We start from the raw sequence: 91,031 nt of genomic DNA on the forward strand, positions 1-91,031 counted from the left end.
AGGAGACCATTGAGCACCCAGTCACCATTGCGTTTGGGTCGCATCGTCACCGCATAGTCACTGCGTGGTGTCTCCTCGACCGGTTTCTTGCCATCCGGGTCGATATACCCCAGCATCCGATTGAAGATCGCACGAATATCGCTCACCCGCACGGTCGGCGCATAGGCGACGAGGCGTTTTTCCACATCCGCCCGCTGCTCGGCACTGACCCAGTCGGGGAGGGCGGCCAGGCAGTCATCTATGGTCTTCGCCTGCCCTGCCGACAACGCTCCCGTGTGCAGGGCTTCGGAGACTTCAGGACACAAGGGTTTCAGTGCCTGCCCGGCCAGATCCACCCGCCCACCAAGGTTCTTGGCCATCTCGGCCCGCCGGTGGGCTTCTGTCCGGGTGAGGTTGAGCCGGTCCTGGATGAGAGACTTCGTGTCCTTCGCCCCCGTCTCCGCCGGTGTCCCCACCCGGTCATAGACCGACAGGGCGAGGATCGACAGGGCTTCCGAGACTCGGGAGAGGGCTTCGGCACCGTCGACGAGGAGGAGTGCCTCGTCGGGGCCCATGGGTTTGTCAAAGGACCGCAGTTGGGCATCGAGGTGCATGAGGGTGGTGATGCCGGTGGTGACTTCCGGGGCGAACGCAGTCAGGTCGGCCCACGCGGTGCCGGTGAAGAGGGGGTGCCTGCTCACCCAGGCGGGCACGTCGGTGTCCCCGTCCAACGCCGCAGCCGCCGCAGCGATCTCAGCGATCTCGGCCTCAACAGAGTCTTGTTCCTCACCCGAGGGTGTGGATGGGTCGCCGGCGGCATCAGTGGTGTGGGGGCTGGCTGAATCGTGTGCGGCACCGTGGACACGACCGGTGACATCGTCACTGTCAAGAGGCTGGTCACTGTTCTCGCTGGCGCCCGTATGGAGCGAACCGGCGGGACCGGGCTGGTTCGCATCATCGCCGTCGAGGTCATCGTCGCCGAGGGTGTCGAAGTAGGTGCTCTCCGGCTCGAGTTCGGGATCCTCTGCGGGTGGGGTCGGGGTGAGGCCGGCGAGGGTGTCGGCGAGGGGGTTTCCGGTGAGGTCGATGCCGGCGTTGGTGAGCTGATCGAACAGGGATTCGGTATCCGGGGTGTCACCCGAGGATGGGGAGGATTCCGGTGAAGACGACCCGGCCGTGTGCGCACCTGCGGCGTCGTTGCCGGGGGTGGGGTGTTTGCGGTTCGGGGTGAGTGTCATGGTGTCCAGGGGTCCATTCGCCATTGTCCATGTCTTGTGACCTATTATACACCGTTTCGGTGTGTGTCAAGGTGTTTCTTTGGTTTTTGTTCGACTATTTTCCTGGTGTTCTAGGTTTTTCGATTCCTAGAGCAAGTTGTGTTGTCTACGTGCCGATGCGTATCCCGACATCGGTGTCAGCAGGGGTTCGTGTGTGTTCCGGGGTGGGTCGATGCTACAGGTCGGCACAGACACGACCACACAACAGACACGTCCGCACGAGAGACGTCTGCCAGGCTCGCGACAGCAGTACGCGCCGACCGTTGACGACGGCGGATTCGGGCAATGAATGCTGGACGAGCAAGCGCCGCTGGTCGAACGATGACGGCTGGTCGAACAATGCCCGCTGGTCAGATAATGACCGGCGATCGAACAATGGCCGATGATCGAGCCACTAACCCAGCGCTCGGCAATCGAGCCGCGAACTCAGCGCTTGGCAATCGAGGCGCAGACTCAGTCAGCGTTCGGCAGACGAGCCGCGGCCCTCACTCTCGGCGAGCTGTCGGAGGTAGTCGTTGTAGGCGTCCAGCTCCTTGTCGCCGTGCATCGCAACCTCACGGTCACGGATCTTGTTGTTCTTCGACTCCTGACGGAACCACGTGATGAGGATGATGAGGAGAATGATGACGGCGGGACCCTCGCCGTACGCCCACGCAATCCCACCGGCGAGTTTCTGATCTTCCATGGGGTCGATCCCCCACCTCGGCGGGAGTTGGGCGAACCGATCGACCAAGGGCAGCGCCGCCATCATGACGATGACACCGAAGAACGCGTGCAGACCCGCTTCCATGAAGGAGTGGAAGATGCGGACGACGTGCGATTCGGGGACGGGAAGCGGGTCGGCAGGGATGAGCGTTGCGTTGAAGACGATTCCAGTGAAGAGGAAGACGAGTTCGAGCGCGATGTGGACGCCGATGCCCTGGTTGAAGACCCAGCTCGCGGCGTCGGAGAGATAGAGGCCGTAGAAGAGGGCGAGGAACAGCGGGATCGAGAACAGCGGGTGGACGATGATCTTGCCCGGCCACGATCGCAGGCCGAAGATGGCCGTTCTCAGGATCATCCGGCCCGGCAGATTCCGCGGTGTCGAGCGCAGCAGGAGCGTTCCGGGAGCGCCGAGGAGGAGCAACGGTGGCACGGCCATCATGAGGGTCATCTGCTGGAACATGAAGACCGAGAACATGACCTGGCCGTAGCCCTCGATCGCCAGTCCCATGGTCGCGGCGAGGAGCAGGCAACCGAGGAGGAAGAGGATCCCCCGCCATGCCGGCCACGGGCGCTTCTGGACGGCGAGACGGATCCATCCGATGACGTAGGCGAGAGCGACGAGCCCCGCGATGACGGGTATGACGGGTATCGGCTGCAGGTCGAAGCCGAGAAATGCTTTCAGGGACGGCGTTGCGGTCGGAATCCACGCCAGGTCAGTCATGTTGCGTACGGCACCTATCTCACACGGGTCTCGCTGTCTCAGCGAGTAGGTCTGACGACTAGGTTACTCCCCTGTCAGAGCCAGCGAGTGAACTGCCGACTCGTGAGCAGGTTATCCACAGATTCAACTGCATCTGTTCTCAATCCATGAGTTCTCGCATAATGTGGGACACCCTGGCGCCTGGCCATCAGAGGTGCCGTCGGCACGAACCGCAGTGTCAGCATCACGGACCACAGAGGCGTGGAATGAGAACCGGAATCGCTACACCAGCTCGTCGAACCACCATCCGTCGCCGTCTCCGCACGGCTGCCGCAATCGCGGCTGTGGCCGCCGTCGGCGCGGTCATCTCAGGGTGCGAGGACAACTCCCCCGTTGCAGCACCGACGTCGACTCTTCCCGCGGCAGATCCCTCGGCTGGAGCGTCGACGCCGACCGTCCCCGAGTACACCACCGACCTCGACCTCACCGACGACGAGAAGAAGGCGGTCGACGGGGCGCTGGTGGCGTTTGAGGGATACATCGAGACGATTAACCAGGTCTTTTCGTCTGGGGGAAAAGATTTGGACGGAGCCGATCAATTTGCTCGTGATGGTTCGCTGGAGTCGCTCCAGACTGAAGCTGAGTCAATGAGCACCAACAATCAGTACATGGCAGGCAAGTACGGTGCCTACGACGTCCGCATCGAAAGCGTTGAGGAGACTGAGGATGAGGCTCCTTACACGCAGGTAAGCATTCTGTTCTGCACGAAAGATTCCGAATGGAAAGTCGTGGACCAGGGCGAAGAGCTCCCTTCATCCGCGCCTAAAGGCTTTACAATGCAACACGTTGCTGATAACAGAGACGGTGCGTGGAAAGTCGCCAATCAGTACCTTCGGAGCAAAGAGTGCGACTAAAGAATTGGCTAAGCGGTCCGGCAGCCATCCTGTTGATAGTGATGATGGTGGCTGGCTTTCAAACTGCCGTTTTAGCATCCGGTCCTGACTGCGGATCGATGATTGGTCGCGATTGTGGCGTGGTGCAACCCCCTACTCCCCCAGGTCCGCCCGGTGGAGGCGGAGGCGGCGGTGACGGAGGAGGCTCCGGTGGAGGTGGCGGCTCCGGCGGCGGAGGCGGATCCGGTGGAGGCGGAGGCGGCGGCTCCGGCGATGGTGACGGTGACGGGCGCCCGGACTGCGTCTACGAAGAGCTCGGCTATATCTGCGCTGACCTGCCCGGAGGCGGTGGCGGAGGGGGCGGAGGAGGTCCGGCGCGACCGGCACCGCCCACGGAGATCCCCGAATCGCAGTTCCAGACATTCGACATCCCTGCGCCGACCATTCACGCCTGGCCCAAGGACTGGGCGGTCATCGGCAAACCCGCCGCCTTCTGGACGAACGCCGACGTCAGCTACATCGACATGACTCTCCTCACCTACGCCGTGCAGGTGAAGGTGACTCCGGAGAAGTACAGTTGGAACTTCGGCGACGGCACCGGCGCGACGACCACAACCAAGGGCTCGAAACCGCAGCCCGGCGACAAGCCGGAGATCGGCCACGACTTCCAAGAGGTCGGACCGACCACCGTCGAGATGACGACGACGTTCACCGGCGAATTCTCCGTCGACGGCGGACCTTGGATCCCCATCGACGGCTACGCCTATGTCGCCAGCAACGAGCTGACCATCGACGTCTATCGGTTCCACCGCTACCTCGTCGACGAGGACTGCAACGCGAATCCGAATGGTCCCGACTGCAATTGACTCGACTGCAGCTGAACTGACCGCAATTGACCTGCAGCGCAAATCAGTTCGTGCTGAGCCGCGCACCCAGCACCCGCAGAACTCCCCCTACCCGAAACCCGCAGTACGCCACGCGCCCGAAACCGCAGAACGACTGAAGTGGAATCGTCCCCGACCCTTCCACGACACCTGCTGAATCGCCGCCCGTTCCCCCGCGCCACCTCCCTCAGTCCACACCTGCCGAATCGTCGCCAATTCACACAGGAAAACCTCAAGGCTCCCTGAGAGACTATCGCCATGGTTTGCCGACTCACCGAGTTGCTCGTCGACTCACACTGGCGCGTTGTCATCATCGGCGCAGGTCAGGCCGGTCTCTCGGCCGCGCACTACCTCTGGCGCGATGGTTTGAAACCTGGTCGGGACTTCATCGTCCTCGACGCCAGCGACGGCCCCGGCGGTGCCTGGCGGCAGCGCTGGGAATCCCTGACGCTCGGATCGACGAATCACATCGCCGACCTCCCCGGCTTCCCCCTCGGCGCCCCCGACCCATCCGTGCCCGCATCCGAGATCGTCACCGACTACTACTCCCGCTTCGAGAAGGAACTCGAACTCTGCGTCGTCCGTCCCGCCGAGGTGGCCCATGTGACCTCGGACGACACCGGTACCGGACCGCTCAAGCTCACCGTCATGCTCGACGGCGAACGCCTCCACCTCACAAGCGACTACCTCATCAACGCGACGGGCACGTGGACCCACCCCTACGTCCCCTACGTACCCGGGATCGCCGAATTCGAGGGCAAACAGCTCCACACCGCCCAGTTCCGCGAGGTCGAGGACTTCCGCGGCCTGCGCACGCTCGTCGTCGGCGGCGGCATCTCCGCCACCCAGTTCCTCCTCGAACTCGCCACCGTCACCGACACCCTGTGGGCCACCCGCCGTCCACCGAACTTCACCGCCCGCGAATTCGACGGCAACTGGGGACTCGAGGTCGAACGCGCCGTGCGCTCCCGCACCCTCGCCGGACTCCCCCCGGCCAGCGTCGTCCGCACCACCGGGTTGCCGCTGCGCCGCGAATTCCTCGACGGCGTCGAATCCGGAGTCCTCGTCTCCCGTGGCATGTTCGATGAGATCCTCCCCCACGGCGTGCACTTCCCGGCCCGGCCCGCCGAGGAGGCAGTGACCTCCGAGGGCCTCGGCCCCTCCCACAGCGACCGACTCGCCCTCCCCCAGTCATGGCAGCCGTTCCCCGAAGAGCGCATCGAAGAGGTCGACGTCATCTTCTGGAACACCGGATTCCGCGCCGCCCTCAACCACCTCGCACCCCTCCACCTGCGCACCCGCGAGGGCGGCATCGCAATGGACACCGAGGTGGCCGTCCGGGACGATCACCGCATCTTCCTCGTCGGCTACGGTTCCGCGAGCTCGACGATCGGCGCGACCCGCGCCGGTCGCATCGCCGCCCGCGAACTCCTCAAACGCCTCGAGACCACCGCTGACAGCGGCTCGGCCGGCCAGAGTCCCGCACCATCCACTGCGACTGCGACTGCGGACGGTCGAACAGCGGAAGCACCTGCCGACACCGCTGAGACGTCCAGTCATGAGAACCTCAGCGCTCAGGCACCCGGCACCGAGGCAGCCGACAGTGACGCGGCGTCCGCCGACCCCGACGAGTCCGTTCCCGCCGTCGCGCTCGACGCCGTACCGCAGGCTCAGCGCCGGGCTGGAGCGACCGTCAGTTCAGCCCCGGCGGCGGAGTGAGATTCTCGTCGGCCAGACGCACCGTCGGCAGCATCGTCGCGAAGACGTCAGCGGTAGCCTGATCCTCGCTCTTGACGACCATCTCCAGGGTCACCTTGAATTGTCGACCCTTCACCTGCACACCGGCTGCCACCCCGTAGATCAGTGACTCCGAGGACTCGATCGACCGCATGTCATCGGGGCCGAGAGTGCCGGTGAACGTCCAGTACTCTCCCCCGGTCACCTGCCCGGTCTCCTCCGACGACATCTGGGATCCTGCCGAGTCGAACGTCGCATCCTGCGCGGACTTCACGACGTCGGCCGGTGTGATGTCGTCGTCCTCATAGCAGTTGACCGTCATGAGCGCGCCGGGCCCGCGCTCGAACAGGCGGTACCCGTCATATCCCGTCGAGTCGCTCCACTCGTCATCCATCGCAATCGCGATGGGCACCGGACACGACTGCCCCACGTCGATGGCCTGCTCCGTCATCCCCGGCGGAATCGCCCCGACACCGGACTCCGAGGTCGGCGTCGACGTCGACCCATCGCCGACGCCCACCTTCACGGGCGCGGAATCACCCTCGTTCGTGCTCACCCGCATCGCCGAGCAGCCGCTGAGAACCACGGTCAGCGCGAGAAGGCCGGTGGTCAGGGATCGCAGGGTCATCGTCAGGCCTTCCGTCAGAGTCACCACCATCCTACCGGCGGGCGCCGTCTGCAGCCTCGCCTCAGATGCCTCCGGCGGGCGTCGTCTGCAACCTCGCCTCAGGCGCCTCCGCCGGGCGCCGACTGCAGCCTCGCCTCAGACGCCGATGCAGAAGACGGCACCGTTCATTTCAGGCCCGGCGGCGGCGTGACCGGATTCCCCGCGAAGCGCACGGTCGGCAGCATCAGCGCGTAGACGGCGGCCGCCTCGGCGTCGTCCTTCTTCGCTGCCATCTCAACGCTGACCCTGTAGAGCCGTCCCTCATCCCGCAGCCCCGCCACCGCACCGTAGAACACCGACTCCGTGCCGCCGATCGAACGCACCGACGAGGCGCCCAGCTCTCCCTGGACGGACCAGTAGACTCCGCCCGGCATCTCGCCGACCTTCTCGGTGACGACGCGGGAGCCCGGGTCGGTGAGGATCACATTCATGGCCTCGTCGGTGACGGACTCCGGGCCATCGCCGCCCCAGGCATAGCAGTTGACGCTGATGAGGCGCTCCTCCCCGTTCGCGTAGACCTGATAGCCGCTCACTCCCCCGGCGTCGATCCATCGGGGGTCGGCGGCGAATTCGATGGCGATCGGGCACTCGTCTCCGAGAGCGGCCTCAACGTCCTGCCACCCTTCCGGAATCGCGTCGGCGTTCCCCGTCTCCGGTGAGCCGTCACTGACTCCGACGGCCACCGGCCCGGAATCCTGCTCAGACGTGCTCACCCTCAGAGCAGAGCACCCAGAGGTGAGCAGACAGGCAATCAGCATCCCGCCGAGCAGCCGCCGAGGGGTCATCGTCACGCCTTCCGTCGCAGTCAGCAACATCGTACGGCACGGGCCGCGGCCGGACCCTGGCGTGAATCCCAACCGGGGCATAGCCTTGAGGACATGGCTGATCTCCCCCTCCTCGACGATTCCGACATCGACCGCGTCCTCTGCATCGTCGCCCACCCCGATGACATGGAGTACGGCGCCTCAGCGGCGGTGGCGAAGTGGACCGGCCAGGGGAAGACCGTCGCCTACCTTCTGCTCACCCGCGGTGAGGCGGGCATCCGCTCGATGCCGCCGGACCAGGTCGCTCCGCTCCGCGCGGAGGAGCAGGCGCGGGCGTGCCGCATCGTCGGCGTCGACGACCTCGAGATCCTCGAGTTCCCCGACGGCATGCTCGACGTCAGCCAGGAGCTGCGGCGCGCGATCGCGAAGAAGCTGCGCGAGTTCAGGCCGGACGCCGTCATGGTGACGAACTGGAATCTCGAGACGGCGTGGGGCCTCAACCACGTCGATCATCGGGCGGCCGGCATCGCGACGGTCGATGCGATCCGGGACGCAGACAATCCGTGGCTGTTCACCGACCTCGCCGATTCCGGTCTGGAGGCGTGGAAGGCGAGTCGCCTGCTCGTCACCGGCCCCGACTCACCGACGGATGCGATCGAACTGAGCGCCGCGGATGTCGCCAAGGGCGTGGAATCGCTCGAAGCGCACACGGTCTACCTCGAAGCGCTCGGGGATCATCCCGAGCCGAAGGACATGATCACCGACATCTGCGCGAACACCGGCGCACAGGCAGGCGTCGAATACGCCCTGCCTGTGCGCGTGTACGAGATGTGAGGATCAGGCGCCGAGGGACGCCATCGCCGCATCGTAGTCGGGTTCGGTGGTGATCTCGTCGACGAGCTGCGTGTAGATCACCGTTCCCGTGTCATCGAGGACGACGACCGCGCGGGCGAGCAGTCCGGCCAGCGGGCCGTCGACCATCGTCACGCCGTACTCCTTGCCGAAGGCGCTGCGGAACGCCGAGGCGGTGACGACATCGTCAATGCTCTCCGCACCGCAGAAGCGGGCCTGCGCGAACGGCAGATCGTTCGACACGCACACGACGGTCGTGTTCTCGAGGCTCGCGGCGAGTTCGTTGAACCGGCGCACCGAGGCGGCGCACACTCCCGTGTCGACGCTCGGGAAGATGTTGAGCACGACCCGGGAGTCGGCGAATTCCGAGGAGTTGACCTCGCCGAGGTCGTTGCCGACGAGCGTGTAGGCCGGGGCCTGCGTGCCGATGGCCGGGAGGTCTCCGGAGGTGTGGACGGGGTTGCCTTCGAGTGCTGTGGTCGCCATGCTTCGATCGCTCCTTGACGGACGGTGAATGGGTCGTTCCTCACTCTACGGCAATCGTCGTCGGCCTCAACCGACCGTCCAGCGCCGAGGCGAACCACCTCCTCGGCGGGCCGCCTCAGTGGGCGGACGGCTTCGAGGCGAAGCGCTTCTCAACGATGATGAGGATGATGACGACGATCGCCCCGGCGACCGCGAGGAGCACCGGGCCGAGCACGGGGTCGTAGGGGGCGAGCAGGCCACCGGCACCGTGCGGTTCGCCGTCGGAGCCCACCTCGGCGGCGGACTGCCACGGCCACAGAGCGCGGAGGGATCCGAGCATGAGTCCGGCCATGATGAGCAGCGTCCACCAGCGGTGATTGTGGAGGAAGTAGCGGAGGATGTTGACGAAGACGGCGAGGCCGACGACGGCGCCGAGGCCGAAGACGGCGATGTAGACGAGGTCGCGTTCGTCGACGGCCCGCAGAGTCGTCGTGTACATGCCGACGGCGAGAAGGAAGAACGAGCCGGAGACACCGGGCACGACGAGCGCGCAGATCGCAACCGAGGCGACGAGGAAGACGGCGATGAGCGGGGGGTTCTCCACCTCGGCGCCGCCGGCCAGCCCGGTCATCCAGAACGCCAGCGCGGCCGCGGCGATGAACGCGAGGATGCCGAGCGCGATGGGTTCGCGCCGCGTCCGGGGCGGCAGCATGAGCAGGGGCACGAGGATGCTCGCGGCGACGAGTCCGAAGAACAGTCCGCGGGCGAGTTCGGGATTGTCGGTGACGAATCCGGCCATGAGTCCGGCGATGCTGAAGACCGCGGTGGCCATGCCGAGGAGGACGGGGATGATGAGGAACCAGTCGGTGCGCTTGAGCTCCGCGAGAGCCCCGGACAGCCGATCAGGACCGGTGACGAGCGTCTTCGCGGCCTTGACGACGTGTGCGGCGGAGTCGATGAGCTGGTCGTAGACACCGGTGACGAGGGCCACCGTGCCGCCGGAGACGCCAGGGACGAGCTCGGCGGAGCCGATGAGGAAACCGCGCACGAGGTCGAGGGGAATCCACGCCTTCGAGCGGCGCGGCGCGTCAGTGGGCGTGCTGGTGTGATTGGGGGCAGGAGAAGTCAAGGGTCGCTTTCGTCCGACGACAGGGCATGGGATTCGCCTCTATCGTCTCACAGCGGTCTGCGCCCTCCCTGATCGCGCAGGTGAGCGGCCCGTCCCGATCAGTCGCCGACGGCCCCGTCGATGCTCTCTCGGAGGAGGTCGGCGTGCCCGAGGTGTCGGGCGTACTCCTCGATCATGTGGATGAGCACCCACCGCACGTTCTGCACGCTGCCGTGGGAGCGGCGGCGCAGCGGTGTGCCGAGATCGGCGATGCCGGCGAGCACCTCCCGTGAGCTCTCGACCGCGCGTTCGTGGAGGTCGAGCAGCTCCTCGGGCGAATCGTCAGCGGCGCTCTCGAAATCCCAGTCGCGGTCACTGCGCCAATCGATCGCCGCGAACGGTTCGGGCAGCGCCTCCCCCGCCGTGCGATCGAGGAACCACGTGTACTCGACGAGGCTGAGATGCTTGAGGAGGCCGCCGAGCGTGAGACTCGAGGCGCCGACGGTGCGCCGCAGCTCCTCCGCGCTCAGCCCGGCGACCTTCCGGCGCAGCACCTGCCGTTGGTAGTCGAGGAATTCGACGAGACCCTCACGCTCGTCAGGCTGGTCACGGGGTTCGTCCAGCGGCAGGTTCATCGGAGCTCCTCACTCTCTGCCTTGCGACTCTCTGCCTTGCGGCGACCGATGTCGAAGACGTAGCCCTCGGGGTCGGTCAGCGTCGTCCATTCGATGCCGTATTCGTCGAACGAGGCGACCTTCGTCGCTCCCAGCGCCACGGCGCGATCGACATCGGCAGGATAGTCGGGGTCGTCGAGGTCGATGTGGAGAGGATTCTTCGCCACGACGCGACCTGAGCTCTCCGCGCCGGCACTCCGAGCATCGGCCCGGTCATCGACCTTGAGGAAGAGCATGCCCGGGGTCGGCGATGCCCCGTCATGGATTCCGCCGATGCTCGCAACGAACTCATTGGCGCCCTCATCGATCTCGGCGTGGAGCAGCTCCGCCCAGAACAGCGACTGGGTTTCGACGTCAGTGCAGTCGAAGGTGATGCTCAGGGAGTTCAGCGAGGCCATGACACGTGGTCCTTCCGTATATGGTCGAGCAGTCGATGACGGGTTCCACCCTATGCCGCGGCACTGACGCGGCCGCCGCTGACCGAGATCCGCTGTCATGTGACGTCTCAGCCGGCCGCGAGGTGCGGGCTCAGGCGCGCGGCTGGCGTGCGAGCTGACGGGACTGGGCGACGAGGCGACCGGCTGAGTCCCACAGCTCACAGTCCTCTTCGAACATGCCGCCGGCGATGTTGCGGGTCTGCACCTTCACGCCGATCCAGCCCGGTGCCGGGTTCGCCCGCACGTGGGCGGTGAGCTCCATCGTCGGCGCCCAGTTGAAGCGCCCGAGGTCGAACATCACCGGCGGGAAGGCGTCGAGGAAGGCGAGCAGCGCCAGCGGATCGGGATCGGCGCCGTCGGCGAGCCTGATCCATCCCTGGAGGAGACCGCGCCCGCTCGGGCGGCCCGCGGCGAATCCTGCGGTGGCGGGGTCGAGACGCATGTCGTAGCGGAAGACGACGGGTGCGGAGTCGAGGAACTCCTGCGGTCCCTCGGCCATCGGAATGCAGTCGTCGGGGTCGGGAAGCTCCGGTGGCTGGGCTGAGGTGCCGACGTCGTCGGGAAGCGCGCCGAGGCTGCCGAACGTCGCGAGCGCCGTGATCCTCGGCTGCCCCTCCTGACTGAGATCGGCGCCCAGCGTCGCACTCGAGCGCCCGGTGCGGATGGTCCGCACCGCCGCCTCGGCAGGCCCGGAATCACTGGGACCGAGATAGTACGCGGAGATGACGAGCGGATCCGGCGTGGCGGGAACGGTCTGCGCCATCGCTCGACCGATGACGCCGAGGAGGTAGCCCCCGTTGACGGCGCCGCCGACCTTCCAGCTGCCGTCGAGGTCGGCGGAGAAGCGGGCGTCGCCGCGCGGAGTCACTGCGGTCGCACGGGCGAACTCGCTCTGGGTCTCATCGGTCATGTGACCCACGTTACCAATTACTGATCGGTAGACAAGTCATCGTGAGCGACGACTTCGGCGTTCGTTGCCGCGGCGATAGTTCCCTGTCGCGCGCGCGAGCAGCTGCTGGTCGACGGCATCGCTGCGACCGAGCTTGGGAATGAGTGCGGCGGCCTGCCGACCGCCGAGCTCCATGACGGTGCGGCCGCCGCGCCCGATGACGATGACTCCGGACTTCGTGATCCGGTAGTCGAAGGGATCGCCGTCGATGCTCACTGTCGCTCCCCTCCCTGCCGTGACGGACTACCGTTGTTGCCATGAGCATATCCCTCGAACCGATCGTTCCCGCAGGCCGCGATCGCGCCGCACTCATCGAGTTCTTCTCGACGAACGCCTTTCCCTACCACGCGCGGGCGGGAGTGCGGTCGGTCGGTGAGGCCGCCGAGTTCGTCGACTCCGGTGGCTTCCTCGGCGAGGACGGCGTCGCACTGTGGGTCGTCGACGCCGAGCTGGGTCGGATCGGCCTCGTGCGCATCGACGACCTCGGTGCTGACACACCGGAATTCGACCTGCGCTTGGCGGCGGATCACCGCGGCAGGGGCCTGGGCGAAGCGATCCTCAGGGCAGTGACGGACCATCTGTTCACGACCACCTCGGCGCTGCGCTTCGAAGGGATGACAAGGGCGGACAACGTCGCGATGCGGAAGGTATTCGTCCGGGCGGGGTGGACGAAGGAGGCTCACCACCGGCGGGCCTGGACCGTCGAGGGCGGCGACCGGCTCGATGCCGTCGCGTATGCGATTCTGCGCGAGGAATGGGAGACCGGCGTGAGGATTCCGGTCGCCTGGGACGACCAACCGGACTGAGCACAGAGTGCGTGACTGAGCACAGGAATCGGGACTGCGTGCACAGATTCGGACAGCGCACAGAGTTCAGGGACAGCGAAGCGCCCCTGGTGATGTCCACCAGGGGCGCTTCTGCTGCACTCACACGATCACTCAGTGATCACAGAGTCTCAGTTCTTCTTGACCCGACGCATCGTCAGCACCACAGCGGCTCCGCCGACGAGGAGCAGGCCTGCACCGGCAGCGAGACCGGTGAGCTCAGCACCGGTGCGGGGCAGATCGCCGCCGCCGTCACCGCCGTCCTTGCCACCATCGTCGCTGCCACCGCCGCCGTTGCCCTGGTCATCGGAGACGACCGTGAACGAACCGGTCAGGGGCGACTCGTCGTCGGTGTCGTTGGCACCGGTGACGGACACGTCGTACTTGCCGCGGTAGACCGAGGGGTCGGAGGCGCTCGTGCCGTAGATCGAGAATCCGGCGACGCCGTCGGCGTTCGCAGTCTCGGTCAGCTCGATGCCCTCGACGTTGTCGGGACCGGCGACGACCTTGAGCGTGACCGTCTCACCCTCGTCGAAGTCCTTGACGGTGATCTTCACGCCCTTGTCCTCCTGGACGAAGTCCGTGTCGACGATCTCCTGCGGGGTGATCGAGATCGCGCGCTCAGCCGGAGCCTCGCCGCCGTCCTTCGAATCATCCGAATCGGCGTTAGCGTCCTTCGCGTCGGCTGCGGCATTGGCACCCGCATCCTTCGCGTCGGCACCCGAGTCCGCGTTGGCGTCCTTGGCATCAGCACCGGCATCGGCTTCTGCACCGGCGTCAGCCTCAGCATCGTCACCATTGGCCGCAGCGTTCGCGTCATCAGCGGCCTCGACGGTCACCGTGAACTCCGTGACCTCGGATTCCTGACCGTCGACGACGGCCTGGGCGGTGTAGTCGTAGGCACCGACAGCTTCGGGGCCTTCGATGGTGAAGTTTCCGTCGGCGTCGGCCGTGACGGTCTCCGAACCGGTCGGAGCGGCCTGAGCTGTGGCACCCGCCGTCTGCTTCGGAGCGGACTGCGCACCGGCCTTCGGCGCCCAGGTGATCTTCACGTCAGCGTTCGGAGCAGCCTGACCGGTCACCTGACCGTTGGGCTTGATCGTCTGGTCGCCGGCCTTCGGCGCTTCCGGCTGTTCCGGGTTGCCGTCGTCAGAAGCGTCAGCCTCGGCACCGTCAGCACCCGCATCAGCGTTGGCACCGGTCGAAGCATCCGCCTCGGCACCGTCAGCACCCGCATCAGCGTTGGCACCGGTCGAGGCATCAGCCTCGGCACCGTCAGCACCCGCATCAGCGTTGGCACCGGTCGAAGCGTCCGCCTCGGCACCGTCGGCACCCGCATCAGCGTTCGCACCGGTCGAAGCGTCCGCCTCGGCACCAGCGGTGGTGTCAGCGTTCGCGTCGTCGCCGCCACCGTCGTCCGGCGGGGTCAGGTTGAAGCTCTGGCCGGACTGCTCGAGGGAGTAGTCGAGGTCGGCAACCCAGCTGAGGTCAACTTCTTCGCCGTTCTCGTCGTCGGTCGGACCGCCACCGGAGATGACACCGACAGCAGTGTCCCCCTGGAACACTCCGCCGCCCGAATCGCCGGGACCCGAGAAGGGATCGTCCGTTTCAGCCTTGACGCCGAACCCATGGACGAAGCGTCCGCTGACGTTGAGGAACTGGTACTGCTCGTTGAATTCGGTCCACACGTCGCCTTCAGTCAGCCCAGTGGTGCGGCCCGACTTCTGGATCTTGCCATCGGTGTGAGGACCGACTTTGGTGATGTTGGTGGCCAGGCTTGCCGACAGGTCGTTGGTGCTCGCGGTCGTCCAGTCGGTCGCACCGTTCTTGACGTTGTACTTCGCGGGATCAACATTGATGACGGCGAAGTCGATGTCATCGGGCTGCGGCTGCTGTGAGTCGCTCGTGACCAGCTCTCCGCCGAACTTGTTGTAGCCCCAGTTTCCGACAATCCCGTTTCCGGAGCGGACGAAGCCTTCGCCGCCATTGGCCTGTGAAGCGGAAGGCAGTTCTGTTTCATCAATGACAGTGTCGCCCTGGAACTCACCGGTGTTCTTATCGATGACTTTGGCGCAGTGGCCTGCAGTCAGAACGACCGGCTTACCGCTGTCATCCCATCCGGAGAACCCGGTGGAGCAGACTGAGGCACCTCCTCCGGCCTGCATCAGGTAACCAGCGCCTCCGACGAGGTCGTTCGCAGCGTAGGCCTTGAACTGGCTGACACCGTATTCGACGTCGACATTCTCGTACTTGTCAGCGAGCTTCTCCAGTTCTTCGGTCTTCTTCTCCGCGCCGATATTGAGCGTGCCATTGCTTTCGCCATAGGCGTTGACGCCTGCGACATCGGCCAGAGCTTTCTGAACCTGAACGTCACTCTGCACGTCCAGCTTCTGCGGGCCGGTGGCCATCGCAGGGGACGCGAAGAACGCACTGCCGAGGCCGAGGGCCGCAGCGGCGGTCATTGCGAGCGAGCTCTGCACGAGCTTCTTCTGCATACTTTCCGTCTCTCTTCTTCGGGGAGTTACCAATGTCACAAAGTGATGACCTTAGTCACAAACAGGTTACGGGTCGCATCCAAGGACCACCAAGAAATGGCGTCTGTTCCTGTGAACTAAATGAACGAAACAGAAGACTGCTCGAACGAGACCGAGCAACCGAATTGTCTTCGTTCCTGTTCAGACCGCTGCTGAGTCGTGAGAACCCCACCAGAACGCCGCTCGGCCCCGGTGCGGCAACCTCTCGACTCATCGGGCGCGTGCCGCAGTGCAGCATCACGAAACGGAAAACAAGGGCGCCCCCGGTGTCTCCACCGAGGGCGCCCTGTCAACTCTGCTCACACCGCGACCGAACAGAGTCGGTCACTGTGCGAGGCTCAGCGCATTCAGTTCTTCTTGACCCGACGCATCGTCAGCACCACAGCGGCACCGCCGACGAGGAGCAGGCCTGCACCGGCAGCGAGACCGGTGAGCTCAGCACCGGTGCGGGGCAGGTCGCCGCCGCCGTCACCGCCGTCCTTGCCACCATCGTCGCTGCCACCGCCGCCGTTGCCCTGGTCATCGGAGACGACCGTGAACGACCCGGTCAGGGGCGACTCGTCGTCGGTGTCGTTGGCACCGGTGACGGACACGTCGTACTTGCCGCGGTAGACCGAGGGGTCGGAAGCGCTCGTGCCGTAGATCGAGAATCCGGCGACGCCGTCGGCGTTCGCAGTCTCGGTCAGCTCGATGCCCTCGACGTTGTCGGGACCGGCGACGACCTTGAGCGTGACGGTCTCACCCTCGTCGAAGCCCTTGACGGTGATCTTCACGCCCTTGTCCTTCTGGACGAAGTCCGTGTCGACGATCTCCTGCGGGGTGATCGAGATCGCGCGCTCAGCCGGAGCCTCGCCGCCGTCCTTCGAATCATCCGAGTCGGCGTTGGCATCCTTCGCGTCGGCTGCGGCATTGGCACCCGCATCCTTCGTGTCAGCACCCGAGTCCGCGTTGGCGTCCTTGGCATCAGCACCGGCATCGGCTTCTGCCCCGGCGTCAGCCTCAGCATCGTCACCATTGGCCGCAGCGTTCGCGTCGGCGGAATCAGCGCCGGCGTCAGCGTTCGCGGCTGCGCCGTCGCCCGAATCGGTTTCCTCTACTGTCACGGTGAATGGCGCAGGAGCGGATTCCCTGCCGTCGACGACCGCCACAGCTTCGTAGTCGTAGATGCCTGCAGGTTCCGGTCCTTCGATTGTGAAGCTGCCATCACCTTCAACAGGTACCTCAACATCGTCGCCGGTGGGCAGACCGGAGTTCGCATCTGCAGGACTCCAGGAGATCTTGACGGTGGAGTTCGGCTCTGCCTGTCCGACGACTTGTCCCTTGGGCTTGATCGTCTGGTCGCTGACGACCGGAGAAGACGGAGTCGCATTCGGATCTTCGAAAGTGATGGTTTCGCCGGCAGCCTCGAGAGCGTAGTCGAGATCAGCCACCCAGCTCTCCTCAACCAGAGTGCCATCCGGTCGCTCTACTTCTGCGCCACCTGAAATGACCCCGACTGCAGTGTCGCCCTGAAACACGCCTCCGCCGGAGTCACCGGAGGAAGAGAAAGGTGTTGCCGCGGGCGCTTCGACGGCAAATCCGTGAACCCAACGGTTCCCGATATTCGCGAACTCGAACGGGCTCAAATCTCTGGACACAACGGTTCCAGATGTCAGACCGGTCGTGCGTCCGGATTTCTCAATCGAGCCCTCAGTGTGCGAGCCCACCTTGGTGATCGGCTTTGTTGACAGTGAGAGATCGTCGCTTCCAGCCGTGGTCCAGTCGGTGATTTCGGGCTTGACCTTGTAGTTCGCAGTGTCGACTTTGATGATGGCGAAGTCGGTGTCGCCCTCGTTGCCGCTCGAATCGCCGGGTTCGACCGGCGTACCGAACTTCTTGAAACTCCATTCGCCGAGTGGTCCCGTACCGTTGGCGCCGAATCCTTCGCCGCCTGCCGCGCCCGAGCTGCTCGGAAGCTCAATATCAATCGGAGTGGTCCAACCGTCGTTTCCACCGAAGTTCGGATCCTCGACATCGTCGATCAGGCGTTCTGCGCAATGACCAGCAGTCAGAATGACGGGCGCGCCAGACGAGTCCCAGCCCGAGAATCCGGTCGAGCAGGCACTGACTATAGCGCTGGGGTCTTCTTCCTCACCGAGAATGTATCCCATCCCGCCGACTGCATCGTTCTTCGCATAGGGTTGCTTGGCACTGACTCCCGGGATCACTTCGATCGTGTCGGCACCATATTTCTTCTTCAGATCTTCGATCTGTTGGGAATCTGCAGCCTCGCGGCTCTCCACACCCAGCGAAAGTGTCTTAGTCGATGGGTCAAATCCAAACGCGTTGACATCGTCAAGGTTCTTCGCCACTTCCTCCGCCTTCTGTGAGGTCAGGGGCTGCGGTTCCGCGCCTCCTGCCATCGCGGGGGATGCCAACAACGTGCTGCCGAGGCCGAGGGCCGCTGCTGCGGTCAAAGCGAGCGAGCTCTGTAGGAGCTTCTTCTGCATACTTTCCGTCTCTCTTCTCAGGGGAAGCTGCGAATGTCTCTTTGGGGAGTTGCCAATGTCACAAATTGATGACCTTGGTCACAGATAGGCTACGGCCCGCTTCCATGGAGTACCAAGATTTGGGGCTTGTTTCTGCGAACTAAATGAACGAAACACAGGGCGCCCCCGATGTCTCCACCGAGGGCGCCCTGTCAACTGTGCTCACACCGCAACTGAACAGAGTCAGTCACTGTGCGCAGCTCAGCGCATTCAGTTCTTCTTCGCGCGACGCATCGTCAGCACCACCGCGGCGCCACCGACGAGGAGCAGGCCTGCACCGGCAGCGAGACCGGTGAGCTCAGCACCGGTGCGGGGCAGATCGCCGCCGCCGTCACCGCCGTCCTTGCCGTCGTCGCTTCCGCCGCCGTTACCCTTCTCATCGGCAACGACCTTGAACGACCCGGTCAGAGCCGACTCGTCCTCGGTGTCATTGGCACCGGTGACGGACACGTCGTACTGGCCGACGTAGACCGAGGGGTCGGAGGCGCTCGTCCCGTAGATCGAGAAGGCGGCGACGCCATCGGCGTTGGCCGTCTCGTCGAGTTCGATGCCCTTGACGTTCTCCGGTCCGGAAACGAGCTTGAGCGACACCTTCTCGCCCTCGTCGAAGCCCTTGACGGTGATCTGCACGGCCTTGTCCTGCTGGACGAAGTCCGAGGCAGCGATCTCCTTCGGGTCGACCGTGATTCCTCGCTCCACCGGAGCCGGGGTCTCGGTCTTCTCCTCCTCGACGGTTACCGTGAAGGTCGCGGCTTCCGACTCCTGACCGTCGACGACAGCCGTCGCGGTGTAGTCGTAGTCGCCGGCGGCCTCGGGGCCTTCGAGGACGAAGTTGCCATCGGCGTCGGCCTTGACCGTCTCCGAGCCCTCCGTCGCGGCCTGTGCACTGTTCGTGCCGGCATCGGCGGCCGGCTTCCAGTCGACCTTGACCTCGGCATTCGCCGCAGCCTTGCCCTTGACGCCACCGTTGGGCTTGATCGTCTGATCCTCGACCACGGGAGCGGCCGGGGCCTCGGGGGTCTCCGTGCCCGGCTTCTCGATGTTGAACGACTGGCCGGACTGCTCGAGCGAGTAGTCGAGGTCAGCGACCCAGCCGAACTGCGTTCCGTCGCCGGCGGGTCCGCCGCCGGAGATGACGCCGACAGCGGTGTCGCCCTGGAAGACGGCTCCACCGGAGTCGCCCGGCTGCGAGAACGGCTTGTCGGCCGGCGAGGTCACGCCGAAGCCGTGCACCCAGTATCCGCCGACATTCGTGAAGTCGTAGTCGTACTGCTCGCGCGGGATGACCTCGCCCTCGGTCAGACCGGTGGTGCGTCCGGACTTCTGGATCTTGCCCTCGGTGTGGGCACCGACCTTCGCGATATTCGTCGCGAGGCTCGAGGACAGGTCCTCGGTGTTCGCGGTGGTCCAGTCGGTCACACCGTTCTTGACGTTGTACTTCGACTCGTCGACGTTGATGACGGCGAAGTCGATGTCGCTGTCCTTCGGGAGCGGCGGATTCGGGTCCGCCGGGTCAAGGAGGTCACCGCTGCCGTAGCTCGTGAAGCCCCACTTGCCTGCGATGCCGAGGCCCGACGGATCGAAGCCCTCGCCGCCGTTGGCCGTCGCGGTGCTCGGACGCTCGGTCTGGTCGACGGTCGAGTCACCGCTGATCTCACCGGTCTCGGCGTTGTAGTCCTTCGCGCAGTGACCGGCAGTGAGGACGACGGGCTTGCCCGCGTCGTCCCAGCCGGAAAATCCGGTCGAGCAGACTCCGCCGCCGGCCGGGGCCTGCACGAGGTACCCGGCACCGCCGACGAGGTCGTTCTTCGCGTACGGCTCAAGCTCCTTGACGCCTTCGGTGATCTTGATGTTCGAGTACTTCTTCTCGAGATCCTTGATCTCCGGCGTCTTCTTCTCGACGCCGAGGCTGAGCTTGCCGTCGCGCTCACCGTAGGCATTGACGCCTTCGATGTCGGACAGCGCCTTCTGGATCTGGGTGTCGCTCTGCACGTCGAGCTTCTGCGGGGCGGCGGTGGCCATCGCAGGCGACGCGAAGAAGGCGCTGCCGAGACCGAGCGCTGCGGCGGCGGTCAGGGCGAGCGAACTCTGCACGAGTTTCTTCTGCATACTCTTGGATTCCCTTGGTCGGATTGTCTGGTGCGGTTGTCGGCCGTACTCGCGGTCTCGCTCGCTCAGCAGTCATCTGCGCTGTCACGAACAGGTCACGAAAACGTCTCTCAACCGTGTGCCAGGTTACGGATCGGCAACGGTGGGAAGCAACAAGGTTGCGTGTTGCCGGTGAACAAAACGAACAAAACATGGATTCGCCCGCTTCGTCGGCGATGAGGATCGACCTCTCGGGCCTCCCCGTTATGATCGGTGCATGACGACCCTCAGCGTGCACCGACTGTCCCCCGGCCTCAGGCGCGTCCTCGGCGCGGTCGCCCTTGCGGCGGCACTGCCTCTTGCCGCGTGCAGCACAGGCTCTCCTGCCGAATCGCCCACGAGTTCGGCACCCAGCGAGACGAGCTCTCCGACCGAGACCGCCACCGCGGAACTCGATCCCACCGGCAGATGGTCCTCGCCCGAAGCCGGCGATCCGTTCCTCGAGTTCGCCGACGACGGTACGCTGGCCGGCTCCGACGGCTGCAACAGAATCCAGACATCGTGGACGCTCGACGGCGACACCGTCGTGATCGAATCGTTCACGAGCACTCAGAGGGCCTGTGCAGGCGTCGACTCGTGGCTGTCGAAGGCCTCGACGGCGACGATCGAAGGCGATGTCATGACGGTCAAGGACGGGCAGGGATCTGTCATCGGCGGATTGGAGAAGGATCAGTGACTCTCGACGGACAGTGGTCGGCGGGCGGGGATTCGAAGGCGTTCCTCGCACTCGCAGCCGACGGGACTCTCAACGGCAGCGACGGGGCCAATCGCATCGCGACGACGTGGGAACCCGATGGCGACAGTGCAGCGGTGATCGCCCCGTTCCTCACCACCCAGATGGCCGCGCCGGGGATGAAGATGTGGCTCGGGCGTGTGCGCCGGGTCGAGGTCGACGGTGATGTCCTCGCGGTCTTCGACCAGAGCGGGACCCGCCTCGGCGAGCTGATCCGCGACAACGGCGGGGAGAAGTAGATGGCCGGCGGCCTCTTCGCCCTCCTCGACGACGTGGCAGCACTCGTCAAACTCTCGGCGGCCAGCCTCGACGACGTCGCCGCGGGCGCTTCGCGTGCCGGCGCCAAGACCGTCGGCGTCGTCGTCGACGATGCCGCTGTCACCCCGAAGTTCGTCGAGGGCGTCGATCCCAAGCGCGAACTGCCGATCATCAAGCGCATCGCGATCGGCTCGCTGTTCAACAAGATCGTCATCATCCTGCCGATCATCCTCCTGCTCAGTCAGTTCCTGCCGTGGCTTCTCACTCCCCTCCTCATGGTCGGCGGCACGTACCTGTGCTTCGAGGGCGCCGAGAAGATCTTCGAGAAGCTCGGCTGGGTCGAGGCGCACGACGACAAGGAGGAGGCCGCCGGGCAGGCTCCTGAGGATGAGGCCGGTCGTGAGAAGAAGATCGTGCGCTCGGCGATCACCACGGACTTCGTGCTCAGCTGCGAGATCATGGTCATCGCCCTCAACGAGGTGGCCCAGGAGCCGCTGCTGTCGCGGGCGATCATCCTCGTCGTCGTCGCGCTCGCGATCACCGTCGGCGTCTACGGCGTCGTCGCCCTCATCGTCAAGATGGATGACATCGGCCTCAACCTCGCCGGGCGGGAGAATCCGGGCACGCAGAAGTTCGGGCGCTTCCTCGTCCAGTCGATGCCGAAGCTCCTCGGCGGGCTCTCCGTCATCGGCACCCTGGCGATGCTCTGGGTCGGCGGCCACATCATCCTCGTCGGCACCGACGAACTCGGCTTCACCGCCATCTACGACTTCGTCCACAGCCTCGAGGCTCCTGCCGCCGAGGTGGCCGGCATCCTCGGCTGGCTCGTCAACACGTTCTTCTCGCTCATCCTCGGTGCGATCTGGGGCGCCATCGTCGCGGCGATCGCGATCGGCATCCAGAAGCTCGTGAAGAAGCCGAACCACGACAGTGCCAATCACACGGCCGCGACCGCCGCCCGGACTGCCGAGGCGCGGAGCGCGCAGGGAACTGTACCGGACACGTCGGACACCGACACACAAACCGGCAGCCGGCCCGACACCGACGGGACCAACGGCAACCAGCCCGACACCGACGGGCCTGACGGCGACGTGACCGACAAGCGGTAGGCGGCACCCCCGGATTCAGCTGAGGAGCCGCGCGAACGTCAGGCGCTGGCCTTCTCCGCACGGTCGGCGAAGGTCTTCTTCGGCGGGCCGGGCACGATCATCGGCGCGCCCGTGACCGGGTCGTCGATGACGCTGCAGTCGATGCCGAACACGTCGTGGACGAGCTCGGCGGTGACGATCTGCGAGGGGGCACCCTGGGCGACGATCGCGCCGTCCTTCATCGCGATGATCTCGTCGGCGTAGCGGCACGCCTGGTTGAGGTCGTGGAGCACGGCGACGAGCGTGTGCCCGTGCTCGTGGTTGAGCTGGGCGAAGAGGTCGAGCAGTTCGATCTGGAAGGCGACGTCGAGGAACGTCGTCGGCTCGTCGAGGAGGAGCAGCGGCGTCTCCTGGGCGAGCACCATCGCGACCCACACCCGCTGCCGCTGACCGCCGGAGAGCTCATCGACCTGACGGGCCGAGAGCTCCTCGGTGTTCGTCGCTCGCAGCGCGGAGAGCACAGCGATCTCGTCGGCATCCGTCCACTGCTTGAGGAACGACTGGTGCGGGTGGCGGCCGCGCGCGACGAGTTCGCCGACCGTGATGCCCTCCGGGGCGATCGAGCTCTGCGGCAGCAGGCCGAGGCGCTTGGCGATCTGCTTCGTCTTCAGCTTCGTGATGTCGGTGCCGTCGAGGAGGACGGTTCCCTTCGCCGGCGGCAGGAGACGCGCGAGGGCACGCAGCAGCGTCGACTTGCCGCACGCATTCGGTCCGACGATGACGGTGAACTTCCCCTCCGGGATCCGCACGTCGAGGTCGGTGACGATCTGGCGCTGGTCATAGGCGAGGTCGAGGTTCTCCGCCATCAGCGGCGCCGGGGCGTCGACCCCTGAGGATGCGCGGTCTGCGGCCATGGTGTGAGCGCTCATTGTGCCCTCCGAGCTTCTTGGACGAGTAGCCAGATGAGGTAGACGCCGCCGATGCACACGGTGACGACTCCGACGGGAAGTTGGATCTCGCCCAGGGCGTGCTGGGCGATGAGGTCGGCCCCGACGAGGAGGAGCGCGCCCACGGCGGCGGCCATGAGCAGGCTCGTGCCCTGCGACCTCGCGATGCGCCGCCCGATCTGCGGGGCGGCCAGGGCGACGAAGGCGATCGGACCGGCAGCGGCGGTGACCACGGCGACGAGCGCGACGGCGACGAGGATGAGCGCCGCCCGCACGGGTTCGTTGCGCACCCCGAGGGCCTTCGCGGTGTCGTCGCCGAGCTCAAGCGTGCCGAGGTCGCGGGAGAAGAGTCCGCAGGCGATGCCGAGGACGATCGTGGCGATCGTCGCCGGCAGGATCGTCGACCAGCCCATGCCGTTGAGGGTGCCCGCGCCCCACGTGGCGGCGGCCATCGCGAGATCGAGGTCGGCGCGCATGATCAGCCACGTGTTGAAGGCGCTGAGCATCGCGGTGAGCGCGATGCCGACGATGATGAGCCGGAAGCCCTGGACGCCGCCCTTCCACGTGAGGACGTAGACGAGGACGGCGGTGAGGATGCCGCCGAGGATCGCGCCGAAGGCGGTGGAGACGAAGCTCGTGCCGAAGAAGATGATCGTCACGATGCCGCCGGTGTAGGCGCCGGTGGAGAAGCCGATGATGTCCGGGCTGCCGAGCGGATTGCGCGTCAGCGACTGGAAGACGGCTCCGGAGACGCCGAGGCCGGCCCCGAGGACGATGCCGGCGACGATCCGCGGGGCCCGCCATTCGCCGACGACGGTGTTGACGATGCGCTGGTCAGCGATCCCGAAGAGACCTTCGAACACCTCGGCGGGGGTGAGGGAGAACTCCCCGAGGAGAAGGCCGAAGAAGCCGCAGACGAGGGCGAGGAACGCGACGATGCCGGCGGCCACGACGACGCGGACGTCGATGCGGTGGCCGAGCACCCGGGCCATGGGCCGACCGAAGTCGATGCGCTCCCCCGCGGCCGCGCCCTTGCCGGGGACGAGTTCGCGGACCGGGCCGGTGTCTGCGGCTGCCGATGTCGGGCTCACAGGCCGCTCGCTTTCTTCCGGCGCACGAGCGCGATGAGGACGGGGGCGCCGACGAACGCGGTGACGACGCCGACCTGCAGCTCACCGGGCTTCATGACGACACGGCCGATGATGTCGGAGGCGAGCAGGAGGATCGGGGACAGGATGAGCGAATAGCTGAGGATCCACCGCTGGTCGGGGCCGACGATCCACCGCGCGATGTGCGGGATCATCAGCCCGATGAAGCCGATCGGACCGGCCGCGGCGGTGGCGGCTCCGGCGAGGAGGGTGACGGCGATGATCGAGAGGATCCGCGTGCGGTTGACCGAGGTGCCGAGGCTCGCGGCGAGATCGTCACCGAGGGCGACGGCGTTGAGCGAGTGCGAGAGCGCCAAGGCGAGGACGATGCCGATCGCGATGAACGGGACGACCGCGGAGACGGTGTCGAAGTCGCGGCCGGCGATCGCGCCGACGTCCCACGAGCGGAACGCGTCGAACGCGCGTTCGTTGGTGAGCAGGATGCCCTTCGTCAGTCCCGTGAGCACCGCGGCCACGGCGACCCCGGCGAGGGTGAGACGGATGGGATCGACCGTGCGGGTGCGCCCGGCGGAGCCGATGACGTAGACGCCGGTCGTTGCGAGCAGGGCGCCGAGGAAGGCGAACCAGACGTAGCCGCTGATCGAGGTGATGCCGAAGAATCCGATGCCGACGGTGACGGCGAACGACGCCCCGGCATTGACGCCGAGGATGCCGGGATCGGCGAGCGGGTTGCGGGTGAGCGCCTGGATGAGCGCCCCGGACAGCCCCAGTCCCATGCCGACGATGATGCCGAGCACGGTCCGCGGGAACCGCAGCTCGAGGACGACGAGCTGATCGTCGCTGCCGGAGGGGGCGACGAAGGCGCCGATGACCTCCGAGACCGGCATGTCCCGCGTGCCGATCGCCAGGGAGGCGAGGATGACGACGACGAGGGCGACGAGCGCGATGACGAGGCCGATGGCCCGTCTCGCCTTGAGTGCGGCCGAGGTCGAGGGCTTCGATGAGGAGTCTGCTGTCGCCGAGGCGGGGGTGGCGAGAGCAGTCATCGGAAGATCCTCGGAGGTCGATTGATTAAGGACAGGCTAACCACAATCTAGCCCACTTGCGTCCCTCAGCCAACCGCCTCCGCGCTCATGCGGATGTGATCTTGCCGATCCTCTCAGAAACCTGACGCTGGATGCGCGAGAGCATTCCGCTCATGCCCCGCAGTCGCAGCGGGCTCACCGCTGCGGTCAGCGACAGCCGCAGAGGCAGGTCCGCGGGGACGGAGAGCACCGTCTCAGCGGACTGCCCGTCGAGGCCCTCGGAGAGGATGCCGGCGAACCCGCGGGTCGTCGGCGCCTCCGGTGGGGCGGAGAAGTGGAGGCGCACGGTCGCCTGCTCTCCGCTCGCGGGGTCGTCGACCTCGGTGACGAGGAAGATCGGCGACTGGCATTCGGGCACCGGTTCGAGGAGCTCGGGATGATCGGCGTACTTCGCCGGCAGCTCGGGCAGCTCGCTCGAGAACTCGAGTAGCAGCTGGAGCCGCTCGGCCGGTTCGGTCTCGGCGAAGTCGGTGACGATCTCGGCCAGCGAGTCCGGCAGGTCGGAGGTGGTGATGTCCGCAGCCATCAGCGTGCCGGCACCTCGCCCGGTTCGGTGCCCGTGGCGATCGGCACGCGCACCGCGTTGCCCCACTCCGTCCACGATCCGTCGTAGTTGCGGACGTGGTCGTAGCCGAGCAGGTGCTGGAGGACGAACCACGTGTGGCTCGAGCGCTCTCCGATCCGGCAGTACGCGATGACATCGTCGGAGGTGCCGAGACCCGCCCCGTCGGTGTAGATGGCACGCAGCTCGTCCACGGTCCGGAAGGTGCCGTCCTCGTTCGCGGCCTTCGCCCACGGCACCGACTGCGCCCCGGGGATGTGACCGCCGCGCAGGGCACCCTCCTCGGGGTACGCGGGCATGTGCGTGCGCTCGCCGCTGTACTCCTCGGGGCTGCGGACGTCGATGAGCGGGCGCGTGCCGAGCCCGTCCCTGACCTCGGGCAGGAAGGCCCGCAGCGTCTGGTCGTCACGCTCGACGACCGGGTAGTCGGTGGCCTCCCGCTGCGGCTTCTCGGTCGTCATCTCCCGGCCCTCGGCCTCCCACTTCGCCCGGCCGCCGTCCATCAGCCGGACGTCGGCGTGGCCGAAGAGCGAGAACACCCAGAGCGCGTAGGCGGCCCACCAGTTGGACTTGTCGCCGTAGAAGACGATCGTGTCGTCCCGGGAGATCCCCTTGGCGGCCATGAGCGCCGCGAACCCCGCACCGTCGACGTAGTCGCGGGAGACGGGGTCATTGAGTTCGGTGTGCCAATCGACCTTGACGGCACCGGGGATGTGGCCGGTCTCGTAGAGGAGGACGTCCTCGTCGCTTTCGACGATGACGACGCCGGGATCGCTCGCATGCTCGGCCACCCAGTCGGTGCTCACCAGTCGGGATCCGTCGGCGTAGTCGGCGAACTTGGGAGTCTGGTCGATGGGTGCGCTCACGCGTTCCTCCTGTGGGATCGATGTCAGTTCAGCGTGTCCGAGGCCGCTGCGGCCGCCTCGGCGGTCGGTGCAGCGTCCTCTGTGGCGACAACGCCGTGTTCAGCCAGCATATTCCGGTCGGTTGAGGAACGTCCGCAGGGCCGTCACGAACGCCTCCGGCTTCTCCGAATGGACCCAGTGGCCCGATCCCTTGACGGTGACGAGCGTGGTCCGGGGGAAGAAGGAGCGCATGAGCGGCAGCTGGGCGCGGTCGATGTAGTCCGATTCCGCGCCGGCGACCCAGAGCACGGGGCGGGGGAACTGCCGTGCACCGGTGTCCGCAGCGACGAGGTCGGACGCTTCCGGAAAGCCGCCGATGACCGGGAGGTTCGCCCGCAGCATCGTGAGGTTCGGCTGCCACGCGTAGCCGCCCGCATCCGGCCTGAGGTTCTGCAGGAGGAAGCCGCGCACCGTGGGGTCGGGGATCGTCTCCTGCAGGGCCGCATCCGCCTCGGTGCGCGAGGACACGGTGTCGAGGTCGAGTTCGGCGAGGCTTGTGAGCAGGTGGTCGAACGTGCCGACGTCTCCCCCGCCGCTCGGGGCGATGTCGACGACGACGAGGCGGTCGACGAGGTCGGGGTGGCGCAGTGCGAGCACCATCGCGACCTTGCCCCCGAGGGAATGGCCGACGAGGTGGACGGGGCGATCCTCAGGATCGGTCGCCTCGGTGATGGCGGCGGCTACGGCATCCGCGGTCGCGACGTAGCTGAAGGCGTCCGTCCACGCCGATTCCCCGTGATCGGGGAGGTCGATGAGGAGGCTTGAGAACTCCGGGCTCAGGGCCTTCGCGATCGACGCGAAGTTCTTGCCGCGCCCGAACAGTCCGTGGAGGAAGACGATGAGCTTCCCCGTGTCTCCGATGCGTCTGCTGGCGATCTCACTCACGCCACCAGCCTACCCGTCAGCGGCGCCCTGTCACCGTCTTCGCCAGCGCGGCCAGGGAGGCGTCGAGGAAGGCCGGCGGGAAGACGGGGAAGCCGCCGAAATCGTCGCGCACCGCCTGCGTCGTCCCCGACCAGTCGTAGGTCAGGGTCACCTCGGTGCCCCCGTCGACGGGCGCGAGGTCGTAGCGCCAGCGCCACCCGCCGACGGCGACGTCGCCCGTGCCGTCGTCCTGGCCGGGATCCCAGCTGATCGCCGTGTCGGGTTCGAAGGCGGTGACGACGTTGTCCATCCGGTAGGCGCCGCCGGCCTGTTCGAGGAACATGTTCATCGAGAAGACCTGCCCGACGCGGGTGATCGGTTCGGCGGAGATCGCCGAGCGCACCCAGTCGCCGGGTTCGGTGTCCTGGTGGCGGCCGGGATCGGCGAGCACGGCGAAGATCTCCGCCGGTGATGCTGCGATGACGCGGGTGCTCGACATCTTGTCGCCGGGATAGGTGGTCTGGGAGCGGGCTGCGCGCGTGTCGGCCATGGCCTCAGCCTAGGCACGGGGAGGGGAATTGGGAAGTCCGCGCCGAGGGCGCCGCGAACTCATGGGTAGGGTGTGGACATGGACTTGCACTTCTCCGAATACGACACGCGTGTCGCCGGCTACGCCGTGATCGTCAACGACAGCGATGAGATCCTGCTCAGCTGGTTCAACGGCGGTGGCGAGCCCAACCGTGCCCTGTGGACGCTGCCGGGCGGAGGCATCGATTACGAGGAGAGCATCGAGGACGGCACTGTGCGGGAGATCCGGGAGGAGACCGGGTTCGACGCCGAGCTCCTCCGCCCGCTGACGACGCACAGCTTCACGGAGAAGCACCGCCGCAGTGGGCGCCCCTTCAAAGGTGTGCGAGTCGTCTATCTCGCGCGGATCCTCGGCGGCAGCCTCGGCACCCTCGAGGTCGACGGCACGACCGACAGGGCCGAGTGGATCTCGATTCCCGCGCTCGCGCGCATCCGGCACGCCCGCATCATCGACGTCGGCCTCGAGGCGTGGCGGGCCGATGCGGCGAAGCGGCAGAACAGCCGGTGAGGGTCTCCCGCCGCCTGCCGCAGGCCGCTACTTGACCGCGGGCTTGAGGAGCTCCGGCATCGTCTGGGCGGCATAGCGCGCCGAGAGCACGGAGTTGAGCGAGAACGCCTTGCGCACTTCGTCGTCGTCCTGGGTGAGCACGACCGAGCGGCCGTCGGCGACCGCGGGAATCCGCTGGAACGCGGGATCATCGGTCACCTCGGTGTCGGGGATGTAGATGGGGAAGACGAGGAGGATATCCGCGTCGAGGTCGTCGAGCTTCTCCTCCGACACCGGGACCGTGAAGCCCTCGGGTTTGAGTCCGTCGATCGTCGGGGACTGGGTGAATCCGAGGTTCTCCATGAACTGCACGCGCTCGGTGCCCTTGATGTAGGCGCCCCAGCCCTCGGAGGTCTTCGCCGCCACCGTCACGGACTTCCCGTCGAACTCGGGGTTGGCGTCACGGGCGACTGCGAACTCGGCGTCGAGGTCCTCGAGCTGCTTCTTGCCCTTCTCCTCCTCGCCGAGGGCCTCGGCGACCATCGTCACCTGCTGATCCATCGACGTCAGGTAGTTGTCGCCGCCTTCGGGCGGGCCGACCGTCGGGGCGATCTCGCTGAGGCGGTCGTAGCGCTCCTGCTCGCCCGAGCTCTTCGTGTCGAGGATGAGGTCGGGCTCGAGTGCGGCAATCGCCTCGTAGTCGGGTTCGAGCGTGGCGATGATCTCCGGAGGCGTGTCGTAGAGGTCCGCCGCCCACGGTCCGACTCCCGAACCGCCGAACTCGACCCAGTCGGAGGCGCCGACGGGCTGGACGCCGAGGGCCAGAGCCGTCTCCGCATCGCCCCAGCCCAGAGCCACGACGCGCTGCGGGTCGGCGGGGACCTCGACGGCGCCGAACTTCGTGTCGACGGTGGCACCGGCAGCGGCCGTCTCCGCATCGCCGGTGCCGCCGCCCGAGCACGCGGTGAGCAGGAGGACAGAGGCGAGGATGGGGGCGAGGATTCTGCGCATGGATCTCTTTCGTCGAAGTTTAGGCAAGCCTAGCTTAATCGACGGTGCGGCGATCGGGTCACTCGGCGATCGGGTCGCTCGGTGATCGGGTCATTCGGCGCTCGGGTCGCTCAGCGCTCGGGTCTGATCTCGAGCCCGTCGACGTCGACCCTCTCCAGCGGCACGAGTCCGGCAGGGCGGCCCTTGACGAGCCGGTAGATGCCCCACACGAGGAGGAAGGCGGGCAGGCCGATGTAGGCGGAGGCGACCTCGAGGACGCGGCCGTCGACGACGGCTTCGATGTTCTGTCCGGCGACGACGACGATGAGCATGATGAGCGCGATGATCGGCCCGATGGGGAAGAGCGGCGCCCGGTAGGGCAGGTCGGCGACGCTGTGACCCTGGCGGACGTAGGCGCGACGGAACCGGAAGTGACACCAGGCGATGCCGATCCACACGATGAACCCGGAGAGACCGGAGACGTTGATGAGCCAGGTGTAGGCCGCCCCGTCGCCCATCACCTCGGTGAGGAATCCGAAGAGCCCGATGAAGGCGGTCGCGAAGAGGGCCATGACGGGCACACCGCGGGCGTTGAGACGGGCGAACAGCCGTGGGGCGGTGCCGTCCTTCGCCATCGCATAGAGCATGCGGGTCGAGGCGTAGAGTCCGGAGTTGCCGGCGGAGAGGATCGCGGTGAGGATGACGGCGTTCATCACGCTCGCGGCCACGGCGATGCCCGCGCGTTCGAAGACGAGGGTGAACGGGGAGGCGGTGATGTCGTCGTTGTCCGCCGCGGCGAGCAGGGACGGATCCGTGTAGGGCAGGAGGAATCCGATGACGACGATCGCTCCGATGTAGAAGAGCATGATCCGCCAGAACACGGTCCGGATCGCCCGCGGCATGTCGCGGCGTGGGTCCCGGGACTCGCCCGCGGTGACGCCGACGAGCTCGGTGCCCTGGAAGGAGAAGCCGGCGATCATGAACACGGAGATGATCGAGACCCACCCGCCGACGAACGGCGCCTCCCCCGTCGTCCAGTTGCTCAGTCCCGGTGAGCTGCCGCCGATGATGCCGGCGATCATGAGGACGCCGAGGACGAGGAACGCGAGCACGGCGGTGACCTTGATCGCGGCGAACCAGAACTCCCCTTCGCCGAAGGCGCGGGCCGAGAGGAAGTTGAGGCCGGTGAGGAGGGCGAGGAAGACGGCCGCCCAGATCCATGCGGGCACGTCGGGCAGCCAGAAGGACATGATGACGCCGGCGGCGACGAGTTCGGCGGCCAGGGTGATCGCCCAGTTGAACCAGTAGTTCCAGCCCATCGCGAAGCCGAAGGAGGGACTGACGTACTTCGAGCCGTACGTGTGGAAGGACCCGGCGACGGGCAGATGGGTCGACATCTCGCCGAGGGACTGCATGACGAAGAGGACCATGACCCCGATGACGGCGTACGCGAGCAGCGCCCCGCCGGGGCCGGCTTGGGAGATCGTGCCGCCCGACCCGAGGAAGAGGCCGGTGCCGATGGCGCCGCCGATCGCGATCATCTGCAGGTGACGCGACCGCAGTCCCCGCTTGAGTTCCCGGGAGTTCTCGTTCCGGGTGGTCGTCGCCGAGGTGGCCGGCTGTTGCATTGTGTCCCCTGCTCGCATTCGGTCGGGTCCCGATTGCGGGCCCCGGCCATTCTTATCACATGAAGGCGACGGGAGCGGTGCGTGCAGGATGGCCTGAGCATCGGCACTCGCGCCCGGGCTGCGAGCCCACCGCCCTCACGACCGGTCGAGGAAGCGCAGGACCGCCGCGACCCGACGGCTCGTCGTCTCCCCCGCCTGGAGGTCGAGTTTGTCGAAGATCGCGCTGATCGCCTTCTCCACCGAGCTGATCGAGACGTAGAGGCGCTCGGCGATGCCGCGGTTCGACAGTCCCTCGGCCATCGCCGCGAGGACGTCGTGCTCCCGGGGGCTGAGCGCCTCGAGCGTCGACTGCCGCTCCGAGGTGCGCAGGAGCTGCCGGACGACCTCGGGGTCGATGACGGTGCCGCCGGCGGCGATGCGCATGACCGAGTCGAGGAACCGGTCGATGTCGGTGACCCGGTTCTTCAGCAGGTACCCGACACCGACCGATTCGGAGCTGAGCAGCTCGGTCGCGTACTCGTGGAGGACGTACTGGCTGAGCACGAGCACTCCGATGTCCGGGTGGGTGCGCTTGATCGTCAGCGCCGCCTCGAGGCCCTCCGTCGTGTGCGTCGGCGGCATCCGCACGTCGACGATCGCCAGCTGCGGGGCCAGGGCATCGACGGCGGCGAGCAGCTGGGTTCCGTCATCGACGGAGGCGACGACGGAGATCCCCTCGTCCTCGAGGAGACTGCGCACGCCCTCCCGCAGGAGGACGGCGTCGTCGGCGAGGACGACGCGCAGCGCATCACGGCTCGCCGGCGTCGACGTCGGCGCATTCGTGCGGGTGGGGTCAGTCATAGGGGATCTCCGCTCTCACTGTGGTGCCCTGACTCACCGGGCTGATGATCTCGAGTCGGCCGTCGAGCGCACTGACCCGCCGGGAGAGGCCCTGGAGCCCGCCCCCACGCAGGTCAGCGCCTCCCCGGCCGTCGTCGACCACCTCGGCGACCATTGCGGTCCCACCGTCGTGGACGCGGATGGTGATCGCCGAGGCGGCGGCGTGCTTGACGACGTTCGTCACGGCTTCGCGGACGACGAAGTACGCGGCCGATTCGACGGCCTGCGGGATGCGCCCGGCCGGCTGCTCGAGGATCGTCACCGGCACCGGGCAGTGGTCGGCGATGCGCGTGAGCACCGACGCCAGCCCGTGCTCGTCGAGGGCGGTCGGGTAGACCCGCCACGCCACCTCCCGCATCTCGTCGATGAGGTCCTGGGACTGGACGAGCGCACTGTCGAGGAGGGCCGCCGCCTTCTCCGGGTCGTGGGCCCGGCGGGCGCGGGCGATGAGGACGGACAGGGACACAACGTTCTGCTGCACCCCGTCGTGGAGGTCGCGTTCGATGCGGCGGCGTTCGTCGTCGATGGCGACGACGACTCCGCGGCGGGTGGTGATGAGCTCGGTGATGCGGCTGTGGACCGCGGTCGGTCGGCTCACCTCGCCGGCGGAGGCGTCGATGCGCCCGTGCAGCCAGTTGCCGAGTTCGGCGAGGAGGACCGCGCCGATGAGGTTCGCCGCCCCGTAGAGGACGCCGACGAGGAGCAGCGGCTGGCTCATCGTCCACAGCGAGAAGCTGATCGTCACCCCGCCGCCGGCGAAGAGGCCCTGGATGAGCGCGCCGAGGGCGACGAAGACGAAGCCGGTGAGGAGGTTGACCACGGGCACGGCGATGAGGAGGGCGACAAGGCCGGTCAGGGCGAAGAAGCCGCGCCCCGGCCGGGCGTCGGCGAGCACGATGCCCAGGGTCCGCTCCTGCCGGGTCCGCTCCCAGGTGAGGACGCGACGGGAGAGCGCCGAGGCGGGCGGGAGGCACGCGGCGAGCAGCAGCGGCAGGCAGAGGAGGCCGCCCCACAGCACCCCGAGAACGGAGAGCGACCACCGCCTGAGGAACATGCGGGGTTCGCGCGGGATCGTCGCGGGCCACGGCATGGCTCGATCGTAGCAACGCAGGTCAGGGCGTCTGGAGGGGTCAGACCTCACATCTCGTTCCGGTTTTCCGCAGCGCGACGGCCGGTGAACCCGTCCCGGGAATGCGCTCCGCCTCGTATCGGCGAACACGGCCGCGTCACTAGGGTCGATGACCATGGACTTCGCTCTCGACCTCATCCAGCAGACGCTGACCTCCCCCTGGCTCTACCTCCTCATCGCCGTCGTCACCGCCCTCGACTCGCTCGTCCCGATCGTGCCCTCGGAGACCGTCGTCATCACTGCCGCCGCGTACGCCGTGACCGGCAGTCCGGCGGCGGTGGGCATCATCGCGGCGGCGGCCGTCGGTGCGCTCCTCGGCGATCTCGCCGCCCACCTCGTCGGTCGCGGCGGCAGTCGCGCCACCGACCGGTGGGTGCGGTCGGCCCGGCTGCGCAGACTGCTCGCCTCGACGGCGGAGATGTTCGCCGTCCGGGGCGGCGCGATGCTCGTCGCGGGGCGGTTCATCCCCGGCGGGCGGACGGCGACGACGATCGCCTCGGGGATGCTCCGCTATCCCCTGCCGCGGTTCCTCGCCGTCGACTTCCTCGGGGCGCTGGCGTGGGCGGTCTGCTCGACGGGCATCGGGCTCCTCGGCGGGGCCGTGTTCGCCGATCAGCCGCTGTGGGGTGTCGTCCTCGGCGTCGGCATCGCGCTCACCCTCACCGCTCTCGCCGAGGTGGCCCGCCGTCTCCGGGCGCAGCGGAGGACTGCGGCGCCCGGGCCCGCTGCCGCCGAGCGCGCCCGGCTCATGCGCTCCGGTCGAACTCGCCTGCTCGCAGCTGCACGAGAGTGAGATCGAGCAGCGGAGTCGGCACCCCGAGGTCGCGCGCCGTCGTCTGGAGGTGGCCGAGGATGTGCTCGGTCTCGTTCGGCAGTCCGGCCGTGACGTCCCGGTAGAGCGAGGAGGTGAAGGCGGAGCCCTCGGCGGTGAGCATCGACAGGGTGGCCGCCCGGGCCCGCGCGGAGACCGGGTGGCCGGCGGCCATGGCGACGGCTTCGAGTTCGTCGATGATCCCCACGACGTGGGGTTCGCCGCCGGCGGCCATGATCGCGCCGACCGGTGCCCGGAAGAGGCACGTGACGACACCGGCCGCGGCGATGAACACCCATTTCTCCCACAGGGCGTCGTCGATGCCGTCGATGACCTGCAGCCGAAAGCCGGGGACGTCGAGCGCGTCGACGACCGCGGGTGGGACCTCTCCCCCGCCGAGGCGCCCGATCGTCATCGTCGCGAGATCCGTCATCTGGACGATGTCGGCTCCGCGCATCGTGCCGACGATCTTGACGAGCCCGCCGAGCACCTGCCCGGGGAACTCCGCCTCGAGGCGACCGATCTGCGCCATCCCGTTGAGGAACGGGATGATGAGGGTCTGGGGTCCGACGGCCGGCCGGACGTCGGCGATGATCGATTCGAGGGCACCGGCCTTGACGGCGACGAGGACGAGGTCGACCGGGGTCGGGTCGGCCGCGAGCTCCTCTGCCGTCGTCACGGTCACCGGATTCGTCCGGTCCTCGTCGGGGGCGATGAATCGCAGGCCGCTCTCTCTCAGGGCCTCGGCGCGGGCGGGCCTGACGAGGAAGGTGACGTCGCGTCCGGCTTCGACGAGGCGGGTGCCGAAGGCGCCGCCGGTCGCGCCGGCTCCGGCGATGAGGATTGTCACAGGGTGCCGTCCTTCGTGGTCGTCGCGGTGGTCGTGCCGGTGGTCGTGTCGGGGTCAGCGGAAGTCAGCTGCGCGCGCAGCCGAGCGGCCGCCTCGGCGGGGTCGGGCGCCTCGGTGATCGCACGGACGACGACGATGCGTGACGCCCCGGTCTCCTGCACGGACCGGAGACGATCACCGGCGGAGATCCCGCCGATCGCGAACCACGGCTTCGCCGTCGTCCCGCTCACCGCCGCGAGCGGATCGAGTCCGGCCGCCGGGCGACCGGGCTTCGTCGGGGTCTCCCACACGGGTCCGAGGCAGAAGTAGTCGATCTCCGGGTCGGCGGCAGCGGCGAGCGCCTGCTCGACCGAATGCGTCGACCGGCCGAGGATGACGTCGTCGCCGAGCACCGTGCGGGCCTGCGCGCTCGTCAGGTCGCCCTGCCCGACATGGAAGAAGTCGGCGCCGACGAGGAGAGCGACATCGGCGCGGTCGTTGACGGAGAAGAGCTTCCCGTGCCGGTGGGCGGCATCGCGGAGGATCTCGAGGGCGGCGATCTCCTCCCTGGCTTCGAGACCCTTGTCGCGGAGCTGGATGATGTCGACGCCCCCGGCGTAGGCGGCGTCGAGGAACTCACCGAGGTCGCCCTGCTGCGTGCGGGCGTCGGTGCAGAGGTAGAGCCGGGCGGAGGCGAGCGCACGGGTCCGCGCGGCGTCCCGGCCGGCGGCGTCGCGGTCGACCGGGTGGCCCGCGTTCTCAGCAGGGGCGGTCACGGGGTCTTGCACTGCGGGAGACGTTGGCATCGTGGGAACCATGCTCCTAGAGTAGAGGAGTTCGCGGGAGCCTCGCTGGGAGGCTGAGAGGGCTTCGTGCCGACCGCCTCACCTGATGCGGGTCATGCCGCCGGAGGGAGAATCGCATGGACGTCATCGTCGTCGGCGCCGGGATCATCGGCCTGGCCACGGCGTGGGAGCTGCACCGGCGCGGGGCGGCCGTCACCGTCATCGATCCGCACCCGGGCGCGGGCGCCACCGCGGCCGCGGCCGGGATGATCGCCCCTGCCGCCGAGATCGCGTGGGGCCAGACTCCGCTGTTTCCGCTCATGCGCGTCTCCGCCGACCTCTACCCGGAATTCACTGCGGCACTGACCCGGGAATCGGGGGCCGACCTCGGGGAGACGGCGACCGCCACACTCGTCTGCGCCGGAGACCGCGCGGATCTCACGGCCCTGCGCGAACTCAGCGCCCTCCAGTCCGCGGCCGGTTCCGACCTCGACCTGCTCACCGGATCCCGCGCCCGCGATCTCGAACCAGCCCTGGCCCCCGGTGTGTGCGGGGCCGTCCTCATTCCCGGCGATCATGCGATCGATCCCCGGCGGGTGACGCGCGCGCTGCTCACCGTCCTCGGCGACCGCGTCATCGAGGACCGGGTGACGGGACTGGTCGGCGATGAGGGATCACCGACCGGCAGTGCCCCGGCCCGGACGACCGGAGTCGAGCTCGCCTCAGGGCGTCGGCTGCACGCCGATCAGGTCGTGCTCGCCGCAGGCATGGCCCACAATGCGATCGCCGGCGCTCCCGCGCTGCCGCTGCGGGCCGTCCACGGCGACGTCATCCGCCTCCGCTCGGATACCGGCGCTCCCCCGCTGCTCACCCGGACGATCCGGGGACTCGTCGCCGGTCGGCCCGTCTACGTCGTGCCGCGGCCCGATGGGGAGCTCGTCCTCGGGGCGACCTCCCGGGAGGACGGCCAGGCGGGCATCCTCGCCGAGGGCGTCCACCGTCTCCTCCACGACGCCGAACGCCTCGTGCCCGGGCTCCTCGGATGTGAGATCACCGAGATCACGGCACGGGCCCGGCCCGGCTCGCCCGACGACCTCCCCCTCCTCGGTCGCAGCGACCCCGGTCTCGTCGTCTCCACCGGGTACTTCCGCCACGGGGTTCTCCTCGCACCGTTCGGCGCCCGCCTCGGCGCGGATCTCGTTGTCGGCGCGGACTCCGCGTGGCTGCCCGTCGGTGCGCGCGCGGCTGTGGCACCGGCACGGTTCGAGTCCGACCACCCGCCATCATCACCGCAGTCACCTGGTGCACCACTGCTGACAGCAAGGAAGGGATCATGACCATCACACTCAACGGCGACCGCCGGGACATCACTGCGGGCACGACCGCCCGCACCCTCGTCGAGGACATCACCGGACGGCAGCTGAGCGAAGACGGCACCCCTGTCGACGGCGGCCGCCTCGGGGTGGCCCTCGCCGTCGACGGCGAAGTCGTGCGACGCGGCCTGTGGGCCGGCTTCACCATCACCGACGGCCACACCGTCGACATCGTCACCGCAGTCCAGGGAGGCTGACATGAGCTGGACCATCGACACCGTCACCTTCGACTCCCACCTCGTCATGGGCACCGGTGGGGCGAGCACTCTGCGCATCCTCGAGGACGCCCTGACCGCCTCGGCGACAGAGCTGACGACAGTCGCGATCCGCCGCTTCGACGCCGCGGCCAGGGATTCGGTGTTCGCGCTCCTCGAGCGACTGGGCATCCGCTCGCTGCCGAACACGGCCGGTTGCTACACGGCCCGCGATGCCGTGCTCACTGCCCAGCTGGCCCGGGAGGCGCTCGAGACGAACTGGGTCAAACTCGAGGTCATCGCCGACGAGGACACCCTGCTGCCCGACCCCGTCGAACTCTTCCGCGCCACCGAGGAGCTCGTCCTCGACGGCTTCACGGTCTTCGCCTACACGAACGACGATCCCGCGCTGGCGAAGCGGCTCGAGGACGCCGGGGTCGCCGCGGTCATGCCGGCCGGCGCCCCGATCGGCTCGGGCCTGGGCATCCTCAACCCGCACAACATCGAGACGATCGTCTCCCGCGCCCAGGTGCCCGTCATCCTCGACGCGGGCATCGGCACCGCCTCGGACGCCGCCCTGGCCATGGAGCTCGGGTGCACCGCGGTGCTGCTCGCCTCCGCCGTCACCCGCGCGCACGACGCCCCGGCGATGGCGCAGGCGATGCGGCTCGCCGTCGACGCCGGTCGCCTGGCGGCTGGAGCGGGACGGATCCCCAAACGCCCGCTCGCGCTCGCATCGTCGCCCGACGACGGGCGGGTCACCGCGGAGACCGCCCGCACGACCTCGGTCGAGAACCTGGTGATGGGACCGTGAGACCGCTCGTCGAACCCGGACCCGAGCTCACCGCCGCGGAGATCGCACGCTACTCCCGGCATCTCAGCCTGCCCGATGTCAGGGTGACCGGTCAGCGCCGCCTGCGCGCGGCGAAGGTCCTCGTCATCGGCGCCGGCGGTCTCGGCGCCCCGGTCCTCCAATACCTCGGGGCGGCCGGGATCGGGCAGCTGACCGTCGTCGACGACGATGTCGTCGACGTGTCGAACCTGCAGCGCCAGATCCTCCACCGGGACGCCGATGTCGGCCGTCCCAAGGTCGAATCCGCGCGCGATGCCCTGCTCCGGCTCGATCCCGGCCTCACCGTCGAGACCGTTGCCGAGCGCCTCAGCCCCGACAACGCCCTCGAGCTCTTCGCCGCCCACGACCTCGTCATCGACGGGGCGGACAACTTCGCGACCCGCTACCTGTCCAACGACGCCGCCGAACTCACCGGCACACCCCTGGTGTGGGGGACGATCTTCCGCTTCGAGGGGCAGGTGAGCACGTTCGCCCCCGGTCACGGTCCGATGCTGCGTGACCTCTTCCCCGACATCCCCGACGCCGATTCCGTGCCGAGCTGTGCTGAGGGCGGGGTTCTCGGAGTGCTCTGCGGGCTCGTCGGGTCGCTCATGGCCGCGGAGGCGATCAAGCTCATCTGCGGCATCGGCGATCCCCTGCTCGGCCGCCTGCTGCGGGTCGATGCGCTGAGCACGAGCTTCACGACGCTGCGCTTCTCGCCCGACCCGGACCGCCCCGCCGTCACCGATCTCGCCGAGGTGGCCGCAGCGTGTGCGGCACCCGCGGTGGGGGCTCCGGCTCCGGTCGGGGTGGCGGAGGTCACGGCCGACGAGGTCCGCGCGCTCACCTCGGCGCCGGTGATCGTCGATGTCAGGGAGACGTGGGAGCGGGAGCTCGAGGCGATTCCCGGCAGCGTGCACGTCCCCCTCGACGACGTCGTCGACCGCGGCTGGCAGTCCCTCGCCGAGGCGGTCGGCCCGGCCACCGACATCGTCGTCCACTGCAGGTCGGGGGTGCGGTCGGCTCGCGCCGTCTCGGCAGTGAGCAGCGAAGCGCCGCCGAACGTCCGCATCCGGTCATTGGCCGGAGGCATCGAGGCGTGGACGGCGACGGAGTCTACGCCAGTTCGCTGAGGCGGCGACGCAGTCCGTGCTCCCCGGCTCGCATGACGATGCCGTGCATGCCGGCGGAGGCGGGTCTGAGGACCCGGACGGATCGCCGCCTGGTCGTCACGCACCAGGTCGCGGAGATCGCGGTGAGCGGCCCGGTGCGCGCCAGGGTCCAGACGCCGACGCCGCGCAGGTCGCCGTCGGCGAGGAGGCGCACCTGCTGCGGTGGAGTGAGGTCCTCGATGGACAGCGTGATGTCGAACGCGACGCCGAGGGGGCTGCGCACGGTGATCTCCGCGCGGCTGCCGGGGTGGACACCGGAGTCGTCCCTGGTGGCCGCGGCGATGCCCGGCCACCATTGCGGCCAGGCCTCGACGTCGGTGAGGACCGACCACACCGCAGCGAGGGGATCGGCCACCCGCCACACCGACTCGAAGTGGAAGGGCGCGGACTCACCGGGGCGGGGGCAGGTGTGCTCGTGGCTCATGGCGGGCCTCCGTTCGACGCGTCGTCCTCCGACGGTAGTCTGGGTGGCGTGCCAGCCGAAAATCGCCGACCCCGCAGACCGTCGCCGCTCGGCGGGCGGAAGCCGACGAAAGATGACCTCGCGCAGTTCGCCACCGACGATCCCGACGCCATCGACGATGTTCTCCCTGCCGGGACGGGAGGACTCTCCCTGCTCATCGTCGGCATCAATCCGGGACTGTGGACGGCGGCGGTCAATGCGCCCTTCGCCCGTCCGGGCAATCGCTTCTGGCCCTCGCTCCATCGCGGCGGGCTGACCGATCACCTCGTCGATGCCTCCCTCGGTCTCTCCGCCGAGGATGAGGAGCATCTGCTCTCCCGGGGCATCGGGATCACCAACCTCGTCGGGCGGGCCACTGCCCGGGCCGATGAGCTGACGAACGAGGAGCTGCGCGCCGGCGGTGCCCGCCTCGTCGCGCGCTTGGCCGATCTTCGGCCGGCAGCCGTGGCGATCGCCGGGATCACCTCGTTCCGGATCGCGTTCTCCCAGCCGAAGGCGACGCTCGGCGTTCAGGACACCTCCCTCATTCCCGGCTGGCCGGAGGACGTCGCTCTGCGCGTCGTACCGCAGCCGAGCGGCTTGAACGCGCATTACAACATCGCGGCCCTCGCCGACATCTGGCGGGAGACGTGGACTGCCATCGAGTCATGACCTCGCCGGGCTGACGACAGAGCCGTCGCCGGATCAGGGTGAGGATGCTGCTGGGGTCATGGTCCGTCCGCCCCGGGGCGCGTCGCCGCTGGCTGACCGAAGTGCTGCCGGCAGCGGGCGACGTAGGAGTCGAGGCCGCCGACGTGGCTGGCGTCGATGTCGGTGGCGGCGCCGGTCGGCTGCGCGGCGATGCGCTCATGGAACACGGCGTCGCGACCGCAGATCGTGCAGACTGCGGTGAGCTTCGTGACGTCCTCGGCGAGTGCCATGAAGGTCGGCAATGGTTCGAACGGTGCACCGTCGAAGGTCACGCAGAGGCCTTCGACGATGACCGTGGCGCCCGTGGCCAGGAGGTCGTCGACGACCGGGACGAGGTCGGGGCCGAAGAACTGCGCTTCGTCGATGGCGATGAGGTCGAAGTCCTCCGCTGCGGCCGCTGCGGCGAGGTCGGTGACGTTGCCGACGGGGATCGCAGGAATGTTGACCCCGATGTGCGAGGTGACGGCCGAGAGTTCGGCGCGGGTGTCGAGGGAATGGCTGATGACAAGCGCATTGACGCCGGCGATGCGGGCACGGCGGACACGGCGCATGAGCTCTTCGGACTTGCCGGAGAACATCGGACCGGTGATGACTTCGAGGCGGCCGACCGGGGGCGCAGCGCTGGCGTGCATGGGATCAGCCTAGCCCGAGGCGGTGACACACGGTGGTCGGACCGGTCCCCACCTCGTCGGACCGGGACGCGGCCTCAGTTGCCCTGACCTTGGTTGCCCTGACCTCAGTTGTCGACGGTGACCGTCTTCGAGTCCACGTCCACGGTGACCTCGGTGTCGGCATTGCCGTCCTCGTAGTCGAACTGGTACTCGATGCGATCGTCGTCGGATTCAAGCTTCCAGCTCGTCAGGCGCCCTGTGCCCTGCCCGGCGGCGAGGCCGAGCGCCTCGTCGAACGTCATCGGCGAGCTGAGGTCGATGGCCTGCTCGGAGTCGTCGGTGGTGTCCTCGTCGCGGCTGACGACATCGCCGGAGTCCGCATCGACCGTGACGTCGTAGTCCGTCGTGCCGGAGAGGATCTTGACTTCGTACTGCCACGCGTCGTCACGGCGGTCGTGGTCGAGTTCGATGGCGTGGACGGTGCCGTCGCCGACGTCGGTCTGCGCTGCGGTGATCGCATCCTCGGGGGTCACCTGCGGCTGGACCCGGCTCAGGTCGGCGTCGGCCGACAGTGCGGACTGGCCGGACTGGTCAGTCTGCTCGGACTGGTCGGCTTGGGCAGACGGGTCGGCGGGTGCGCTCTCCTCAGCCGATTCGGAGCTCACCGCTCCGGCCTGCGTCGGCTGGCTCGACGCGGCGTCTGCAGTCTGGGATTCGGCATTCCCGCCGGCGCACCCGGTCAGGGCGAGGCTGAAGGCGAGCGTGACGACAGCGGCGAGGTAGGTCGGCTTCGCAGTCTTCATACCAGTCACGGTAGCAATGCGGCCGGGAGCCCGTCAGGAAAATAAGAGAACTATCATCGGATCGACCCGAGTCGGCAGGATCAGTCGAGGCAGAACTCGTTGCCCTCGGGATCGGCCATGACGATGAAACCGGTCTCCATCGGCGGTTTCGGTTCGAACCGCTGCAGACGTTCGGCCCCGAGGGCGACCAGCCGATTGCATTCGGCTTCGAGGGCGTCCATCCGATCGGCACCCTGCAGTCCGGGTGCGGCACGGACGTCGAGGTGGATACGGTTCTTCACCGTCTTCTCCTCGGGGACCGTCTGGAAGAACACCCGCGGGCCGCGCCCGGCCGGGTCTTCGATCGCGGCGCGCATGTCCTCCGGTCTCATCTCGACGCCGAGTCCCTCGAGGAACTCCCTCCACGCGTCGAACGGATCCTGCCCGTCGGCAAGCGAGGCCCCGGGCGGCCCGGGGATGACGTAGCCGAGGACCTCCGCCCAGAACCTCGCGAGGAGGATCGGGTCATGACAGTCGACGGTGATCTGCACGGAACGGCTCATGATGTCTCCTCATTGAGAGTCTGGCGCGTGTAGAAGGTCGCTGGTGCTGACTGTAGCCGACCCCACTGACACGACAGCGCCGCCGCGTCCCACGCATGACGCATGGGTGACGGTCATGTGCCGCAGAATCCGACGTCCACGGTCCGCACCGTCGCACCGCGTAACCGCTGCCGCTGCCGAGCAACCCGGTCGGAAGAGCCGCATGTCCTGTGTCTGCACCGACGACCGGCAAACCACCGACAACCAGCGAGTCTCCGCGCGAGCTGAGTCTTCCTGCGAGTCCACCGCCGAGCTCTGTCTCAGATGGCGCGCGCACCGCGACCCCGCGTAAAATCGCCACGGCCCTTTTCCCACCCACCCTCTGGAGGACTGTTTGACCACGCAGGAACACGACCTCATCATGCACATCGGACACGACGAGATCGTCATCCGCCAGCGCTACCAGATGATCAGCATCGCCAACGATGTCCTCATCGGCCTGTGGTTCCTCATCGGCAGCTTCATGTTCTTCTCCGACTCGCTCATGTTCGCCGGCACGTGCCTCTTCGTCCTCGGCAGCATCGAGATGCTCATCCGCCCGGTCATCCGCTTCGCCCGCCACATCCACCTGCAGAAATTCCGCACCCCGGGCACGCTGACGACCGAATCGTCCTACGACTACTGAGCCACCGCCGGCCACGTACCACCGGCCACTCGACACCGACCACCCACCACTGGTCTCGCGACACCGCCCACGCTCAGGCGTCGGCGCCAGCCGCGCTCAGGAGTCGGCGCCAGCCGCGCTCAGGAGTCGGCGCCAGCCGCGACGATGCGGCCTCTGTCGAGAGTGACGATCCGATCGGCGACTGATCCCGCCCACCGCTGGTCGTGGGTGACCGCGATGACGGCTCCGCCTCGCCCGCAGAAGTCCGCGACGACATCGGTCAGCCTCGCCATCGCCGCCGCGTCCCTGCCCTGTGTGGGTTCGTCGAGCAGGAGGACCGCCGGTTCCGTGATGAGCGCCGAGGCGATGACGACGTCCTTCCGCCGCGCAGTCCCGAGGTCGAATGGATGGGCCTCGGCCGCCTCGGTGAGGCCTAGCGTCGCCATCGCCGAGGCGACCGCCGCTGCCCGCTCCGCGACGACGGCCTCACGCTCACGCCTCCGATGTCGGGGCAGGGGTGCGGCTCGCCGCAGCTCGCTGGCGACCGTCGAGGCCGAGAGCTGGGTGCCCGGATCCTGACCGACCCACCCGAGGTGCGCGGCTCGCCGGCACGCGGGCATGCCCGGCAGCACGATGTCCTCGCCGAGGCGGTGCACCGTCATCGCACCCGTCACCGTGGCACCGCGGCCGAGGAGGCCGAGGAGAGCGCGCAGCAGCGTCGACTTCCCGGCACCGTTCGCACCGGTGAGCGCGAGGAGTTCACCCGGATGCAACCGGAGATCGACGCCGTCGAGGATCACCGCCTCACCCCGTTCCACCCGCAGCCTCTCGATCGTGAGCACGGGCGCCGGCCGCGGGGTCTGCTGTCCGTCGTCGGGAAGAGCAGGCTTCGGCTCATCGGATTCGGAGGCGAGGGCCGCTGCACCTGGGGACCGGGCGGACGCACGCGCCGGCACCGATGTCCACACGCCGTGCCCGGCAATCGCGGCGTCCCCGAGCGAGGCCGGTTCCACCGCGGCGCCCAGCGTGCCCGAGGAGAGGAAGCTGACTGCGTCACAGGCCTCGGCGACGTCGTCGAACTGATGCCCGGTGAGGAGGACCGCGCCCCCGGAGTCCGTGTGGGCGCGCAGCCCGGCGATGAGACTCCGGCGCATCCTCGGATCGAGTGAGAGCGCGGGCTCGTCGAGGACGAGGAGCACGGGGTCGAGGGCGAGGAGACCGGCGAGCGCGACGAGCTGCCGCTGTCCACCGGAGAGCGTGTCGAGGCGTCGGACCCACAGTTCGCCGAGGCCGAATGCGCTGAGCGCGGCGGCGGCCGCCACCCGCGCGCGGTCGGCGGTCACGCCGTGGAGTCGGCTCGGCAGCTGCACCTCGTCGCCGACGATGCTCGTCATCCCCGACAGCTGCGCCTCGGGATCGTCACCGAGCATGACGGCGCTGTCGGTGACGACCGCGTGGCCGGTCACGGTCGCCTGCTCGGCGAGGAGCCCGACGGTGAGCCGGGCCAGTGTCGAGATCCCTGAGCGCTGCGGACCGAGCACCGCGTGCATCCGTCCGGGATCGAGCCGCAGGCTGATGTCGGTGAGCGCCGGCGCCTGCGCAGCCCGGTACGTGACGTCGACCCCGGCGAGGTCGAGCACGGCGCTCATCCTCGACCTCCGAGGAGCGTGTCGGCGCTCGGCAGGGGCAGGAAGCCGGCCACCGAGGTGACGATGAGGGCGACGGTGAGGAGGGGGCCGCCTCGGCGGATGAGGGACTGGACCCGGTCGTCGCGGTGATCCTGCAGGTCAACGGCGTGGTCGGAGCGGGCGAAGCCGCGCTGGTCGAGGACCTCATGGCGTTGGTCGACGCCGACGAGCAGGGCGGTGAAGAGGCCTGCGACGATGCGCGGGAGGAGCCGGATGCGCGTTCCCCAGCGGTGCGTCGGCCATCCGCGGGCGGCAAGGGCGTCGAGGACGTCGGTGGTGCGTCGGCGCACAGTCGGGATGAGGCTGAGCGCGGAGGCGCAGATGTAGGCCACCGCTGCGGGCAGGCGGAGGGCGATGAGGCCGTCGAAGAGCCGCGCCGAGTCGTTGCCGAGCCCGAACAGCGCACCGAGGGCGATGAGCGCGGTGACCCGCAGCCAGATCTGGGCCGCGATCGCGAGGCCTTCGACGGTGACGCGAACGGCCCCGGACTGCCAGAGCACGGTCACCGCCGTCCCGGGGTAGAAGAGGCCCTGCACGAGGCCGACGACGATGAGCAGCGGCAGGCTCAGGCCCGCCACCGTCAGCGCCCACCGGATCAGAGAGACCCTCCTCGTCGCCACGGCGGTGATGAGCGTGCCGAGGATGACGGCGGCGGGGACGACAGGTGACGGAATCCCGAACACGAGGAAGAGGGCGCAGACCATGACGATGAGGTCGGTGGCCGGGTGCCAGCGGGTTCGGGATTCCGGGATCGCTGTCGCCATTCAGCTCGGACGGTGGGCGCGCGCCTGCGGGGGACGGCTGTGTTCGGTGAACGGGTACCTGTCGAGGATCCGGCGGGGCAGGGTGCGGAGGACGAGGTAGGCGAGGCCGAAGATCAGCGCCTTGTCGATGATGTCGGAGACGATGCTCTGGGCGAGAGTCGCCGCGAGCATCTCCTGTCCGGCCGCTTGGAGGATCGCGACGATGCCGCCGGTGCCGGCCCCGAGTCCGCCGCCGAAGACGTAGGCGGCCACCGGGGCGCCGAGGGCTGCCGCGGGGATTCCCGCGAGCGCACCGGCGAGCACCGCGAACCAGGGGGTGCGGAAGGCGCCGAGGCGGGCGGCCCATCCGGCGGCGGCGCCGATGAAGGCAGCGCCGGTGGTGAAGGCGATGACGCTGGGGTTGAGGGTCACTCCCCAGATGAGGTTCGAGATGATGCCGGTGAACGCTCCGGCTGCCGGTCCGGCGAGAACGCCGATCATCACGGTGCCGATGGAGTCGAGGTAGAGCGGGATCGGGGTGAGCGTGCCGACGACCTGGCCGATGACGATGTTGAGCGCGATGGCCACGGGGATGAGCGCGATGATGCTGCGCGGAATGAGCGGCAGGGTGCCGGCCGCCAGGAGGATGCCGCCGGCGAGGTACCCGACCATGACCCACAGGGTGGTGTGGCCGAGGTCGGTGCCGAGGTTGGCGGGCTGGGTGAGGAGGACGACGAGGTAGGTCGCGAGGATGACGGCGGTGCCGAGGACGGTGAGGGTGAGAGTGATGGGGGTTTGTCCGGGACCAGTCGGTGCGGCTGGCCCCTGCCCAGACAGGGTGCGGGTGGTCGTGTCTCTAACCATGGTGTGGTCCCTTCTTCAGTGTGGCGCCGAGGTGGTCGAGGAAGAGGTCGGCATCGATCGAGCGGATGATCTCTGCGTTGGGTTCTCTCCCCCACCGCCCCAGCCAGTCGGCGACGGTTTCGCCTCGTGTGAGTGTACCGGTGAGTTCGACATCGACCGGTGCTGTGGCACTGCGCGCCCAGGGCAGGGTGCTCTCCGGCGGCTCGGGTTCGCGGGCCCATGCGAGGGCGCAGGCGACGACGAAGGGGTCGTGGATGTGGGCGAGGTAGCCGAGTCCGTCCCATTCGTGGAACTCGAAGTAGAAGCGCAGGGCCTCGCCGAGTTCGCGGAGCACTGTGTGCCACCGATCGTCCTCATCGCCGGTGAGGATGGCCGCCCAGCGTTCGGGGGTCATCGCCACGGCTTCAGTGGCTTCGATCGGGGCGATGACGGGCAGAGCGATGTCGGGGCGCTCGTGACGGGCCCGGTCGAAGGCCGCGAGGACGGCGGCGGTCGATTCGGGGTCGAAGGTGACGTTCCACTCCGTCGTCGGGTGCGTGTTGCCGCGGTAGTTGAAGGCCCCGCCCATGATGAAGAGGCGTCGGAGCAGGTGAGGCAGCCGGGGTTCGATCTCCAAGGCGAGCGCGAGGTTCGTCGACGGCCCGATGACGATGCCGATGAGCTCGCCGGGGTGTGTGCGGGCGGCGTCGACCCACGCCTGTGCCGCCGAGGTGGGGCTGAGCGGCACCGTCGGTTCCGGCAGGGTGGCGTAGCCGGCACCGGTCTGGCCGTGGGTGAGATCGGCGTACTCGATGTCGGCGGTGTCGGGCTCCCCCACCGCCGATCCGGATGGCATCTGTGCGGCCGTTGATCTCTGGCGAGCCAGCGGCAGGGCATGGCCCGCGTGAACAGGGATGTCGTCGGCTCCGGCGAGCGTGAGCCATCTCCGCGTGTTCTCGACGACCTGCGCAGTGGGAACGTTCCCGCCCGAGGCGGCAATGCCGACGACATCGACGTCGTCCTGGCACAGAAGATAGGCGAGCGCGAGCGCGTCGTCGATGCCCGGGTCGCAGTCGAGGAAGAGCGGCAGAGTCATACGTTCATTCTGCCGGATCGGCAGAAGTGAGCATTTTTCCAGTCCGGCTGCCGAGGGACTCCGCGCAGCCTGTCCGCACAGCCCCTCTGCACACCCTGCTGCCGTGTCTCCCGCGCGGTCCCCCGCCGGTTCGCCTCACCATCGGCGTTGTCTCCTCCAGTTCCCGCACGGCTGCGTGGATCCGCGCCGCACGAACTGACAGCAGAGGTAGATGTCGGACGGTGCGTTCTGCCCGTCCGCGGTGTCAGCACGCGCCGGATCCATCGGAAGCGCACCAGCGGCCTCGAGCTCCTCAACGCTCATGCGCGTGCCGATGGCCTCGGCCAGAGGACCGCGCATGAGCAGCGGTCGCTGTGCGAACGCATACGCATTGAGGAACATCTCGCAGTCACAGCAGCATGCGCCCATGCTGCCCAGACGTGCGAGGAGAGCTGTCGCCCGTGGTGCCGTGCTGTCGCGGAAGCTCTCGGCGAAGCGGTGCGTGCCGTTGCAGCCGAACTCCCCGAGCTGTCGGAAGACGTAGCACACGAGACATTCGCCTGGTCGGGGATTGAGGATGCGAGCCGACGCCGTGTCGATGACCTGCCTGATCTCTGGGTTCTCCGTGATGTTGTCCATGACCTCACGGTGCCATCCGGCACTGACATGAGAGAGATTCAGGTCACAGGGAGTTTCGAGTCGCGTCCGATTCTCCTTCCCCGGTGTGCGATTGCTCGAGCCGTCCGCACCGGCCGCTGCCCGGGACAGCGCATCGGGCGCGGTCCACGCGCGATCGGAGGAACCGGCGTCGACGACCACCGCCGCTCCATAGACTGGGGTGATGACCACTCTCGTCATCGGTGAGGCCCTCATCGACATCGTCTCGACTCCCGACGCACCCGACAGGTACGCCCCCGGAGGTGCGCCGGCCAATGTCGCACTCGGCCTCGGTCGCCTCGGTGACGAGGTCGCCCTGCTCACGGACCTCGGCGATGACTTCCACGGCGGATTCGTCCTCTCCCACCTGCGGGCCTCGAACGTCACCGTCCATGCAGCCCCTCAGGGTGCGACCTCGACGGCGCGCGCGACCCTCTCCGCCGACGGGTCGGCCGAATACGACTTCCACCTGCGCTGGAATCCCGATTCGACGCCGGTCGCAGAGGAGCCGTGGGAGGCCATCCACATCGGCTCGATCGCCGCATTCCTCCCACCCGGGGCGGCGACGATCGACGCCCTGCTCGACGACCGTCACCCGTCCACGCGACTGGTGACGTTCGACCCGAACATCCGCCCGACGATCATCGGCGAGCAGACGGCGGCACTCGCCCGATTCGAGGACCTCGCCGCACGCGTCGACGTCGTCAAGCTCAGCGACGTCGATGCCGAGTGGCTCTACCCCGACCTCGCTGAAGAAGCACAGGTCGATCGTCTGCTCGGCCTTGGTCCGGACCTGGTGGCGATGACGCGCGGAGGTGAGGGCGCAATCCTGGCGACCGCCTCGGCGCGGGTGACGGTGGCTTCGGCTCGGGTCGACGTCGCGGATACGATCGGGGCCGGGGACACGTTCATGGTCTCCCTCATCCACGATCTGCATGCCGCGACGTCAGCGGTGTCCGACCTCGGCACTGCGGAGCTGACGTCATTGGGCGACAGGGCGTCGGCGTTGGCCGGGATCACCGTCGGCCGTACCGGCGCCGATCTTCCGTGGGCTGCGGATCTCACGAACTGAGGAATTCGCCGAGCTGTCGCAGGCAGATGTCGTGGCCGTTGCGGTGGCCGTCGATCATTCCCTGACCGACGAAGGAGACGACCTGGTCGACGAGCTCGACTCTGGTGCCTGTCGAGGTGGCCGTCAGGGTCCAGGTGATGATGGCGGTCGAGAGGATCTCATCGTCTTTGGTGAGAGTCTCGGTGGTCACGATGTGACGCTTCGGCATGACAGCGCAGTACTGCCCAGTCGATGCGAACTCCAGTGCTCCAGGCGCCCCGCAACGGGCGCGGATCGATCCACCGGGGCGGAATTCGTCGATGTCGCAGATCATCTCCTCCCCTTCGGGGACTCCCCACTGCACGCGCTGATCTGTATCGGCGAAGGCGGTCCACACCGCAGAGACCGGGTGTTCGATTTCAGCACCGAGGCTGATCGTCGCGGTCACAGGTGCGCCCTGATCGTCTGCGAGCTCACTCACCGAAGAACACCACCTGGTTCCCGTCCGGATCGGCGATCGGGAGAATGCGGCACGAAGAGCCGGGAATGCCATTCGGTCGCTTGCTCCTCACTGCCGACGCTGATGCCGGCCATGAGTCCGCTCACCATGATCGCTCCTTCGGAATCAGTGTTGGGTTCAAAGCGATTGCATTCTGCAACTGCTTATTCCATGGAACCACACCTCGAAGGATCGGACAACAGAATCGTCCCAGCGACCTCCGCACGGCAATCCTCCGATCATCGGCGCCGGCCGCAACCAGGTTCGACGACCGACTCAGCTTCCGGCGATCTCCGCGTCGACAGCAGCCTGCAGCCGTTCTGAAGCGCGCGGTGAATCCGGATCGGGACGCGGAACGCCGAGGTGAGTCTCCCTCAGCTCCTCCATGAGGCCGGAGACGAGCTGGGGGTCTTCGGTCATGAGTCTGGATCGGATCGTCAGCTCCGGTGTGGTCTCTCGGTGGGTCATCCCCCAGGTTCCGAGTGCAACCATGACCGGCAGGGTCTGGATCCCCGCCTCGGTGAGCGAGTATTTCGCCTTCTGACCGCGGACCGCCTCCGCCTTGGTCAGGAGCCCTTCGTCCACGAGTTTCCTCAGTCGGCTGGCGAGCATGTTCGAGGCGATGCCCTCGTTGTTCTGCGTGAGCAGCTCCCGGAAGTGGCGGCGACCGCCGAAGACGATGTCGCGGAGGATGATGAGGCTCCACGAATCGCCGAGCACCTCGACGGCGGCATTGATCGCACAGCCCGACCGCGGTTGCCCAGCCACGCATCCTCCCTCAAGTGATTGTGTTCTGCAAGTGCATCATCCTACGCTGGGTTCCATTGTCACCGACAATCGACCTGCTCCGGAGGACAACGATGTTCCGCACGCGCATTCACAATCTCTTCGTCTCCCTCGACGGCTTCGCCGCGGGCGATCACGTCACCTTTGATGAGCCCATCGGCGGCGCAGCGGCTCTCTTCTCCCGCTTCGACGGTCGCGTCATCATGGGCGTCGATCGCGCTGATGCTCCGATCACCGTCGACCGTGCGCTCTTCAGCATGTGGGGGCAGGGCATCGGCGCCGAGATCATGGGCCGGAAGAAGTTCGGGCCTCAGGCTGGACCGTGGCCCGACGACGGCTGGCAGGGGTGGTGGGATGATGCGCCGCCGTTCGCGACTCCGTGCTTCATCCTCACCCACCACCCCCGGCCGCCCATCGAGTTCGCCAACGGCACCGTCTTCCACTTCATCGACGCCGACCCCGCCACGGCCCTGGAGACGGCGAGGGCCGCCGCGGGCGGACTCGATGTCCGGCTCGGCGGCGGCCCGTCGACGATCAGGCAGTTCCTCGACGCCGACCTCGTCGACTTCATGCACACGATCACCGTGCCGATCGTCCTCGGCACCGGAGTGCGATTGTGGGACGATCCCGGCGTTCTCGACGAGCGCTTCGCACTCGAGTCGGTGAGCACGCCCAGCGGGCTGACTCACCGGCTGTGGAATCGGCTCAGCTGAGCGCCTCGGCGAGCGGGGTCGCACCGTCGTAGAAGTTCACAGTCTCCCGCACGTCGGCGTCATTGGCGATGACGTAGGTGATGACATCGGCGACGAGCTCACGCGACGTCTCCGCTTGCCCCTCACCGGGGGTGCGGCCGTCGATGTCACCGCGTTCATCGGCGATGACGACGGCGCCCGGCGAGGGATCGAGGGTGAGATGCCCGGGCCCGAGGATCGTGTAGTCGAGCGGGCTCTCACGCAGGTAGGCGTCCGCGCCGTGCTTGGCCTCGACGTACGGGTAGAACGCGTTCGACGGGTCGACGCGGTCGAGGTCGATGCCGACGGTGGCGTAGGAGACCATGACGAAGCGCTTGACTCCGGCCTGTTCGGTCGCGTCGATCGCGCGCTTGGCGGCCTCGAGGTCGACGGCCTTGGTCCGCTCGGGGCTGCCACCGCCTGCTCCCGCGGAGAAGACGATCGCCGCAGCGCCGGCGAACACCTCGGCGAGGGCATCGGTGTCCGCGGTTTCGATGTCGAGGATCACCGGATGCGCCCCGGCGGCTTCGACGTCACCGGCCTGGTCGGGGTTGCGGATGACCGAGTCGACGGCGAAGCCGGCGGCCGTGAGCTTCGGAGCCGCCAGCAGGGCGACCTTCCCGTGTCCGCCGAGGATGACGACGCGACCTGAGTCCGACATGTGCTTGCTCCTTCGTTGACGTTCAGTGGTGCCCACCGATGGGGCGTGCCCACAACAGCCGCGACCGGCGCTCATTTATTCCGCCGAGGCGACCCGGCGTTTGGTGCCGATCGCGTGCGATCGCTGTCATTCCGGGGAAGGGACGGGCTGAAGATTTCTGTGCGCGGCGCCTCTCAAACCGGCTCTGCCGGAGCACAATGGGAGGCATGACGATCACTGAGCTCTTCGCCGATGTCGCCAAGCGTCCCCTCGAGACGATCGAGAACCTGCCGACGCTCACCCCCGAGGAGCTCAACGCTCACCCCGGGTCCCATCCCAATTCGGTCGCGTGGCTGCTGTGGCACATCGGGCGCGAGGTCGATGTCCAGCTCGCCGGCCTCACCGGGGAGGATCAGGTGTGGGAGCGGTTCCGCGACCGCTTCGACCTCGGTCCGATCGGCGACACCATCGGCTACGGGCACACCCCCGAACAGGCCTCGGAGATCGTCGTGAACGATCAGGGACTCCTCGTCGACTACGCCACCGCTGCCCTCGGTGCCCTCATCGACTACGCGAACCGGCTGAGCCCGGAGGACTTCGACGTCGTCATCGATGAGCATTGGACTCCCCCGGTGACCCGCGGCGTCCGCCTCGTCTCGATCGTCGACGATGCCGCCCAGCACGCCGGGCAGGCGGCCTATGCCGCCGGGATGCCGCGCTGACCTCGGCTGATCCTTCTACGCCAATCCGACGAGCGTCGGGATCGCGATCGGACCGGCGCCGAAGACCGCGATCACCGCGGCAAGCGTGAGGAGGAAGAGGTCGTACTCCCATCCGTTGTCGGCGGCCCAGTACTTGCTGTGCCACCGGAAGTTCTGCATCGAGATCGTGATGAGCATGAGCACGACGACGCCGATGCCGGCGAACTGGGCGAGCACACCGGTGGCGAAGGACAGGGCAGCGGCGAACTCCGCGATCGGCACGAACCAGGCCAGCGGCAAAGGCAGGCCGTCGTTCTTCGCGAAGCGGCGCACATCCTTGAGCTTGAGCAGCGATTCGTGGAAGAACGTGAAGGCGAGCAGACCGCGCACCAGGAGCAGGACGACGGCGATGACGAGCGACGGCGCGGTGAACACGGCAGACCCCCTTCTACGCGGACGGCTGACCCGACGCAGTCTACGCGCCGATCACACTGCCTGCGCCTCGACGATGAAGAGCGGATCGGTTCCGACGAATGGTCGACGTGACCAGGAACCCCACACCTCGGTGACGGTGAACCCGGCTGCGGTCAGCTGTGCTTCCAGCGTTTCCCTGGTGCGGAAGACGAAGGTCTCGTCCTCGACGAGGACCTCATCGGTGTCGACGAAACGATTCGAGAACCGGACGTGGATGCGACCTTCGCCGAGGTCGTCAACGTCGGCCCATTCCTCCAGCGGCCCGTGTCCGGTCATCCGCGTCGTCGCCTCGGGCTGCGACCACGTCTCCCACGCGCGAGCGCTCGGATTGCGGCTCTCGAAGGCCAGGACTCCACCTGTGCGCAGTGCAGCGCGGACATCGAGGAGAGTGCCCTGCCAGTCGGGGTCGCTGATGTGCTGGGCGACGTTTCCCGACATGATGGCGAGGTCGAAGCGCTCGGCCGGGACCGCAGTCGAGTCGCCGTTGATCCATTCGACGCGCTGTCCTTCATCTCGACTCGCTGCGAAGGCGATCATCGCGGCCGACGGATCGATTCCGAAGACTCGGCGTCCGTCCTCGGCGAGCGAGCGCGTGAGCAATCCCGTCCCGCAGCCGAGGTCGAGGATCCGTCGGGCACCCACTCGGTGAGCGAGCGCACGGAAGTACTCGTGGTCGGCGCCGCCGGGATTGTCGCTGTCATAGAGCTCGACGATCCACGGATGGAAGTCACCCAACATCACTTGCCAGCGAACTTAAACGTCGTCCACGGCCAGGACGGAGCGGCTGCTCGGCCGTCCGCATCCATCGCACCTCCCCGTCGACGACGGTGTCGGTGGCGTTCATGCCGAGGTTCTCCGCGATCCGCTGCGAGGCCGTGTGGGCGGGATGGATATGGGCGATGATCTCACCGACTCCGTCATCGACGAGGTCGGTCATCAGCATCGTCGTCGCACGCGTGGCGATGCCCTGCCGTTGCCACGGGGTTCCGACCACCCAGGCGATCTCCGCAGTGCCGCCGGCATCGGTGACGGTCGCCTGGACATAGCCGACGGGCTGACGCTGATCACCCCATTCGATGATGAGGTTGATCCATTCCTCGCTGCCGCCCGATGAGCGTCCGCGCACTTGGGCGGCGTACTGCTTCACCAGGGCCTCGCGGGTCGGCGGGTGGCCGCCGGTGAACTCGTAGAGCGCGGGATCGGCGAGGACTGCGGCCATCACCTCGGCGTCCTCGACCCGCAGCGGACGCAGCTCAATCCTGGTCATGATCCCACTCCCTCCGCAGCAGCCCGTAGACCCAGGAATCGGAGACCACACCAGCCACGATGCAGTCCTCGCGCAGAGTCCCCTCCCGGCTAAAGCCGAGCCTCTCGAGCACGCGGGCCGAACCGATGTTGCGCGTGTCGGCTTCGGCCTGCACACGATTGAGGTCGAGGGCATCGAACGCCCATGCCAGCAGGGCGCGGGCCGCCTCGGTCGCGTAACCGCGTCCCCAGACCTCCTCGGCGAAGCAGAATCCCAGGGATCCGCTCCGGAAATCGGGGTTCCAGCTGTTGAACGTGACCCAGCCGATGAACGCGGCGTCTGCGCGCCGCTCGACGGCCACCCGTGCGCCGGTCCCGTTCTCTGCCATGCTCCGGCAGCCGGCCATGAAGCGCGCGATCATCGCCCGGTCGGTCCACGTGGGCGAATCCCAGTACTCGAGCACCCGCGCATTCGACTGCAGCGCGTAGAGCGCCTCGGCGTCGGCATCAGCGAACGGACGCAGGCGAAGACGGTCCGTGGTGAGCGTCGGGGTCGGGAGCATCGTTGTCGGCGATGACATGGGTTCATCGTGTCACATCCGCTGGGCTCACAGCCGATTCCCGGCCCACCGGCGTCGTCGGTCCCTTGTGTGCACACGCACCGTGAACTAGGTTGAAGCCGTAACGAGCAGCAAGATGCCTTGCACATCTGCTGCCAGCCGGGGACAACCTCGGCGACGCTCTGCGGAAGGAATCCCATGGTCGACTCAGCACAGGACCGCCAGCCCACTCCGGACCCGGCGGAGAACAACGCCTACTTCCCGTCGCCGTACTCGTTGTCGCAGTACACGGCGCCGACGACCGATTTCGACGGCCTCGGCACCGACGAGACGTACACGGGCGGCAAGTGGAAGGTCCTCGTCATCGCCACCGACGAGCGCTACATGCTCATGCAGAACGAGACGTTCTTCTCCACCGGCAACCACCCGGTCGAAACGCTCCTGCCGATGTACCACATCGCCCAGGCCGGCTACGGGATCGACATCGCGACCCTCGACGGGGAACCGGGCAAGTTCGAATGGTGGGCCTACCCGAAGGACGATGAGGCCGTCACCGCGGAATGGGAGGCGACGAAGGAGGCGTTCAAGGCGCCGAAGAAGCTCACCGAGGTGCTCGAACAGGGTCTCGACGACTATGCGGCGATCTTCATCCCCGGCGGTCATGGTGCGATGAACGGCATCCCCTTCAGCGCTGTCCTCGGCGAGACCCTCGACTACTTCCTCGACAACGACCGGCTCATCATCACCCTCTGCCACGGCCCGGCAGCGCTCCTGGCCTCCGGTGTCGGCCGCGATGAGAACCCCTTCGCCGGATACCGGATCGTCGCGTTCCCGGACACCCTCGATGAGGGTGCGAACATCGAGATCGGCTACCTGCCGGGCAAGATGCCGTGGGCTCTCGGAAAGGCGCTGACGAAGGCGGGCATCGAGATCGCCAACGAGGACATGACCGGAGCGACGACGCGCGACCGCAATCTCCTCACCGGCGACAGCCCGCTCGCGGCGAACCAGCTCGGAAAGGACTCCGCGAAGGCGCTGCTCGAGCAGTTCGGGAACTGACACCGGTCGAGCGCCGTCGCCAGTCCCGGGGCACTCAGCTGCGGGGCGCTCAGCTCGCGGCGGCCTGTCGCGGGGCACACTGTCCCGGGGCGCTCAGTCCCGGCGCTCTCTGTCCCGGGGCTCTCAGTCCCGGGCCAATGTCATATGGAGCAGCGGATACGGCAGTCCGGCGGCGTCGACGGGGCTGCGTCCGGTGACGGTGAAGCCGCGACTCAGATAGAACCCGTAGGCCTGCTCATTCTGCTCGTTGACGTCGACGGCCGTCACGTCCTCGGCGGAGATGACATGGTCGAGAAGCCTCGTCCCGACTCCCTCGCCTCGGTGGTCGGCGTCGACGAAGAGCATCTCGAGGCTGCCATCGGCGGTGCCGGCGAAGCCGACGGCGACTCCGCCGCGCTCGGCGACGGTGAGACGGACATGCGGGAAGTAGTCCGAGGCCAGCCGCTCCTCGATGGCGTCGCGGTGGTCAGCCGCGAGGAAGTCGTGCGTCGCGAGCACCGACGAACGCCAGATGTCGACGAGCCGCGGGTAGTCCTCGGCACCTCGTGCCGGGCGGATGAGCAGGGAGCTGGCCATGCCGACCAGCGTAGTCGACCGCAGAGGCTCACCTGCGCACAGTCCCCGACCGTCCCGCGCCGAGGACGGTGCTGAGACTGAGTCCGGCAAGCACGATGACGAGGACGGCGCTCAATCCGATCATCGCCGTCGTCGACGGCAGGACGGTGACCGCCAGGCCCAGGCCGACGACGGGGACGATGAGACCGAGGTAGGCGACGAGGAAGAGACCGGCCAGGGCCGCTCCGCGACGGTCCGCCGAGGTGGTCGCGAGGATCGTGCCGACCGCGCCCTTGAAGAGGAAGCCGGCCCCGGCACCGGCGACCGCGCCCCCGACGAGGAAGAGCACGAGGCTGGCCGAAACCGTGCCGGCGACGAGGAAGCCGAAGCCGAGGATCTCGGCGAGCGCGCCGAGCCGCAGCCGCACCGGGGGTGCCATCCGCTGGGTCGCGGTCTGGGCGAGCGCGGCGGCGGCGAAGACGACGAACGTCACCGCACCGGCGATGAGTCTGCTGGGTTCGTGGAGCGCCTCGGCGAGGAACTCCGGGGTCACCGAGGTGAAGACACCGAAGACGGAGAAGGCCGCCAGTGCCGCAACGGCGGCCTGCCAGAAGCCGCCCCCGGCCCCGGCCCCGCCGGGAAGCTGGGGCCGGTAGCTCGGACGCGACGGCTGCACGTCGACGGTCTCGGGGGCAAGGGCGACGGCGACGATCGACGCGATGAGGAGGACGAGGAACACGAGGTAGGGCACGACGAGGGGGCCGGTGACGTATTGGGCGAGGAAGCCGGCTATCAGCGGCCCGAGTCCGAGCCCACCGATGTTCGCAGCGATCGAGACGACCTCGGAGCGGGCGGAGTCGGTCGCGTGCGGGCGGTGGCGGCTGTGGAGTTCGTGGAGGTGCGCCGTCGCCGTGGCGGTGAGCATGCCGATGCCCAGTCCCGAGATGAACCGGGCGGCGATGAGCCCGGGCAGATCCGGCCAGAGGAGGAAGATGACCGCCGAGGCGGCCTCGAGGGCGAGCGCGGGAATGATGATGCGCTTGCGGCCCACCCAGTCGGAGATGTGGCCGACGAGGATGAGGCTGATGACGACGCCGACGGCATAGACGGAGAAGACGATGGTGACGACGAACGTCGAGAAGCCGTCGCGCTCGGCGTAGAGCGGGTAGAGCGGGGTCGGCAGGGTCGAGTACGCCATGCCGATGAGGAAGGCGGCGGCGACGAGCCAGAAGCCGAGGCCATGTCGGGTGCTCGTCGTCATGGGCGTGCTGTGCAGTGTCGTCGTCATGCGGGGTCGTGCCTCTCGGTCGTCAGGGGCGCCCATTGAAAAGGGCTGCTTACACTGTCCACCCGAACAGTCATCGTGTCCAACGAATAATTCGGATAGGAGAAATCGTCCTGTGCGATAATTGGTGGATGGATCTTCGCCAACTCGAGTACTTCGTCGCTGTGGCGAATGCGCAGAGCTTCACCCGTGCCGCCGAGTCCCTCCACGTCTCGCAGTCGACCGTCTCAGCGGGGATCAAGGCCCTCGAGCGGGAGGTGGGCGTGCCGCTCATCATCAGGACGACGCGGCAGTTCCATCTCTCCCCCGCAGGAGAGGAACTCCTCGTCCGCGGACAAGGGCTTCTCGCCGACGAGCAGGCCGCGCTCGCGGCCGTCCGGCAGGTCGACGGGGTCGTCAGCGGTCGGCTCCGCCTCGGTGCGCCGACGTTCGAGCCCCCGTTCGATCTCCCCGAACTCCTCGCCCGCTTCCGGCAGCGCTACCCGGCGGTCGAGCTGCAGCTGATCTCCTCCCCGACTGGGTCGGTGGGGATGCGCCAGGACGTCGTCGACAACCAGCTCGATGCGGCGTTCTCCTCGGATGCCGCGCCCCATCCGGCGCTGTCGGTGCGCGAGATCGCGCGCACTCCGGTCGTCCTCGTCGTCGCAGGCGACCATGAGCTGGCGTCCAGGCGCTCCGCGACGCTGGCCGACATCGCGGCCGAACCGTTCATCGACTTCCCACCGGGATTCGGGCTCCGCGCGATCGCCGACGAGGCCTTCCGCAGGTCGGGACTGCGCCGCTCGGTCATGGTCGAATCATCGACGGCGGCGATGATCCTCGCGTTCGTCCGCAACGGCCTCGGCATCGCTCTGCTCCCCGAATCCGCTGTCGGCGAGCAGCCCGGAATCGTCACCCTCTCCCTCAGCGACGCCGACCTGACGTGGACCGTCTCACTCATCTGCCATGCGCGCCGGTGGCAGCCTCCCGCCCTCGGCGCTCTCATCGGACTCCTCGATGACGCCGAGGCGGAGGACGGCGGCAGCAGCGGCAAAGCCGCCGGCCATGGGAGTCCAAGCAGAGCCGAACATCGCTGACGTGATCGAACAGTCACCTTGTCGGGTGGAGACGCCTCGGCGACGGGCATAGACTGGCCGCGCGCTCCGGCACAGGAGCGATCCCCATCGGCTGACCGACGGGTCTCATCCACGGCTCGCTGCGTCGGCTCGGGAAGCCACTCGCAGGAAGGACAGACCCCATGTACGCATTCTCCAGCCCCTCGCACTACGTCCAAGGGAAGAACGTCATCGCCGACCTCGCCGACCATCTCGCACCCCTCGGCACCACTCCGCTGCTCATCGCCGACGACACCGTCTGGGGTCTCGTCGAAGCACCGATCGAGAAGAGCTTCACCGACGCGGGCATCGACGTCGTCCGCGAGTCATTCAGCGGCTTCGCCACCCCCGAGACGATCGACGGACTGGTCGAGCGCATCCGGTCGGGCGGTCATGATGTCATCGTCGGCCTCGGCGGAGGTTCGGCGATCGATTCGGCCAAGGCCGCCGGGCACAAAGCCGGCATCAAGTGGGCATCGATTCCCACCGCGGCGTCCTCGGATGCTCCCACCTCGGGGCTGTCGGTCGTCTACACCGCTGACGGCGAGTTCCTCGAGTACCGCTTCTTCCACAAAAACCCCGACCTCGTCCTCATCGACACCCAGCTCGTGGCCAACGCACCGGTGAACTTCCTCATCGCCGGCATCGGCGATGCGCTCGCGACCTGGATCGAAGCGCGGGCCACCGCACGCGGCACCGGTGAGACGATGTCCGGTGGGCGCCCGACCCAGGCGGGCACCGCGCTGGCGCATCTGAGCTGGGAGATCCTCCACGAGAACGCCCTCGCAGCGATCGACGCGGTCAACGCGAAGACTGTCACCCCGGCCCTCGAGGCCGTCGTCGAGGCGAACACCCTGCTCTCCGGTCTCGGCTTCGAGGCCGGCGGCCTGGCGGCTGCCCATGCGATCCACGACGGGCTGACGGCGGCTCCGCAGACCCTCGGTCTCGCCCACGGGCAGAAGGTCAACGTCGGCACTCTCGCCCAGCTGATCATGGAAGGCGCCGATGCCGAGGAGATCGAGGACTTCATCGAGTTCACGACCCGTGTCGGTCTGCCCAACACGCTCACCGAGGTGGGGCTGAGTCCTGATGACGCGAAGGAGCTTGAGGCGGTGGCGAAGGCGGCGACCGTGCCCGAGGAGACGATCCACAACATGCCGTTCCCGGTGACCCCGGAGATGGTCGTCGACGCCCTGCGCGCGGTCGAATCCGTCTCGCGCCGGGTGCGGGCTGACCGCGGGCTCCCCGAGCCGAAGAAGTACGAAGCGAAGGGGCACTGAGCCTCTTGTGCCCTGCCCGCACTGAGCGGACTCCTCGATAGGTCGACGTGATGCGAACCCCGGCGTTGTGATGTCGGGGTTCGTGTGCGTCGATGAGTTCGTGCGAGACTGTGCGTCGTGATTCCAGGCACCGTCAACGAACTCTCCGCCCATGATCGGATGATCCTCGACTTCGAGCGATCACCGTCATCGGCGGCCACCCGCATGGTTCTGTGCCGACGCATCGAACTGGCCGTCGAGAGGTATTCCGCGGTGCTCGAAGGACTCGCTGACACCGACGCGGCATTCGGCTACGCCCCGGATGTCGTCACTCGCATCCGCCGACTGCGGTCGGAACGCTTCGCCTTCGAACGACGGAAGGGCCGCTGGCGCTCGTTCATGCCGTAAGACGCTCGTTCATCCGGTACCGCGCTCAGCCGAAGGTCTTGCGAAGCGTGGCCACCGAGATGTGCGGCCAGCCGACGATCCCCTGGTCCGGCATGAGCAGGATGCGGAAGTTGAGGACGCACATCTGCGCGTATTGGATCTGCATGATCGTCGGCTGATCCGGATGGGTGAGCCGCTCGACCCACATGGTCGCGTAGACGAGCGTGGTCTGCGCATTCGGCCCTTTGTCTCCCGTCGGTACTCCCCCGAGCAGAAAGGGCGAGTTCGTCAGGCCTCCGTCGGCGAGTTGCGGTTCGACGGTGACGTGCGGGCCGTACGGATCGTTCCGGTGTCTGCGGAAGCCGACCTTGGCCTGCGTCATCACGTTGATCGCGACCCCATCGATCGAGTAACCGGCCTCGACTTTGTCATGGATATCGGCCTGGAGAAGGCGAATGGGATCGTTGACGACATCCTGCATCGGCACGCCGAGGATCTGGTCGGGAAGCGGTGGCTCCGGCGGGTGCGTGTTGTAGGGAGTGCGGGGGTTCTCCGGGCCTTCGGCGATGCTGAGGTCGAACTGCTGGAACGGTTTGAGGTGATCGGTGCGTGAGGTCCCGGCCTCCGAGCTGCCGGCCGCGTTCATGATCGCTTCCTCAGGCGGTGTCACCCCGGTGATCGGGGTGCTGTTGAAGGAGAGGAAGTCCGAGTATCCGTACGGCTGGTCGCCGATGGGAAGCACCGGTGGCGCACCGGAGAACGGCACGACCGTTCCCTGGGCGATGAGGGTGTTGCCGTGCGGGATCGACGACATGCGGTAGACGATCTGCCCGTTCGAGGGATTGCGCAGGGGCGGATACTCGGCCGGCGGTTGGATCATCCACATGCCGGGTTCGATGTGCAGCGCGCTGTGGGTGTCCTTGTCGCTGACCTTGTGCAGGTAGGTGAGGCCGTGGAGATCGACGCCGTCTCCGCCGCAGGCACGGTTGGGCACCGGTGAACCGATCGGCGTGACGTCGTAGGTTTCCTCGGTCTGGTTGAGCTGGAGATAGAGATTCGCGTGCCCGGAGTAGTCAGGTCGGGAGATCAGGTTGAATCCGTGTCCGCGCCAGGACCCCGCGAGTTCCTGCAGACCGCCCAAACATGAGAGCACATTGCTGTTGTCCGGGCTGAAGCGAACCGTTGACTCCGACATCGCGCACTCTCCTTCGAGGAAACCGGATTTCTCGGATCGAGCGGGCACGGCGGTCAGCCGCCGTCCGGGTCACCGCACTCTTCGGCCCCGGTGCTGCATCCGAGGAAAGCCATCTTGCCACATGTCTGCATCGGCTGAACAGGTCTGCTCGGGAGAGCTCGGGCACCGAACAGCGTTCTTCCCGGCGAAGGTCCATCGCCGGGAAGAGCACCGTGCGATGGGGTCAGCCGGACACTGAGCGAACGATCTCCGCGATCCGCTTCTCCGTGGCGGCATCGACGGTCTCGAAGTACCAGGCCGCAGGCATGAGAGCCCCGTCTTCACCACCGGCGGGGTTGAACGGAGCCTTCTCGGTGAGTGCGAGGTTCAGCCGTTCGTCGTTGCGCAGGGTGATGAGCGCCGGAGTGCTCGCGGAGGCGGCGTACGCGGGCATCCCGTACCAGATCCGGGGTTTGAGCTCCGGTGCAGTCGCCACGATGAGGTCGTGCACCTGCTGCATGGTCGAGCGTCTCGGCTCATCCATGGCTGCGATCTTGTCGATGACCTGGCTGAGGTTCTTCTCATCCTTCGATGACATGTCGTGTCCTTTCATCGGCCGATGTCGAGCATCGGCGGGCAGCAGTCGGCGCGATAACGCGCCGCACCCCATCCGGACATGTCCTGAGGATCTCAAGCCTCTCCGCGATGATTCACGTGGTCCTCACGTGGAAGTGCAGGAGGTGACGCTGAGCGTCACCGAGTTCAGTCTAATCGACACTCATCCTTCGGCCATGGCACGTCCGCAGTCCGCGGTATGCCAGCCAAGCTGTGCGGATGACCCTCACCGCAGCCGAAGCAGCCCCGCCTGCGTCGGGTGGAACCAGTCAGACAAGCTCAGATGCTCTCGTGACAAGTTGCGGAAGATTCCTGGGAAAGTACGTTGCGGTTGCGCTTTTCAAGTCAGCCTGTGACCACCATCGCCACCGTGTCATCGCCACACGTTCCAGCTCCGTCCATCCCCCGCTTTGCAGTGCTGAGGCAGCAGTGACTCGCGCGGCGAAGAAGTGTTCAGTCTGATGGACTCGTTCGCCATGGTTGAGGAAGTTCGCAACTCGGCGATGGAACGGGCCCACTATCGACAATTCAGTCAGTCCGGTTTCTTCACGCAACTCACGCGCGGCAGCGTCGTTGAGAGACTCATCATGCTTTACGCCACCGCCCACCGTGAACCAGAATCGCACGATGTCGTCACTATCTGAAAGATCGCGTCCCTCGAAAAGCAACACACGTGACGAGGGATCCAGCAAGATCACGCGCGCTGCGGTACGAGTTGGGATGCCCATCGAAAGACAGCCTATTGTGTTTGCACACCAGCTGTGTAGAACCGATCAAATTAGACACCGAATAGTCGCCGGCTCGATTGAGTACAAGCACGACGAGAACTCAGTCACCCTTCCCACGGGGTGCGTCACTGACGATTTACATTGAACTGGCACTCCACCACAAACCCAAACATCGAGCACGCTGGTCAGCGCCAACGTTGATCGTTTCCTCGGGCACGCGTCATGCGACTTTCAGCGGCGTGATCGCGGCGACCTTGTCCCGCAGCGTCCGACGTTCGATCCGCAGCTCGTAGTTCGACTGCAGGTTCATCCAGAATTCTTCCGAGGTCCCGAAGTACCGTGCCAGCCGAATCGCCGTGTCTGCGGTGATACCCCTCTTGCCGTGCACGATCTCGTTGATTCGGCGCGGCGGCACTCCGATAGACACGGCAAGCTTGTTCTGGGTGATCCCGAAACCCTCGATGAAGTCCTCCATCAGGATTTCTCCCGGATGGACAGGCTCGATCAGGTCATTCTCAATGGTAGTCGACGAGTTCGACATCGTCCGCTCCTCCCTCTCTCCAGACGAAGCAGATGCGCCATTGCGCGTTGACCCGGATGCTGTGCTGACCCGCACGATCGCCGGCGAGTTGCTCCAGACGATTCCCTGGCGGGATCCTCAGATCCTCGACATCGTTCGCCGCGTGGATCAATTCGAGCTTTCGAAGAGCCGCTCGTTGGACCATCCGGTCTACGCGTTTGACGTACTGCTCATGCCAGATGCGCTCGGTGTCCTTGCTGCCGAACGATCTGATCATGGAACAAATATATAACGGACTTCGTCAATAACGCTAGACGTTAAACAAAAACTCTACCGGGTTCCGGCACGAACAGTCATCAGATTGTCGCCCGGCGACACCGTCCCCTTTCAGTCGGCGCCACAGGGCCAGCTCGCGTGCGACGACCTGCACTGCAGGGCGACGCACTTCTCGTCGACCCACAGTACGCATCGTCACGACTTCGCTCGGCAACGACGAGATCGATGCGTATAGTGGTTGACGCAGGTGATCTCCGTCAGGAGGAGGCGTGATGACAGGACCCGACACACTGTTCCCGGGCTGTTCCCGGGCTCTCTTCGAGCCCACTACGATGCTTTCGCCTCATCGATCGCAGCGGCCGGAGGGGCAGAGGAGCAATTCGCGCGCACCCAGGTGGCTTACCGCGTGAAGCGCCAGTTCGCGTGGCTCACACCCGTCACTCGAGCACGGTCGCTTCTGACGCTCGACATGTACGAACCACACGAGGATCCGGTCGTAGACGAGATCATCCCGTTCCGCGCGGACAAGTTCACACACCAGATCACCGTCGACTCCGCCGAGACGATCACCTTGGTCGCGAACCGGAACTGGTTCGAACTGGCCAGGGCGTGGGGCGGCAAAGAGGGCTCCTCAGCTAGGCGTTGAAGCGGAACTCCGCGACGTTCAGTAGCCGAATAACCTCAGCTTGCGAACTCGGCAAAGCCGTCTCACCCGATATGACGGCCGTCGCTCATGCGTAACAGTAACCCCGGGGCGAAGCCGTCGTCACAACCTGGGACCGTCGTTCCGATCCCAATCGACGGGACCCAACTCGATGACAGAGTCGGTCCACTCGTCGGACGCTCCTGGCCAACTCGTGGGCGGTTCGGGCCCGGCATACCGATACTCTCCAAAGCGCCCGGTTGCTCCGATCCCGAGCACCCAGCCTGACGGCAAGCGACGCCACGCCCGCCACTTCTTCTTGTCGTTCGCCGTCTGAACGACGATGCCGTGCTGATCTGGTAGGCCCCACTTCGACACGGGACTGATCACCATGTCGGTGAGGTCATCCCAAAACGTCTCTCCCCGCCGTTCGTACCGGAGAGCCTGGGCAGTATGGATGTACTGCAGAGCACGTTTGGTGCCGTCGAACTCTCTACGATCGAGTTGAGCCCCTGATTCGTCAACCCCGGCCTGGCCTGAGAAGGTCTCCAGGTCGGCAAGCCGATCAGCTTCGAGTTGCTCCCGTCGGGTCACGTCGTTTCGGAAGTCGCGCATCTCTGACAGCGCTCCCCTAAATGTTGTTGCCCGCGCCAGGTGATTGTAGCGGCCGGTCAATTCCTTGGCCCAGCGCACAGATCCGTGTAGCCCGGCGGAGACTCCTAAGCGTGCACGTAGTGGCATCTCTTCGTTTGTCCACAGAAGCCGCTTTAAGATCACTTCCGTGGCGGCGTAGAACGCCACAGCGTAGAGGAAAGGGAACATCGCGAATGGGAGCCACACTGAGAGCGCCAGCGGAGCCAGTAGGTCTGACCAGACGAGCTCGTCCCACTTGTTCAAGGTCTGGGCGGTGGTCCATGCGAGCAGGCTCAGTCCAATCAACATGAGCGGGATCGAGAAACACCCGAGTACTCGTTGCCCCTTCTCGTCATGCTGAGCAAAGGCCGTCATCGCCGCCAGGAGAAAGATGACCGGTTGCGCGATCAATTCGCCCCACAGCGGCAGCGATTCCAGGTTCAGGTAGAACAGGAACAGCGTGGACAGCGTGAGGGTCTCGCGACGGACATGGTCAAGGATCTCAACGCCGGACTTCGCTTCTATGGACTTGAAGAGGAGCGGGAAGCCAACACCAACCACGATGACGACGGTGTCCTTCAGCAGCTTCATCTGCCAGATGCTGAGGAGCCACGCGAGCCAAACCCACAATGCGACCCAAACGATGAAGAGCCCAAAGACGAGGAGCACCACCCATTTGAAGAGAGAGCGCGCAATAGTTCTGAGAGCAGGTAGCACTACGTCGCGCCACTTAGGGAGCACCATTGCGAGCACGACCAGCAAAGCGATCAAGATCACGGACGCAAGTTCACGATTATTCAGCATGTTTGCCCAAGCCACTTGTCAATACGGGATTCGCTCAATCGTATCTAGGCACACCGACACCAGTCGGATCTCTTAACGGGCACGCGGGACCGCTGAGGACTAAGGGACCCCGCAACCTGCCCAGAGGTCGGGTTCGCGGTGGCAGCGCGTTGCCCTGGCGCGAATGCAAGGAACCCAATCTTGCCTAGGGCATGTCTTACAGAATTTCAGTATCGTGCGGTCGCACTAGTGCGCACTGAAGAAGGAGCGACGGCCACCGCTAGCAGAAGTTAGAGCGCAAATCTAAATTCCATCACGTTCCGTCGCCGAACAACCTCTATCCTGCCGTATCCGATCATGCCCTTAAGGGCCTATTCCGCCGCTGATCAGAGATAGCCAGAGCGACCAATATCGCATGACGTCCAGATATGAATGGGGGGGTGGTTGGACCAGCGTGATTCTACTGGGCAAGGTCCGGGCCGTGCGCCAATTCCCAATCATCCAAGCCACTCGCCACGGCAATCTGGGCATGCACTGTGGCTTGTGGTTCGGCACACTCCGTCGGACTACCTCTCACGTATGGGATCAGTCGTCAGCGCGCTTCCCGGCTCCATCCGACTCAGCGCTGAGAGCAACGCCATGTGCGTCGCAGTCGCCACCTGATGCAGGTCGAGCGGGAAATCACCGGGCACTCGTCTGTCTCCAGAAATCGTTAACAGCAGGCGAGGCCAGAAATACCCATGCGCTATACCGCTGTAGGTGTTCCACAGCCACGTGACGTGGTCTTTTAGGATGTCGTGTCCTAGCTCTTCCCCCATTCCAGCGAGCTCCAGCGCTTCGAACATGACTGCACTCATGCCTTCGACAATTCGACCATCCCCCGGAGGATTACCTTTCGGCCACAGTTCCCTGCGATGCTTCCCAAGCGACTCCACCAGATCCTGCGGCGCAGCAAACGCCTGCATGCCTTCAAAATTGGCGAACTGTTCCAAGCCCTGCCTGCCGCTCTCGGTATCGCGTGCGACGACCTTATGCGCACGTTCGACTCGCTCATCCGGATCGGTGGGCAACAGGACGAAGAGGGTTCGAGCCGAACCCACCAAAGCTGCACGCAACATGGTCTGAAGTGCAACCGGTGATGTTGGCACTGAGTTTTGGATTATGTAGCTGATCTGGTTCAAGCAGGAATATGCGGTCTCCAAACCCACCGCAACCACACCGGTAATGTCGACGGGACCGTGCGGCATCGCTTCATAAAGCCGAGAGAGTTCGGAGGCCTCAGAGTCATTTCGAGCTTCGAGAAACTCATTCCAGTAATCTTCGACCGGACCGTCTATCACTTGAAGGGCACGGTTGAGCATCTCGGCGACCTCCGGGTCGTCCAAACCAAGACCAATCATGGCTCAATCGTCTCACTATAAGAGGTCTGATTTCAGACACGCCACTCACACCATGGAAGACGCTGCCGATCCAGATGACCGCGCGGCAGCCGGACCGGCACCAGTATGGTGCGCCTTACCTCTGCACTGAGCGGCTTCGGGCACTATCCGTAAGACCAAACGAGCGCTAGCAAATCGGGGCTACCGGACGAAACAGGCCACACATTAGGCACAGCTCATGTTCGTAGAACAGTTTTGCCCGAAGTTAGAGCGAAAATCTAAACTCCGCCAAGTTCCGGTACAGAAGGCCATCTGCCGCACGTAGCCACCACGCGCACCGGCGCTGGGTCCGAACCCGCCGGTATGCTGAGTGTAGCCTTCTCGACACCTCGCGGAGGCGTTTCGCGAGAGCGCCGAACGGTGGCCGCATGACGAAGAGGAGCCGCCGATGGCGTGGGAAGACGAGTACCGAGATCACATGCTATGGACAGCTGTCACGAACGCAGTCGAGTCACTCTCTGAGGTTCCGGCAGAGGAGTTCACGGACGACCTGGCCCGCCTACGAACTGTTCTCTCCGAGATCGGTGGGCATGCGGAACAGCCGCACGCCGTGCTCTCGAACGAGCACCTCACAGCCGTGAAAAACCTCGTCGACGCAGTCGGTGCCTCGCTCCCTGACTCCATCGCCACGATATTCTCGCCGCCCCCGAACAACCGGAATGCGCTGTCCCCTTTTGTGCAGCTCACGCAACAGGTCCGGACTTGGCCAGCGACAGGCTCGACGAGTCTGCGCGGCCTAAGCAAGCAGGCCGAGCAGGTCGAGGCATCCTTCGCATCGCTGAACAAGCGCCTCGACGAGCGTCTCTCGGCGATCGAAGCGCAAGCCACTGAGCAGTCCAAGACAGTCGCGGCGTCGCTCGAACAGCAGAAGGCTGATCTGGCCGAGCAGCGCACGATGTTCGAGGCTTTGACCGAGGAGAAGACCACCGAGTTGCAAGAGGAACTCGCGCGTCTACAGACGGCCACGACCGAGACGGATTCGGTCGTCGAGCAGCAAAAGGCACGACTCGACTCGGCGCTCTCCTCCCACCAGGACAAATTCTCGGCCGCGCAGGAAGACCGAACGCAAAAGTGGTCAAGCCTCCTCGAGGACAACGAAGCGAAGATGCAGGAGCATCTCGAGAAGATGCAGGAGCACGAGGAGCAGTCGCAGAAGGTGCTGTCAGCGGTCGGCGTCAACGCGACGGCCACCGACTACGGCGCATACGCGAACGACCAGGCAAAGGCCGCCAACAGGTGGCGCATCGGAGCACTGATCGCACTGTCCATCGCGGCCCTCGCGTTCCTAGGGGCTGCCGGGGCATCGTTCTTCGGGTTCGGCACCGACCTCGACTGGTGGCAGGTAGTCTTCCAGAAACTTGGCGCTCCCGTGGGCGCTGCAGCTGTGGGCTATGTCCTAATCCGAGAGTCGGGTCAGCACCGCAGAGAGGAAAGAGCAGCTCGGCAGGTGCAACTCACCCTCACGGCGCTCGAGCCGTTTATCGCGAATCTGCCGCCGGAGCAGAAGGAGCTCATCCGTGTCGAGACCGCGCGGCGCATCTTCGCCGAGCAGAAGGATGCGCTGCCGAAGGCCGCCGCGCGGGACGCGGAGACGGACAGCCACTCGAATAGGCCATGAAACTCGGCTCGAACGCCCTGCAGGCAAGCACATTCTTCCGCGCGACGAGACACACAACCCGCCAAAATCATGGTCCGACGCTGGAGGCGAGACCGTTGGAATCTGCCACGCCAAACGTTAGAGCGCGAATCTCCACTCCACCACATACCGTCACGGAGAACCATCACAACGACTCCGACATCCGACCAACGATCGTCGACCGCATGGGTGTCTTAGAGCGAGATCTCACCGACCTTTGCCGCGAATCCGGCACATAGCACGTGAGCTTGCTAGAGAGGGATCCAATAGCATGTCCACCGCGAAGCGGCACCACCGTCAGAAGGGTAGTCCTCTCCGGCGCTCCATCGTTCGCCCTGACTGTCATTCAGCGGTTCAAGCTGGAAAAGTGCCGCTCGTGCACCTCTGACTTGGACGGCCAGACGTCATACCTTTCGATGCCCAGAGAGCCGACGGTGCGAGCTATGACACCAGTCTCCTCCAGAACTTCACGGATGATGGCAGCCTCGGGCGGCTCCGAAGCCTCGTTGGTCCCTGCGGGCACCTGGACACCGGCGATCTCGAGCGGGACGTCGTCATGCGTGAACACCAGAAGCCGCCGATCGCGGACGACGTATCCTACGACCTTTCGAACCAGCCGACGCTCCGGCACTGCGATCACCCTACGCTCAGCGGCGCGATCGCAGCGATCTGCTCCCCCGCGAGTTCTTCCGCACGGTCGAGCTCATAGTGACTCTGCAGGTAGATCCAGAACTCCGCCGAGGTACCGAAGTACCTCGCGAGGCGCAGCGCGGTGTCTGCGGTGATCCCGCGCTTACCGTGCACGATCTCATTGATCCTCCTGGGAGGTACGCCGATCGACACGGCGAGCTTGTTCTGGGTGATACCGAATCCCTCGATGAAGTCCTCCATGAGAACCTCCCCTGGGTGGATCGGTTCGATCTTGTCAGTGGTAGTCAACGATCTCCACCTCCTCCGGACCGGCGCCGGTCCACACGAAGCAGATCCGCTACTGGTCGTTGATCCTGATGCTGTGCTGTCCGGCCCGATCACCCTTGAGGGCCTCGAGCCGATTGCCGGGCGAGACTCGGAGATCCTCGAAGGACTTCGCGGATCCGACCTGACGCAGCTTAAGCAACGCGGCTCGGAGGATCCTCGGATCGATAGAGCGCACGCGTTCACGAAGCCGGCGTATCACGGTTCCCGTCAACAACGCTAGACGTCAAACCGGAACTTCACCGAGTCCCGGCACATTCCAACCTCTGCAACTTGGCTGACGCGCGTCAGCCGTCAGCGCGTCGTCGGGTGCGCTCCCTCGCTTGGAGCCGCCAAGCTCGACAGCAGCTTCAAGCTTTCCTCGTGCGGCGAGCCGGGTTCAGCCGTGTAGATCGACAGGTCATGCCTGGCGCGCTTGCCCGTGGGGAGAACGACTGACTGGTATGTCAATTCGATCTCGCCAACCTCGGGGTGCTGTAGGCGCTTAGTGCCTTCGTGTCGGATGCGGATGTCATGGGAGGCCCAGTAGGCGGAGAACGCCTCACTTGCCGTGGACAGCTCGCCGATGAGCTCGCGCAGGATCTTATCGTAAGGATCGCGCCCGGCCTCGGCCCGCAGGAGCGCCACAGTTGCGGCGGCTCCTGACTCCCAGTCGATGAAGAATTCCTTGGATCCTTCGTCGAGGAAGTGGTAGCGGGCGAAGTTCACTGTCCCATCCACAGAGGCAGGGCTGGCGAACATCGGTGAGTGCAGAGCGCGACCGAGGGCATTGGAGCCGATGACGTCGAGGCGTCCATTGCGCACGAAAGCGGCTGAGCCGGTGATCGAGTCGAGCATCCACTGCACCTGTGGCGCGATCGGGACGTCGCGGCGACGGACAGACCTCCGGTGGGCGGGCTTGGCGGCGCGAGCGAGATCGCTCAGGTAAGTGCGTTCGTCGTCATCGAGTCGCAGCGCTTCGGCGACCGCGTCGAGGACCTCGGCAGACACATCGCCGATGTGGCCCTTCTCCAGGCGGGTGTACCACTCGGTACTCACCCCAGCGAGGACAGCGACCTCTTCGCGGCGCAGTCCCGGCACACGCCGGCGAGTGCCGGTAGGAAGCCCGACCATATCGGGCGTCAGCTTCGCGCGGCGGCTGGCGAGGAAGCCTTTGATGTCGTCGCGATTGTCCATGGTTCAAGGGTAGAAGGATTCCCATGCGCGAAGGGGGTCGATCTTCTACCCCCTATGAACTCGACCTTCCCCGCCTGTGCGAACGGACGCCAAATGGATATCGAGCAAACATCGTCCATCCGTCAACGAGGTATCCATGCACAACGAAGCCGCCACGGCTTTCGTCCCGACGCAAACCGCGCCGAGCGACGACACGCCCAAACTCCGCCTTCCGCTCGTCGTCTACGTCCTGGCGCTGGGCACGTTCCTGATGCTCACGACCGAGTTCGTGATCGCGGGCGTCCTGCCCGAGATCGCCGGCGACCTGGACATATCGCTCGGCCAAGCCGGGTCATTGATCACCGTGTTCGCAACCGGCATGGTCATCGGCGCACCGCTGCTGGCAATGGTGACGATGCGGCTGTCGAAGAAACGCACGCTCCTCATCGCACTGTTCGTGTTCGTCGCCGGGCATGTGGTCGTCGCGCTCGGCGAGGACCTCACGGTCCTCACCGGCGCGCGCTTCGTCACCGCACTCGCCACCGGCTCGTTCTGGGCTGTCTCCGCAGTCGTGGCCTCGAACGTCGTCGACTCGTCGTTGAAGTCCTCCTCGGTGGGAGTCGTCGCCGCCGGAGGGTCGCTGGCCACAGTGCTCGGTGTCCCGATCGGAGCCTACCTCGCCCAACATGTGGGCTGGCGGGGCACCTTCTGGGCGCTCGGAATCGCCGCGGCGATCGCCGTGGTGTTCGTCGCCCGACTGGTCCCGGCGGACGACTCACATCTCCAGGGGTCTTCAATGCTGTCCGGGCTCGCGGACCTGCGAACACCGCGCCTCTGGCTGGTGTTGGCCGCCTGCCTGACCACCACGGGCGGCGTGCTCGCCACGTACTCATTCATCGCACCGATTCTCACCGACCAGGCCGGAGTTTCTGCTGGTCTCGTGCCGCTGGTGCTGGCAGGTTTCGGCATCTGCTCCTTCGTCGGCACCCTGCTCGGCGGACGACTGGGCGACAAGCACGCCCACGTCGTGACGATCGTGGCCCCCGCGCTGACGACGCTCGTGCTGCTGGCGATGTCCCTGCTGACTGGGTCGACCTGGACCACCGTCGTGCTCGTCGTGCTGCTGGGGGCATTCGGACTCAGCGCCAACAGTGTGCTCATCCACCTCGCCGTCGGCTACGCCGGCCGCGCGGCCACCCTCGGCTCGGGACTCGCTGTCGCAGCATTCAATGCCGGTACCGCCATCGGCACCACCATCGCCGGAGCCACCCTGACCACTTCGCTGGGCCTGTCCGGTCCCGCGGTCGTGGGCACGGTGATCGTCGTGCTGACCCTGGTCCCGGCATGCGTCCTCGCGGGCATGACACGCAGGAGCATCGCCGGGCCGACCCCATCCGTCTGACCACTCAACATCACCCCACGAAGGAGAACACACCATGCGCGCAACGCTCATGTACAAAGCAGGCGACGTCCGGATCGAGGATGTCCCCGACTCGATCATCAAGCATCCGACCGACGCCCTGGTGCGTGTCACCGCGTCCTGCATCTGCGGCTCAGACCTGCACCCCTACCACCAGATGACCCATGAGAACGGCCCTGCCCGCATGGGCCACGAACTCATCGGAGTGATCGAAGATCTCGGCAGCGAGGTCACCACTCTGAAGAAGGGCGATCTGGTCGTCTCCCCGTTCGCTATCTCGGACAACGTGTGCGAGTTCTGCCGTGAGAACCTCCAGACCTCCTGCATCCACCACGAGGCGACTTTCCTCGACGGCATCGCCGACGAGGGCGGCCAGGCCGAAGCCATCCGCATTCCGCTCGCGGACGGCACCCTGGTGAAGCTGCCCGTCGCCGAAGACTCAGCGCTCATCCCCTCGCTGCTGACCCTGGCCGACGTGCTCGGCACCGGTCACCACGCCGCGAAGATGGCCGGAGTCATGCCCGGTCAGCTCGTGACGGTGATCGGCGACGGCGCGGTCGGCCTCATGGCAGTCCTGTCCGCCAAGCGACTCGGCGCAGAACAGATCATCCTGATGGGTCGTCACACTGGCCGCACCAGCCTCGGACGCGAGTTCGGGGCCACCGACATCGTCGCCGAGCGCGGCGAGGAGGGCATCGCGAAGGTCCGAGACCTCACCGCAGGCCACGGCGCCCACGCCGTGCTCGAGGCCGTCGGCCACCTGCCGGCTTATGAGCAGGCGCTCGGCGTCGTCCGCCCAGGCGGTGTGATCAGCCGAGTCGGTGTCCCGCAGTACGAGGACGCCCCGATCGGATTCGGCAGCCTGTTCCGGCAAAACATCCGCCTCGCCGGCGGACCCGCTCCGGTCCGCGCTTACATCGAGGAGCTCATGCCTGACATCCTCGACGGCACCATCGTCCCCGGCAAGGTCTTCGATGTCGAGACAGATCTCGACGGTGTCCCGGGCGGATACCGAGACATGGACGAGCGACGGAGTCTGAAGGTCCTTGTCCGTCCGTAACCCTGTGAGCGGCGGCGGAGATGCACTGCCGAGCTCCTGGTCACCGACTACTACCGGTTCTGGGATGCTTTCGCCGCGTAGTCTCAGCCTGTCAGCGATCCAGACCTCGCCGTCACGATCGGGGAAACGATCTCCGTCCAGCATCTCTCCCCACCCATATTCGCCGTCCTGCGCAGCCACTTCCACTTGCCATCCGGATGCGACGCACGACCCGCCAAGAGCTCGGCAAAGGGTGACTGCGGTGATGGCCACGACAACTCAGCGGCCCGAGCGATATTCTCACCTGCCGGAATCGGCGACTCGTCGACACCTCCGACTGACTGCCCTATCCGCAGGAGTGCCAGCCACCCGCCCGGCCGAGTCACGTCCTTGGTCTGGATCCCACGGACCCCAGTATCGTTTGAACGGCGGTGTTGTTTCGCACGGGCGGCAAGCCGCGCCTTGCCAGACTTGTCCGGCCCGCGGACGACGATCCCCGACATCGCACTGCCCTCCCCCGAAAGATGGCACCAATGCCAGCCACGATGAGCCGGCAGCACAGGGATTCCGTATGCAACCAGGCCGCACAAGGTCGACCTTCGACCTCGCAGGGAGGGTCCTGGACGAACTCTGCTGCTCTCTCAATGAGGTCAGGCAGATCCCCGGGAAAGCAGGTCACGTCAGCAACTCTCAAATCCTCAGCCGACCACCAACGTGACCGAGTCATCGCCGTTCGTTCCAAGTCCGTCCAGCCATCGCAGTTCAATTTCGATGGGGCGGGAACTCTTGCCGCAAAGAAGTGCTCGATCTGATGGAGAGGTTCGCCGTGATCGAGAAAATCAAAGGCCCTGCGGTGGAAGGGGCCGACGATCGCAATCTCAGTCATGCCGGTCTTTTCGGCCAACTCTCTTTCAGCAGCGTGCAGAAGTGATTAGCCCACATCGACGCCACCGCCTACCGTGAACCAGAAGCGCACAGAGTCGCTCCTGTCAGAAAGATCCCGACCTTCGAAAAGCAGCACTCGGTCCGAATGGTCGAGAACGATCACTCGGGCAGCAACACAGGATGGGATGACCATGACAACAGACCCTATTCCATCCGACGCTGCACTCGGCTCGAGTCGTCTCCTGAATGATCGCCTTCACAGAAGCTCGAAAGCCCTAACCTCGCAGCGAGAGTCCGAGGCGATCGACCTTCTGATCGAGGTTGATCGGTCACACGTTGAACCGGAACTCCACGACGTCCCCGTCGACCATGACGTAGTCCTTGCCTTCCATCCGCACCTTGCCGGCGGACTTCGCGGCGGCCATCGAGCCGGTGGCGTCGAGATCGTCGAAGGAGACGACCTCGGCCTTGATGAAGCCCTTCTGGAAGTCGGTGTGGATGACTCCGGCCGCCTCGGGGGCAGTCGCACCCTTCGGGATCGTCCACGCGCGCGATTCCTTCGGCCCCGCAGTCAGATAGGTCTGGAGACCGAGCGTGTCGAACCCGACGCGAGCGAGCTGATCAAGTCCGCTCTCCTCCTGGCCGGTCGACTCGAGCATCTCCCGCGCCTCGTCCTCGTCGAGCTCAGCGAGCTCGGACTCGAACTTCGCATCGAGGAAGATCGCCTCGACCGGGGCCACCAGCGCCCGCATCTCGTCCTTCTTCGCCTCATCGCCGAGCACCTCGTCATCGACATTGAAGACGTAGAGGAACGGCTTCGTCGTCATCAGCTGCAGCTCCCGCAGCGGCGAGACGTCGAACTTGTCTGTATGCATCGCCTGGTAGAGCGTGCGCCCGCTCTCGAGGATCTCCGTGGCGGCATCCATCGCCGTGAGCAGCTCGGCCGGCGCCCGCTTGCCCTTGACGTCCTTCTCGATCCGCGGGCGCGCCTTCTCCAGGGTCTGGAGGTCGGCGAGGATGAGCTCGGTGTTGATCGTGTCGATGTCATCGGCCGGGCTGATCTTGCCGTCGACGTGGACGACATCGTCATCGACGAAACCGCGGATGACCTGGCAGATCGCGTCGGCTTCGCGGATGTTCGCGAGGAACTGATTGCCCAGCCCCTCACCCTCGGAGGCACCGCGCACGATTCCGGCGATGTCGACGAAGTCGACGGTCGCGTTGAGGATCCGCTCCGACCCGAAGATCTCGGCCAGGCGCGTCAGCCGCGCATCCGGCAGGGGCACAACGCCCACATTCGGCTCGATCGTCGCGAACGGATAGTTCGCCGCGAGAACCTGGTTCTTGGTCAGTGCATTAAACATGGTCGACTTGCCGACATTGGGCAGTCCCACGATTCCGATTGTCAGTGCCACGGTAGTCAAGTCTATCCCGGCGCCGAGGCGGTCCCCGAATCGTCGTGTCCGTGCCGTCTGTCACCCTGAAGTCATGAACGCATTTCCCGCCGCCGGCGTCATCGCCGCCTTCTTCCTGGCGATCGTCCTCAGCGCTGCCCTCGGGTTCCTCCTCGGCCGCGCCCTCACCCGTTCCCGCTACGTCGAACGCCTGACCCGCGCGGAGACGACCTCCCAGATCCTCTCCACCCGGACCGAGGACCTCGAAGCCGACGCCCAGATGGCCGGCGAGATCACTGCGGCCATCGGTCCCCTCGCCGCCAGTGTCCGGCAGCTGCACGAAAGCGTCCGCACTCAGGACACGGCTCAGGTCGAGCAGATCACCCGCCTCAACGCCCAGATCTCTCACTTGAGCCAGCAGAATCTGCGGCTGCAGGAATCGACCGGGTCGCTCGCGAATGCCCTGAACTCCACGACGCAGCGCGGCGACTGGGGCGAGGTGCAGCTGCGGCGCATCGTCGAATACGCGGGACTCCTCCCCCATGTCGACTTCGATGCGCAGGTCAGCATCGAACGCGATGGACAGCGCCACCGTCCCGACATGATCGTGCATCTGCCCGGCGGGGGCACCATCGTCATCGATGCGAAGACCCCGCTGTCGGCACGGATCGGCGAGGGCGAGGAGGCCGACGGCAGTCATGCCCGCGCGCTCCTGCGCCATGTCGATGCGCTCGCGTCGAAGGAGTACTGGAAGGCGTTCGAGACGGCACCGGACTTCGTCGTGTGCTTCGTCCCCACCGACGGTCTGCTCTCGGCCGCGGCCGCGACCTACCCGAAGATGATCGATCATGCCCTGGGCAAGAACGTCGTCCTCACCTCTCCCGCCACGCTCCTCGTCCTGCTCAAGACCGTCGCGCTCAATTGGCGGCAAGCGGAGATGAGCACGTCGGCGGCTGAGGTTCTGCGTCTCGGCACGGAACTCTACGAACGCGTCGGCACGCTCGTCTCGCACGTGTCGAAATTGGGGTCGAGCCTCGACCGCTCCGTCGAGGACTACAACCGGTTCGTCTCCTCGTTCGAGTCGCGCTTCCTCGTCACGGCCCGCAAGTTCCCGTCGACGGGCATCGTCAGCGAAGAACTCGACGCGGTCGCCGAACTCGACTCCCGAGCGCGTGGGGTCAGCGCAGCCGAACTCTCACGCCCGAGCTTCGCCACAGACGATCCGACACAGCTGAGGAGGAGGCACACCGGCACAGACTGAGACGGGTGCACAGTTGCACGATTCGGCCGATCAGCGCGTCGGGTGAGGGTCGAACAGCTCACGCGTCCGGCTAAGGGTCGAACGGTGCACGCGTCGGGTGAAGGGGCGAAGAGCTCAGATGATGTCGTGCTGACGGTCAGCGCCGTCGCGCTTGTTCGACGTCTTCTTGCCTGCCGCTTTGAGGTCCTTGCGCAGTTCGCGCGGCAGCGAGAACATGAGATCCTCTTCGGCGGTGACGACTTCCTCGACGGACGCGAAGCCGTAGTCGGCGAGGAGTCCGAGGAGCTCCTGCACGAGGCCGTCGGGGACGCTCGCACCCGAGGTGACGCCGACGGTGGCGACGTCGTGGAACCACGTCTCGTCGACCTCGCGGGCGAAGTCGATGCGGTGGGCCGCCTTCGCCCCGTGCTCAAGAGCGACCTCGACGAGGCGCACCGAGTTCGATGAGTTTGCCGACCCGACGACGAGCACGAGATCGGCCTGCGGGGCGATCTTCTTCACCGCGACCTGACGGTTCTGGGTGGCGTAGCAGATGTCATCGCTCGGCGGGTCCTGCAGCTGCGGGAAGCGCTGACGGAGGATGTCGACGGTCGCCATGGTCTCGTCGACGCTCAGCGTCGTCTGCGAGATCCACACGAGGTTCTCGGTGTCCTCGACCTCGACGGTCTTCGCTTCCTCCGGGTTCTGGATGAGCGTGATGTGGTCCGGAGCCTCGCCCATCGTGCCCTCGACCTCTTCGTGACCGGCATGGCCGACGAGGAGGATGCGATAGCCGTCGCGAGCGAACCGGACAGCCTCCCGGTGGACCTTCGTCACCAGCGGGCACGTCGCGTCGATCGTCGCCAGATCGCGGGCGGCCGCCTCGGCGTGCACGGCCGGGGAGACACCGTGAGCGGAGAACACGACCCGGGCGCCCTCGGGAACCTCATCGGTCTCATTGACGAAGACCGCGCCGCGCTCGGAGAGCGTTTCGACGACGTGCCGGTTGTGGACGATCTCCTTGCGCACGTAGATGGGGGCCCCGTAGTGCTCGAGCGCGCGCTCGACCGCGATCACGGCGCGATCGACGCCGGCGCAGTAGCCGCGCGGAGCGGCGAGCAGCACCTTCTGGTCGCTGCCGGCCGGGGTCCGAATATCGTCCGGGGCGATGCGCTTGCGCGGGATCGTGGGCATGGGAACAGAAACGGCAGTCACAGGAACAGTCTAAATGTCGCAGCTGAGCGTGAGCCACAAAGGTGAACCATTCCACAGGCAGTCACCTTGCCCGACTGCTGCCAGGGACCCGCCTGGCAGCGCTGACCCTCCATGTCCGCGGCGTTCGTTAGGCTGGGTCGGGACAAGGAGATGACATGGCGCAACGAATATCCGGCACCCCGGGGACGCTCGGCGAGAACGTCGACCCGCAGGCGCTGCCGGCGACGGCGGCGGAGACCACTGCGGAGAACCCGTGGCCGCTCAGTGTGCTGTCGAACAAGATGAAGTCCTACATCGACCGCATGTCGAGCGTGTGGATCGAAGGCCAGGTCGTCGAACTCAACCATCGCGGCAAGGCCAGTTACCTCACGCTGCGTGACACCGACGTCGAGATGTCCCTGCCCGTCCAGATCTGGAAGAACGTCCTCGACCGCACGGGAGCGCAGCTGTCCGAAGGCAGCCACGTCGTCGCGAACCTCAAGGCCGACTTCTGGACGAAGACCGGCCGCCTGACGATGCGCGCCAACGACATCCGCGCCGTCGGACTCGGCGAGCTCCTCGCCCGTCTCGAGCGGCTGAAGAAGCAGCTCGCCGCCGAAGGCCTGTTCGATCCCGCCCGCAAGAAGCGCCTGCCCTTCCTCCCGAATCGCATCGGGCTCATCACCGGACGCGATTCCGATGCCCAGAAGGATGTCGTGCGCAATGTCCACCTCCGCTGGCCCGCTGCCGAATTCGAGATCCGCAACACCGCGGTGCAGGGGCCCGACACCGTGCCCGGAGTCATGAAGAACCTCGCCGAGCTCGACGCGGATCCGACGATCGACGTCATCGTCATCGCCCGCGGCGGCGGCAGCATGGAGGACCTCCTCCCGTTCTCCAACGAAGCGCTGGTGCGCGCCGTGTCCAATGCTCAGACACCGGTCGTCTCGGCGATCGGCCACGAAGCCGACCGTCCCATCCTCGACGAGGTCGCCGATCTCCGCGCCTCGACACCGACCGATGCCGCCAAGCGCATCGTCCCCGACGTCGCCGAGGAGGCCATGGGCATCCTCAATGCCCGGGCCATGCTCGACGCCGCAGTCAATCGCATCATCGACCGCGAGCAGGAGATGCTCACCGCCGTGCGCTCGCGGCCCGTCCTCGCCGAACCCCAGACGATGGTCGATGCCCGGGAGGACGAACTCCTCATGCTCCGGCGCCGCAGCCTGCAGGCGATGTTCGGTCAGCTCAACCAGGGGCAGAACGAGATCAACCATCTGCGGTCGCAGGCCCGGTCGCTGTCGCCGCTGCGCACGCTCGAGCGCGGCTACGCGGTCGTGCAGACGGACAGCGGTCAGGCCGTGCGCGATGCCGACGAAGTCCACACTGGATCGACCGTTCACATCAGAGTCGCCCGCGGACGCTTCGACGCCGAGGTGACGACCATCGACGATGCCACAGAAGAGACAAGGAGCTGACCATGACCGAACCCGCAACCCAGCAGAGCGAACCCGACATCAGCACGCTGAGCTACGAACAGGCGCGTGAGGAGCTCGTCACCACGGTCAAGCGCCTCGAGGCCGGCAACCTTCCCCTCGAGGAGTCACTGCGCCTCTGGGAACGCGGAGAGGCACTGGCCGATCGGTGCCAGGCGTGGCTCGACGGTGCGCGCGAACGCCTCGACAAGGCCCGCGAGGACAGCACCGACGACGAATGACGGTGCCCGCCTCAGCTGCTGTGCCGGCTCAGGCGAGGTCGGCTGACACCTGATCGGCGAAGTAGTTGACCGTGTCCGGAGTGGCGATGGCCGTGATGACGACGAAGACGTCGCCCTTCGACGTCACCCACTGCACCTTCGCATCATCGGTCCGGTACACCTGGTAGGTGTAGCCGCTGACATCGACGGTCTCGGCGGCGGTCGCATCCTGGACCCTGCCGTCGGCCCAGGCCTGCGACGCCTGCGCCTGCTCGATGCTCACCCACTGATCGTCGGGCCCGAGGAACGAGACGTACCACGAGGTGACGCCGGTATCGCCGATGCGATCAAGGTTCGCTTCATTCGACGTCCACCCCGAGGGCACATCGGGAACGACGAGGGGATAGTCCGTGTTGGCCTGGGACGCCTCGGCGATCGCGCGGTAGTCGACGACCCGTTCGGAGTTGACCTCCGGCTGCGGAGCGAGGAGGAGAACACCGCCGACGAGCGCCAGGCAGGCCATGATCGCCACGGTCATGTTCACCCAGTTCGAGTTCTTCCGCAGCAGACGCATCTCTTCCCGCGACCCGGGAAGGACGACTCCGGACTGGTCGGACATGGAAACTCCCTCACGGCCGGTCCCCTGCTGCTGCCGGGAACCCGTTTCGTCGGTGGTGGAACGGACATTCACCCCTCCATTGTCCCCGCACGGCCCACCAGGGGCCAATCGGCGGTGCCGCTGATGCCCAGCGCACGGGCTCGCCGTTGGGCAACCGACACTCAGCCGCCCGACGTGGTCGGCTGTCGCTCCGCATCCGAAGAGGTGTCAGTACTCATCAATTAGGTGTCAGCAATTAGGTGTCAGCACTCACCGAGGAGGTGTCGGAGCCCACCTGAAGAGGGTGGCACAATTGGAAGCATGAGTGACCCACAGGATTCAGTTGACGTGAAATCGCATCATGATCGGGGCCGAGTGGACGCGGAAGCGCCACCCGTCGCAGTCACCGACGCATGGTCCCAGCAGGCCCAGGTCGGAGCCGACGCTCCCGACCGCAACCTCGCCCTCGAACTCGTGCGCGTCACCGAAGCCGCCGCCATCGCCGCCGCCCCCTGGGTGGGCCGCGGGGACAAGAACGCCGCCGACGGCGCCGCCGTGGCCGCGATGCGCAATGTCATCTCCAGCGTCCGCATGGCCGGAACCGTCGTCATCGGCGAAGGCGAGAAGGACGAAGCGCCGATGCTCTTCAACGGCGAGCAGGTCGGCGATGGCGGCGGAGCCCGCTGCGATGTCGCCGTCGACCCGATCGACGGCACCCGCCTGACCGCGCTCGGCATGCCCAACGCGATCTCCGTCATGGCCGTGACCGAAGACGGCGCGATGTACGACCCGTCGGCCGTGTTCTACATGGAGAAGCTCGTCACCGGGCCCGCCGCCGCCGACGCCGTCGACCTGCGCCTGCCGATCGCGGAGAACATCCGCCGCGTCGCCAAGGCGAAGGGAACGAAGGATCCCGCCTCGGTGACGGTGATGATCCTCGACCGCCCCCGCCACGAGAAGACGATCGCGGAGATCCGCGCCGCCGGCGCCCGCATCCGCCTCATCACCGACGGCGACGTCGCCGGCGCCATCGCCGCCTGCCGACCCGACACGGGCGTCGACATGCTCATGGGCATCGGCGGCACCCCCGAGGGCATCATCACCGCGTGTGCGATCAAGGCCCTCGGCGGCGTCATCCAGGGCCGCCTGTGGCCGCAGGACGACAGCGAGCGCGAAGCCGCGGCGAAGGCCGGCCTCGACATCGACCAGGTGCTCGGCACCGATGACCTCGTGACCGGGGACAACTGCTACTTCGTCGCCACCGGCATCACCCAGGGCGACCTGCTCGACGGCGTGAAGTTCCACGGCAGCCACGTCTCGACGCACTCGCTCGTCATGCGGTCGAAGTCCGGCACCGTGCGCTCGGTCTTCGCCGAGCACCAGTCGGCGAAGACCCACTCCTACGTCGAGGCCGCCGAAGAGGCCGCCCGCCGTGGACTCGTCTGATCCGGACTCCATCACCGGTGCCGGTCGCCCCGGCGCCGGTCCCAGACACAGCGAGTGCGATTCCGCTCGCCCCACCATCACCGGCCCAGGGAAGCAGGTCAGGACGCAATGCCCAATCAGGCTTGGAAGCGCTTGCAGGAAGGCAACCGCCGGTTCGTCAACGACGAACCCGAACATCCCAACCAGGACACGGCCCGCCGCGAGGCGGTGACGGCGGACCAGAAGCCGTTCGTCACCCTCTTCGGCTGCGCCGACTCCCGGGTGGCCGCGGAGATGATCTTCGACGTCGGGATCGGTGACATGTTCGTCGTGCGCAACGCCGGGCAGGTCATCGACCCCGTCACCCTCGGTTCGCTCGAGTACGGGGTCGAAATGCTCGGCACCCCCCTGCTCGTCGTCCTCGGCCACGACAGCTGCGGGGCCGTGACGGCGGCCTACAACGCCTACGACACCGGGGAGACCCCGCCCGGGTTCATCTCCGATGTCGTCGCCCGGATCCTCCCGACCGTGGCCCGGGCGCGGAAGAACCGCCGCACCACCGTCAATGAGACGGTCGTGCAGAACACCATCGACACGGTCGAGAAGATCATGCAGCTCTCCACGCTGATCTCCCGCGCCGTCGAGGAGGGCCGACTCATCATCGTCGGCATGACCTACCAGCTCCACGACGGTCACACGACCGTCGTCGCCCAGTACGGAGGCGACGAGGCCGCAGTCTCGACCTACGCCTCCTGACCGGCGGCCGGAACGTGAGGGCGCCGCGGCGTCCGCACGTCGCGGCCGCACACACCATCACGAAAGGACAGTGCCCAAGCATGAGCGAAGAGTTTCGCATCGAACACGACACCATGGGTGAAGTGAAGGTTCCCAAGGACGCCCTCTACAGCGCGCAGACCCAGCGGGCCGTCGAGAACTTCCCGATCTCCGGCAAGACGCTCGAATCCGCGCACATCGCCGCCCTCGCGCAGGTGAAGAAGGCAGCGGCAAAGGCCAACCGCGAGCTCGGCGTCCTCGACGCCGACCGCGCCGAGGCGATCGAGAACGCCGCCGACGAGGTCATCGCCGGCAAGCACGATGCGCAGTTCCCCATCGACGTCTTCCAGACCGGATCCGGCACCTCGTCGAACATGAACACCAACGAGGTGCTCGCGACGCTGGCGACGAAGGCCCTGGCCGACAAGGGCATCGACGTCCACCCCAACGACCACGTCAACGCCTCGCAGTCGTCGAACGACGTCTTCCCCACCTCGGTCCACGTCGCCGTGACGAAGGCCCTGGTGACAACGCTCATCCCGGCCATGGACACGCTGGCGACGTCGCTGGAGAAGAAGGCCGAGGAGTTCGCCTCGGTCGTCAAGTCCGGGCGCACCCACCTCATGGACGCCACCCCGGTCACCCTCGGCCAGGAGTTCGGCGGCTACGCCGCGCAGGTCCGCTACGGCATCGAGCGCATCGAATCGGCTCTCCCCCGCGTCGCCGAGGTGCCGCAGGGCGGAACCGCCGTGGGCACCGGCATCAACACCCCTGACGGGTTCTCCTCGCGCGTCGTCGAGATCCTCGCCGAGGAGACCGGCCTGCCGATCACCGAGGCCCGCAACCACTTCGAGGCCCAGGCCAACCGCGACGGCCTCATCGAAGCCTCGGGTCAGCTGCGCACGATCGCCTACGGCTACATGAAGATCTGCAACGACCTGCGGTGGATGGGCTCGGGACCGAACACCGGCCTCGGCGAGATCGCCATCCCCGACCTCCAGCCCGGCTCATCGATCATGCCCGGCAAGGTCAACCCGGTCATCTGCGAGGCGACGATCCAGGTCGCAGCCCAGGTCATCGGCAACGACACGACCGTGGCCCTGTCGTCGACGAACGGCGCGTTCGAGCTCAACGTCGGCATCCCCGTCATGGCTTCGAACCTCCTCGAGTCGATCCGCCTGCTCGCCAACGCCTCGACGGTGATGGCGGAGAAGATGATCGACGGACTGACCGCGAACGTCGAGCGGGCGCGCTTCCTCGCCGAAGCGTCCCCGTCGATCGTCACCCCGCTCAACAAGGTCATCGGCTACGAGAACGCCGCGAAGATCGCCAAGCACGCGGTCGCGAACAAGATGACCGTCAAGGAGGCGACGATCGATCTCGGCTTCGTCGAGAACGGCTCGATCACCGAGGCCGACCTCGACAAGGCGCTCGACGTCATGACGATGATCGGCACCTACAAGTGAGCTGAGCCGCTCACCGCACAGCGCCCGCCGCCGGTCACCACCGACCGTCGGCGGGCGCTGTCGCGTCGGAGCACACCCTAGGACCGGAACGGGTCGAACTCCTCGAGGACGTCGGTGACGAGGGCGGCGATGTCCGAGCGCTCCGAACGGGTGAGCGTGACGTGCGAGAAGAGGTCGTGGCCCTTGAGCTTCTCGATGACCGCGGCGATCCCGTCGTGGCGTCCCACCCGCAGATTGTCCCGCTGCGCGACATCGTGGGTGAGCACGACCTTCGAGTTCATCCCGATGCGCGAGAGCACGGTGAGCAGCACATTGCGTTCGAGCGACTGCGCCTCATCGACGATGACGAACGCATCGTGGAGCGACCGGCCGCGGATGTGCGTGAGCGGCAGCACCTCGAGGATCCCCCGGTTGACGACCTCGTCGATGACGTTCTTGCTCACGAGTGCGCTGAGCGTGTCGAAGACCGCCTCGGCCCAGGGGTTCATCTTCTCCCCCTCGCTGCCGGGCAGGTAGCCGAGGTTCTGGCCGCCGACGGCGTAGAGCGGGCGGAAGACCATGATCTTCGAGTGCTTGTTCTCCTCGAGCACCTTCTGCAGCCCCGCCATGAGAGCGAGCGCGGACTTCCCCGTTCCGGCTCGCCCACCCAGCGACACGATGCCCAGCTCGTCATCGAGCAGCATGTCGATGGCCACCCGTTGCTCGGCCGACCGCCCGTGGACGCCGAAGATGTCCCGGTCCCCGCGCACGAGGCTGACCGTGTTGTTCGCCCGCACCCGGCCGAGAGCCGACCCTCGCGGTGAGGTGATGACGACGCCGGTGTTGACGACTTCGTCGGCCACCGCATCGGTCTGAATCGATCCCGAGTCGTAGAACTCCGACATCTCCTCATCGCCGAGCGCGAGTTCGCTCATCCCCGTGAATCCCGAATCCGTGGCGAGTTCGGCCAGGTACTCCTCGGCCTGGAGGCCGAGCGCTGAGGCCTTGACGCGCATCGGCACATCCTTCGTCACGACGACGACGTCGTGGCCCTCCGCGGCGAGGTTGCGGGCGACCGCGAGGATCCGCGTGTCGTTCTCCGACCGGTCGAAGCCGACGGGCATCGTCGAGGCGTCGATGTGGTTGAGTTCGACGCGCACCGTGCCCCCGGCATCGCCGACGGGGATCGGCTCGTCGAGGCGGTCGTAGTCGGAGCGGAAGTCGTCGAGGATGTGGAGGGCCTTGCGGGCGGTGAACCCGAGTTCAGGATGGTGCCGTTTCGCCTCGAGCTCCGAGACCACGACGAGAGGGATGACGATGTGATGCTCTGCGAATCTCAGCAGTGCTCCCGGATCCGAGAGAAGCACCGAGGTGTCGAGAACGTATGTGTGGACCTTTTCGGCCATGAGGACCCCTGTTGCGTGCGTAGCGCCGAGGTCCAAGTCCTGACATCCCCCGAACCCCGGGTTGGTGTCGACCAACTACAGCCAACCTAACCCCGGTCTCGGGCGTGTCCCGGTACCGGCACGCGCATCCGCGTCATGAACTTCGCATGAATGGGATGGGTGATAGTTTCGGCCCATGGCCGATGCGATCTTCGAGAACCCGCAGCTCGTCGCCGTCTACGATGCCTTCGACGCTCCCCGCGACGATCTCGACCTCTACACCTCACTCGCCGAGGAGGTCGCGGCATCGGCGGTCATCGACCTCGGGTGCGGCACCGGTGTGCTCGCCCGCAGGCTCGCCCGCGCCGGCCGTCACGTCCTCGGCATCGATCCGGCCCGGGCGTCGATCGATCTCGCGAAGGCGCACGCCGCCGAGGAGGGGCTGAGCATCGATCACCGCGTCGGCACCGCAGCGGACATCCCCACCGCTGTCGCCGATCTCGTGACGATGACCGGCAACGTCGCCCAGGTCTTCCTCGGCCTCGACGACCTGCGCGCCGTGTTCGCCGACTGCGCCCGCGGCCTGCGCTCCGGTGGTCACCTCGTCGTCGAGACCCGCGACCCCGCCGTCCGGGCCTGGGAGTCGTGGGGACGGCGCCAGCCGCGCACCCTCGACGTCGACGGCATCGGCGAGGTCACGGAGACCCTGGCACTGGGTCAGGTCGACCTGCCGTTCGTCTCCTTCTCCCACCTCTACCGCTTCGCGGCCACGGGCGATGTCATCGGCTCGCGCTCCCGGCTGCGGTTCCATGAGCAGGGAGAGGTCGCCTCGGCGCTCGAGGCCGCCGGCTTCGCCGTCCGCGACATCCGGGACGCACCGGACCGCCCCGGTGCCGAATGGGTGTTTCTCGCGCAGAAGCGCTGAGCCCGGCGACCACGGACGAAGCGTTGTTCCGGGACTCGGCGTCTACCGGCCGAAGCGGCGCTGGCGCAGCCCGTAGTCGCGGACCGCGCGGAGGAAGTCGGTGCGCCGGAAGTCGGGCCAATAGGTTTCGCAGAAGTAGAACTCCGAGTACGCGCTCTGCCACATGAGGAATCCGGAGAGCCGCTGTTCGCCCGAGGAGCGGATGATGAGGTCCGGATCGGGCTGACCCTTCGTGTAGAGGTGCGCCCCGATCTGCTCGGGTGAGAGTTCGGCGATGATCGTCTCGAGGTCGACGCCGTCGTCGGTCCGGGTCCGCAGCAGGGACTTCACGGCGTTGACGATCTCCTGCCGCCCCCCGTAGCCGACGGCGACGTTGACGCGCATCCCGCGTCCGTCCGAGGAGGCCGCGGCTTCGAGGCGGGCGCGCAGGTCAGGCGGCAGGATGTCGAGGTCGCCGACGAGCTGGACCCACACCCCGTCGAGCTTCGCGATCCGCTCGACCATGTCGGAGATGATCTCGATGAGCACGGCCACCTCGTCGGCCGAGCGGGCGAGGTTCTCCTTCGAGAGCACGTAGAGGGTGACGATCTCGACGTCGACCTCCGTGCACCAGCCGAGGAACTCGACGATCTTGTCGGCCCCGGCGCGGTGGCCGTCGGCGGTCGTCGCCCCGAACTCCTTCGCCCAGCGGCGGTTGCCGTCGGTGATGACCCCGACGTGCCGGGGCACGGGCACCGAGGTGTCGAGCTCGCGCAGGAGTCTCCGCTCGTAGAGGCGGTAGAGCAAGCTCAGCGGTCGTGCCACGTCGCCTTCTTTCTCCTGCGGTCCCGGTCGGTCGAACATCATCCAGAGTACTATCCTCCGACCGCCTCACCTGCGGTCGGTCTCAGCCGGTGACTCTCCGAGGTCAGCGCTGAACTGCCACGACCGGCACATGGGCCGCTGGGGATCCTGCCAGGAGAAGCCAGTAGATTGAAGCCATGAACGCTCCCGTCACGGATCCGCCTGCGCTCGACCGTCCCGATTCGCCGGACCGCCAGCCCCGCTCCGGCGGCGCGTATCCCGTGCGGATCGCCCGGCGCCGCACCGCCCTGCGCTCGGAGCTCGGCAAACTCGCCGGACAGGTCAAGCCGAAGTTGCGCGGCTGGTTCCATGCCGGAGCGTTCCCGCTGGCGATGATCGGCGGGTTCGCCCTCGTCATCATCTCCCCGACGATCGAATCGCGGCTGGCGGCCTCGGTCTTCGCCGTCACCGGGATGCTCCTCTTCGGCACCTCCGCGGTCTATCACCGCGGCCGCTGGCGGACCCGCGCCCGCCTCATCCTCCGCCGCCTCGACCACGCGAACATCTTCCTCATCACCGCCGGGACCTACACCCCGCTCGCTGTCCTCATGCTCCGACCGGACCAGGCGATCCTCCTGCTCTCGGTGCTCTGGGGCGCCGCGGCACTCGGGGTGGCGTTCCGGACGATCTTCACGACCGCGCCGAGGTGGCTCTTCGTCCCCGTCTACGTCTTCTTCGGCGTCGCCGGTGTCGGCTACATCCCGCAGATCTGGGCGACGATCCCGGCTGTCGGCATCCTCATCGTCGTCGGCGGCGTCTGCTACATCGCCGGTGCCGTCATCTACGGCATCAAACGGCCCAACCCGGCACCGAGGTGGCTCGGGTTCCATGAGATCTTCCACATCCTCACGATCGCCGGCTACGGCTGCCACCTCGCCGCGCTCCTCGTCGCGGCCGTCGCCGCGTACTGAGCGTCGGCGGCCGCGCCGCGCCGCACCGGCCGAGCACTCAGCGCACACAACAGCGCCGGACCCGGCGACCGCCTCGGCGATCATCGGATCCGGCGCTGTGGACTGCCGGCGAGGTCGGGATGGGCACTCACCCCGGCCTCTCAGCGGTTCAGCCGTCCTGCTTCCGGGTCTCCTCGGTTCCGCCATCGGCATCGACCTGGTCGGACTCGGAAGAATCGCCTGTGGCCTCGGGGGCGTTGGCCCCGGAGAGCTTCGACTGGTTGGGCACCGCGTACTTGCGCAGCGGGATCGGGTAGGCGTCGCTGGCTCGGGACCGCGCACGTACCCGGCGGACGCGCTTGAGGGCGTCGCGGATGAGGAAGATCGCGACGACGACGATCGCGAACGTCGTGAGGAAGCCGATCGTGCCGGGCGTGACGAGGTCGGGATCGGGCCCACCCGACGGGGTCGCCGTCCCCGTCGCCGCGAGCACCGCGACCGCTGACAGGCTCGACTCGGTTGCCATGACGCTCATGCGCTCTCTCCCTGGTATTCGTCGACGGAGGGTGAGGCCGGGAGCATGCCCTCGGCCGGGACCGTGCTGCCGTCGTCGCGTCGGACGCCGGCGAAGAGATCGGACTCCTGGAAGTCGACGCCCGGAGTCAGCGGCGGCCGGTCGGTGCGGTCGACGGCGAGCTCGAACTCCTCGGTCGGCCAGTACTTCCGGGCCGCGACCCGCGAGGCGGAGAAGAACCCGCCTTCGGGATCGATCTGGGTGGCGTGGGAGAGCAGGGCGCGATCACGGGCGTCGAAGTACTCAACGCAGTCGATGCGCGTCGACAGCCAGTTGACGCGTTCGGCATCGCGCTTCCTGAAGTCCTCGATATGGTCGGCGAACGGCGACTCGAGACCGGCCTCGGTCATCTTCTCGTGAATCGTGATCCACTTCTTCGCCGAGAGGTCCTGGTTGTAGTAGACCTTCTGCACCTGCCACGGCTCGCCGAGCTCGGGATAGGCCTGCGGATCGGCGGCGGCGGCGACGGCGGCCATCGTCACCGCGTGGTTCTTGATGTGGTCGGGGTGCGGGTATCCGCCGAGCTCGTCGTAGGTCGTCACCACCTGGGGCCGGAACTGCCGGATGATGTGGACGAGAGGCAGCATCGCGATCTCGTCGGGCACCCGGTAGAAGCAGCCGGGCGGCGTCTGGTTCTCGAAGTCACCGTCGGGCAGACCCGAATCGACGTGACCGACCCACACGTGCTCGGCGCCGAGCGCGGCAGCGGCGGCCGCCATCTCCTCACGGCGCAGTCCCGCGATGTCGCGGGTGGCCTTGGGCGATTGGAGGAGCGCCGGATTGAGGATGTCGCCGGCCTCTCCCCCGGTCATCGAGGCGATGAGGACGCGCGCGCCGAGATCCGCGTACTTCGCGCTCGTCGCGGCCCCCTTCGACGACTCGTCGTCGGGGTGGGCGTGAACTGCCAGCAGACGCAGACCCTCATATGGAAGCGCAGTCATTTCTCGGAAGATCCCTTTCGATTCGCCGTGAGCCGTTCCTCACTCTGCGTGCCCGTGGACATGATCGCAGAACTCGGATCGACTACTCTAGGTTAGTGCGCGAGACTGACAGATGAGGAATTCAATGACTGAGGTTACAGCCGCAGACCCCCAGAGCGACCGGTACGGCCGCAGCCGCACTCCGCAGCGCCGCCTCAGCCGCCGGGCCACGATCATCGGCGCAGCGGTCATCGCCGTCGCCGTCGTCGTCATCGGCGTCATCAACTTCCAGCCGTCGCAGGAGCCCACGGACCCTCGGACGCTCAACTATGCCATCGTCGATTCCGCGACGACTGAGGTCAGCGTCGCCATCTACCCTGATCAGACCCGCAGCGTGCACTGCATCGTGCAGGCGACGAACGACCGCGAGGCGATCGTCGGCTTCACCGAGGTCAGCCTCGAGGCCGACCCGCAGGCCGACCCCACCTCCCCCAAGCAGATCGACGTCACCCTCGCGACGACGCAGCTCGCGGCCTCGGGACACGCCGACGCCTGCTGGTTCGAGTGAGCCGGTCGGCACTGAGCGCGAACCACCGAGATTCGCTTGCCCCGCCCTTGAGCCGCAAGGTCACCTGTTCCCACTGATTCCTCGCCGAGGCGGTCTGACGTGGCCGATCTCCGCGTCCGGATGGTGATCCAGATCATCGTATTTCGCCGCAGATGCGTTAGACTGTAGTTTCATTCACCACCCGGGCGTACCCCACGCCCGGTTTTTCGTTGCCTGACGTGCCGTCAGTGCACCGAACCGAAGAAGGAGAAGTCATGACCGAGGATGTCACCCAGGAAGAGACATGGTTGACACAGGAAGCCTTCGACCGCCTGTCGAAGGAACTGGAACACCTCTCCGGACCGGGACGTGCAGAGATTGCTGAGAAAATCGAAGCCGCCCGCGACGAGGGTGACTTGAAGGAGAACGGCGGCTATCACGCGGCGCGCGAAGAGCAGGGCAAACAGGAGGCCCGCATTCGCCAGCTCGAACAGCTGCTCCGGTCCGCGAAGGTCGGAGAGAACGAGAGCGACGGCAAGACGGTGTCCCCCGGATCCGTCGTGACCGCAAAGGTCGCCGGCAACGAGATGCGCTTCCTGCTCGGCAGCCGCGAGATCGCCGGCGATTCCGACATCGACGTGTTCTCGGAGAAGTCGCCGCTCGGTGCGGCCGTGCTCGGCGTCGCCGTCGGCGACAAGACGAGCTACGAGGCCCCCAACGGCAAGGAGATCTCCGTCGAGGTCGTCGACATCGAGGCCTTCTCCGGCTGAGACCGACAGCGAACCAGACAGACCGGTGGCCGG

Annotated in this window: 99 protein-coding genes, 1 pseudogene and 1 riboswitch; of the genes and pseudogenes, 38 read left to right on the forward strand and 62 right to left on the reverse strand. The window is 66.7% G+C overall.

From position 1 onward, the window contains the following. Positions 1–710: DUF222 domain-containing protein (locus ABD154_RS10275; protein ID WP_344251189.1), on the reverse strand; the 710-nt coding region annotated here is incomplete at its 3' end. A gap of 126 nt (positions 711–836) precedes the next feature. Between ABD154_RS10275 and ABD154_RS10280 the strand changes: the two genes are divergently transcribed. Next, positions 837–1,142, forward strand: coding sequence for a hypothetical protein (locus tag ABD154_RS10280; RefSeq protein ID WP_344251190.1), 306 nt, complete (start codon positions 837–839; stop codon positions 1,140–1,142). Positions 1,143–1,713: 571 nt separating this feature from the next. On the opposite strand, the gene ABD154_RS10285 is transcribed toward ABD154_RS10280, so the two are convergent. Then, entirely contained in the window at positions 1,714–2,682 is a 969-nt protein-coding gene (locus ABD154_RS10285; RefSeq protein ID WP_198498510.1) for a cytochrome c oxidase assembly protein, read from the reverse strand. Positions 2,683–3,005: 323 nt separating this feature from the next. On the opposite strand from ABD154_RS10285, the gene ABD154_RS10290 reads away from it, so the two are divergent. From ABD154_RS10290 to ABD154_RS10300, 3 genes are all read left to right on the forward strand, one after another. Next, a complete protein-coding gene (locus ABD154_RS10290) occupies positions 3,006–3,575 on the forward strand; it encodes a hypothetical protein (RefSeq protein WP_198498509.1) in 570 nt (189 codons plus the stop codon). A gap of 119 nt (positions 3,576–3,694) precedes the next feature. Further along, positions 3,695–4,420, forward strand: a complete 726-nt coding sequence (locus ABD154_RS10295; protein WP_198501041.1) for a hypothetical protein — start codon at positions 3,695–3,697, stop codon at positions 4,418–4,420. A 276-nt stretch (positions 4,421–4,696) separates the two neighbouring features. Continuing rightward, a complete protein-coding gene (locus tag ABD154_RS10300; RefSeq protein ID WP_344251191.1) occupies positions 4,697–6,157 on the forward strand; it encodes an FAD-dependent oxidoreductase in 1,461 nt (486 codons plus the stop codon). On the opposite strand, the gene ABD154_RS10305 is transcribed toward ABD154_RS10300, so the two are convergent. Together ABD154_RS10305 and ABD154_RS10310 are read right to left on the reverse strand one after the other, a co-directional pair. After that, entirely contained in the window at positions 6,132–6,827 is a 696-nt protein-coding gene (locus tag ABD154_RS10305; RefSeq protein WP_198498508.1) for a hypothetical protein, read from the reverse strand. The two genes, ABD154_RS10300 and ABD154_RS10305, sit on opposite strands and share 26 nt — an antisense overlap. Positions 6,828–6,967: 140 nt before the next feature. Further along, positions 6,968–7,555: a hypothetical protein gene (locus ABD154_RS10310; protein ID WP_232623560.1), complete on the reverse strand. Its 588-nt coding sequence runs from the start codon at positions 7,553–7,555 to the stop codon at positions 6,968–6,970. Between the two features lie 165 nt (positions 7,556–7,720). On the opposite strand from ABD154_RS10310, the gene ABD154_RS10315 reads away from it, so the two are divergent. Continuing rightward, the gene (locus tag ABD154_RS10315; protein ID WP_198498507.1) at positions 7,721–8,440 is read left to right on the forward strand and encodes a PIG-L deacetylase family protein; all 720 of its coding nucleotides are present in this window, start codon (positions 7,721–7,723) and stop codon (positions 8,438–8,440) included. A gap of 3 nt (positions 8,441–8,443) precedes the next feature. Here ABD154_RS10315 and tpx read toward each other — a convergent pair whose 3' ends face one another. The 6 genes from tpx to ABD154_RS10345 all read right to left on the reverse strand — a co-directional run bounded on the left by tpx (position 8,444) and on the right by ABD154_RS10345 (position 12,307). Then, on the reverse strand, positions 8,444–8,944 hold the full coding sequence (tpx, locus tag ABD154_RS10320) for a thiol peroxidase (RefSeq protein WP_140955665.1): 501 nt from the start codon (positions 8,942–8,944) through the stop codon (positions 8,444–8,446). A 115-nt stretch (positions 8,945–9,059) separates the two neighbouring features. Next, positions 9,060–10,052, reverse strand: a complete 993-nt coding sequence (locus ABD154_RS10325; RefSeq protein WP_198498506.1) for a DUF368 domain-containing protein — start codon at positions 10,050–10,052, stop codon at positions 9,060–9,062. A 98-nt stretch (positions 10,053–10,150) separates the two neighbouring features. Further along, positions 10,151–10,666: a DinB family protein gene (locus ABD154_RS10330; RefSeq protein ID WP_198498505.1), complete on the reverse strand. Its 516-nt coding sequence runs from the start codon at positions 10,664–10,666 to the stop codon at positions 10,151–10,153. Continuing rightward, positions 10,663–11,103: a VOC family protein gene (locus ABD154_RS10335; protein WP_198498504.1), complete on the reverse strand. Its 441-nt coding sequence runs from the start codon at positions 11,101–11,103 to the stop codon at positions 10,663–10,665. Before ABD154_RS10335 ends, ABD154_RS10330 begins: the two co-directional genes overlap by 4 nt. A 130-nt stretch (positions 11,104–11,233) precedes the next feature. Then, a complete protein-coding gene (locus tag ABD154_RS10340; RefSeq protein ID WP_198498503.1) occupies positions 11,234–12,052 on the reverse strand; it encodes a thioesterase family protein in 819 nt (272 codons plus the stop codon). Positions 12,053–12,088: 36 nt separating this feature from the next. Beyond that, a complete protein-coding gene (locus tag ABD154_RS10345) occupies positions 12,089–12,307 on the reverse strand; it encodes a hypothetical protein (RefSeq protein WP_198498502.1) in 219 nt (72 codons plus the stop codon). Between the two features lie 41 nt (positions 12,308–12,348). Here ABD154_RS10345 and ABD154_RS10350 point away from each other — a divergent pair, with 41 nt between their 5' ends. Further along, on the forward strand, positions 12,349–12,897 hold the full coding sequence (locus ABD154_RS10350) for a GNAT family N-acetyltransferase (protein ID WP_198498501.1): 549 nt from the start codon (positions 12,349–12,351) through the stop codon (positions 12,895–12,897). A gap of 149 nt (positions 12,898–13,046) precedes the next feature. Here the strand turns inward: ABD154_RS10350 and ABD154_RS10355 are convergent, their stop codons facing one another. The 3 genes from ABD154_RS10355 to ABD154_RS10365 form a co-directional block, all read right to left on the reverse strand. Continuing rightward, positions 13,047–15,410 carry a S1 family peptidase gene (locus tag ABD154_RS10355; RefSeq protein WP_344251192.1) on the reverse strand — a complete coding sequence of 788 codons (2,364 nt, stop codon included), beginning with the start codon at positions 15,408–15,410 and terminating at the stop codon, positions 13,047–13,049. 386 nt (positions 15,411–15,796) lie between these two features. Next, positions 15,797–17,938 (reverse strand): LPXTG cell wall anchor domain-containing protein, encoded by a 2,142-nt coding sequence (locus ABD154_RS10360; protein WP_198498500.1) that lies wholly within the window; start codon positions 17,936–17,938, stop codon positions 15,797–15,799. Positions 17,939–18,187: 249 nt separating this feature from the next. Continuing rightward, entirely contained in the window at positions 18,188–20,086 is a 1,899-nt protein-coding gene (locus ABD154_RS10365; protein ID WP_198498499.1) for a S1 family peptidase, read from the reverse strand. Between the two features lie 256 nt (positions 20,087–20,342). Here ABD154_RS10365 and ABD154_RS10370 point away from each other — a divergent pair, with 256 nt between their 5' ends. Genes ABD154_RS10370 through ABD154_RS10380 form a run of 3 tightly spaced genes read left to right on the forward strand, consistent with a single transcriptional unit; the run spans position 20,343 to position 22,225 of the window. Continuing rightward, entirely contained in the window at positions 20,343–20,801 is a 459-nt protein-coding gene (locus ABD154_RS10370) for an META domain-containing protein (protein WP_198498498.1), read from the forward strand. After that, entirely contained in the window at positions 20,798–21,097 is a 300-nt protein-coding gene (locus ABD154_RS10375; protein WP_198498497.1) for an META domain-containing protein, read from the forward strand. Before ABD154_RS10370 ends, ABD154_RS10375 begins: the two co-directional genes overlap by 4 nt. Then, the gene (locus ABD154_RS10380) at positions 21,098–22,225 is read left to right on the forward strand and encodes a DUF808 domain-containing protein (protein WP_344251193.1); all 1,128 of its coding nucleotides are present in this window, start codon (positions 21,098–21,100) and stop codon (positions 22,223–22,225) included. It begins immediately after the preceding gene. Between the two features lie 38 nt (positions 22,226–22,263). Here ABD154_RS10380 and ABD154_RS10385 read toward each other — a convergent pair whose 3' ends face one another. The 7 genes from ABD154_RS10385 to ABD154_RS10415 form a co-directional block, all read right to left on the reverse strand. Continuing rightward, positions 22,264–23,133, reverse strand: a complete 870-nt coding sequence (locus ABD154_RS10385; RefSeq protein WP_344251194.1) for an ABC transporter ATP-binding protein — start codon at positions 23,131–23,133, stop codon at positions 22,264–22,266. Beyond that, positions 23,130–24,143, reverse strand: coding sequence for a FecCD family ABC transporter permease (locus ABD154_RS10390; protein WP_425546729.1), 1,014 nt, complete (start codon positions 24,141–24,143; stop codon positions 23,130–23,132). Before ABD154_RS10390 ends, ABD154_RS10385 begins: the two co-directional genes overlap by 4 nt. 95 nt (positions 24,144–24,238) lie before the next feature. Beyond that, the gene (locus ABD154_RS10395; RefSeq protein ID WP_344251196.1) at positions 24,239–25,306 is read right to left on the reverse strand and encodes an iron chelate uptake ABC transporter family permease subunit; all 1,068 of its coding nucleotides are present in this window, start codon (positions 25,304–25,306) and stop codon (positions 24,239–24,241) included. A gap of 85 nt (positions 25,307–25,391) precedes the next feature. Then, entirely contained in the window at positions 25,392–25,871 is a 480-nt protein-coding gene (locus ABD154_RS10400; protein WP_344251197.1) for a SufE family protein, read from the reverse strand. Beyond that, positions 25,871–26,773 carry a sulfurtransferase gene (locus ABD154_RS10405; protein ID WP_344251198.1) on the reverse strand — a complete coding sequence of 301 codons (903 nt, stop codon included), beginning with the start codon at positions 26,771–26,773 and terminating at the stop codon, positions 25,871–25,873. The genes ABD154_RS10400 and ABD154_RS10405 overlap by 1 nt, the downstream gene beginning before the upstream one ends. 99 nt (positions 26,774–26,872) lie before the next feature. Further along, positions 26,873–27,697, reverse strand: coding sequence for an alpha/beta fold hydrolase (locus ABD154_RS10410; RefSeq protein ID WP_344251199.1), 825 nt, complete (start codon positions 27,695–27,697; stop codon positions 26,873–26,875). 16 nt (positions 27,698–27,713) lie between these two features. Continuing rightward, positions 27,714–28,226 (reverse strand): SRPBCC family protein, encoded by a 513-nt coding sequence (locus ABD154_RS10415; RefSeq protein WP_137824655.1) that lies wholly within the window; start codon positions 28,224–28,226, stop codon positions 27,714–27,716. A gap of 78 nt (positions 28,227–28,304) precedes the next feature. On the opposite strand from ABD154_RS10415, the gene ABD154_RS10420 reads away from it, so the two are divergent. Then, complete coding sequence (locus ABD154_RS10420; RefSeq protein WP_344251200.1) at positions 28,305–28,772, forward strand: NUDIX hydrolase; 468 nt, start codon at positions 28,305–28,307, stop codon at positions 28,770–28,772. A 27-nt stretch (positions 28,773–28,799) separates the two neighbouring features. On the opposite strand, the gene ABD154_RS10425 is transcribed toward ABD154_RS10420, so the two are convergent. The 4 genes from ABD154_RS10425 to ABD154_RS10440 form a co-directional block, all read right to left on the reverse strand. Beyond that, positions 28,800–29,762 (reverse strand): ABC transporter substrate-binding protein, encoded by a 963-nt coding sequence (locus tag ABD154_RS10425; RefSeq protein ID WP_344251201.1) that lies wholly within the window; start codon positions 29,760–29,762, stop codon positions 28,800–28,802. Between the two features lie 110 nt (positions 29,763–29,872). Then, positions 29,873–31,369, reverse strand: a complete 1,497-nt coding sequence (locus tag ABD154_RS10430; protein WP_344251202.1) for an amino acid permease — start codon at positions 31,367–31,369, stop codon at positions 29,873–29,875. A gap of 135 nt (positions 31,370–31,504) precedes the next feature. Beyond that, on the reverse strand, positions 31,505–32,209 hold the full coding sequence (locus tag ABD154_RS10435) for a response regulator (protein ID WP_425546727.1): 705 nt from the start codon (positions 32,207–32,209) through the stop codon (positions 31,505–31,507). Continuing rightward, positions 32,202–33,338, reverse strand: a complete 1,137-nt coding sequence (locus ABD154_RS10440) for a sensor histidine kinase (RefSeq protein ID WP_344251203.1) — start codon at positions 33,336–33,338, stop codon at positions 32,202–32,204. The genes ABD154_RS10435 and ABD154_RS10440 overlap by 8 nt, the downstream gene beginning before the upstream one ends. 148 nt (positions 33,339–33,486) lie before the next feature. Here ABD154_RS10440 and ABD154_RS10445 point away from each other — a divergent pair, with 148 nt between their 5' ends. Further along, entirely contained in the window at positions 33,487–34,170 is a 684-nt protein-coding gene (locus ABD154_RS10445; protein ID WP_344251204.1) for a DedA family protein, read from the forward strand. Here the strand turns inward: ABD154_RS10445 and ABD154_RS10450 are convergent. Beyond that, positions 34,124–35,038, reverse strand: a complete 915-nt coding sequence (locus ABD154_RS10450) for a ketopantoate reductase family protein (RefSeq protein ID WP_344251205.1) — start codon at positions 35,036–35,038, stop codon at positions 34,124–34,126. The two genes, ABD154_RS10445 and ABD154_RS10450, sit on opposite strands and share 47 nt — an antisense overlap. Continuing rightward, positions 35,035–35,823, reverse strand: a complete 789-nt coding sequence (gene thiE, locus ABD154_RS10455; protein WP_344251206.1) for a thiamine phosphate synthase — start codon at positions 35,821–35,823, stop codon at positions 35,035–35,037. Before thiE ends, ABD154_RS10450 begins: the two co-directional genes overlap by 4 nt. 23 nt (positions 35,824–35,846) lie before the next feature. Next, positions 35,847–35,949, forward strand: a riboswitch (TPP riboswitch). Here thiE and thiO point away from each other — a divergent pair. The 4 genes from thiO (at position 35,940) to moeB (ending at position 39,334) form a co-directional block, all read left to right on the forward strand. Further along, on the forward strand, positions 35,940–37,139 hold the full coding sequence (gene thiO, locus ABD154_RS10460; RefSeq protein WP_344251207.1) for a glycine oxidase ThiO: 1,200 nt from the start codon (positions 35,940–35,942) through the stop codon (positions 37,137–37,139). It overlaps the preceding riboswitch by 10 nt. Then, positions 37,136–37,372 (forward strand): sulfur carrier protein ThiS, encoded by a 237-nt coding sequence (gene thiS / locus ABD154_RS10465; protein WP_137824667.1) that lies wholly within the window; start codon positions 37,136–37,138, stop codon positions 37,370–37,372. Before thiO ends, thiS begins: the two co-directional genes overlap by 4 nt. A gap of 1 nt (position 37,373) precedes the next feature. Further along, positions 37,374–38,183 carry a thiazole synthase gene (locus tag ABD154_RS10470; RefSeq protein WP_344251208.1) on the forward strand — a complete coding sequence of 270 codons (810 nt, stop codon included), beginning with the start codon at positions 37,374–37,376 and terminating at the stop codon, positions 38,181–38,183. Continuing rightward, complete coding sequence (gene moeB, locus ABD154_RS10475) at positions 38,180–39,334, forward strand: molybdopterin-synthase adenylyltransferase MoeB (protein ID WP_344251209.1); 1,155 nt, start codon at positions 38,180–38,182, stop codon at positions 39,332–39,334. The genes ABD154_RS10470 and moeB overlap by 4 nt, the downstream gene beginning before the upstream one ends. Here moeB and ABD154_RS10480 read toward each other — a convergent pair. Then, positions 39,318–39,797, reverse strand: coding sequence for an SRPBCC family protein (locus ABD154_RS10480; RefSeq protein WP_344251210.1), 480 nt, complete (start codon positions 39,795–39,797; stop codon positions 39,318–39,320). The two genes, moeB and ABD154_RS10480, sit on opposite strands and share 17 nt — an antisense overlap. 48 nt (positions 39,798–39,845) lie before the next feature. Between ABD154_RS10480 and ABD154_RS10485 the strand changes: the two genes are divergently transcribed. Next, positions 39,846–40,487, forward strand: coding sequence for a mismatch-specific DNA-glycosylase (locus ABD154_RS10485; RefSeq protein WP_344251211.1), 642 nt, complete (start codon positions 39,846–39,848; stop codon positions 40,485–40,487). 56 nt (positions 40,488–40,543) lie between these two features. On the opposite strand, the gene ABD154_RS10490 is transcribed toward ABD154_RS10485, so the two are convergent. The 3 genes from ABD154_RS10490 to ABD154_RS10500 all read right to left on the reverse strand — a co-directional run bounded on the left by ABD154_RS10490 (position 40,544) and on the right by ABD154_RS10500 (position 42,482). Beyond that, positions 40,544–41,158, reverse strand: a complete 615-nt coding sequence (locus ABD154_RS10490) for a thymidine kinase (protein ID WP_344251212.1) — start codon at positions 41,156–41,158, stop codon at positions 40,544–40,546. Positions 41,159–41,262: 104 nt separating this feature from the next. Beyond that, positions 41,263–41,940, reverse strand: coding sequence for a PepSY domain-containing protein (locus ABD154_RS10495; protein ID WP_344251213.1), 678 nt, complete (start codon positions 41,938–41,940; stop codon positions 41,263–41,265). A gap of 80 nt (positions 41,941–42,020) precedes the next feature. Next, the gene (locus ABD154_RS10500; protein ID WP_344251214.1) at positions 42,021–42,482 is read right to left on the reverse strand and encodes a VOC family protein; all 462 of its coding nucleotides are present in this window, start codon (positions 42,480–42,482) and stop codon (positions 42,021–42,023) included. Between the two features lie 373 nt (positions 42,483–42,855). Between ABD154_RS10500 and ABD154_RS10505 the strand changes: the two genes are divergently transcribed. Continuing rightward, positions 42,856–43,146 carry a YrhK family protein gene (locus ABD154_RS10505; protein ID WP_198498475.1) on the forward strand — a complete coding sequence of 97 codons (291 nt, stop codon included), beginning with the start codon at positions 42,856–42,858 and terminating at the stop codon, positions 43,144–43,146. Positions 43,147–43,265: 119 nt separating this feature from the next. Here ABD154_RS10505 and ABD154_RS10510 read toward each other — a convergent pair whose 3' ends face one another. From ABD154_RS10510 to ABD154_RS10530, 5 genes are all read right to left on the reverse strand, one after another. Continuing rightward, complete coding sequence (locus ABD154_RS10510; RefSeq protein ID WP_344251215.1) at positions 43,266–44,774, reverse strand: ATP-binding cassette domain-containing protein; 1,509 nt, start codon at positions 44,772–44,774, stop codon at positions 43,266–43,268. After that, complete coding sequence (locus ABD154_RS10515) at positions 44,771–45,577, reverse strand: energy-coupling factor transporter transmembrane component T family protein (protein ID WP_344251216.1); 807 nt, start codon at positions 45,575–45,577, stop codon at positions 44,771–44,773. The genes ABD154_RS10510 and ABD154_RS10515 overlap by 4 nt, the downstream gene beginning before the upstream one ends. Then, positions 45,578–46,420 (reverse strand): histidine kinase, encoded by an 843-nt coding sequence (locus ABD154_RS10520; protein ID WP_344251217.1) that lies wholly within the window; start codon positions 46,418–46,420, stop codon positions 45,578–45,580. Further along, on the reverse strand, positions 46,413–47,495 hold the full coding sequence (locus ABD154_RS10525; RefSeq protein ID WP_344251218.1) for a nucleoside hydrolase: 1,083 nt from the start codon (positions 47,493–47,495) through the stop codon (positions 46,413–46,415). The genes ABD154_RS10520 and ABD154_RS10525 overlap by 8 nt, the downstream gene beginning before the upstream one ends. Positions 47,496–47,630: 135 nt before the next feature. Further along, positions 47,631–48,113: a DUF2695 domain-containing protein gene (locus ABD154_RS10530; protein WP_344251219.1), complete on the reverse strand. Its 483-nt coding sequence runs from the start codon at positions 48,111–48,113 to the stop codon at positions 47,631–47,633. A 202-nt stretch (positions 48,114–48,315) separates the two neighbouring features. Here ABD154_RS10530 and ABD154_RS10535 point away from each other — a divergent pair, with 202 nt between their 5' ends. Beyond that, positions 48,316–49,203 (forward strand): carbohydrate kinase family protein, encoded by an 888-nt coding sequence (locus ABD154_RS10535; RefSeq protein WP_344251220.1) that lies wholly within the window; start codon positions 48,316–48,318, stop codon positions 49,201–49,203. On the opposite strand, the gene ABD154_RS10540 is transcribed toward ABD154_RS10535, so the two are convergent. Together ABD154_RS10540 and ABD154_RS10545 are read right to left on the reverse strand one after the other, a co-directional pair. Next, on the reverse strand, positions 49,193–49,663 hold the full coding sequence (locus tag ABD154_RS10540) for an SRPBCC domain-containing protein (RefSeq protein ID WP_344251221.1): 471 nt from the start codon (positions 49,661–49,663) through the stop codon (positions 49,193–49,195). The two genes, ABD154_RS10535 and ABD154_RS10540, sit on opposite strands and share 11 nt — an antisense overlap. Positions 49,664–49,957: 294 nt before the next feature. Then, a complete protein-coding gene (locus ABD154_RS10545) occupies positions 49,958–50,449 on the reverse strand; it encodes a winged helix-turn-helix transcriptional regulator (RefSeq protein WP_344251222.1) in 492 nt (163 codons plus the stop codon). 92 nt (positions 50,450–50,541) lie between these two features. Between ABD154_RS10545 and ABD154_RS10550 the strand changes: the two genes are divergently transcribed. Continuing rightward, positions 50,542–51,180, forward strand: coding sequence for a dihydrofolate reductase family protein (locus tag ABD154_RS10550; protein WP_344251223.1), 639 nt, complete (start codon positions 50,542–50,544; stop codon positions 51,178–51,180). On the opposite strand, the gene ABD154_RS10555 is transcribed toward ABD154_RS10550, so the two are convergent. After that, complete coding sequence (locus tag ABD154_RS10555; protein WP_344251224.1) at positions 51,173–51,859, reverse strand: SDR family oxidoreductase; 687 nt, start codon at positions 51,857–51,859, stop codon at positions 51,173–51,175. The two genes, ABD154_RS10550 and ABD154_RS10555, sit on opposite strands and share 8 nt — an antisense overlap. A gap of 206 nt (positions 51,860–52,065) precedes the next feature. Here ABD154_RS10555 and ABD154_RS10560 point away from each other — a divergent pair, with 206 nt between their 5' ends. Continuing rightward, positions 52,066–52,560, forward strand: coding sequence for a mycothiol transferase (locus ABD154_RS10560; RefSeq protein ID WP_344251225.1), 495 nt, complete (start codon positions 52,066–52,068; stop codon positions 52,558–52,560). 15 nt (positions 52,561–52,575) lie between these two features. Here the strand turns inward: ABD154_RS10560 and ABD154_RS10565 are convergent, their stop codons facing one another. The 4 genes from ABD154_RS10565 to ABD154_RS10580 are packed head-to-tail and all read right to left on the reverse strand — an operon-like array spanning position 52,576 to position 54,839. Further along, complete coding sequence (locus tag ABD154_RS10565) at positions 52,576–52,974, reverse strand: DoxX family protein (RefSeq protein ID WP_344251226.1); 399 nt, start codon at positions 52,972–52,974, stop codon at positions 52,576–52,578. A gap of 51 nt (positions 52,975–53,025) precedes the next feature. Beyond that, positions 53,026–53,751: a class I SAM-dependent methyltransferase gene (locus ABD154_RS10570; protein ID WP_344251338.1), complete on the reverse strand. Its 726-nt coding sequence runs from the start codon at positions 53,749–53,751 to the stop codon at positions 53,026–53,028. Then, a complete protein-coding gene (locus ABD154_RS10575) occupies positions 53,741–54,280 on the reverse strand; it encodes a GNAT family N-acetyltransferase (protein ID WP_344251227.1) in 540 nt (179 codons plus the stop codon). The genes ABD154_RS10570 and ABD154_RS10575 overlap by 11 nt, the downstream gene beginning before the upstream one ends. Beyond that, positions 54,267–54,839, reverse strand: a complete 573-nt coding sequence (locus tag ABD154_RS10580) for a GNAT family N-acetyltransferase (protein ID WP_344251228.1) — start codon at positions 54,837–54,839, stop codon at positions 54,267–54,269. The genes ABD154_RS10575 and ABD154_RS10580 overlap by 14 nt, the downstream gene beginning before the upstream one ends. A gap of 177 nt (positions 54,840–55,016) precedes the next feature. Between ABD154_RS10580 and hchA the strand changes: the two genes are divergently transcribed. Beyond that, positions 55,017–55,877 (forward strand): glyoxalase III HchA, encoded by an 861-nt coding sequence (gene hchA / locus ABD154_RS10585; protein WP_344251229.1) that lies wholly within the window; start codon positions 55,017–55,019, stop codon positions 55,875–55,877. A 123-nt stretch (positions 55,878–56,000) separates the two neighbouring features. Here the strand turns inward: hchA and ABD154_RS10590 are convergent, their stop codons facing one another. Both ABD154_RS10590 and ABD154_RS10595 read right to left on the reverse strand, forming a co-directional pair. Next, positions 56,001–56,453 (reverse strand): acetyltransferase, encoded by a 453-nt coding sequence (locus tag ABD154_RS10590; protein WP_344251230.1) that lies wholly within the window; start codon positions 56,451–56,453, stop codon positions 56,001–56,003. A 28-nt stretch (positions 56,454–56,481) separates the two neighbouring features. After that, positions 56,482–57,693 carry an MFS transporter gene (locus ABD154_RS10595; protein WP_344251231.1) on the reverse strand — a complete coding sequence of 404 codons (1,212 nt, stop codon included), beginning with the start codon at positions 57,691–57,693 and terminating at the stop codon, positions 56,482–56,484. Between the two features lie 155 nt (positions 57,694–57,848). Here ABD154_RS10595 and ABD154_RS10600 point away from each other — a divergent pair, with 155 nt between their 5' ends. From ABD154_RS10600 to ABD154_RS10610, 3 genes are all read left to right on the forward strand, one after another. After that, positions 57,849–58,793: a LysR family transcriptional regulator gene (locus ABD154_RS10600; RefSeq protein ID WP_344251232.1), complete on the forward strand. Its 945-nt coding sequence runs from the start codon at positions 57,849–57,851 to the stop codon at positions 58,791–58,793. A 161-nt stretch (positions 58,794–58,954) separates the two neighbouring features. Continuing rightward, positions 58,955–60,091, forward strand: a complete 1,137-nt coding sequence (locus ABD154_RS10605) for a glycerol dehydrogenase (RefSeq protein ID WP_344251233.1) — start codon at positions 58,955–58,957, stop codon at positions 60,089–60,091. A 117-nt stretch (positions 60,092–60,208) separates the two neighbouring features. Next, a complete protein-coding gene (locus ABD154_RS10610; protein WP_211977857.1) occupies positions 60,209–60,478 on the forward strand; it encodes a DUF3263 domain-containing protein in 270 nt (89 codons plus the stop codon). A 25-nt stretch (positions 60,479–60,503) separates the two neighbouring features. On the opposite strand, the gene ABD154_RS10615 is transcribed toward ABD154_RS10610, so the two are convergent. The 5 genes from ABD154_RS10615 to ABD154_RS10635 form a co-directional block, all read right to left on the reverse strand. Continuing rightward, entirely contained in the window at positions 60,504–61,652 is a 1,149-nt protein-coding gene (locus ABD154_RS10615; protein WP_211977858.1) for a heme-binding protein, read from the reverse strand. A 223-nt stretch (positions 61,653–61,875) separates the two neighbouring features. After that, positions 61,876–62,229 carry a DUF1801 domain-containing protein gene (locus ABD154_RS10620; protein ID WP_344251234.1) on the reverse strand — a complete coding sequence of 118 codons (354 nt, stop codon included), beginning with the start codon at positions 62,227–62,229 and terminating at the stop codon, positions 61,876–61,878. 286 nt (positions 62,230–62,515) lie between these two features. Then, complete coding sequence (locus tag ABD154_RS10625) at positions 62,516–62,974, reverse strand: NUDIX hydrolase (protein ID WP_344251235.1); 459 nt, start codon at positions 62,972–62,974, stop codon at positions 62,516–62,518. Positions 62,975–63,194: 220 nt separating this feature from the next. After that, positions 63,195–63,515 (reverse strand): HigA family addiction module antitoxin, encoded by a 321-nt coding sequence (locus ABD154_RS10630; RefSeq protein WP_344251236.1) that lies wholly within the window; start codon positions 63,513–63,515, stop codon positions 63,195–63,197. After that, positions 63,490–63,771, reverse strand: a complete 282-nt coding sequence (locus ABD154_RS10635; RefSeq protein WP_344251237.1) for a type II toxin-antitoxin system RelE/ParE family toxin — start codon at positions 63,769–63,771, stop codon at positions 63,490–63,492. The genes ABD154_RS10630 and ABD154_RS10635 overlap by 26 nt, the downstream gene beginning before the upstream one ends. A 246-nt stretch (positions 63,772–64,017) precedes the next feature. On the opposite strand from ABD154_RS10635, the gene ABD154_RS10640 reads away from it, so the two are divergent. After that, complete coding sequence (locus ABD154_RS10640) at positions 64,018–64,416, forward strand: DUF5655 domain-containing protein (RefSeq protein ID WP_344251238.1); 399 nt, start codon at positions 64,018–64,020, stop codon at positions 64,414–64,416. 120 nt (positions 64,417–64,536) lie between these two features. Here ABD154_RS10640 and ABD154_RS10645 read toward each other — a convergent pair whose 3' ends face one another. Both ABD154_RS10645 and ABD154_RS10650 read right to left on the reverse strand, forming a co-directional pair. Continuing rightward, positions 64,537–65,823 carry a hypothetical protein gene (locus ABD154_RS10645; protein ID WP_344251239.1) on the reverse strand — a complete coding sequence of 429 codons (1,287 nt, stop codon included), beginning with the start codon at positions 65,821–65,823 and terminating at the stop codon, positions 64,537–64,539. Positions 65,824–66,395: 572 nt separating this feature from the next. Then, entirely contained in the window at positions 66,396–67,229 is an 834-nt protein-coding gene (locus tag ABD154_RS10650) for a hypothetical protein (protein ID WP_344251240.1), read from the reverse strand. Between the two features lie 427 nt (positions 67,230–67,656). Here ABD154_RS10650 and ABD154_RS10655 point away from each other — a divergent pair, with 427 nt between their 5' ends. Further along, entirely contained in the window at positions 67,657–68,886 is a 1,230-nt protein-coding gene (locus ABD154_RS10655; protein ID WP_344251241.1) for a coiled-coil domain-containing protein, read from the forward strand. Between the two features lie 364 nt (positions 68,887–69,250). Here ABD154_RS10655 and ABD154_RS10660 read toward each other — a convergent pair whose 3' ends face one another. From ABD154_RS10660 to ABD154_RS10675, 4 genes and pseudogenes are all read right to left on the reverse strand, one after another. Next, positions 69,251–69,544 (reverse strand): NUDIX domain-containing protein, encoded by a 294-nt coding sequence (locus ABD154_RS10660; RefSeq protein ID WP_344251242.1) that lies wholly within the window; start codon positions 69,542–69,544, stop codon positions 69,251–69,253. Next, positions 69,541–69,843 carry a HigA family addiction module antitoxin gene (locus tag ABD154_RS10665; protein WP_344251243.1) on the reverse strand — a complete coding sequence of 101 codons (303 nt, stop codon included), beginning with the start codon at positions 69,841–69,843 and terminating at the stop codon, positions 69,541–69,543. Before ABD154_RS10665 ends, ABD154_RS10660 begins: the two co-directional genes overlap by 4 nt. Then, positions 69,830–70,096, reverse strand: a pseudogene (locus ABD154_RS10670) (type II toxin-antitoxin system RelE/ParE family toxin). The gene ABD154_RS10665 and the pseudogene ABD154_RS10670 overlap by 14 nt, the downstream one beginning before the upstream one ends. Before the next feature lie 77 nt (positions 70,097–70,173). Continuing rightward, complete coding sequence (locus ABD154_RS10675; protein WP_344251245.1) at positions 70,174–71,055, reverse strand: helix-turn-helix transcriptional regulator; 882 nt, start codon at positions 71,053–71,055, stop codon at positions 70,174–70,176. A 136-nt stretch (positions 71,056–71,191) separates the two neighbouring features. On the opposite strand from ABD154_RS10675, the gene ABD154_RS10680 reads away from it, so the two are divergent. Both ABD154_RS10680 and ABD154_RS10685 read left to right on the forward strand, forming a co-directional pair. Then, positions 71,192–72,436 carry an MFS transporter gene (locus ABD154_RS10680; protein ID WP_344251246.1) on the forward strand — a complete coding sequence of 415 codons (1,245 nt, stop codon included), beginning with the start codon at positions 71,192–71,194 and terminating at the stop codon, positions 72,434–72,436. A 34-nt stretch (positions 72,437–72,470) separates the two neighbouring features. Beyond that, on the forward strand, positions 72,471–73,514 hold the full coding sequence (locus ABD154_RS10685) for a zinc-dependent alcohol dehydrogenase family protein (RefSeq protein WP_344251247.1): 1,044 nt from the start codon (positions 72,471–72,473) through the stop codon (positions 73,512–73,514). A 1,193-nt stretch (positions 73,515–74,707) separates the two neighbouring features. Here ABD154_RS10685 and ychF read toward each other — a convergent pair. Continuing rightward, complete coding sequence (gene ychF, locus ABD154_RS10690; RefSeq protein ID WP_137824708.1) at positions 74,708–75,793, reverse strand: redox-regulated ATPase YchF; 1,086 nt, start codon at positions 75,791–75,793, stop codon at positions 74,708–74,710. 73 nt (positions 75,794–75,866) lie between these two features. On the opposite strand from ychF, the gene ABD154_RS10695 reads away from it, so the two are divergent. Further along, the gene (locus ABD154_RS10695; protein ID WP_344251248.1) at positions 75,867–77,033 is read left to right on the forward strand and encodes a DNA recombination protein RmuC; all 1,167 of its coding nucleotides are present in this window, start codon (positions 75,867–75,869) and stop codon (positions 77,031–77,033) included. Between the two features lie 114 nt (positions 77,034–77,147). Here the strand turns inward: ABD154_RS10695 and ABD154_RS10700 are convergent, their stop codons facing one another. Continuing rightward, complete coding sequence (locus tag ABD154_RS10700) at positions 77,148–78,206, reverse strand: 4-hydroxy-3-methylbut-2-enyl diphosphate reductase (RefSeq protein WP_344251339.1); 1,059 nt, start codon at positions 78,204–78,206, stop codon at positions 77,148–77,150. Positions 78,207–78,382: 176 nt separating this feature from the next. Between ABD154_RS10700 and xseA the strand changes: the two genes are divergently transcribed. After that, positions 78,383–79,684, forward strand: a complete 1,302-nt coding sequence (gene xseA, locus ABD154_RS10705) for an exodeoxyribonuclease VII large subunit (RefSeq protein ID WP_344251249.1) — start codon at positions 78,383–78,385, stop codon at positions 79,682–79,684. 2 nt (positions 79,685–79,686) lie between these two features. Beyond that, entirely contained in the window at positions 79,687–79,923 is a 237-nt protein-coding gene (locus ABD154_RS10710) for an exodeoxyribonuclease VII small subunit (RefSeq protein ID WP_344251250.1), read from the forward strand. A 28-nt stretch (positions 79,924–79,951) separates the two neighbouring features. Here the strand turns inward: ABD154_RS10710 and ABD154_RS10715 are convergent, their stop codons facing one another. Then, on the reverse strand, positions 79,952–80,521 hold the full coding sequence (locus ABD154_RS10715; RefSeq protein ID WP_198498425.1) for a DUF4245 family protein: 570 nt from the start codon (positions 80,519–80,521) through the stop codon (positions 79,952–79,954). Between the two features lie 300 nt (positions 80,522–80,821). Between ABD154_RS10715 and glpX the strand changes: the two genes are divergently transcribed. The 3 genes from glpX (at position 80,822) to ABD154_RS10730 (ending at position 84,165) form a co-directional block, all read left to right on the forward strand. Continuing rightward, on the forward strand, positions 80,822–81,946 hold the full coding sequence (gene glpX, locus ABD154_RS10720) for a class II fructose-bisphosphatase (protein WP_137824713.1): 1,125 nt from the start codon (positions 80,822–80,824) through the stop codon (positions 81,944–81,946). Between the two features lie 108 nt (positions 81,947–82,054). After that, positions 82,055–82,681, forward strand: a complete 627-nt coding sequence (locus ABD154_RS10725; RefSeq protein WP_344251251.1) for a carbonic anhydrase — start codon at positions 82,055–82,057, stop codon at positions 82,679–82,681. Positions 82,682–82,761: 80 nt separating this feature from the next. Beyond that, positions 82,762–84,165, forward strand: coding sequence for a class II fumarate hydratase (locus ABD154_RS10730; protein WP_137824715.1), 1,404 nt, complete (start codon positions 82,762–82,764; stop codon positions 84,163–84,165). 77 nt (positions 84,166–84,242) lie between these two features. On the opposite strand, the gene phoH2 is transcribed toward ABD154_RS10730, so the two are convergent. Then, a complete protein-coding gene (gene phoH2, locus ABD154_RS10735) occupies positions 84,243–85,550 on the reverse strand; it encodes an RNA 5'-3' helicase PhoH2 (RefSeq protein ID WP_344251252.1) in 1,308 nt (435 codons plus the stop codon). Between the two features lie 175 nt (positions 85,551–85,725). Between phoH2 and ABD154_RS10740 the strand changes: the two genes are divergently transcribed. Next, positions 85,726–86,454: a class I SAM-dependent methyltransferase gene (locus ABD154_RS10740; RefSeq protein ID WP_344251253.1), complete on the forward strand. Its 729-nt coding sequence runs from the start codon at positions 85,726–85,728 to the stop codon at positions 86,452–86,454. A gap of 42 nt (positions 86,455–86,496) precedes the next feature. Here the strand turns inward: ABD154_RS10740 and ABD154_RS10745 are convergent, their stop codons facing one another. Continuing rightward, positions 86,497–87,258, reverse strand: a complete 762-nt coding sequence (locus tag ABD154_RS10745) for an isoprenyl transferase (protein ID WP_269780020.1) — start codon at positions 87,256–87,258, stop codon at positions 86,497–86,499. A 176-nt stretch (positions 87,259–87,434) separates the two neighbouring features. Between ABD154_RS10745 and trhA the strand changes: the two genes are divergently transcribed. Next, entirely contained in the window at positions 87,435–88,208 is a 774-nt protein-coding gene (gene trhA, locus ABD154_RS10750; RefSeq protein WP_344251254.1) for a PAQR family membrane homeostasis protein TrhA, read from the forward strand. 148 nt (positions 88,209–88,356) lie between these two features. Here the strand turns inward: trhA and ABD154_RS10755 are convergent, their stop codons facing one another. Continuing rightward, entirely contained in the window at positions 88,357–88,722 is a 366-nt protein-coding gene (locus tag ABD154_RS10755; protein WP_344251255.1) for a hypothetical protein, read from the reverse strand. Continuing rightward, a complete protein-coding gene (gene mca / locus ABD154_RS10760) occupies positions 88,719–89,702 on the reverse strand; it encodes a mycothiol conjugate amidase Mca (RefSeq protein WP_344251256.1) in 984 nt (327 codons plus the stop codon). The genes ABD154_RS10755 and mca overlap by 4 nt, the downstream gene beginning before the upstream one ends. A gap of 124 nt (positions 89,703–89,826) precedes the next feature. Here mca and ABD154_RS10765 point away from each other — a divergent pair, with 124 nt between their 5' ends. Both ABD154_RS10765 and greA read left to right on the forward strand, forming a co-directional pair. Next, complete coding sequence (locus ABD154_RS10765; RefSeq protein WP_344251257.1) at positions 89,827–90,249, forward strand: DUF4307 domain-containing protein; 423 nt, start codon at positions 89,827–89,829, stop codon at positions 90,247–90,249. 254 nt (positions 90,250–90,503) lie between these two features. Next, positions 90,504–90,998, forward strand: a complete 495-nt coding sequence (gene greA / locus ABD154_RS10770) for a transcription elongation factor GreA (RefSeq protein WP_344251258.1) — start codon at positions 90,504–90,506, stop codon at positions 90,996–90,998. Positions 90,999–91,031 lie beyond the last annotated feature (33 nt).

This window comes from Brevibacterium sanguinis, assembly GCF_039528855.1.
GTDB classification, from domain to species: Bacteria; Actinomycetota; Actinomycetes; order Actinomycetales; family Brevibacteriaceae; genus Brevibacterium; species Brevibacterium sanguinis.

Coding starts and splice junctions, on each gene's coding strand:
- ABD154_RS10335 (WP_198498504.1), bottom strand. CDS start 11,103: ATGGCCTCGCTGAACTCCCTGAGCATCACCTTCGACTGCACTGACGTC.
- ABD154_RS10285 (WP_198498510.1), bottom strand. CDS start 2,682: ATGACTGACCTGGCGTGGATTCCGACCGCAACGCCGTCCCTGAAAGCA.
- ABD154_RS10755 (WP_344251255.1), bottom strand. CDS start 88,722: ATGAGCGTCATGGCAACCGAGTCGAGCCTGTCAGCGGTCGCGGTGCTC.
- ABD154_RS10590 (WP_344251230.1), bottom strand. CDS start 56,453: ATGGCCAGCTCCCTGCTCATCCGCCCGGCACGAGGTGCCGAGGACTAC.
- ABD154_RS10440 (WP_344251203.1), bottom strand. CDS start 33,338: ATGCCGTGGCCCGCGACGATCCCGCGCGAACCCCGCATGTTCCTCAGG.
- thiS (WP_137824667.1), top strand. CDS start 37,136: ATGACCATCACACTCAACGGCGACCGCCGGGACATCACTGCGGGCACG.
- ABD154_RS10470 (WP_344251208.1), top strand. CDS start 37,374: ATGAGCTGGACCATCGACACCGTCACCTTCGACTCCCACCTCGTCATG.
- ABD154_RS10495 (WP_344251213.1), bottom strand. CDS start 41,940: ATGAAGACTGCGAAGCCGACCTACCTCGCCGCTGTCGTCACGCTCGCC.
- ABD154_RS10395 (WP_344251196.1), bottom strand. CDS start 25,306: ATGACTGCTCTCGCCACCCCCGCCTCGGCGACAGCAGACTCCTCATCG.
- ABD154_RS10430 (WP_344251202.1), bottom strand. CDS start 31,369: ATGCAACAGCCGGCCACCTCGGCGACGACCACCCGGAACGAGAACTCC.
- hchA (WP_344251229.1), top strand. CDS start 55,017: ATGGTCGACTCAGCACAGGACCGCCAGCCCACTCCGGACCCGGCGGAG.
- greA (WP_344251258.1), top strand. CDS start 90,504: ATGACCGAGGATGTCACCCAGGAAGAGACATGGTTGACACAGGAAGCC.
- ABD154_RS10575 (WP_344251227.1), bottom strand. CDS start 54,280: ATGACCAGGATTGAGCTGCGTCCGCTGCGGGTCGAGGACGCCGAGGTG.
- ABD154_RS10355 (WP_344251192.1), bottom strand. CDS start 15,410: ATGCAGAAGAAGCTCGTGCAGAGCTCGCTCGCAATGACCGCCGCTGCG.
- ABD154_RS10525 (WP_344251218.1), bottom strand. CDS start 47,495: ATGACTCTGCCGCTCTTCCTCGACTGCGACCCGGGCATCGACGACGCG.
- ABD154_RS10580 (WP_344251228.1), bottom strand. CDS start 54,839: ATGTCATCGCCGACAACGATGCTCCCGACCCCGACGCTCACCACGGAC.
- ABD154_RS10725 (WP_344251251.1), top strand. CDS start 82,055: ATGCCCAATCAGGCTTGGAAGCGCTTGCAGGAAGGCAACCGCCGGTTC.
- ABD154_RS10680 (WP_344251246.1), top strand. CDS start 71,192: ATGCACAACGAAGCCGCCACGGCTTTCGTCCCGACGCAAACCGCGCCG.
- ABD154_RS10490 (WP_344251212.1), bottom strand. CDS start 41,158: ATGCACGCCAGCGCTGCGCCCCCGGTCGGCCGCCTCGAAGTCATCACC.
- ABD154_RS10655 (WP_344251241.1), top strand. CDS start 67,657: ATGGCGTGGGAAGACGAGTACCGAGATCACATGCTATGGACAGCTGTC.
- ABD154_RS10695 (WP_344251248.1), top strand. CDS start 75,867: ATGAACGCATTTCCCGCCGCCGGCGTCATCGCCGCCTTCTTCCTGGCG.
- ABD154_RS10445 (WP_344251204.1), top strand. CDS start 33,487: ATGACCATGGACTTCGCTCTCGACCTCATCCAGCAGACGCTGACCTCC.
- ABD154_RS10480 (WP_344251210.1), bottom strand. CDS start 39,797: ATGAGCCACGAGCACACCTGCCCCCGCCCCGGTGAGTCCGCGCCCTTC.
- ABD154_RS10710 (WP_344251250.1), top strand. CDS start 79,687: ATGACCGAACCCGCAACCCAGCAGAGCGAACCCGACATCAGCACGCTG.
- tpx (WP_140955665.1), bottom strand. CDS start 8,944: ATGGCGACCACAGCACTCGAAGGCAACCCCGTCCACACCTCCGGAGAC.
- ABD154_RS10740 (WP_344251253.1), top strand. CDS start 85,726: ATGGCCGATGCGATCTTCGAGAACCCGCAGCTCGTCGCCGTCTACGAT.
- ABD154_RS10765 (WP_344251257.1), top strand. CDS start 89,827: ATGACTGAGGTTACAGCCGCAGACCCCCAGAGCGACCGGTACGGCCGC.
- thiO (WP_344251207.1), top strand. CDS start 35,940: ATGGACGTCATCGTCGTCGGCGCCGGGATCATCGGCCTGGCCACGGCG.
- thiE (WP_344251206.1), bottom strand. CDS start 35,823: ATGCCAACGTCTCCCGCAGTGCAAGACCCCGTGACCGCCCCTGCTGAG.
- ABD154_RS10360 (WP_198498500.1), bottom strand. CDS start 17,938: ATGCAGAAGAAGCTCCTACAGAGCTCGCTCGCTTTGACCGCAGCAGCG.
- ABD154_RS10435 (WP_425546727.1), bottom strand. CDS start 32,209: ATGACTGACCCCACCCGCACGAATGCGCCGACGTCGACGCCGGCGAGC.
- ABD154_RS10315 (WP_198498507.1), top strand. CDS start 7,721: ATGGCTGATCTCCCCCTCCTCGACGATTCCGACATCGACCGCGTCCTC.
- ABD154_RS10520 (WP_344251217.1), bottom strand. CDS start 46,420: ATGGTTAGAGACACGACCACCCGCACCCTGTCTGGGCAGGGGCCAGCC.
- ABD154_RS10350 (WP_198498501.1), top strand. CDS start 12,349: ATGAGCATATCCCTCGAACCGATCGTTCCCGCAGGCCGCGATCGCGCC.
- ABD154_RS10635 (WP_344251237.1), bottom strand. CDS start 63,771: ATGATCAGATCGTTCGGCAGCAAGGACACCGAGCGCATCTGGCATGAG.
- ABD154_RS10685 (WP_344251247.1), top strand. CDS start 72,471: ATGCGCGCAACGCTCATGTACAAAGCAGGCGACGTCCGGATCGAGGAT.
- ABD154_RS10630 (WP_344251236.1), bottom strand. CDS start 63,515: ATGTCGAACTCGTCGACTACCATTGAGAATGACCTGATCGAGCCTGTC.
- ABD154_RS10380 (WP_344251193.1), top strand. CDS start 21,098: ATGGCCGGCGGCCTCTTCGCCCTCCTCGACGACGTGGCAGCACTCGTC.
- ABD154_RS10730 (WP_137824715.1), top strand. CDS start 82,762: ATGAGCGAAGAGTTTCGCATCGAACACGACACCATGGGTGAAGTGAAG.
- ABD154_RS10570 (WP_344251338.1), bottom strand. CDS start 53,751: ATGTTGGGTGACTTCCATCCGTGGATCGTCGAGCTCTATGACAGCGAC.
- ABD154_RS10615 (WP_211977858.1), bottom strand. CDS start 61,652: ATGTCGGAGTCAACGGTTCGCTTCAGCCCGGACAACAGCAATGTGCTC.
- ABD154_RS10370 (WP_198498498.1), top strand. CDS start 20,343: ATGACGACCCTCAGCGTGCACCGACTGTCCCCCGGCCTCAGGCGCGTC.
- ABD154_RS10535 (WP_344251220.1), top strand. CDS start 48,316: ATGACCACTCTCGTCATCGGTGAGGCCCTCATCGACATCGTCTCGACT.
- mca (WP_344251256.1), bottom strand. CDS start 89,702: ATGACTGCGCTTCCATATGAGGGTCTGCGTCTGCTGGCAGTTCACGCC.
- ABD154_RS10340 (WP_198498503.1), bottom strand. CDS start 12,052: ATGACCGATGAGACCCAGAGCGAGTTCGCCCGTGCGACCGCAGTGACT.
- ABD154_RS10605 (WP_344251233.1), top strand. CDS start 58,955: ATGTACGCATTCTCCAGCCCCTCGCACTACGTCCAAGGGAAGAACGTC.
- ABD154_RS10515 (WP_344251216.1), bottom strand. CDS start 45,577: ATGGCGACAGCGATCCCGGAATCCCGAACCCGCTGGCACCCGGCCACC.
- glpX (WP_137824713.1), top strand. CDS start 80,822: ATGAGTGACCCACAGGATTCAGTTGACGTGAAATCGCATCATGATCGG.
- ABD154_RS10415 (WP_137824655.1), bottom strand. CDS start 28,226: ATGGCCGACACGCGCGCAGCCCGCTCCCAGACCACCTATCCCGGCGAC.
- ABD154_RS10595 (WP_344251231.1), bottom strand. CDS start 57,693: ATGACGACGAGCACCCGACATGGCCTCGGCTTCTGGCTCGTCGCCGCC.
- ABD154_RS10400 (WP_344251197.1), bottom strand. CDS start 25,871: ATGGCTGCGGACATCACCACCTCCGACCTGCCGGACTCGCTGGCCGAG.
- ABD154_RS10700 (WP_344251339.1), bottom strand. CDS start 78,206: ATGCCCACGATCCCGCGCAAGCGCATCGCCCCGGACGATATTCGGACC.
- ABD154_RS10560 (WP_344251225.1), top strand. CDS start 52,066: ATGACGATCACTGAGCTCTTCGCCGATGTCGCCAAGCGTCCCCTCGAG.
- ABD154_RS10300 (WP_344251191.1), top strand. CDS start 4,697: ATGGTTTGCCGACTCACCGAGTTGCTCGTCGACTCACACTGGCGCGTT.
- xseA (WP_344251249.1), top strand. CDS start 78,383: ATGGCGCAACGAATATCCGGCACCCCGGGGACGCTCGGCGAGAACGTC.
- ABD154_RS10385 (WP_344251194.1), bottom strand. CDS start 23,133: ATGAGCGCTCACACCATGGCCGCAGACCGCGCATCCTCAGGGGTCGAC.
- ABD154_RS10555 (WP_344251224.1), bottom strand. CDS start 51,859: ATGTCGGACTCAGGTCGCGTCGTCATCCTCGGCGGACACGGGAAGGTC.
- trhA (WP_344251254.1), top strand. CDS start 87,435: ATGAACGCTCCCGTCACGGATCCGCCTGCGCTCGACCGTCCCGATTCG.
- ABD154_RS10600 (WP_344251232.1), top strand. CDS start 57,849: ATGGATCTTCGCCAACTCGAGTACTTCGTCGCTGTGGCGAATGCGCAG.
- ABD154_RS10650 (WP_344251240.1), bottom strand. CDS start 67,229: ATGATTGGTCTTGGTTTGGACGACCCGGAGGTCGCCGAGATGCTCAAC.
- ABD154_RS10420 (WP_344251200.1), top strand. CDS start 28,305: ATGGACTTGCACTTCTCCGAATACGACACGCGTGTCGCCGGCTACGCC.
- ABD154_RS10425 (WP_344251201.1), bottom strand. CDS start 29,762: ATGCGCAGAATCCTCGCCCCCATCCTCGCCTCTGTCCTCCTGCTCACC.
- ABD154_RS10675 (WP_344251245.1), bottom strand. CDS start 71,055: ATGGACAATCGCGACGACATCAAAGGCTTCCTCGCCAGCCGCCGCGCG.
- ABD154_RS10365 (WP_198498499.1), bottom strand. CDS start 20,086: ATGCAGAAGAAACTCGTGCAGAGTTCGCTCGCCCTGACCGCCGCCGCA.
- ABD154_RS10625 (WP_344251235.1), bottom strand. CDS start 62,974: ATGGGCATCCCAACTCGTACCGCAGCGCGCGTGATCTTGCTGGATCCC.
- ABD154_RS10390 (WP_425546729.1), bottom strand. CDS start 24,143: ATGGCCCGGGTGCTCGGCCACCGCATCGACGTCCGCGTCGTCGTGGCC.
- ABD154_RS10510 (WP_344251215.1), bottom strand. CDS start 44,774: ATGAGCGCCGTGCTCGACCTCGCCGGGGTCGACGTCACGTACCGGGCT.
- ABD154_RS10620 (WP_344251234.1), bottom strand. CDS start 62,229: ATGTCATCGAAGGATGAGAAGAACCTCAGCCAGGTCATCGACAAGATC.
- ABD154_RS10715 (WP_198498425.1), bottom strand. CDS start 80,521: ATGTCCGACCAGTCCGGAGTCGTCCTTCCCGGGTCGCGGGAAGAGATG.
- ABD154_RS10530 (WP_344251219.1), bottom strand. CDS start 48,113: ATGGACAACATCACGGAGAACCCAGAGATCAGGCAGGTCATCGACACG.
- phoH2 (WP_344251252.1), bottom strand. CDS start 85,550: ATGGCCGAAAAGGTCCACACATACGTTCTCGACACCTCGGTGCTTCTC.
- ABD154_RS10330 (WP_198498505.1), bottom strand. CDS start 10,666: ATGAACCTGCCGCTGGACGAACCCCGTGACCAGCCTGACGAGCGTGAG.
- ABD154_RS10550 (WP_344251223.1), top strand. CDS start 50,542: ATGTTCCGCACGCGCATTCACAATCTCTTCGTCTCCCTCGACGGCTTC.
- ABD154_RS10500 (WP_344251214.1), bottom strand. CDS start 42,482: ATGAGCCGTTCCGTGCAGATCACCGTCGACTGTCATGACCCGATCCTC.